Origin of the sequence: Paenibacillus glacialis, assembly GCF_001637205.1 — a bacterium.
In the GTDB taxonomy this organism is placed as follows: Bacteria; Bacillota; Bacilli; order Paenibacillales; family Paenibacillaceae; genus Paenibacillus_AQ; species Paenibacillus_AQ glacialis.
On sequence record NZ_LVJH01000034.1, the window covers coordinates 1 to 96,910 of the forward strand.

The 96,910-nt window shown below is 41.1% G+C and carries 82 protein-coding genes and 1 pseudogene; 61 read left to right on the top strand and 22 right to left on the bottom strand.

Going from position 1 to position 96,910, the window contains the following annotated elements; translation table 11 throughout:
• Positions 1-239 precede the first annotated feature (239 nt).
• The 3 genes from PGLA_RS29590 to PGLA_RS17525 form a co-directional block, all read right to left on the bottom strand.
• Complete coding sequence (locus tag PGLA_RS29590; protein ID WP_342671694.1) at positions 240-503, bottom strand: hypothetical protein; 264 nt, start codon at positions 501-503, stop codon at positions 240-242.
• Between the two features lie 27 nt (positions 504-530).
• Complete coding sequence (locus tag PGLA_RS29595; protein ID WP_342671695.1) at positions 531-917, bottom strand: hypothetical protein; 387 nt, start codon at positions 915-917, stop codon at positions 531-533.
• A 191-nt stretch (positions 918-1,108) separates the two neighbouring features.
• The gene (locus PGLA_RS17525) at positions 1,109-1,441 is read right to left on the bottom strand and encodes a heme oxygenase (protein WP_068535331.1); all 333 of its coding nucleotides are present in this window, start codon (positions 1,439-1,441) and stop codon (positions 1,109-1,111) included.
• Between the two features lie 207 nt (positions 1,442-1,648).
• Between PGLA_RS17525 and PGLA_RS17530 the strand changes: the two genes are divergently transcribed.
• The 4 genes from PGLA_RS17530 (at position 1,649) to PGLA_RS17545 (ending at position 6,111) form a co-directional block, all read left to right on the top strand.
• Positions 1,649-2,308: a glycosyltransferase gene (locus PGLA_RS17530; protein ID WP_068535482.1), complete on the top strand. Its 660-nt coding sequence runs from the start codon at positions 1,649-1,651 to the stop codon at positions 2,306-2,308.
• 439 nt (positions 2,309-2,747) lie between these two features.
• A complete protein-coding gene (locus tag PGLA_RS17535; RefSeq protein WP_068535333.1) occupies positions 2,748-3,572 on the top strand; it encodes a DUF6492 family protein in 825 nt (274 codons plus the stop codon).
• A gap of 14 nt (positions 3,573-3,586) precedes the next feature.
• A complete protein-coding gene (locus PGLA_RS17540; RefSeq protein ID WP_245700066.1) occupies positions 3,587-4,693 on the top strand; it encodes a glycosyltransferase in 1,107 nt (368 codons plus the stop codon).
• Positions 4,694-4,731: 38 nt separating this feature from the next.
• Entirely contained in the window at positions 4,732-6,111 is a 1,380-nt protein-coding gene (locus tag PGLA_RS17545) for a sugar phosphate nucleotidyltransferase (RefSeq protein WP_068535336.1), read from the top strand.
• A gap of 115 nt (positions 6,112-6,226) precedes the next feature.
• Here the strand turns inward: PGLA_RS17545 and nagA are convergent, their stop codons facing one another.
• From nagA to PGLA_RS17560, 3 genes are read right to left on the bottom strand one after another with little or no spacing between them, the layout of a single operon-like run.
• Positions 6,227-7,402 carry an N-acetylglucosamine-6-phosphate deacetylase gene (gene nagA / locus PGLA_RS17550; RefSeq protein WP_068535338.1) on the bottom strand — a complete coding sequence of 392 codons (1,176 nt, stop codon included), beginning with the start codon at positions 7,400-7,402 and terminating at the stop codon, positions 6,227-6,229.
• Positions 7,402-8,127, bottom strand: coding sequence for a glucosamine-6-phosphate deaminase (gene nagB / locus PGLA_RS17555; protein ID WP_068535340.1), 726 nt, complete (start codon positions 8,125-8,127; stop codon positions 7,402-7,404). Before nagB ends, nagA begins: the two co-directional genes overlap by 1 nt.
• Positions 8,128-8,132: 5 nt before the next feature.
• Positions 8,133-9,008, bottom strand: coding sequence for a MurR/RpiR family transcriptional regulator (locus tag PGLA_RS17560; RefSeq protein WP_068535342.1), 876 nt, complete (start codon positions 9,006-9,008; stop codon positions 8,133-8,135).
• Positions 9,009-9,403: 395 nt separating this feature from the next.
• Here PGLA_RS17560 and rlmN point away from each other — a divergent pair, with 395 nt between their 5' ends.
• Entirely contained in the window at positions 9,404-10,501 is a 1,098-nt protein-coding gene (rlmN, locus tag PGLA_RS17565) for a dual-specificity RNA methyltransferase RlmN (protein ID WP_068535344.1), read from the top strand.
• A 446-nt stretch (positions 10,502-10,947) separates the two neighbouring features.
• On the opposite strand, the gene PGLA_RS17570 is transcribed toward rlmN, so the two are convergent.
• Positions 10,948-12,441 (bottom strand): peptide MFS transporter, encoded by a 1,494-nt coding sequence (locus tag PGLA_RS17570; protein WP_068535346.1) that lies wholly within the window; start codon positions 12,439-12,441, stop codon positions 10,948-10,950.
• Positions 12,442-12,991: 550 nt separating this feature from the next.
• Here PGLA_RS17570 and PGLA_RS17575 point away from each other — a divergent pair.
• The 3 genes from PGLA_RS17575 to greA all read left to right on the top strand — a co-directional run bounded on the left by PGLA_RS17575 (position 12,992) and on the right by greA (position 15,923).
• Positions 12,992-13,423: a helical membrane plugin domain-containing protein gene (locus tag PGLA_RS17575; RefSeq protein ID WP_068535348.1), complete on the top strand. Its 432-nt coding sequence runs from the start codon at positions 12,992-12,994 to the stop codon at positions 13,421-13,423.
• A 30-nt stretch (positions 13,424-13,453) separates the two neighbouring features.
• On the top strand, positions 13,454-14,632 hold the full coding sequence (locus PGLA_RS17580) for an NAD(P)/FAD-dependent oxidoreductase (RefSeq protein ID WP_068535350.1): 1,179 nt from the start codon (positions 13,454-13,456) through the stop codon (positions 14,630-14,632).
• An 811-nt stretch (positions 14,633-15,443) separates the two neighbouring features.
• Positions 15,444-15,923 (top strand): transcription elongation factor GreA, encoded by a 480-nt coding sequence (gene greA / locus PGLA_RS17590; RefSeq protein ID WP_068535354.1) that lies wholly within the window; start codon positions 15,444-15,446, stop codon positions 15,921-15,923.
• Positions 15,924-16,001: 78 nt separating this feature from the next.
• Here the strand turns inward: greA and PGLA_RS17595 are convergent, their stop codons facing one another.
• Positions 16,002-16,865: an amidohydrolase family protein gene (locus PGLA_RS17595; protein ID WP_068535356.1), complete on the bottom strand. Its 864-nt coding sequence runs from the start codon at positions 16,863-16,865 to the stop codon at positions 16,002-16,004.
• Positions 16,866-16,878: 13 nt separating this feature from the next.
• Positions 16,879-19,998 carry a GNAT family N-acetyltransferase gene (locus tag PGLA_RS17600; protein ID WP_068535358.1) on the bottom strand — a complete coding sequence of 1,040 codons (3,120 nt, stop codon included), beginning with the start codon at positions 19,996-19,998 and terminating at the stop codon, positions 16,879-16,881.
• 243 nt (positions 19,999-20,241) lie between these two features.
• On the opposite strand from PGLA_RS17600, the gene PGLA_RS17605 reads away from it, so the two are divergent.
• Positions 20,242-20,802 (top strand): guanylate kinase, encoded by a 561-nt coding sequence (locus PGLA_RS17605; RefSeq protein ID WP_068535361.1) that lies wholly within the window; start codon positions 20,242-20,244, stop codon positions 20,800-20,802.
• A complete protein-coding gene (locus PGLA_RS17610) occupies positions 20,789-22,024 on the top strand; it encodes a deoxyguanosinetriphosphate triphosphohydrolase family protein (RefSeq protein ID WP_211269578.1) in 1,236 nt (411 codons plus the stop codon). Before PGLA_RS17605 ends, PGLA_RS17610 begins: the two co-directional genes overlap by 14 nt.
• A gap of 106 nt (positions 22,025-22,130) precedes the next feature.
• Here PGLA_RS17610 and PGLA_RS17615 read toward each other — a convergent pair whose 3' ends face one another.
• Positions 22,131-23,852 carry an ABC transporter substrate-binding protein gene (locus PGLA_RS17615; RefSeq protein WP_068535363.1) on the bottom strand — a complete coding sequence of 574 codons (1,722 nt, stop codon included), beginning with the start codon at positions 23,850-23,852 and terminating at the stop codon, positions 22,131-22,133.
• Between the two features lie 122 nt (positions 23,853-23,974).
• Between PGLA_RS17615 and PGLA_RS17620 the strand changes: the two genes are divergently transcribed.
• The gene (locus PGLA_RS17620) at positions 23,975-25,477 is read left to right on the top strand and encodes a DUF4153 domain-containing protein (protein WP_068535486.1); all 1,503 of its coding nucleotides are present in this window, start codon (positions 23,975-23,977) and stop codon (positions 25,475-25,477) included.
• A 94-nt stretch (positions 25,478-25,571) separates the two neighbouring features.
• On the opposite strand, the gene PGLA_RS17625 is transcribed toward PGLA_RS17620, so the two are convergent.
• On the bottom strand, positions 25,572-25,784 hold the full coding sequence (locus PGLA_RS17625; protein WP_068535366.1) for a DUF4083 family protein: 213 nt from the start codon (positions 25,782-25,784) through the stop codon (positions 25,572-25,574).
• Between the two features lie 266 nt (positions 25,785-26,050).
• On the opposite strand from PGLA_RS17625, the gene PGLA_RS17630 reads away from it, so the two are divergent.
• The 16 genes from PGLA_RS17630 to PGLA_RS17705 all read left to right on the top strand — a co-directional run bounded on the left by PGLA_RS17630 (position 26,051) and on the right by PGLA_RS17705 (position 45,937).
• Entirely contained in the window at positions 26,051-26,653 is a 603-nt protein-coding gene (locus PGLA_RS17630; RefSeq protein WP_068535368.1) for a hypothetical protein, read from the top strand.
• 42 nt (positions 26,654-26,695) lie between these two features.
• Entirely contained in the window at positions 26,696-27,310 is a 615-nt protein-coding gene (locus PGLA_RS17635; RefSeq protein ID WP_068535370.1) for a class I SAM-dependent methyltransferase, read from the top strand.
• A gap of 263 nt (positions 27,311-27,573) precedes the next feature.
• Positions 27,574-27,915 (top strand): mediterrocin family bacteriocin, encoded by a 342-nt coding sequence (locus PGLA_RS17640; protein WP_068535372.1) that lies wholly within the window; start codon positions 27,574-27,576, stop codon positions 27,913-27,915.
• A 122-nt stretch (positions 27,916-28,037) separates the two neighbouring features.
• Entirely contained in the window at positions 28,038-30,017 is a 1,980-nt protein-coding gene (locus PGLA_RS17645) for a DUF1430 domain-containing protein (protein ID WP_068535374.1), read from the top strand.
• On the top strand, positions 30,017-30,634 hold the full coding sequence (locus tag PGLA_RS17650; RefSeq protein WP_068535376.1) for an ABC transporter ATP-binding protein: 618 nt from the start codon (positions 30,017-30,019) through the stop codon (positions 30,632-30,634). The genes PGLA_RS17645 and PGLA_RS17650 overlap by 1 nt, the downstream gene beginning before the upstream one ends.
• Positions 30,622-31,083 carry a hypothetical protein gene (locus PGLA_RS17655; RefSeq protein WP_068535378.1) on the top strand — a complete coding sequence of 154 codons (462 nt, stop codon included), beginning with the start codon at positions 30,622-30,624 and terminating at the stop codon, positions 31,081-31,083. Before PGLA_RS17650 ends, PGLA_RS17655 begins: the two co-directional genes overlap by 13 nt.
• Positions 31,084-31,358: 275 nt before the next feature.
• Positions 31,359-32,807 carry a DEAD/DEAH box helicase gene (locus PGLA_RS17660; protein ID WP_068535380.1) on the top strand — a complete coding sequence of 483 codons (1,449 nt, stop codon included), beginning with the start codon at positions 31,359-31,361 and terminating at the stop codon, positions 32,805-32,807.
• A gap of 94 nt (positions 32,808-32,901) precedes the next feature.
• Positions 32,902-33,540, top strand: coding sequence for a thermonuclease family protein (locus PGLA_RS17665; RefSeq protein WP_161487942.1), 639 nt, complete (start codon positions 32,902-32,904; stop codon positions 33,538-33,540).
• Between the two features lie 264 nt (positions 33,541-33,804).
• A complete protein-coding gene (locus PGLA_RS17670) occupies positions 33,805-36,366 on the top strand; it encodes a DUF2339 domain-containing protein (RefSeq protein ID WP_068535383.1) in 2,562 nt (853 codons plus the stop codon).
• Positions 36,329-37,621, top strand: coding sequence for a DUF3999 family protein (locus tag PGLA_RS17675; protein WP_068535385.1), 1,293 nt, complete (start codon positions 36,329-36,331; stop codon positions 37,619-37,621). Before PGLA_RS17670 ends, PGLA_RS17675 begins: the two co-directional genes overlap by 38 nt.
• A gap of 193 nt (positions 37,622-37,814) precedes the next feature.
• Positions 37,815-39,110, top strand: coding sequence for a GntP family permease (locus tag PGLA_RS17680; RefSeq protein WP_068535387.1), 1,296 nt, complete (start codon positions 37,815-37,817; stop codon positions 39,108-39,110).
• 30 nt (positions 39,111-39,140) lie between these two features.
• Positions 39,141-40,295 (top strand): glycerate kinase family protein, encoded by a 1,155-nt coding sequence (locus PGLA_RS17685; protein WP_068535390.1) that lies wholly within the window; start codon positions 39,141-39,143, stop codon positions 40,293-40,295.
• Between the two features lie 135 nt (positions 40,296-40,430).
• Entirely contained in the window at positions 40,431-41,459 is a 1,029-nt protein-coding gene (locus PGLA_RS17690; protein ID WP_068535392.1) for a CdaR family transcriptional regulator, read from the top strand.
• A gap of 140 nt (positions 41,460-41,599) precedes the next feature.
• Entirely contained in the window at positions 41,600-42,955 is a 1,356-nt protein-coding gene (locus tag PGLA_RS17695; RefSeq protein WP_068535394.1) for a sodium-dependent transporter, read from the top strand.
• A 201-nt stretch (positions 42,956-43,156) separates the two neighbouring features.
• On the top strand, positions 43,157-44,605 hold the full coding sequence (locus PGLA_RS17700) for an FAD-dependent oxidoreductase (protein ID WP_068535396.1): 1,449 nt from the start codon (positions 43,157-43,159) through the stop codon (positions 44,603-44,605).
• Positions 44,606-44,821: 216 nt separating this feature from the next.
• Positions 44,822-45,937, top strand: coding sequence for an MBL fold metallo-hydrolase (locus tag PGLA_RS17705; RefSeq protein WP_068535399.1), 1,116 nt, complete (start codon positions 44,822-44,824; stop codon positions 45,935-45,937).
• A gap of 72 nt (positions 45,938-46,009) precedes the next feature.
• On the opposite strand, the gene PGLA_RS17710 is transcribed toward PGLA_RS17705, so the two are convergent.
• Positions 46,010-46,945 (bottom strand): TRM11 family SAM-dependent methyltransferase, encoded by a 936-nt coding sequence (locus PGLA_RS17710; protein WP_245700073.1) that lies wholly within the window; start codon positions 46,943-46,945, stop codon positions 46,010-46,012.
• A gap of 181 nt (positions 46,946-47,126) precedes the next feature.
• Here PGLA_RS17710 and PGLA_RS17715 point away from each other — a divergent pair, with 181 nt between their 5' ends.
• Entirely contained in the window at positions 47,127-47,453 is a 327-nt protein-coding gene (locus tag PGLA_RS17715) for a hypothetical protein (protein ID WP_068535403.1), read from the top strand.
• A 133-nt stretch (positions 47,454-47,586) separates the two neighbouring features.
• Here the strand turns inward: PGLA_RS17715 and PGLA_RS17720 are convergent, their stop codons facing one another.
• Positions 47,587-48,021, bottom strand: a complete 435-nt coding sequence (locus PGLA_RS17720) for a MarR family winged helix-turn-helix transcriptional regulator (RefSeq protein ID WP_068535406.1) — start codon at positions 48,019-48,021, stop codon at positions 47,587-47,589.
• A 121-nt stretch (positions 48,022-48,142) separates the two neighbouring features.
• On the opposite strand from PGLA_RS17720, the gene PGLA_RS17725 reads away from it, so the two are divergent.
• The gene (locus PGLA_RS17725; protein ID WP_068535408.1) at positions 48,143-48,730 is read left to right on the top strand and encodes an NAD(P)H-dependent oxidoreductase; all 588 of its coding nucleotides are present in this window, start codon (positions 48,143-48,145) and stop codon (positions 48,728-48,730) included.
• A gap of 318 nt (positions 48,731-49,048) precedes the next feature.
• Positions 49,049-49,345, top strand: a complete 297-nt coding sequence (locus PGLA_RS17730) for a hypothetical protein (RefSeq protein WP_068535410.1) — start codon at positions 49,049-49,051, stop codon at positions 49,343-49,345.
• Positions 49,346-49,447: 102 nt separating this feature from the next.
• Here PGLA_RS17730 and PGLA_RS17735 read toward each other — a convergent pair whose 3' ends face one another.
• On the bottom strand, positions 49,448-50,677 hold the full coding sequence (locus PGLA_RS17735; RefSeq protein ID WP_068535412.1) for a peptidase: 1,230 nt from the start codon (positions 50,675-50,677) through the stop codon (positions 49,448-49,450).
• A 467-nt stretch (positions 50,678-51,144) separates the two neighbouring features.
• Here PGLA_RS17735 and PGLA_RS17740 point away from each other — a divergent pair, with 467 nt between their 5' ends.
• On the top strand, positions 51,145-52,338 hold the full coding sequence (locus PGLA_RS17740) for an alpha-D-ribose 1-methylphosphonate 5-triphosphate diphosphatase (RefSeq protein ID WP_068535414.1): 1,194 nt from the start codon (positions 51,145-51,147) through the stop codon (positions 52,336-52,338).
• 325 nt (positions 52,339-52,663) lie between these two features.
• On the top strand, positions 52,664-53,473 hold the full coding sequence (locus PGLA_RS17745) for a serine/threonine protein kinase (protein ID WP_068535416.1): 810 nt from the start codon (positions 52,664-52,666) through the stop codon (positions 53,471-53,473).
• Positions 53,474-53,511: 38 nt separating this feature from the next.
• On the opposite strand, the gene PGLA_RS26990 is transcribed toward PGLA_RS17745, so the two are convergent.
• Positions 53,512-53,694, bottom strand: coding sequence for a hypothetical protein (locus PGLA_RS26990; protein WP_084411215.1), 183 nt, complete (start codon positions 53,692-53,694; stop codon positions 53,512-53,514).
• Between the two features lie 164 nt (positions 53,695-53,858).
• Between PGLA_RS26990 and PGLA_RS17750 the strand changes: the two genes are divergently transcribed.
• The 7 genes from PGLA_RS17750 to PGLA_RS17780 all read left to right on the top strand — a co-directional run bounded on the left by PGLA_RS17750 (position 53,859) and on the right by PGLA_RS17780 (position 68,512).
• Complete coding sequence (locus PGLA_RS17750) at positions 53,859-54,083, top strand: hypothetical protein (protein WP_068535418.1); 225 nt, start codon at positions 53,859-53,861, stop codon at positions 54,081-54,083.
• 267 nt (positions 54,084-54,350) lie between these two features.
• Positions 54,351-55,445, top strand: coding sequence for a putative 2-aminoethylphosphonate ABC transporter substrate-binding protein (locus tag PGLA_RS17755; protein WP_068535420.1), 1,095 nt, complete (start codon positions 54,351-54,353; stop codon positions 55,443-55,445).
• A 46-nt stretch (positions 55,446-55,491) separates the two neighbouring features.
• Positions 55,492-56,487 carry an ABC transporter ATP-binding protein gene (locus PGLA_RS17760; protein ID WP_068535422.1) on the top strand — a complete coding sequence of 332 codons (996 nt, stop codon included), beginning with the start codon at positions 55,492-55,494 and terminating at the stop codon, positions 56,485-56,487.
• A gap of 39 nt (positions 56,488-56,526) precedes the next feature.
• Positions 56,527-58,296 carry a putative 2-aminoethylphosphonate ABC transporter permease subunit gene (locus PGLA_RS17765; RefSeq protein WP_145939593.1) on the top strand — a complete coding sequence of 590 codons (1,770 nt, stop codon included), beginning with the start codon at positions 56,527-56,529 and terminating at the stop codon, positions 58,294-58,296.
• The gene (locus PGLA_RS17770; RefSeq protein ID WP_068535424.1) at positions 58,289-62,506 is read left to right on the top strand and encodes a LamG-like jellyroll fold domain-containing protein; all 4,218 of its coding nucleotides are present in this window, start codon (positions 58,289-58,291) and stop codon (positions 62,504-62,506) included. Before PGLA_RS17765 ends, PGLA_RS17770 begins: the two co-directional genes overlap by 8 nt.
• Positions 62,506-67,674 (top strand): DUF2341 domain-containing protein, encoded by a 5,169-nt coding sequence (locus PGLA_RS17775; protein ID WP_068535426.1) that lies wholly within the window; start codon positions 62,506-62,508, stop codon positions 67,672-67,674. The genes PGLA_RS17770 and PGLA_RS17775 overlap by 1 nt, the downstream gene beginning before the upstream one ends.
• Before the next feature lie 58 nt (positions 67,675-67,732).
• Positions 67,733-68,512 carry a DeoR/GlpR family DNA-binding transcription regulator gene (locus tag PGLA_RS17780; protein WP_068535428.1) on the top strand — a complete coding sequence of 260 codons (780 nt, stop codon included), beginning with the start codon at positions 67,733-67,735 and terminating at the stop codon, positions 68,510-68,512.
• A gap of 112 nt (positions 68,513-68,624) precedes the next feature.
• Here PGLA_RS17780 and PGLA_RS17785 read toward each other — a convergent pair whose 3' ends face one another.
• Both PGLA_RS17785 and PGLA_RS17790 read right to left on the bottom strand, forming a co-directional pair.
• The gene (locus PGLA_RS17785; protein ID WP_068535430.1) at positions 68,625-69,416 is read right to left on the bottom strand and encodes an HAD family hydrolase; all 792 of its coding nucleotides are present in this window, start codon (positions 69,414-69,416) and stop codon (positions 68,625-68,627) included.
• 265 nt (positions 69,417-69,681) lie between these two features.
• A complete protein-coding gene (locus tag PGLA_RS17790; RefSeq protein WP_068535431.1) occupies positions 69,682-71,172 on the bottom strand; it encodes an MDR family MFS transporter in 1,491 nt (496 codons plus the stop codon).
• A 219-nt stretch (positions 71,173-71,391) separates the two neighbouring features.
• On the opposite strand from PGLA_RS17790, the gene PGLA_RS17795 reads away from it, so the two are divergent.
• Positions 71,392-72,312, top strand: coding sequence for a TetR/AcrR family transcriptional regulator (locus PGLA_RS17795; RefSeq protein ID WP_068535435.1), 921 nt, complete (start codon positions 71,392-71,394; stop codon positions 72,310-72,312).
• A gap of 84 nt (positions 72,313-72,396) precedes the next feature.
• Here the strand turns inward: PGLA_RS17795 and PGLA_RS17800 are convergent, their stop codons facing one another.
• Positions 72,397-73,863 (bottom strand): alpha-amylase, encoded by a 1,467-nt coding sequence (locus PGLA_RS17800; protein ID WP_068535437.1) that lies wholly within the window; start codon positions 73,861-73,863, stop codon positions 72,397-72,399.
• Positions 73,864-74,047: 184 nt separating this feature from the next.
• On the opposite strand from PGLA_RS17800, the gene mobB reads away from it, so the two are divergent.
• The 5 genes from mobB to PGLA_RS17825 all read left to right on the top strand — a co-directional run bounded on the left by mobB (position 74,048) and on the right by PGLA_RS17825 (position 77,156).
• A complete protein-coding gene (gene mobB, locus PGLA_RS17805) occupies positions 74,048-74,596 on the top strand; it encodes a molybdopterin-guanine dinucleotide biosynthesis protein B (protein ID WP_161487943.1) in 549 nt (182 codons plus the stop codon).
• Between the two features lie 49 nt (positions 74,597-74,645).
• The gene (locus PGLA_RS17810; protein ID WP_068535440.1) at positions 74,646-75,209 is read left to right on the top strand and encodes a molybdenum cofactor guanylyltransferase; all 564 of its coding nucleotides are present in this window, start codon (positions 74,646-74,648) and stop codon (positions 75,207-75,209) included.
• A gap of 261 nt (positions 75,210-75,470) precedes the next feature.
• Entirely contained in the window at positions 75,471-75,875 is a 405-nt protein-coding gene (locus PGLA_RS17815) for a DoxX family protein (protein WP_068535442.1), read from the top strand.
• A 19-nt stretch (positions 75,876-75,894) separates the two neighbouring features.
• Positions 75,895-76,521, top strand: a complete 627-nt coding sequence (locus PGLA_RS17820; RefSeq protein WP_068535444.1) for a nitroreductase family protein — start codon at positions 75,895-75,897, stop codon at positions 76,519-76,521.
• 23 nt (positions 76,522-76,544) lie between these two features.
• Positions 76,545-77,156: a flavin reductase family protein gene (locus PGLA_RS17825; protein ID WP_068535446.1), complete on the top strand. Its 612-nt coding sequence runs from the start codon at positions 76,545-76,547 to the stop codon at positions 77,154-77,156.
• A gap of 98 nt (positions 77,157-77,254) precedes the next feature.
• Here the strand turns inward: PGLA_RS17825 and PGLA_RS17830 are convergent, their stop codons facing one another.
• Positions 77,255-77,818 carry a GbsR/MarR family transcriptional regulator gene (locus PGLA_RS17830; RefSeq protein ID WP_068535448.1) on the bottom strand — a complete coding sequence of 188 codons (564 nt, stop codon included), beginning with the start codon at positions 77,816-77,818 and terminating at the stop codon, positions 77,255-77,257.
• A gap of 259 nt (positions 77,819-78,077) precedes the next feature.
• Here PGLA_RS17830 and PGLA_RS17835 point away from each other — a divergent pair, with 259 nt between their 5' ends.
• The 14 genes and pseudogenes from PGLA_RS17835 (at position 78,078) to PGLA_RS17900 (ending at position 89,826) form a co-directional block, all read left to right on the top strand.
• The gene (locus PGLA_RS17835) at positions 78,078-79,277 is read left to right on the top strand and encodes a quaternary amine ABC transporter ATP-binding protein (protein WP_068535450.1); all 1,200 of its coding nucleotides are present in this window, start codon (positions 78,078-78,080) and stop codon (positions 79,275-79,277) included.
• Complete coding sequence (locus PGLA_RS17840) at positions 79,274-80,110, top strand: ABC transporter permease (RefSeq protein ID WP_068535452.1); 837 nt, start codon at positions 79,274-79,276, stop codon at positions 80,108-80,110. The genes PGLA_RS17835 and PGLA_RS17840 overlap by 4 nt, the downstream gene beginning before the upstream one ends.
• A 12-nt stretch (positions 80,111-80,122) precedes the next feature.
• The gene (locus PGLA_RS17845; protein WP_068535493.1) at positions 80,123-81,019 is read left to right on the top strand and encodes a glycine betaine ABC transporter substrate-binding protein; all 897 of its coding nucleotides are present in this window, start codon (positions 80,123-80,125) and stop codon (positions 81,017-81,019) included.
• A gap of 153 nt (positions 81,020-81,172) precedes the next feature.
• Positions 81,173-81,412: pseudogene (locus PGLA_RS17850) on the top strand (NADH-dependent flavin oxidoreductase); the annotation flags it as partial.
• Positions 81,413-81,490: 78 nt separating this feature from the next.
• Entirely contained in the window at positions 81,491-82,192 is a 702-nt protein-coding gene (locus PGLA_RS17855; RefSeq protein ID WP_068535455.1) for a M50 family metallopeptidase, read from the top strand.
• A gap of 170 nt (positions 82,193-82,362) precedes the next feature.
• Complete coding sequence (locus tag PGLA_RS28405) at positions 82,363-82,632, top strand: hypothetical protein (RefSeq protein ID WP_211269582.1); 270 nt, start codon at positions 82,363-82,365, stop codon at positions 82,630-82,632.
• 620 nt (positions 82,633-83,252) lie between these two features.
• Positions 83,253-83,783 carry a GNAT family N-acetyltransferase gene (locus PGLA_RS17865; RefSeq protein ID WP_068535459.1) on the top strand — a complete coding sequence of 177 codons (531 nt, stop codon included), beginning with the start codon at positions 83,253-83,255 and terminating at the stop codon, positions 83,781-83,783.
• A 301-nt stretch (positions 83,784-84,084) separates the two neighbouring features.
• Positions 84,085-84,924: a sensor histidine kinase gene (locus tag PGLA_RS17870; protein WP_068535461.1), complete on the top strand. Its 840-nt coding sequence runs from the start codon at positions 84,085-84,087 to the stop codon at positions 84,922-84,924.
• Positions 84,921-85,580: a response regulator gene (locus PGLA_RS17875; RefSeq protein WP_068535463.1), complete on the top strand. Its 660-nt coding sequence runs from the start codon at positions 84,921-84,923 to the stop codon at positions 85,578-85,580. The genes PGLA_RS17870 and PGLA_RS17875 overlap by 4 nt, the downstream gene beginning before the upstream one ends.
• A gap of 186 nt (positions 85,581-85,766) precedes the next feature.
• Positions 85,767-87,173, top strand: a complete 1,407-nt coding sequence (locus PGLA_RS17880; RefSeq protein WP_245700079.1) for a right-handed parallel beta-helix repeat-containing protein — start codon at positions 85,767-85,769, stop codon at positions 87,171-87,173.
• Positions 87,170-87,712: a nitrous oxide reductase accessory protein NosL gene (locus PGLA_RS17885; RefSeq protein ID WP_068535466.1), complete on the top strand. Its 543-nt coding sequence runs from the start codon at positions 87,170-87,172 to the stop codon at positions 87,710-87,712. The genes PGLA_RS17880 and PGLA_RS17885 overlap by 4 nt, the downstream gene beginning before the upstream one ends.
• A 23-nt stretch (positions 87,713-87,735) precedes the next feature.
• Positions 87,736-88,557: an ABC transporter permease gene (locus PGLA_RS17890; protein WP_211269579.1), complete on the top strand. Its 822-nt coding sequence runs from the start codon at positions 87,736-87,738 to the stop codon at positions 88,555-88,557.
• A complete protein-coding gene (locus tag PGLA_RS17895; protein ID WP_068535468.1) occupies positions 88,550-89,263 on the top strand; it encodes an ABC transporter ATP-binding protein in 714 nt (237 codons plus the stop codon). Before PGLA_RS17890 ends, PGLA_RS17895 begins: the two co-directional genes overlap by 8 nt.
• Before the next feature lie 53 nt (positions 89,264-89,316).
• Positions 89,317-89,826, top strand: a complete 510-nt coding sequence (locus PGLA_RS17900; protein WP_245700082.1) for a redoxin domain-containing protein — start codon at positions 89,317-89,319, stop codon at positions 89,824-89,826.
• 128 nt (positions 89,827-89,954) lie between these two features.
• Here PGLA_RS17900 and PGLA_RS17905 read toward each other — a convergent pair whose 3' ends face one another.
• Complete coding sequence (locus PGLA_RS17905; RefSeq protein ID WP_068535471.1) at positions 89,955-90,686, bottom strand: DUF421 domain-containing protein; 732 nt, start codon at positions 90,684-90,686, stop codon at positions 89,955-89,957.
• A 183-nt stretch (positions 90,687-90,869) separates the two neighbouring features.
• Here PGLA_RS17905 and PGLA_RS17910 point away from each other — a divergent pair, with 183 nt between their 5' ends.
• On the top strand, positions 90,870-92,486 hold the full coding sequence (locus tag PGLA_RS17910; protein WP_068535472.1) for an alkaline phosphatase family protein: 1,617 nt from the start codon (positions 90,870-90,872) through the stop codon (positions 92,484-92,486).
• A 90-nt stretch (positions 92,487-92,576) separates the two neighbouring features.
• On the opposite strand, the gene pepT is transcribed toward PGLA_RS17910, so the two are convergent.
• A complete protein-coding gene (gene pepT / locus PGLA_RS17915) occupies positions 92,577-93,809 on the bottom strand; it encodes a peptidase T (RefSeq protein WP_068535474.1) in 1,233 nt (410 codons plus the stop codon).
• A gap of 154 nt (positions 93,810-93,963) precedes the next feature.
• Here pepT and PGLA_RS17920 point away from each other — a divergent pair, with 154 nt between their 5' ends.
• The gene (locus PGLA_RS17920; RefSeq protein ID WP_068535478.1) at positions 93,964-94,548 is read left to right on the top strand and encodes a DNA-3-methyladenine glycosylase I; all 585 of its coding nucleotides are present in this window, start codon (positions 93,964-93,966) and stop codon (positions 94,546-94,548) included.
• An 84-nt stretch (positions 94,549-94,632) separates the two neighbouring features.
• Here the strand turns inward: PGLA_RS17920 and PGLA_RS17925 are convergent, their stop codons facing one another.
• A complete protein-coding gene (locus tag PGLA_RS17925; protein WP_068535480.1) occupies positions 94,633-96,306 on the bottom strand; it encodes a ribonuclease J in 1,674 nt (557 codons plus the stop codon).
• Positions 96,307-96,910: the final 604 nt, after the last annotated feature.

The window sequence follows — 96,910 nt, forward strand, 5'->3', positions numbered from 1 at the left end:
GTAACCCGTAACCCGTAACCCCGAACTCGGAAACAGATAACTCGTACTCTTTTAGAGGGAAAATCTCCAGCTAATTTGGAGTAATGACGTGGATTATTTAGTTTAACTGGAAAAAGTCCTGCTAATTCAACACCGATTGCTGAAAGAGGTCCAATCTTGCCGAATTAACGGGAGAATTTCCAGTGAGATCATCTAGAATTAAAAAAACAAGGGAATTAGCATGAGGAATTCCCGTTAAATCATAGGTAATGAAGGACATCATGAGCTAACTCATATCGGACAATCCGCTCACCTTTGCCTCGGATAGAAGGCAGTAACCAACCTTTTGCGCAAAGTCTTTTGAGCATCAGGACGGCTGTTTTATGATCGATACAAAGATGATTCTCCACATCCTTCGGTCGTATGGGTTTTGCTAACTGGAGGGTAAGCAGGATGATTTCTTTCTCAGCTAGAAGTGCCCGAGATATCGGAGTTGGTGCGGGTTGATATCTATTTAACGCCATCCGCAGTAATGTGATACACAGGTCAGGTCACTGTTCGACATCATCGTAGGCAAAGGAAATGACGTGATACCCCATAGCGTAGAGAAAGGTTTCACGATTCAGTTCGTTACAATATTTGTGACGATCCATGTCCCGTACGTGTGTAGCAAAGCCCTTGATCTCGAATATCAGTTTAGCGTATCCGGGTAGCCAGGCTAAGTCTGCAAAGTAGAATCTTCCTCGCCAATCGAGTACTTCATATTCTGGATGAAGATCTTGAAAATGCCCTTGAATTGGCCACCAAATGTTACGTAGAAATAGTGATTCGGCGTGGCCATGACCACTGTCCAGTCTTCTGTGGCGCTCTCCTGTTCGGTTAGAGAGATGCTCTTGAATAAATAAAGTGTGTGCTTCCTCAAATTTCACATTACTCATACTCATCCATCCCCTCATCTTCCTAACTCTGAATAACACAAAACGTCCCGCTATCACTTCTCGGAGTGGTAGCGGGACGTTCTTCGTCTCTTGTTCTCATTATAGGTTATGCGGGTGGACATGATTAGTGGATGTAATTCTTGTTTCGCCATAACCTCAGCCACTGCATAGCCGGTTCTAGAATGTATATATTATTTAGCGATTTCTTTCGTGGATGCTACTTCATACGTAATAATTTCATTACTAATAATAGGTGATTCTTTAGGAGCGGCATCTGGACTTGGTTCTGGACGTTTGTGGGAAGCCTTGAAGGCATCACTATTTCTCCAAGCAGTAAAGTCATCTTGCGTTTCCCAATACGTATTTACGCTTAACTCATCGTAATCCGGTAAGTTTTGTGTCAGTAAGACTTCTACTTTGACCATACCTTTAGAAGAATCCAATGGACCTGGTGCTGTAAATCTTGGCGCCATGGCTGCACCCATTCCTTTTTTGATTTTCATTCTGTTCGTTACAATGATCATGATACATCGCTCCTTTTGTTTGATTTCAATGGGCTCGACCCTATGTTTAATAATGGAACTTTCATCTTAATTTTAATGCTTTAAATATCAAAAGCAAATGGAGCCCCATTCATGTCATACCCTCCACGAATGAAATATGTAAAAAAGTGCACAATAAAGCAGGATGTAGCTTTGAGTCAATTTATACTAAAAGGAGCAGGTACTTTTATGAAAAGAAAATTTCTGAAATTAACGATGCTGTGCGTGATCCTTATTGCGAGTGTGGCTCCATTAAATGTCCAAGCCATGGAACACGAGCAAAGTCATGCTGCGCATAAAGAATGTCTGAGCCCTTCGCAGGTGAAGCTTAAAGAGGACTTGAGGAGATTATGGATCGACCACGTTGTATGGACAAGAAGCTACATCGTAAGCGCCATCGAAGGTTTGGGGGATCAACAGAAAGTACTTGAAAGGCTTCTGCGGAATCAGCAGGATATTGGGGATGCTATAAAGCCTTACTATGGGGAAGAAGCGGGAAACAAGCTGGCTGAAATACTGCGAGGGCATATTCTACTTGCGGGAAAAGTATTGGACGCAGCTAAAAGTGGAAATCAGGCGAATCTAGAAAAGTACAATAAAGAATGGCACAGAAATGCAGATGATATTGCTAAATTTCTCAGTAGTGTGAATCCGCATTGGTCGGAAAAAGAGATAAAGGATATGATGTATGAACATTTACAACTAATCATTGACGATGTCACAGCAAGGCTGAAGAAGGACTGGGATGCTGAGACGATTGCTTTTGATAAAGGTGTGGACCATATGGTCGAATTTGCCGATATCCTTACAAATGGGATTGTGAAGCAATTCCCTGACCGGTTTAAGTAAGAGAGGTCTAACATTTCTCCTTGGAGAGATGGATTTCCTAACTTAGGAAGCCATTTATATGGGAGAGACTGTGTAATTGTGGGATGAACCTTCGATATTGAATTCAAAACAAAAGCAATAAGCGCAGTCACGCTTATTGCTTTTTTTAAATATAAGAAAGTATAAGTTTCACTTGATACTCTATTCCTTATATTTCCGCTAAAATGGGTGCTGTCCTTGAAAAGGACGGCATAGCCGTTTCTTGGTTATATATCTATGAAATATTCGTAGGATTAACCTGCTTATTTCATAAAATAGGAGAATACCTAAGAGCTGAATTTCCCTCAAAAGGTGAGAGGAATACGGCTTTTTTAGACTTTATACCACTTCTAATTGCCCAATCCATCTGTTTTAGTATGACATATCATAAAGCAAATACTTGATAGATGGAGTTGAAATGATGCCAATCCCTCGAAAGAGCGAATTAAGAAGTAGGACAAAGATAGATATCTTAATCCCTGCGATTGAAAAGGATTTAGGGACACTCCCTTTTGTCATTGATGCGGTGAGGAAATATGTTAAACACCCCATTGGTCATATTATGATTGTTGCTCCGAAGAAGAGAAGAATCATGGAGTTATGTAGGAGAAAAGGATGTAAGTTTATCAATGAGAATACAGTGCTTCCGATTACGAAAAAGAACATTAACTATCGTTCAACAAGATGGGAACGCTCAGGGTGGATGTTTCAACAATTATTGAAACTGAATGGGGATACGTTGAGTTCTTCGAACTTTTTTTTGGTGATGGACGCAGATACGGTGCTCATTCGCCCTCATATTTTTAGATCGGGTAACAAGACGATATTTTATTGCCGAAATTGGAGCCAAGGTGAATATTTCAGAACTTATCGTAAGCTGATGGGGAGGCAACGTTCCTCGTCAACATCTTTTGTGACACATTATATGTTGTTCGAGAAATCCAAACTTAGACAGATGAAGAAAGCTATTGAAGCTAGACATCATACAAGTTGGTATTCTGCGATACTGCGGAGTATGGATAAAACGAAACAGTTTGCTTTTTCAGAATTTGAAACGTACGGGAACTTCCTCCATTCTACTTATCCGAGCGGACTTATTCGTAAGCAAGCTTTGAACAAAAGTCTGCATATGAGTGTCACACAAGCATCAAGAGCGCGGGTTAATAGCTTATCCTACAAGTTTAGATCGATCTCTTTTCATAAACGTAAAGACTACACGAGGAAATTGACGGTGAGGAAAAAGTGACTAATTATCAAGTCTTGTGGAAAGGACCTGTACACAAAAATTCTGGCCTTGGTATCGCGAGCAGAGCCTATGTTCAAGCATTGCGACGACAAGGTGTACACGTCATGGTGGGGAGCGAATCGAGAGGAAACCCGAATCAAGGAATAAAGAAAATACTAATCTATCATGCTCCTCCTCATACGATTAACTTCAAGAAAGAAAGAGCTTATTTCGATCGTATTATTCTAAATACGGTGTGGGAGACAACTAGATTACCTAATATTTGGATTCCTTATATGAATAAATTTGATGCTGTGTGCGTGCCAACGGTTCACAATAAACAGGCTATGCAAAATAGCGGCGTTACAATTCCTATATTTATCGTCCCTCATGGAGTGGACACCAGAGAATATACGCCCACTAATAAGAAAATAACTTTACAAAAGTATAATAATCGATTTGTGTTTGTATCTGTGTTTGGTTTTCAACATCGAAAAAACCCCGAAACCTTGCTGAGAGCCTACTGGGAAGAATTCTCTGTAACGGACAATGTGCTGTTGATTATCAAGACGGACGGATGCACCGAACTCGAGAATGAGCAATCGATCAAGAATAAAATTAGACGTTATAAACAAAGCCTTAGCCTCGACAAGCAAACGGCACCGATTATAATAACTGCTCGACCTATGAATTCTCAGACGCTCAAGGGGATGTATACCCGTGCGCAAGCCTTTGTTCTACCAACAAGAGGTGAGGGCGTTGGGTTACCCTTCCTTGAATCATTGGCAAGTGGAACACCCGTTATTGCTACAGGGTGGGGTGGGCAGATGGATTTCTTGACCAGCAACAATTCCTTCTTACTTCCTTATAAATTAAGAAATCCTGCGCTGAGCATGAACAGTCAACACGCCATATCTCGTAGATTCCGTGAGTTGTTTGCCCAAAAAGGACAACGATGGGCGGAAGTGGATGTTCGTAGTTTGAAGCAAAAGATGAGATTAGCGTATAATAACCCTCTTTTGTGCGAGGCGAAGGGTCATCAAGGTAGACAAGATGTGCTTAAACTAACCTGGGATAGGGCAGGAATCTCTTTGAAACAAGCTATAGAAGAGGTCATACGGACTAACCGAAATAGAAAATAGGATAATACTTATCTTGTCGTAAGGGGGAGGGATATATTGTGAGAATCGTTCTATTGTCTGGTGGTTCCGGAAAAAGACTATGGCCGCTCTCCAATGAGATTAGATCTAAAGTGTTTCTAAAATTATTAAGATCGGATGATGGCGCTAAGGAGTCGATGATTCAAAGAGTGTGTAGACAATTGGATTCAGTAGGACTACTTCAATCGATATCTATCGTGACTCATAAAAGCCAAGTTGAAATTACACAGAATTATGTCGGCGATGACATCCCTATACTCGGTGAACCCCACAAGAAGGGAACATTCACGGCTATTGCTCTTGCGACAAGTTATTATTATTCAAAAATGAATATAGATCCGAACGAAATCATATGTGTTCTTCCAGTCGATTCATTCGCTGAGACGCCATTCTTCCAGTTACTTCATACGTTTCCCAATGTCTTAGCTCAATCCCGTGCCGACCTGGCCCTACTTGGATCGATCCCTAAATCTCCTTCTGACCAGTATGGCTATATTGTACCCAATATCAATCGTATCCAGGATAGAGAATACTTATCTGTTACTCATTTCGTAGAGAAACCTGATGAACAGCAGGCCGTCCACCTTATAAATAATGGTTCATTATGGAACTGTGGAGTCTTTGCCTTTTCTATGGGATTTATGCTGTCATTTATGAAGAATAAGGGACTACCCACCGATTATGATGAATATCTTCTTCAATATGAGCATCTACCCGAGCTGAGTTTCGATCATGAAGTCGTAGAAAAAACAAATCATGCCGTAGTCATTCCTTACGATGGAACGTGGAAGGATCTTGGGAGTTGGGATACGTTGAGTAGCCACTTTGAGAGTGGTGTTATTGGTTCTGGGCAAATCTCTACGGATTCCATCAATACACATCTCGTCAATGAGCTACCATATCCAATTCAGGTTATCGACGTATCTAATATTATTGTAGCCGCGAGTCCAGATGGGATTCTTGTGGCAAGTAAAAAGAACGCCAATCAAATAAAAAATAAACTTCAATACATGCCACAGAAACCTAAGTACGAAGAGAAGAGATGGGGAACGTGTCTAGTATTGGATCATTCCAATGCAGTTCATGACGCAACGGAAGCTGTGACGAGGAAAGTGAATGTGCTACCGGGACAATATATAAGCTATCATTCACATCAGAAGAGAACTGAAATATGGACCGTTATTTCTGGATCGGGAGAGTTTATCTTGGACCATACGGTATCCCTTATTCAGACAGGCGATGTTCTACAAATTCCTTGTGATGCCAAACATGCTGTGAAGGCAATATTGCCGCTTGAATTCATAGAAATTCAGATTGGAACTGAACTAGATAAAGAGGATATCCTACGGATGACCATGACGTGGGAGGATGCGATAGGGTTGTGCAAGAATGGACCTTAGTCCATTGTGGGCCAGGCATATTCCGAAGAAAAAACGCAGCAACCCCCACCATTTGGTGGAAAGGATTGCTGCGTTTTTAGTTCACTCATACTATTTATTTGTTGTTTAACTACATTTATACGATCTGTCGACCTTGTACCCACACATTGCGAAGATTCAGGTCAGCGTCGAGCAGAAGAATATCGGCTAGTTTGCCTGTTTCAAGCGTTCCGATCTGTTGCTCTAATCCAAGTGAAATCGCAGGGTTTAGACTGGCAGCTTGGGATGCTTCTTCAAGAGTTAGACCGACATCTGCGATTAGATTACGGAAACCACGGATCATGGTGAGCGTACTTCCAGCAAGCGCTCCGTCGTTATTCTTAAGTGTAGCAATTCCTCCGGACACATTTACGGGTTGATCACCAAGTGTATACTCTCCGTCGCCAAGTCCAGCTGCAGACATAGCATCGGTGATGAGTATCAGATTGGATGATGTTTTCATACGTGCCAGGATAGACATCACAGCAGGATGGACATGAATGCCATCAGCGATTAGTTCTGCGGCAATCCGTTGATCGCCGAGTACAGCACCAGCAGTACCAGGTTTACGGTGATGTACAGGTGTCATGGCATTGAATGCATGAACCGCCTGAGAGAGTCCTGCCTCAACTGCGGCAATGACTTGATCATACGTAGCATCGGTATGTCCAAGTGCTGGCGTAATTCCCTTATCGCGCAACCATGAGATGACCTCAAGAGCACCTTCACGCTCAGGTGCAAGTGTAACTTGGCGAATAAGATCAGGGTATTGCTGTTCCCATTCTTCTAGCCAGCTAACGGTCGGAAGCACGATATGTGCAGGGTTCTGAGCACCAGGCCACTGAGGACTGATGAAAGGCCCTTCGAGATGTACCCCAGCTAATTGAGCAAATGGCATTTCTTCTGCACGGTAAGCATTTACTTCGCGTAGCACATTATCAATGTCTGCTTTGGGTGCAGTCATGGTGGTTGCAAGCATCGTCGTTGTTCCTTGGGAACTATGGAAGCGAGTAATCGCATCCAAGGTTTCACGATTGCTGTCCATGAAGTCATGCCCATCTCCACCGTGTACGTGAACATCCACGAATCCGGGAATAAGTAGGCCATTCTTTTCCTTAGGAACAGTCAACCACTCTGCATAAGCGCTAGGTAGATCTTTACTCTCGCCAGCATATGAAATGGTCGCGCCTGATACGGCGATAACGCCATTTTCAATAAGACCAAGGGGTGTCAGTACTTTTCCGTAAAGAAGTTGTCCTGTTGTGCTGCTCATTATAGTAAACTTCCCGCTTCTTCATCAAGAAGAACGATGACGTTAGGGTGACATTGTAGCAAGGAAGCAGGGCATTGTGTTGTAATTGGCCCTTGAATCGCAGCTTTAACAGCTTCAGCTTTCCCAGCACCACGTGCAAGTAGGATAATCTGGCGGGCTTTCATAATACCACCTACACCCATAGTGATCGCTTGCTTAGGTACTTCATCAAGAGAAGCGAAGAAGCGTGCATTAGCTTCTAGTGTTTCTTCCAATAGATCCAATACATGCGTACCGCCGTAAAGATGATCGTCAGGCTCATTGAAGCCGATATGACCATTGGATCCGATGCCTAGAATTTGAATATCAACAGGTCCATTGTGCTCAAGCGCAAGGTCATAAGCTTTACATTCAGCCTCAAGATCTTCTGCATTGGCGTTAGGGATATGCGTGTTTTGTAGATCGATATCGATATGGTTAAAGAGGTTTTCCTTCATAAATGTTTTGTAACTTTGGGAGTGGTCCCCAGATATCCCAACATACTCATCAAGGTTATATGCAGAAACTTGGGAGAAGCTTACGAGTCCCTTTTTATTCATTTCAGCTAGACGTGTATAGATACCAATTGGAGAGCTACCTGTAGCAAGGCCGAGAACTGCATTTGGTTTGCTTTGTACTAGACTAGCGATTAGATTGGCTCCGGTTTGCACGAAATCTTCTTCTGTTTTAAAAGTGAAAATATTCATATGGCTCAATGGCCTCCTCGTTTATTACGATATTGTTGAACATTAATATAGGATTGCTCTAGCTTGGGAACGAAGTCCCCGAATTGCTTGCTAACCATTCCAGTGAACAGAATGTCGATTATATGAAGCTGCGCAATGCGTGATGCCATATCTCCCCGCCGCATGCCTTGTTCTAATGAAGAAGAGAACAGTGGAATATCAGCCAATGAAGCCAAAGTGTTGCTTCCATAAGATGTAAGCGAAATCGTTGTTGCTCCGTTGTTGCGAGCACAAGTGAGCGCATCGATGGTCTCTGGCGTCTCTCCAGAATAAGATACGGCAAAAGCGACGTCATTTGGACCTAAAGTCGATGCAGATGTAATCTGCATATGAGAATCGGCGAACGAAGTACAATTCACGCCGATACGAATCAATTTTTGATAAAAGTCTTGGGCTACAATAGAGGAAGTTGCCATCCCGTACAGATCAATCCTACGTGCTCCGCACAGCCAATCCACTACTTTCGTTAGTTTGGTTAGATCCAGTAGGGAGGTTGTATCCCTAATCGATGCTAGATGATTAGCTTGTATGGCCTCCACGATGAGAGATAGAGGATTGCCTGCTACAATATCTTGATAAGCAGAAGAATAAGATTCTTCTTCCGTTCCCCCTTGTGCTATTTCAGATGCTAGATGTACCTTGAAATCTGGGAAACCTTTGAAATGAAAAACTTTGCAAAAGCGCGTGATCGTAGCTGGGCTGACAGCAGATTGTTCTGCCAATTCTGTAATACCCATATGAACTACTTCGCTGGGAGCAGCCAGAATACGTTCCGCTAATTTGCGTTCCAAAGGGGATAGCTTAGATAACTGACGCTGGATGGTGTGAAGGATAGTCGCTATAAATGCACCTCCATTTAGTAGTATTTTCTAACAAGCATTTTAAAATTATTTCAGTGAATATGTACAAAAATAAGAAAACTATTTTCATATCAATCATAATATAACTGCAAAGTGGATGCAACTCATTTTCGATGGCAGAGGTGTGAACTTAAGAGAAGTTACATATGAATTGATCAATTAGAAACGAACGGGAAATTATAGTATAGGTAGGCTTGCGGTAAGCGTATATTATGGAGTAAATGTACTGGTGATTAGCTTGTGTCTATGCAGGAGATGGCAGTTGACCTCCTCTTGTGTTAATAATCAAAATTTGAGACAATCATAAACATATGTTAGCTTCGGCTGCTGCTTAGAAGAATAGGACGAATTTTATCGTTTGAAAAGAGGATATAGCAATGAATAAACAATCCATTTATGGATTAACATTAGAGCAATTGACAGCATGGCTTTCGGAATATGGTCATAAAAAGTTTCGAGCAACACAAGTCTGGGATTGGCTGTATCGCAAGCGGGTAACGGACTTCTCAGTCATGGATGATGTGAATAAGGATTGTATTCAATTACTCTCAGATCACTTTGTCATCCAGACCTTAACGGAACACGTGAAACAAGAATCAACAGATGGAACCGTTAAATTTCTCTTCAAATTAGAGGATGGAAATCTCATTGAGACGGTCATGATGAGACAAAAATATGGTATAGCAGTGTGCGTAACAACCCAAGTGGGCTGCAACATTGGCTGTAGCTTTTGTGCGAGTGGATTAATTAAGAAAAGCCGTGACTTGTCTGCTGGCGAAATTGTGGAACAGATCGTTAAAGTTCAGCAACTTCTAGATCAAGCGCAATTAGATGAAAAAGTAAGTCATATTGTTGTGATGGGGATTGGCGAACCATTCGACAACTTCAATAATCTGGTCGATTTCTTACAAGTGGTTAAGGACCATAAAGGACTAGCTATTGGTGCGAAACGTATCACCGTGTCGACCAGCGGCCTGCCGGACAAAATCATTCAATTCACCGATGCCGATCTTCAGGTAAACCTTGCAATCTCTTTACATGCGCCAAATGACGAGCTTCGGACGAAGATTATGGTCATCAATCGGGCCTTCCCAATAGCGAAGTTAATGAATGCTGTGGAATACTATTTGGAGAAGACCAATCGGAGAATTATGTTCGAATATATTTTGCTAAAAGATGTAAATGACCGTAAGGAGCATGCTCTGGAACTTGCAGAACTTATTAAAGATAAAAAACAACTCGCAAGCGTTAACTTAATTCCATACAATCCAGTGGATGAGCATAGTCAATATCAGAGAAGCGATCAGGAAGCGATTCTAGCATTCTATGATACGTTGAAAAAGAATGATATTAACTGCACAGTCCGCCTTGAACATGGAGCAGATATTGATGCCGCGTGCGGACAGTTAAGAAGCAAAAAGATGAAGCAATCGGAGGAAGACATCTCCGATCAAGACCGATTTGCATTGGGTTGATAAAAAATGTGACTGATGAGGTTTAATAATTAGCATAATCAGTTGATTTCTTCAGTTTTAAAAAATGGCTGTGCCGTCCTTAAAAAGGGACAGTACAGCCATTTTTTATTTTTACATCATTAATTCACGCTAGCGAAGGCCGTGTACGAACTACATTTACACCACACCAAAGGTGAAATTAAAAGTGGCTATGTTGGCTCGACGCCATATTATTGTTTGTGCAAACAGAACGGACGAGGCAGGCATAGCGAAGGGGACGGAATTGTCTTGTAGAAGCGTAAGCGTTCGCCTTTGTCCTCCGATTTCAACCGCTATAGGCGGTATATAATCAAGAAATCAGAGGACAACAGCGATCGAAAGACAATCCGTCACCGTAGCCTGTCATCCACAGATCTATCGTTTCAGTAACACGACTTGGTATGGAGCCTTATTTAACACTTTTAAGTTCACCTTACCCCCCTCATATACCCCTGTATCCTCCCCGAAATCATAAACAAGACAATACTCAGTACGATAGCAACCCCGCCAATTACACCAAAGTAAAGCATCTCCGTATCAGGGTTATAGAATTTAACGATCTGTGCATTAATCGCTTGGGCGGCGGCGTTAGATAAGAACCATAGACTCATCGTTTGGGCCGAGAAGGCAACAGGTGCTAACTTCGTAGTGACGGACAGTCCTACAGGGGACAAACATAATTCCCCAAGTACGATAATGAAATAACTAAGAACGAGCCACAATGGGTTAACGAGTGAATGGCTACCGCCAAAGTAAGCGGGTAATAGAATAACAAGAAAAGATAAACCTGCAAATAATAAGCCTAGAGAGAATTTAGTCGGAACTGAGGGTTGACGAGCACCAAGTTTGACCCAACCCCACGCAAATACGGGAGCCAGAATAATAATAAATAACGGATTCAACGATTGGAACCAAGCCGGTGAAAGCTCAATTCCAGCGAAGTTTAACTGTGTACGCTTGTCCGCATAATTAGCAAGGATCGTTGATCCCTGTTCTTGAATCGCCCAGAACATCACAGAAGTAATAAATAGTGGAATATAAGCAATAAGTCTGGAACGTTCTATGGTTGAGGTCTTAGGACTACGATACATGACAACGAAGTACATTGTAGGAATGAGAATCCCCAATATCCCTACAAGAGCAATAAAAGTATCAAATGTTAGAAAACCTAATGGAATGGCGACAGCAATTAAGACAGCAAGAAAAACTATGCCGAACCCAATGTAGGTATAGACTTTTTTCTTTTCTGAAGGTGATAACGGATTGGCAACAATGGTTCCCGCAAGACCTAGATTATTCTTCTTAGTCAAGACAAATACCAACAATCCGATAAACATACCGACAGCAGCAATGAGGAAACCGAAGTGAAAATTATTCTGTTTCATACCTATGGTGCCTACAATTAAAGGAGCAAGGAAACCTCCAAGGTTAATTCCCATGTAGAAGATGCTAAACCCTGCATCTCGGCGAAGGTCTTCAGGACTGTAGATTTCACCCACGACACTTGACACGTTAGGTTTCAGTAATCCTGTACCGAGGACGATGAGAACCATGGAAACATAGAACATCGCTATACTTCCCGGTATGGACAAGATAATATGCCCGAACATGATCAATATTCCACCATAAAATATAGCCTTTGAAGTTCCGAATATTCGATCGGCCAGCCATCCTCCAATAATTCCGGACATGTATACAAGCGACCCGTAGATAGACATGATCGCAAGAGCTGTGCTTTCATCGAGACCTAACCCACCTTGTGAGACCTTATAATACATATAGTACACAAGAATAGCTCTCATGCCATAATATGAGAAACGCTCCCAGAACTCTGTGAAGAACAGCGTAAATAATCCCTTAGGGTGTCCGAAGAATCCTTCTTGCGGAACACTATCTACAATTTGTCGCTTAATATCTGTCAAAAGGATGACCTCCCAATGTGGTGTTGCTATGATAATTATCCCCCAGGGGCATATATCATTACTTTGCGTCAAAAGAGGAAATCTTAATCACGCATGCACTCGCGTGCGCCAGATATATAACAATAAAGGACTGATGGCAGATAGCCCTCAGTCCTTTATTTGCTACTTATAAATTGTTAGAAGACGCCCACATATCTGAAAAACGCATAATTCGTCACAATTTGTGATGTTGTTGTAATAAACGGTAAGGTAGCAATTTTGTAGTATAGGCGCATAATAGCATCAACATCAGTAAAGCTTAATAAATGATCTATTCAACGACTTCGCCGTCCTTATAAGGACGGTATCCATTTCAGCGAAAAATATCAGGATTTAGTGTAAGATGGAACTTATACCTTCTTATATTTTTGAAAAGATGTTTGATAATCTCAGAGGTTAGTCGTATTATTAATAGGGAATTTTAAATTCCCAAATTTATTATACTCTCATGAATCATAGCTATAATATAAAATTCGAAACGAAAATTGCTTATCGTAAAGGAGAATTAGATATGTCAGAATCTATCACTCAGACAACGTCTGAACAAGCTTTATCTACAAGCAGAGACAACAATGATCTATTGGATCAGTTATTAAAACCTGAGGTTCAGGAATCTCTAACTTCCTTAATCCAGCAACTACCGAAATTGAATGAAATCATCAATGCAATGACAAAAACATACGATTTCGCCCATTCCGTAGCTACGGATGATGTTTTGAAAAGCGACACAGTTGGTGCAATAACAGAAATTGTTGGACCCGTGGCAGGCTCCGTGAAGCATATTGCGGCAAATGTTATCGAAGCAAAAGATCGTGCTGAAAAGAGCCAAGAAGTGATCGGTCTATTTGGTTTGATGAAAATGCTTAAAGATCCACAGGCACAAAAGATGTTCCGTTTTGTTAATGCATATCTTCAAGTAAGTGAAGAAAACAATAAAAAATAGTTCGTTTAAAGAGCGGAGGATAATACACTTATGTCAAAACATATTGTTATATTAGGTGCAGGTTATGGTGGACTTCTAACGGCTTTGAGTCTTCGTAAATTTATGAGTAAGGCTGAAGCACAAATAACAGTTATCAACCAGACTCCAACACACCAAATTATTACTGAATTGCATCGTCTTGCAGCTGGAAATATTGCTGAAGATGCTATTGCTATGCCATTAGAAAAACTTTTCAAAGGGAAAGACATCGATCTTATGATCAATAAGGTTAAATCTTTCTCCGTGGACAAAAAAGAAGTTAAACTTACAGATGGATCATCATTAACATATGATGCACTTGTTGTCGGTTTGGGAAGCCAAACGGCTTTTTTCGGTATTCCAGGACTTGAACAGAACAGCATGGTGTTGAAATCTGCATCTGATGCAAACAACATTCACAGACACATTGAAGAGCACATTCGTGAATTTGCGAAAACAAATAATCCAGCTGATGGAACGATTGTTATCGGTGGTGGCGGTCTATCCGGTGTAGAATTAGTTGGCGAAATTGCTGACGGTATGCCTGCACTTGCTAAGAAATACGGTGTAGATCCTAAATCTGTGAAATTGTTACTTGTAGAAGCAGGTCCTAAGATCCTTCCTGTATTGCCAGATCATTTGATTGAACGTGCAACGAAGAGCTTGGAAGCACGTGGCGTTCAATTCCTAACAGGTCTTCCGGTAACCAATGTTGAAGGTAACACGATTGACCTTAAAGATGGTTCCAAGATTGTTGCTAACACATTCGTGTGGACTGGTGGCGTACAAGGAAATCCTCTAGTTGGAGAATCAGGACTTGAAGTTAACCGTGGACGTGCAAGCGTAAATGACAATCTTCAATCTATTTCTCACCCAGACGTATTTGTAGTAGGGGATAGCGCAGTATACTTTAGCCCTGAAGGACGTCCATATCCACCAACAGCACAGATCGCTTGGCAAATGGGAGAACTTGTAGGTTACAACTTGTTCGCTAAATTGAATAACAAATCAATGGAAGCATTCTCTCCAATTGACTCAGGAACACTTGCAAGCTTGGGTCGTAAAGACGCAGTTGCAACGATCGGAGCTAACGCAACACCTCTTAAAGGATTGCCTGCTACTCTTATGAAAGAAGCAAGTAATATTCGTTACTTGTCTCATATTAAAGCGTTGTTTACTTTGGCATACTAAAAGAATATTCCATTAATGTAATCAATCTCAAAACAGTAAGCCCAGAGTGATGATCAATTACTTTGGGTTTACTGTTTTTTTTTGTGAATATAAGAAAGTAGCTGTGCCTGTATATATTATTTATGGTAAAATTTATAACAGCACATATTAGAAGATTGTAACAACAATAATGTGGGGGCGATTTAAGTTAACACTAATAATTTTCTAAAAATAATGCTTGATGTAGTCAAGAATACGTTGTATTTTTCCCTTGGATTAATCCTTCTTTTAATGATAGAAAAACCTATTTTTGGAGTCGGTGGTATTAAAAGCGCGAAGATGTTAGTGTTTGTTCTCGCGGCAAACTTCGCTTTGATGTATATACTTCATCGTAACTTCCTTGCACGGTTTACCTTTTATAAGCCTCACCAAAAACCTAAATTACCTCGTAATAAAAGCTTGATAATATGCCTTATGTCTGTAGTCGTTATAATTAGTATTCCGTTCTTATAATCAAAGGGGATCATCCAATGGATCAATTGGATATCCTTATATTTCCTCAGAAACAGGTGCCATCCTTGGAAAAGGACGGCACCTGTTTCTGCTTGTTTGAACAATAAGAACATTAATGATGTGAAATAATAATTATTATAGTAAGGGGTAAGAATATTTATACAAGAGAAAATGACGATAAGGCCCATGTTTACGTTGCTTATATCTATTCGGATAAAGGTAATCGAACATATTCCACCAACCTTTTTCATGGAGTTAATAACAATTTAAGTGGATATAGGTTAGAATTGAATAAGAAAGTAAAATAGGAGTTGTAAACATGGCTAAAGAAGAAGTAATTGTAACAAAAGAAGGATTGACCAAGTTAGAGGATGAACTAAGAGATCTTAAAACGGTAAAACGTAAAGAATTAGCAGAACGTCTTAAGTTAGCTATTAGCTACGGCGATTTGAAGGAAAATAGTGAATATCACTCTGCTAAAGACGATCAATCCTTTATGGAGACTCGAATAAAGATATTGGAAAAGATGATCACGAAAGCAACGGTTATCGATGCGGGGAGTTTAGATCTCTCCATTGTCAGCGTGGGTTCCATTGTCGTACTGAATGATATTGAATTCTCCGAGAAGATTGAATATCAAATCGTAGGGCCTTCCGAAGCAGATGTCTTAGAAAATAAGATTTCGTATGAGAGCCCTCTAGGTAAAGAACTGATAGGCAAAAAGGTTGGTAGCATTATTAACGTAACTGCACCTGTAGGCGTCATTAAATATGAGTTGCTTGAAATAAAGTCATTATAATATTAGAGAAAAATCCGTCCCTTCCAGGACGGATTTTTTGTGTTCTTACGCTTCAGATTTGAGTATTTATCGGAGCACTTAGCCATTCAATAATTTCTCGAGCTTAGGAAATACACGAAGTGCATTTCCATAGAATACTTGCTCCCAATAGGCTTCGGGAATTAAATTCTTTACAAATCGGATATAGGAATCAAGAGGGACAAGTGGCCAATCCGTACCAAACACCAGTCTGTCGTATCGTTCAGCGAATACGAGGGCACGGCGGAAATGATCCGTATAGGTCTGCTCTTGCATCAAACGTTCGACCTTTGCATCGTCACCTACAATCCAACCGGATAAATCAGCATATAGGTTCGGATTCTTCTCTAATAAGGCTGCCGCGTCCATGACCCATGGATCGCCTAGATGACACATCATAAAGGTGATGTCTCGATGCTTAAGGAAGGTCTCTTCCATAGAGAGTGGATGAGAGTACTTCAGTAAGCCTCTGTCGGAGTAAGTCAGACCTCCATGAATGACGATAGGTAGGTTATAAGTTGAGGCTAGTTCGTAAATAGGGTCATAAATAGGATCACCAACATTGTAGTGATAATAGCCTGCATACAATTTGATACCTACTACATGATCCTGTTGAAGTGTCTGTTCTAGCAGCTCTAGCTGATTACCATCGTTCAGGGTTAATGGATTGATGCCAACACAAGTGTACAGATTGGGTGGCAACTTCTCAGTAAGATCAAGCATCATCGGATTAGCTGCAGCAAGATCGGGAAAGGCACCGGGTATCGTTTCTGTTACGCCCATGCCAACACCTGCGATAACACCTGCCCGCTTAAATTCTTCTTGTAAGCCTTCTGCTGAATAATCGATGTATGCCAATGTTTGGGCGGTCTCATGAAAGGATTCTATGTTGGAATAATGGATATGTGCATCGATAATTTTCATGTGTTAACCCCTCTCATGATTGCGTTGTGAAACGGATATCGAACAAATCACTGTAAACATGATCAGGGACAATCTGATCTCCGATGGTATAGAACTGTGGTTTGGCAAATTGAGATTCGCCGACCTTAACAAGTAGTTCTTCAATAACGGTAGAAGACATCGCATGTGTATTCACAAATGCATAACATACCTCTAAATCTGGATGAGTGACAAGTGTCAGTCGCTCTGCATGTTCCGAAGATCCATATTGCACGATACCTGAGGTCTCGATATCATATTGGATTCGGCCAGCCTTATAGACCAGAGGATCACCTTGCATACCGTTCAGGTGAACTTGGCTATTCTTCAGATCCTCACTAGCTTTGAAGAAGCTGGAAGTAATCATGCGGATAGGCGGTAGATGAGCACCAGTGAGTTGTTCGATCATGATAATATGACATACGACGGGTGCTCCAGGCAATAGCATATAATGGTGATGGAGAATGAGTCCCTTATACTTCTCATTATTAGTAATGGATACACTCATCCGAATGCCAGACCATTCATTTCCTTTATTATCTGTAAGTTGAGTAAAGGAAGTTGTTCGTGGTTCTTCCATCAGACTTAGGAGGGAGCTCCAACGGAAGCTAGTAGCTATGCCCCCTAACCATGGGTTCCACCAAGATTTCGGTCCAACCTGTGGGAAGGAAGAATCTAACCATTCCCGTCCTTGATGTGTGATCGAGAAGAGGGAAGGTGCAAATGCTGGACTCGCCTGAATTCGTAGCGTACCATTGTCTGCTGTGAATACCTCTAAGCCTTGTTGGGTGGAAGTCTCACATTGAACCTCTGCATGTGATATAGGGAATATTATCTTTCTTCTCTTTGTCTCAAAGGGTTCGAAATTCAATTGTATGTCGGCTACATCAACCTTATGATTACCCTGTATCGTAATTGGTAGGGTGACTTGGGATAGTTGTTGGTCACTAGCTATAGTGAGACTATCCGAAACAATGCTATTCAAGTCTGAGGAAACGGTTACTTGTCCATCTAGATAAATTGTTGTTCGTTCCTTCAAAGTGATTTGAAATGAGTCTTTTACAAAAGGATTTCCATCGTTAAGCGAACAAGTAAGATGCTCCGAAGTTCTTAGTTGCTTCGAATTCTGTTCCTGCATAGCGAAGGCACGGAAATCCCGCCAATCTGCGAACGTCCCCACCATAATACAAACGGGTTCCGTCTCTATGACTTGCCCAGCATGAAGCTTGCCAAGTGGATGTTCGATGGCGAAGACCCAACCGTCTTTCAACAATTGTTGGCTGGCAGGCCAACTGATACCATGATTTGATAATCCACGGTAAGCGAAGAACCAATTCTCTATAATCAATTTGAAATCCCAGCAATCCTTAAGTGAAGCATCCACACCCTGCCGTAGATCGAGGTATTCTCCATCATAGGGAATCACGTTGTTCATGATATCGTACATAATTCCTTCACGTAGTATTAAATCGCAAGCCGTCGTTACGTCAGATGTGTTCTGTACGCGATAATGATGTTTGACGATGCCGTTACCATGAAGTTTCGTAATAGCCACCAGGAGGATGCCCTCATAACCTGGCATAGTATAGTGTGCTTCCATAACCATAAGTTGCCGTTCTGTATATTGGGTTACATGGATGGGGCGATTCTTTACGAACTCATTCGAAAAAGGCAGACCCAATTTAGGGAAGGTCAGTTCAGTATCGTGAATCTCTTTGCCATCCTGAGCAACAGTAGTATTATTGTTCAATTTATTCAAATGGACGGAATAACCACCATTACAAATGATCCACTCGGTTTGCGTCTCCCCTCCGAACATGGCAGTATGCCCTTGGAAGAGCGCATTTAGCTCTCTATGGACGACGATTTGTTCGTTACCTATAACTACTAATAGCTCAATAGATTGTTTCAAGACACCATACTCATTTAGAGTAGCAGTGATTGGAACGGTTCTACGACCTTTAGCAGGAATAGTGGTCTCGATATGACGTTGTTCGAAGGAAATCATAGATGTTGTAGGCATATCGAACGAAAAGACGGTCTCCTCATTAAATCCGTTCTCGATCGTTAAGAATAGCTCCATTTCTTGCCCAACATAAAATGCATGATTAGCAGATTCAAGTGTGAGAGTAGCGGGATATGTAGGGACGATACCGACTTTGAATACGGTCTTAAGACCGTTAATGCTCAGCTCAGCCTCCACAACCGGATGATTCTGCCACGGGTTCTGTTCTTCTTCAATAGGATGGACTCTAAATTGGCCTTTAATGACATCGGTTCCGGTAACGACTCGGGATTCACTCAGATCGAACTCAATCTGCTTATTGCTTACGCCACTTACTTCAACAGTTAGAGGGACGTTGTTCTTGCTAATGAGTTCATAGATGATTTCGTAGTTTTTGCCGAAAGGAAGACTGTGATTTACAACGGTTGCGGAAATGAGATAGTCATCCGTCTCAATCAGTCGAAGTCCACGACCTGTACGCTCATACTCCATCTTCAAATATCGTCCATCTTTATTCCATTCGTATGTGAAGTAGTCGAAGCCATTCTCTTTACGACCATCTGGCTCAACGAGCAGAACACGAGTGCTCGCTGTATACCAGTCGATGTCTTCGAAATAGCCGCGAACGGGTTCTGTTTGAAGCACGGATGGAATGAAATTCATGAGATGCGTCGTGTCGTCGCGCTTTTCCCAAAAGAATCCCGATTTCTTATAAGTGGGAACAGCCTTTGTATTTCCGGGCCATGTATGAAGATCGAGTCTAGTCCAACCTAAGTTTATGGTCTCTTGTAATGCACGGAGAACAAGCGTCTTACCTACCTTACGACCATGGTAATCCGGACGTACGTTCAATAACGGAATATATAGGGCACCTTCGTCATCCTTATAGTGAGAGAAGCTACAATAACCAACGACCTCATCTTTTGCTAAGGCTAGAAACACTTTGAGGTGGGAACTATTGGTATGCTCAGCGAGTATAACTTGTTCTGTTCGTACAGAATTATCGCCACCCCAGCTTTCTCTGCTTTGGTTCCACATATCAGCCACCGATGCAGCATACTTTGGTTCATATTCGACTATTGCCACCTGATCAATGTTGAGTTGTGTCATTTGAAACCTCCTAATATATGCTAATTAGATTATTCTAACTGAATAGTAGGTCAAAAGGGAAGTGTATCATAGGACTTATCTCTTGTATTGACTATACCTAGAGGTATTATTTAAGTGCGAGTTACTTCACGGAGGGGTGGAGTTCTCGCAATACGCTATCTCACGCTTATTAAATAGATATTTTCTTCTCTCATTTAAGTATAAAATAGCATTAATCATTCTTTAGATATTTTGGAGGTTATCATGTCATTCAAGCTCATTATATTTCAAGGCCCGAGTGCCTCAGGGAAAAGTACACTTCAAGCACTACTAGATATACCGAAGGTAGTTACATGGACTTCTCGCGCACCTAGGGAAGGAGAGGTGAATGGGGTAGACTATCATTTTGTGACAAAGGAAACCATGTGCGAGATGTTTATAGGAGGGGATATGCTGGAAATGACGGAGTACCAAGGTAATTATTATGGGACGTCCATTGTAGCAATAAACCAAATCATGAACGCTAAGCAAATGAATTCAGTGGTTATGGATGCCAAAGGAGTAAAGATACTCAAGGAGAGATTCCACGATACGATTCTAGTTATAGGTGTCACTGCTAATAAAGAACAATGTAGATTACGTTTGTTATCAAGAAATACGGATGACAAGGACGTTTCCCGTCGGCTTGCAAGTTTTGAGGAAGAAACGAGTGCGCTCGCTCAGTGTGATATCGTGATATACAATACGGAGGAGAACAGGGAAAAGGCGAAACGAATGATAAGTTACATTAAGCGAGGGTTGGTGGAGAACAGTGAGCTTTTATAATCAAGAAACGATGGATTACGTTCAAGATAGCATTGCTTTGTTGGATAAGTTAAATTTCCGCTTGCACGCTATGGGAGATGATGAGAGAGGAAGAGAGGACTATTCGCGCGATTATGCACGTGTGTTATATTCAGCATCCTTTCGAAGATTACAAGGTAAAATGCAACTTCTTGGAATAGATAACAACCACTTTTTTCGTAATCGATTAACACATAGTATGGAAGTTGCACAAATTGCAAGAGGGCTAGCCATGGATCTTAAACTTGATACAACTTTTGTTGTTGAAGCATGTTCCCTTGCACATGATTTAGGGAATCCACCGATCGGGCATTATGGAGAAAGAGTGTTGGGAGAACTTGTTCATGATATTGGGAGTTTTGAGGGGAATGCCCAGACACTTAGAATTTTAATGAAATTAGAGAAGAAGCATTATGGTTATCAGGGCCTAAATCTCACATTCAGATCTCTATTAGGGGTTGTGAAATACTTCAACAAATATAATAGTGGTGAGAATAATAAGTTTATATATGATGATAATTATCAAGTTATAAAGGAAGTTTTAGATAGTCTTAATTTAACGGATAAAGATGCATGCACTATTGATATGCAGATTATGGACTTAGCGGATGAGATCGCGTATGCTGCTCATGATTTAGAAGATTGTCTTAGTCAGAATTTATTTTCAATTGATGAACTCCTGTATGAATTTAAAGTACATGAAGCTTATCAAAGTGCTTATAGTGTGCTAGAAGGCATCATACATCATTGTAAAACATTCGCTTCTCAAGGCACTCGACTGAAATCTTCCGAGGAATATTCTTTTTTGTTTAGAAAAGAATTGACCTCAAAAATAGTGAATACGTTAATCAGAGACATTACATATAACCCAACGATAGGTAAACTAAGTTTTAATCAATATGGAACATTATCTTCTGGATTGAAAAAAATGGTCTTTCATATGATATTGCGCAAGCCTTCTGTACAAATGTATGAAAAAAAAGGTGAGAAGGTATTAAGGGGGCTCTACACTGTATATAACGATGAGAGTTTTAATAAAGACCTACAGTTACTTCCTCCAGAGTACAGAGTAAGTGATAATAATATCGATAAAAGGAGAAATATTATTGATTTTATATCTGGTATGATGGATAGCTTCGCCGTTCAAGAATATTCAAAGTATTATGGAGAAAATGTTAGCTTGTATACGATAAGGAATGAATAGAGAAAATAGAGGAACAAAGAAATGCTAAAGAAATTATTGATCAGATAAACAAGAAATTTAAGAAACGGAGTCATCTCTGCATAGGGGATGACTCCGTTAAATATACCTAGGTAACGTCGGGCAGAGGTGGGAACCATATATGTCGTAGATCGACCCATCCTTGACTGTTAAAAGTCACACCACGAACAGAGGGCAGATAGGCGGTCTGAACGGGCCTCTCATAAAGAATATGGAGCTGATGTTCCTGAATCAGACGGGCCTCAATCTGAGCGAACCTCTGTGCTCTTATATGGGAGTTAGCTTCGCGCATCACATGGTGAAGAAGCGTATCAATATCCACTCGGGTGTGAGGTTCCACATGTTCGGACATCGTTAAATAGAGGTCGAATAGACGAAGTTGCTCATCTTGATCTCGAAATAAGGAGAAGACAATAAGATCGGATTCTAATCGGATAGACCCCTTGAATTCTTCGAGCGATGTCGGTATGACATGGCACACATAACCGAACTTTGCCAAACGTTCAGCTATAAAGTCTGCATCCTGTTTGTATTGAGGAATGGTCGCAATCTGAAGTGGGAGCTTGTTCTCGCTTACGTGTCCATGATTCAGTGAATCCCCGTAATTTAGGAAGGATTCTTCGCCACGTAGACAGGATAAAATATGAGCTCTAACGACTGGATCATTCAGAGGTCCGGTTTTTTTGGTGTTACAGGTTACGAACTTTCGAACAGAGGCTTCGGAGTGAATTTGGCTCCAGGATGCCCCTTCTGCCAAGGAAGGATTATGAATAATGTGAAAGGGCGATAGCGGATCTGGCGTGTGCTCCGAATCGGTCTTATCCGATGGAATATCCCAAGGAACAGAGACAATTTCCACGCGGTCCAAATGTGCTCTTCCTTGGAAATAATGAGTGAACACCTCTAACACGCAAATACTGTCATTCATCTCGGTTACCTTGAACGGTCCAGTTCCTATGGGCTTCGTACCGAAGCTAGCCTCTCCCAATTGGTCTAATTCTCTTGGGACAATAGCAGCACGACTTGTAGATAAGAAGGATAGAAATAACTCATTAGGTTCTTTGAGTTGGATGATGACAGTTGTAGGATTAAGAGCTCGGATGGATTTTATTTGTTTGGAAATAAAACCGTATAGCGTTTTCTGAGATGTTTCGATTAATCGCTCAAACGTATACACGACATCATGGGCCGTCATTAACGTACCATGATGGAATAGCACTTCTTTACGTAGATAGAACGTCCACTGTGTGCGACTCGAGTCTACGTCCCAAGCGTGAGCTATATTGGGAAGAATATCATCCGAATTGTTTGCTCTTCTAGTGAGACCATCGAACACATGGCTAGAAACAAAAGATTCAGCCAAAAGATTCATATATAGGGGATCTAGGGTGTGAAGCCTCTCGCGAATAGGCAATCGGAGAGTGTCAATTTGTTTATTACTTCTAATCTCAGAGTGGTGTCCAAAATAAGTGAGTAACCATTCCTGGAGTCGATCCTGCATCATCGATGACCTGGCATGGATTCTAATCTGATCAATCGCATGTTTGAGGTCTTGTCGACTAATCGCCTTCATCATCGATTGAGCGGCGATCTCTTCAGGTTGAATGAGGAAGCGTAATGTAGAGCGACGTCCACGTCCACGTTTAGGTTCCCAATGTATCCATTCGTGCTCCACCATGTTACCAATAACGATAGAGGCGTTCCGATGCGTGCAATTTAATGTCGTGGCTAACTCATCCAATGTGATCTGGACATCTTCTGAGGTTCCGTAATGCGAATAAAGACGCAGGAATTGGTTGTGTAACTTCATAAATAAGATCCACCTCTAAAATAGGAAATTTTAAAATATTTATTTCTATTTATCTTCTTATTTTATCATCTAGAATTAGGTTTAGAAAGTAAGAAGTGGAGGGATTACCTGTAGTGAATAATATGAAATCGAGAATAGACCGACCTCTTGTTGCCCTGATTGGTGCGTTCGTCCTAGCTATTGCTCATCAGTATTTGTTTTACGGCAACCTTTTGGGTGTGTCTTATCCTCTCTTTATCGTCCTGCTGTACTTGTATATGTTCTACAATGCTAAGGATCAAATAGTACAATCCTCATGGTTTGGGTGGGGGCTATTTGGCTCGATCCTGTTACTCTCATTGACATATGCTGTATTTCAGAACCCCTTTTTCTATGTGCTCAACTTTGTAGCCATTCCTTCGCTGTTCTTCGTGCATATGGCCTATATCCTCAGTGAAAAGAGACCTGTCTGGTATAAGCCTCAGATGATAGGGGTCGCATTAGAACATCTTATTGTGCAAAGTTTACGACACGTTCCAACCGCGTTTAGAATTGGGAGGACTTCAGCACTCAGTACTATGGGCGAACGTCGCAAAACGGTGGTAGGTAAAGTGCTTATTGGGCTTGCGATTTCCACGCCATTATTAATGGTTGTCATTTCCTTGCTCTCTTCCGCAGACGGGGTGTTCGACCAATTGCTTTTGGGTATTCCCGATTTGATAGGCAATTTCTCCTTTGGAAATGGTATCTTCCGGTTTGTGTGGGTATGTATTATGTGCTTATTATTGTTCGTTTATTTATGGGGATTCATTGATTCCAAGAAGTACGAGTGGGGTCATGTGAAAGAGGAAGATCGTGTAGACAAGGATGCAGCAGCGGACTCAAGGGTCGTGCTAGATCCGATTATCACGGCTACCGTATTAATAGCCATAAATATCGTGTATGTCCTGTTCGTCATATTGCAGTTCTCCTACTTGTTTGGCGCATGGGAAGGGACATTACCTGAAGGAGCTTCTTATGCTGATTACGCAAGGAGTGGGTTTTTCGAGCTCATCGTCGTAACGGCAATCAATTTTGTTCTATTGATGGGTACGCTTGTGTTTAGCGTGAAAAAAGAAGGGCTGCTACAGCGAATCAATAATATCATGTTGTACATCTTGGTTGTCTGCTCTTGTGTGATGTTGTATTCGGCTTATATGCGACTTGTATTGTACGAGGAGGCTTATGGTTATACGTATATTCGGTTCCTCGTCCATGCGTTTATGATTTTTCTAGGGATACTGTTGATCGTTGCCGGACTTAGAATACATTTCGCAAGCCTTCCTCTCGCTAAATGCTACATTGTATTGGGACTGTTGTCTTATGTGATCATGAACTATACCAGTATGGACATGATTATTGCAGAGAAGAACATGGAACGTTACAAAGGGAGTGGCATTTTGGATGAGTCATATTTGCAGAGTCTATCTACAGATGCGACGCCTTCACTTATTCGCTTTAGCCTTGAGGAACATGGGATTATAGATGAGCATTTGAAAGAACAATGGAAGAACTTGTCCGCGAGGGATCGTGATTGGCCATCATTTAATCTATCGGAATATCGAGCGGAGAGAGCGCTAGAGAAGTATTTCTTGGGAGAGAATTAAATAGACAAGAAGAAATCTATAAATATTAGAAGAAGACTACCTCAAGTTACGGATTGGTAGTCTTCTTTGTTAACTAATTTATAGAAATGGATCCTCAGTTATGCTTGTCCATATGTTTTGTTATAACATCCAGCTGGCTTTCGATATTACGAAGGCGAGCTTCAGCAGCCATTTGACTTCTTTTTGTTTGAGCAGAATGTGTTAGTAATTTTCTTGTAAATCGATAAAACGAAACAAAGAATAAAATAATCAATCCTACAACCACTATGGATAGAATCAATCCAGGAATCCCTACACCGTTAAGCATTATTTTTCATTCCCCTCACATATAATTCCCTTATTATACCATTGGATTCCGTTGGTATCGAAAACAGTTCACTATAGCTGTGTCTTCTCAGTTTCTTTGTGAACTTCGAGGAGCGATGCAAATATTTCGTTAAATAAATGAATATCTTTTCTGCGTCTAACAAGCAGTTGAGTGTAACAAAAATCTTTTGTGTACGTTTAAGTCATTGAGATGATTGTTCAAAACCATATGACTAGAATATAAATATGTATTCAAATGGAGGTCTTATGAAAATAAAAAGGACCATTTTAATTGCTTTCGTGACTATTTTTTCTGTTTCATTATTACTGACGGGATGTTTTGAAAGTAAGGCTATGACAACACCAGAAGTACCCCAGGTTATCCAAGAGAAGGTCGCCCCCATACAAGAAGAGGAAGAGAAGCGGTTTTCTTATCTGGATCAACTGCCGAATGAGAGGGTGAAGGCGTATGAACGATTTGTGAGTGACAAAGATGTTCGTTACTTACAATCATTTTCTCCGGAAGAGATCCTATTGGTGTACTTTCATTCTGTAGCTGGGGCTGATGAAGATGTTATTTACGCTCTCACATATGATAATGGTGTATTACCAGATCTAGAGGTCTTTAGAAAAGAATATCGCGAAAATTTAGCGAGGCGAGAGACAGAGTATGCTTTAGAATTTAGATATTATGACTCCATCAAGCCCTACGAGGGAACGGTTAAAGAGAACGAGATAGGAATGGCTATTACTGTAGGAGTGGGTAGTTTTACAGCAACCAATGTCTATAGCCTGAAAAAAGAAAACAATGTTTGGAAGATGAATATATATCACTTAATGGAACCTGTTAAGAGTAAAACAAAGAAATGAGTACGTATTAACAAATCCTTCACTCGAAAGTGGGATGACAAGATGAACATGGAGCTTCAGGAGCAGTTTGGCAATATCGATATTTACTTATTTGATCAGTTATTGAAAGGGAATATTACAAAAGATATGAAGATCTTGGATGCTGGTTGTGGATCAGGCAGAAATCTCAGGTATTTATTGCAGAGTGGCTATAACGTGTATGCGTTAGATCGTTCGGAGGAAGCTATTCAACATGTTCAAAGGCTTGGAGAGAAGCTCGTTCCACAGTGGTCGAGAGAGCAAGCACGCGTAGAGTCATTGGATAACATGAGCTTTGCCGATGAGAGCTTTGACTTCATTATAAGTAGCGCAGTTTTGCATTTTGCAGAGCATGAGGGACATTTTGATCAGATGGTTCAGGAATTATGGCGTGTGCTGAAACCCGGAGGACGGCTCTTTGCAAGATTGGCATCATCCATTGGAATAGAGGAGCTCGTGAAGCCGCTCGGCAATCAGCGTTATCTCTTACCAGACGGGAGTACGCGGTTTCTTGTGGATGAAGATCAATTAATGAGGATCACAACCGCATTACAGGGGGAGCTATTCGAACCAATTAAGACGACGATTGTAGCAGGGCAGCGCTGTATGACAACATGGTGTGTAAGAAAACGTACATAGGATTTTTTGGATGATCCGTCCAGTGCGGCGATATTGTAGGAGAATATACGAGCCCATTTAGATTATCTAGAGAGGTTCTAGTCTATTTTTCAGCAATGTATCTCTAGCTTAACCACGGTTTGTTTAAAGATTTGAGTTGCGATATTTTCACAAAAACACCACATTTTTCTATTATTTATAATATGATTCTTATAGTTGATATGTTGATAAGCTGGCCAGCCATCATTTAATCAAACTTACTGAAATTAAAGGAGAATTAATCTATGAAAAAATTATTACTCACTAGTGCACTTGCATTAGGTCTATTATCTATTGCAGCTTCTGCTTCTGCTTATGATAGTGGAGGTAAGGGATTTGCTAATTCATGGACGTCATATGATGCCGGTGGAAGTGGTTTCAATACATGGAATCTAGAATATGGATTCAATAAATTTGCCATCGACGAGGACTTTATACATGCCTTTCATAATTCAAAAGCTCATAGTGTTAAGCTTACAAATGATAATGGTAATAACAATCATACAGGTGCTGGCGATCCTTCAACGTGGGCCACAATTGATGTAAGACATTCCGGGTCCTTTGTGTACTACGATCACAATTTCTAATTTAGTAAATAATATTCCTTGATTTACCAAAAGAGAAGAATTAAATTCTCTAGTTTAGTTGTTACCGTTCAGCTTCTAACCGAAGTTGAACGGTAATTCTAATACATACGGAGGTTTCACTATTGAAGACAGTAAAATATGCTCTTTGTTTTTGTATCTTTTTTATCGGCGTACTGATAATCGGAGAAAGTCATATTTTTCGCTTAGATAACTTCTATACCCCCTATCGTTCCACTAGTTTGTTTCTACAGTATGGTCAAAACGAACAGGTTATGATTAACGATACACTTGAAGCTGCTAAAAAAAATGAGGTTGACGTGTTTTCTTTCACAAAAACGTTGAATGGTAACCTGACACACATTAAACTTTATGGTTCTCCGGGTGTCGAAGAACACATTAATAAAGATCTAGCTATATACTCAAAAAAGTATAAAAGCTTGTTTTTAGGAGACATTCAGTTTAGCTTTCACAAACTGGAAACGATCCAAGGATTGAAAGATGTAAATGATTTTTATGTCATCGGTAACAGCCAGCAAGCTGAACGGTTTAAGACCGATCTAATTAACAAGTATGCCGGGAACTTTCCACAAGAAGGATATCCAGACAATGACACCAGAGATACGATTATCGCCATTTGGGTGCTAATGATAGGTGTTACTTTACTGTTGACGTATTATGATGTCATATATCAAAAAAAAGAAAATTTGATCCGCATTTCTATGGGTGAACGAATAGCTACACTTATCTGGAAGAATATCGTGAGTGACTCTTTACTATATATCTTCATATTTGTGTTCATCTACTATTCGCTAAACAACGTGACATCCGTTTCACTTAAACTTAATATTTCCTTAATTGGATTTATTTTACTTATTATTATGAACGCATTAGTCTATATAAATCTACGTTCGTATCATTTGAGAGAGGTATTCTCTAATACGAAAAGCAGTTCAAGAAAACTTTTATCAGTGAACTATGGCTTAAAATTGGTTACGGTTATGGTTACGATCTTTGTCATTTCTAGCAACCTTGTACTTATTTTTGAGTCGTTCAGTTTATATAAACAAAAATCATTTTTTAAAGAACATGCCGACTACTCCTACTTTACCACTCAATATAGACCTGTAATGAGCCAGAATGGTCATGGAGATCCCAAATTTGATGAAAGTGAGCTTTTACAATCGGAGTTCTATACCAGATATTTCAGCAAAAGCAAAGCTACACTGTTATCTATGATTCATAAGCCCTTATCAACGTCAGCACTAACAATAATGGCTAACCAAAATGCATTCTCTTATTTAGAAAAAAATATTGCGGAGTTAAAACAGCTTCCGCTGAATAAAGATATTTATTTTATTTTACCTCAATCCTTATCAAACAACGACCAGCTCCTAGCCAATCTAAAAGAGGAGTTCCGCTTTTATGAAAGTCATGACATTCGGGACAACTATGAGGTTGTTTATTATAAAGATCATGTGAATTTAGTTGCTATCAATGCGTACCACATCTACGGAAGTGAATTATTTAAGAACCCTATCGTTATCTATAATAATATGTCACCAGAAACACACCCACTGAAGATTAACCCATTTCGAGCAAACTACCTTACAGAAATAATGTATGCCATTACCGATAAAGAATTTAACCAATTTGTACAGGAACATCAGTTGACCGAAGCCAATGCAAGCATAACCAAAACTAACGTTCTAGAGAAATATAATGAAAGTTGGAATATTGCCAAGCGAATCTTGTATATTAACTGTGTCTTCAGTATACTCATCCTCATTTTGGAATTTATGATTATCACTTACATTATCAAGTTAGAATATGAAGTCAACGCTGTTGAGCTTTCCATAAAAAAGGTGCTAGGACATAGTGTTTGGCAAAAAAATCGCAAAATTATTCTGATGACACTAATTACAACGCTAATTAGTATAGGCATAGCCGTAACGACTGCCCTTATACTCGAGTTAAATTCCGCCAGATACTTGGCTTTGGGAGGAGTAATTATTCTTGCTTCTGAAATACTAGTCATTCTCTTATATATCCATAAAATTGAAAAGCTAAAGATTCAAAAAATACTGAAAGGAGGGAATATTTGATGATTACCATTGCAAATTTAAGTAAATCGTTTGATGATAAAACCCTGTTCTCTAATTTAAATTTAGTCATTGAGACAGGAGACTTTGTCATATTTTCCGGCCCCAGCGGATGTGGAAAAACAACATTGCTCAATATGATTGGTGCCATTGAAACAATAGATGAGGGAAGCATTCTTGTCGATAATGTAGACATTAAAAACAAAAAAAATCACCTACACTACTTTCGAACGAAAGTTGGTTTTTTATTTCAGAACTTCGCCTTGGTAGACAATAAAACAGTAAAAGAGAACCTAGAACTGATTAGAAAAGATTCTAAAACAGCTCTATCCATATCTAAAGCCTTACAGATTGTTGGACTTGAAGATAAATTAAATAAAAAAGTGTATACCCTATCTGGTGGGGAGCAGCAAAGAGTCGCATTAGCGCGATTAATGCTAAAAAAATGTGATATTATTTTGGCCGATGAACCAACAGGATCACTTGACAAGAACAATGCAGAAGTTGTTCTCAACATTTTAAAGAAGTTTAATCAAGAAGGTAAAACGATTATTTTGGTTACACACGATGAACAAATAAAAAAAGAAGGAAATAAGGTGATAAACTTATGCAAAGAGTAAAAGTAAAACAAAGAGTAAGGATCTTTATTATTGTAGGATTAATACTTGTTCTCCTATTCGGAGCTTGGAATGTAGCTTGGTTGATCACAACGAATAATCGTTATGATGGTTTTTTGAAAGCTGTCCCAAAAAGTGAATTTGGGATTCACGTAATAAAAAAAGATGGATACGTGTACGGTGTTAGTCGTCCAGGTTATTTAAGTTTCACTGGAAACTTGGCAATTAATAATTCTGATGAGGGGAACTCCCTAATCATTTGGCCATTAATTAAGGGGGGATATGAATACGGCATCCGGATTCAACAAGAAGGAAAGGTCTATGAGATATTTCTAAATGAACACCTGAAGCCTGCCGATAATGATGATACAAAAAATCAGATTTTTCAACAATTAAAACCTGAAATAGATATGCTATTTGAAAAAGCTAATTTGATGTGGAATTTAGAGTAGGAGACTTTACTATGACTTTAGCAAATCATGCGCTATTTAAGAATGATGTTCAGCTAACCTAGCATTAAATTTCCGATTATGCTTGTGCCAAGCCACTGCCATAGAAAGTTAGTTGATGAAGCCGAAGGTAGCCTTATAAGCTAATTTCGGCTTTTTACCATTGAATAACTAAAGTATTTTCCCCTTTTCGAGTATAATAGAGGGTATGTGATAGATGATTCGTGGAAACATATGTCCATAAGTACAATAATTTTAGAATAGATGAGGTTACTTACATGAGCGATCAAAGTTTTAAAGACTATACATTAAGTGAAGAAATCGTACGAGCACTCGATAGCTTGGGTTATACCACCCCAACGGAGGTGCAAAGTCAAGTTATCCCGATGGCGCTAGACAAGCAGGATCTTGTCGTGAAGTCCCAAACAGGGAGCGGGAAGACGGCATCTTTTGGTATACCGATCTGCGATCTAATTGATTGGAAAGAGAACAAACCACAGGCATTAATTTTAACGCCTACGCGTGAGCTTGCTGCGCAAGTGACAGAGGATATTACGAACATCGGACGATTCAAACGTATTAAGGCAACTGCTCTTTATGGGAAGACACCTTATGCGAAGCAAACAGCTGAATTGAAGCAAAAAAGCCATGTGGTTGTTGGGACACCCGGACGTGTCTTAGACCATATTGAACGTGGAACGTTTGCGCTAGAACGCTTAGAGTATCTTGTCATTGACGAAGCCGATGAAATGTTGAATATGGGATTTATTCAGCAGGTCGCATCGATTATTGAAAGGCTTCCTAAAGAACGTGTAACCATGGTATTCTCAGCGACTTTACCTCAAGATGTGGAGAAGCTTTGTTATAAATATATGAGTAATCCTATGATGATTGAGATTAAAGCTACGGGTCTCACAACAGATACGATTGAGCATGCTTTATATGAAGTGAGAGAATCAGAGAAATTCGCTTTGCTTAAAGATATTACAGTTGTTGAAAATCCAGATAGCTGCATTATTTTCTGTCGGACGCAGGAACATGTGAATCAGGTGACTGAGCAATTAACGAATGCCAATTATACATGCTCCAAAATCCATGGAGGTATGCTCCAAGAGGACAGATTCGAAGTCATGAATGACTTCAAACGAGGCCAATTCCGTTATTTAGTTGCTACAGATGTAGCAGCAAGAGGCATTGATATTGATAATATCACACATGTCATCAACTACGATCTCCCGATGGAGAAGGAAAGTTATGTTCACCGTACCGGAAGAACAGGCCGCGCGGGTAAAACCGGGAAAGCAATCACTTTCGTAACCCCGTATGAAGAGAAATTCCTTAATGAGATTGAAAGTTATATCGGGTTCGCTATTTCTAAGAAAAGTGCCCCCTCTAAAGAGCAAGTTGCGAGTAATCAAGCTGCTTTCCAAGGGAAAATCGGTATCGAGCCGACGCTTAAACAAGATAAGAATGAACAATTAAATAAAGAGATTACAAAGTTATATTTCAACGGTGGAAAGAAAAAGAAGATTAGAGCTGTCGATTTCGTCGGTACCATTGCCAAGATTGAAGGCGTATCAGCCGATGATATTGGCATTATAACGATTCAAGATAACGTGTCTTACGTTGAAATATTGAATGGTAAAGGTCAGCATGTGATCCAAGTCATGAAGACGACAACCGTTAAGGGTAAATTATTGAAAGTACATGTCGCGAATAAGAGATAGATCGTGTTATTGCAGGAATAAGCGAGGAATTACGATGAAAATTTATTTGTATATCGTTTTACTGTTCTCCATCTTGATTTCAGGATGCTCCGATATGGGGAATTCTGTAGCACAGGATGACGTATTTGTTACTCAAATCGTTAAAGACTATCCTGAGTTGAAAGATAAAGAATATGAGATTACAACCATCAAGCGCATCGTAGACGGGGATACGTTCGAGACGGGTTCCGGTCAGAAGGTGCGATTGATTGGCGTTAATACGCCAGAAGTTTTTGGTGAAGTGCAATACTATGGTCAGGAAGCAAGTGATTTCAGTAAGCAACGACTTAAGGGTCAGACGGTGTATCTATTTAAGGATGTAAGCGAGACGGATAAATACGATCGACTGTTACGATTTGTCTTTATTAAGGATGATCCGATCATGTTTAACGAAACGTTGATTGTGCAGGGTAATGCGAATACGATGTCTATTTCCCCTAACGTGTTATTTACGAAGAAGTTCTCATCTCTGAAGCGTGAAGCGCAGTCCAAGCAAATTGGATTATGGGGCAAAGATGCAAATACAGCGATTGAGTCTTGTGCTAATCCCAAGATCAAAGGTAATATCAATTCTCGGAATGAAAAAATATATCATGTACCCGGTGGGGAACGGTATAACGAGACCAAAGCAGAGATGATGTTCTGCAGTGATCAGGAAGCGGTCGCTTCAGGATTCAGAAAAGCAACTCGATAATTAGTTATAATTTCAAGAAGGTGTCATCTCTTTCGCAGAGTGTTCTGTGACTGAGATGGTACCTTCTTTTTTGCAAATATAAGAAAGTATAAGTTTTTACTTGATACACGAATACTGCCCTTAAAAGGGATAGCATAGCATTTTCTGCTTAGTGTGGCGTGATGATATGACGCGGATAAGGTAATTACTTACTAAATTATTATTTTTAGCCGAGAATATATAGTAAGATGTAAATATTTACAGATGCGCGTATGGGGGGAAGACATGAAGGAGTTTAAAGATCGTCTATTTCACATTCAACATAGCCAGAACCAGTTGGCGAAAGAAGTTCAAACCTTAATCCATGAATATGAGTCGCACGATGTCATCCATGAGAATGAACAACTTCAGGAGCAACATAAGGAGCAGAAGATTCGCTTAACAACGTTACAGAAGAAGATATCGCTTTTGGAAGAAGAGAACGTAAAGTTACGGACTTCACTAACGGAGCAAATTCTTAATGAGAAATTGAATATTATCAACGTATCACGTGAGAAATTAGATACATATTTCGCGAGTAGTACAGAGGAGCACAGTAATCGACTGAGGGCTTTCGAGCTACAGACGAAGACGGCAGTTCATCGTCACTTCGAAAGAGCATCCAACCATTTGAAAGAAGAGAAGGAAGAGATAGCGGTAAAACTTGCGGAAATCTCTAATGAGTTAAATCAGAAGATCATGCTTCACCGTGAGCGATTATTAGAAGATGAGCGGAGACTCCATCAACATACTAGGACTGGGCTTGATCAGTTTGCTACAGAAGAAGTAACCGAAGAGGTTATGCAGAAGAGGATTAAGCAGAACCAATTTGAAATGAAAATCGGATTGAATTGGTTGAATAAGGTCGCCATGTTGCTCATTATTTTAGCAGTAGGTGTTAGTTTTAAATATACCTATTCGACTTGGTTCAACGGCTACATGAAGGGTAGTGCCTTTTTCCTGCTAGGCATCATCATGCTTGTGGCTGGAGAATGGTTATTCCGTAAGCAGAAACAGACATTCGCGTTAGGTTTATTAGGTGGTGGTATTTCTGTATTGTATGGTTCCATCTTTTATAGTTACTTTTTGCTTGGCATTATTAATATGAATGTGGGTTTACTGTTATCTATTCTAGTGTCGTTAACGGCAGTGTTATTGGCCTTGAGGTATCATTCGAAGAGTATCATTTCACTGGGCCTTGTAGGTGGATACCTACCGCTATTCTCGTATATGTGGGCTTTTGGACTTGAGGGGAATTCGGTATATGTAGCCATGGGATATTTATTCCTACTAAACGCATCGATTCTACTTGTATCATTTAATAAGCGGTGGGTGATTGTGAATTACATCAGCTTCTTATTCAATGTTCCGTCTATGTTGGCGTTAGCGGGGTTATCTGATAGTGCCCCTATAAGTATGGTATATGTTGCGATTACTTTTACGATGTACCTTGGCATGACGTTAGGCTATCCCTTTAAGTATCAGTCTAAGTTATCGTGGTGGGATTTCACGTTACTTGCTTTAAATACATTCATTAGCTGTGTGACACTTTATATTCTATTTCATGAGGCAGACTGGGAGGATTTCCAGGGACTATTGGCGTTGGTCTTCTGTCTAGTGTATATCGGTCTAGGCAGATTCCTTGAGAAGTTCATGCATCAAGAGAGACAGACAACGCTGTTATTCTACGCCACTTCGCTTACATTTGCGATACTCATGATTCCATTCCAGTTCGGTACGGAGTGGGTAGCGATTGGATGGCTCGTCGAAGGTGTTCTTTTAACAATCTACGGAAGTCTTAATCGATTTAAGATGTTAGAGAAAGTTGGCTGGGGCATTCTAACGTTGTGTCTAGCGGCATTCTTATGGGTAGATCTGTTAACTAATTTATTTCTCTTTGGATATGATGATCCATACTATACTTTAAAATATAGCTTTATCACCGCAGGGATGTTGTTGGTTACTTTATTTTACGCTATTCAGCAACATAAGCAGGTAGCGCAACTGTTTAGTCGCCCTTATGAATCTCAACTCGTTAGGATTTTTAAATACGCTACTTTATTGAATGTGTGGTTTTATTTCATGTACGAGATGGGAGATCTCTATAACACGTGGGTACCAATAGACTTTAGCCATTTTGACTTCTATAAAACGCTGCTTCTAGCTAGTGTGACTATAGCTCTCGCATACGGACTTTCCAAGGTTAAGGTACTGTTTGATCGAGTAGTGAAGTACTATGGGATGTTCCTATACGGGGTCGGTTACCTTCTTTGTATCATGGTTACCTTAACTTCGCCAGCGCTACAGTCCGATTATACGTACAATTCGGCAACCGAATATATTGCATTAGGTATATTAGTCGGATTTAATGTATTGGTGTTCTTCAGTATTCGTGATGTGTTGATCGCAGTTATTCGCCAGCAGTATAAGAGTATCGAGATATATCCGGTAGCTTTAGGGGTATATTTGCTCGGCATACTAACCTCATTCCTAGTCGTTCAATTCCAATTAGAAGAGATAGGTCTGATCTTCAGTTTGCTGTATTTACTACTGGCCATCGTATATATCGCGTTCGGATTCCGTTATAGATACGTGTACATTAGGCGCTTCGGATTAGGATTGACGCTCGCTGCGACAGGGAAATTAATATTGTATGATTTGAGTCTATTATCAACACTAAGCACGATTGTTGCTTATTTTACATTCGGAATTGTATTGCTTGGGATTTCCTATGGTTATCAGAAAGTATCGAGCAGATTGGGGGAGACCCATGCGAACGAAGGAGTTGAAGCAGATTCTAAGAGCTAGTCTGATTCTCGCGTTGGTGTGTGTGTTCTTGGGAAAAGACGTATATGCCTCGGGTGAACAAGATAAGCAGCAGGAATGGCGCTTCTCGAAGGCAATTGAATTGCAGGGTAGCGGTGCATATCATGCACTGTTTATAGACGAGGAAGTGTATGCTAGGGCAGATGAAGACTTACGTGACCTGCGAATTGTGGATCAGAAAGGGCAGTACGTCCCGTACTATATCGATAGCGGCTACGGGGAGGCAAAGGAACAGTCGAAGACGTATTCCTCTACGCTGATCCGTACAGCTTTGAAAGACGGTAATACGTTATTGGATTATAAGATCACGCCAGTGGCAGACAATGTGGACATTCAGGGGAACCTTCTAACAGTGGAGTTACCGAAAGAGGATTTTCTGAAGCACATTTTGGTTCAGGGCAGTTACGATGGCAACCAGTGGGAGCCCCTAGAACAGAATGGTCAGAGTGCTCAGAGTCTGTATCGAACAGATCAATTGGTGAAGGACAGTATTTCACTTGGTGAAGCTTATAAATTTGAGTATTATCGGTTGATTGTACTGAACAATGTGGAGAAGCTGAAATTTCCAAGTTTACAATTGATTCATAATTCACAGGATTTCCAATGGCTAGATTACAAGAAGATTGGTAATCCATCATTTGAAGTAAAGCAGGAAGATAGGCATACACAAATTATTGTAGATAATGAGAGTCGTCTTCGAATTAATGAAGTGCTGCTACTTACGAAGGGTAGTAATTTCACAAGATCATATGAACTGTATGATGATCAGGGCGTAAGTATCGATACGGTGGGGGAACAAACTGTATATCGATTGGACTTTAAAGAAGTGCCAATCATGAACAATACGATCACAGTAGTGTCTCCGATTAGGAGTCCAAAATTCACGATACAAATTAATAATCTTGATGATGCGCCATTAGATATTACGGGAGTTGCAATAGAGCATATCCTTGATAAGCTGGTGTTCGAGGCTAAAGGGCAAGGTCCATACAAGTTACTTTACGGGAATACCTCTGCTACTGGGCCCCAATATGATATTGTGAACTTCAAGAGTCATATTGAACAAGAGGATATTGCGCTTGGAAAGCTAAGTAAGCAAGTAACCTCACAAGTACCTGTAACTAAAGAAGATCCAGTGTGGTGGTTACAACAAAAAGTGTGGTTTAACGGGATTATTATTATCGTATCGATCCTTCTGATTCTCTTGTTGATTAAGAAGATGAAACTGAAGCCATAAAGGGGATTAACCCTATTACAAATGGAGAGCTATTAACCGACTTCTTTATCGGTTGGTGGCTCTTTTTTTGTTCAAATGCACATAAAAAAAGGGTATGACGTCAATATAATTGATAGCGGGAAGGCTATATACTAACAATGTAAACGTTATCAAAATGCTAACATTAATCATTCAACAAGAGGAGGCCCTCATCATGGAAGGTTCAGTTATACACTGGGTCGGTGCCGTCATTGGTCTTGTATTAGCTATCGTATTGATTTTTAGAAAGCTTAATCCTGTGTACGCTCTCTTCGCGGGAGCTATTGCAGGTGGATTACTGGGTGGAGCTTCAATAGAACAAACCGTACAGATTATGATTGATGGAACAAGTAGTGTCATGGGAGCGGTAGTTAGGGTTTTGGCAGCCGGTGTACTTGCAGGTGTCCTCATTGATTCTGGCGCAGCCGAAAGAATTGCCGAGACCATCGTTGCGAAGCTTGGAGAGAAGAAAGCTCTCTTCGCCATTGCACTTGCGACTATGATTATTACAGCCGTAGGCGTGTTTATCACTGTTGCGATTATCATCGTGGCACCGATTGCATTATCCGTCGGCAAGAAGATTGGGCTATCTAAGACAGCGCTATTGCTAGCTTTAGTAGGTGGAGGGAAAGCAGGAAATATGATTTCTCCCAATCCCAATACGATTGCAGTAGCCAAGGGATTTGATGTGGATTTGGCTCAAGTGATGATCAATGGATTTATACCTGCCGTTGTAGGTTTAGCTGTTACCGTCATTATTGCTAAGATGCTCAGTAAAAAAGGTGCACTTGTCTCCGATACAGATCAAGCCGACGATACGGAAGATAAGAAAGACAAACCAAGTTTTGGCCGAGCAATGGTGGCTCCTATTGTAGCTATTGCCCTACTCGCGCTTAATCCTATTGGAAGTATTCTGAATATTGAAGTACTCAAAGCGATTAAGATTGACTCGTTAATTATATTACCCCTAGCAGGTATTATTGGTCTTCTTGCCATGGGTAAGATCAAGCATATTATTGCTTATACAACATCAGGCATTAATAAAATGACAGGGACCGCTATTCTATTAATTGGAGCAGGGGCTATCGCTGGTATTATCTCTAAGTCGAACTTAAGTGCTGTAGTCGTGGATGCAATTGAGGTTATGGGCGTATCGGGGACGTTGCTTGCACCTATTGCCGGTATACTGATGGGGGCTGCAACCGCATCAACTTCAACCGGTTCAATCGTAGCTGCCGGGTCGTTCGGTGGGGCGATTCTCAATATGGGGATTCCGCCGCTTAATGCAGCGATCATGGTGCATACAGGTGCTACGGTCATCGATCACTTACCACACGGGAACTTCTTCCACGTCACAGCGGATGCTGCCAAAATGAATATTAAAGAACGCATGAAACTGATACCTTATGAAAGTCTTGTCGGTCTGAGTATGGCGATTGTGGCAACGATTATATACGGATTTCTACAATAGATAAATAAAGTAGATAGGTGGGGAAATGATATGAAGAAGGATCTTGTATTTGTATTAGCTCCGGACTCCTTTAAAGAAAGTATGACTGCAAAAGAAGTATGCGAAGCCATGGAACGTGGCATCAAGAAGGTGGATTCATCTATTCGTTGTATTCACGTGCCTATGGCTGATGGTGGAGAAGGAACGATGCAATCTCTCGTAGATGCTACAGGCGGCGTGGTACATCCATTAAAAGTTAAAGGCCCCCTCGGTCATGAAGTCGATGCGTATTATGGCATTACAGGTGACAGGATGACAGGCGTCATTGAAATGGCGAGTGCTAGTGGTATTCAACTTGTAACACCTGAGGATAGGAACCCAATGGTTACGACGACATTTGGAACGGGACAATTAATTAAGGCTTGCCTAGATCATGGGGTTAACAAGTTATTGATTGGTATTGGTGGTAGTGCAACGAATGACGGCGGAGCAGGGGTAGTACAGGCGTTAGGTGGCAAGTTATTGGATGACGCAGGACAGGAGCTTGGTTTCGGTGGTGGAGAACTAGGTAGATTGGCAAGTATTGATCTATCAGACTTCGATCCTCGTATTAAATATGTACAGGTGGAGGTAGCGTGTGATGTAACCAATCCTCTATGTGGTCCGACGGGATCATCTCACGTATTCGGTCCGCAAAAAGGCGCGACGCCAGAGATGATTGAGCAGCTTGATCGGAACTTGAGTACTTATGCACGCATGATTCATGAGCAGTTAGGAATAGATATTTCAGACGTTCCTGGCGCTGGAGCTGCGGGTGGTCTGGGTGCCGGACTCATGGTATTCTTGAACGGTACGTTAAAAAGGGGTATTGATCTCGTCATCGATTATGTTGGATTAGAAGACATCATTAAGGATGCCGATCTCGTATGGACGGGAGAGGGAAGCATTGATTCTCAGACCAGTTACGGTAAGACCCCACTGGGTGTAGCTATTGTAGCCAAGAAACATCATAAACCGGTCGTTGCGCTAGCAGGCCGGGTGGGCGATGGTGTTGAGAGTCTATATGACCAAGGGATTGATTCTATCTTTGGAATTGTAAAAGGAGCCGCAACCTTAGCGGAAGCCCTTGAACAAGGCAAGGAGAATGTCGAGAAGACGGCAGAGGGTATTACTAGACTTATGTATTCAACGAACGCTTTTAGCTAAAGGTTAATAAATAGAGAAACAAAGACGTAACCTAACGGGGGGTTACGTCTTTGTTTATACATATCGGGGATCTACAACATAATCAACGTGCAGAAAATAGACGGACTGAGACACAACAAGTAAAGGAGCAACTATATGAAGTTATCTCAAACCATGGCACAGCAAATCGTGAAAGAAATGATGAACGTGATCTCATACAATATCAATGTCATGGACGAGAACGGAATGATCATAGGCAGTGGAGACCCGATACGGATTGGTACAATTCATAAAGGTGCGCAGAAAGCGATCGCAGATAGGAACATTTATGAAGTGTACGAGGATGGAGAAGGGATGAAACCTGGGGTTAATGAGCCTATCGTGATGAATAATGAGATTATTGGTGTCGTAGGAATCACCGGGCATCCTGACGAGGTACGACCATTTAGCCAATTATTAAAGGTCACAGTAGCTTTGCTCATCGAGCAAGAGAGATCTATAAGACGAGTAGAAGACAAAAGAATAAATAAGGCTAAATTCTATCATGAGTTATCGTACCGTCAAGCGCCTTATGATCGCGAATTTGTCGATAGAGCTAGAGGTTATGGACTTGACCTGAGTAAGAATACGCGTGTAATCTTACTGCAAGGAAAGATACATGGTAAAGGTATAAGAGTTGCATTAGAACATGAGCCATTTTGGAACTTGGAAGATGATAAGACAGTATTTTATGTAACGGATACACACAAGTATACGCAACTTATGGAAAAGCTTCTGACGATAGAGCCGACTGTGAAAATCGGCGTCGGTCAGGAGGAAACACTCGCATCCCGTTCGCTAGAGCAAGCTAATGGTGCGCTAGAAATAGGGAGTAAAATCAACCCTAATCAATTGATAAATGTTTATGATGACTTACAATTCCTAATCCTATTGTCACAGTTTACAAGTCGTCTTGGAGTGGATCACTATTCCGTATTAGAGAAGTCAGGAGACAAGTTAGGATTAATTGAGACGTTACAGGCCTATATTGCTGAGGATGGGGATCATAACCAGACCGTAGCAAGTTTAAATATTCACCGAAATACGCTGAACTATCGATTGAATCGGATTAAACAATTAACGGGTAAGGACCCAAGGGCCTTCCTCGACTTATTTGAACTACTTTGTGGTTTAATATGGAGGTAATTTATTGAATTTAGAATAAAATAAACATTAATGTAAAAAATAATGAAATATTTGTCGTATACGTATAGCACCGTTGTTTAGTATAATACGTGGATTCACCTAGAATTATTTAGGCTACAGGACATCATGGGGAGGAAATCATGAAAAATTCTCAAAAGCATCAAGAAAGTCTACCATCGGATAAGAGTGAGAGGTTCTCTTCATCTGGATTTATATTTGCAGCTATCGGTAGCGCTGTTGGACTAGGGAACATGTGGAAATTCCCATACATTACGGGACAATATGGTGGAGCAGCATTTTTTCTATTATTCGTTGTGTGTTTAGTGGTTGTAGGTTTGCCCGTACTTCTAGCAGAGCTTGCCATTGGTCGAGGGGGACGGGGGAGTGCATCTTCTTCTTTCGTTAAACTAAGTGGAAAGAAAGTATGGGGCGGATTAGGTATGGTATCGGTGATTGCGCCGTTTGTCATCTTGTCTTTCTATGCAATTGTAGCAGGATGGACACTTCATTATGCGGTACAAGCGTTTAGCGGCAAGTTAGTTCCAAACACAGATTTCACGCTCATGTACGGTGGATTTATGGAGAGTTATACCCCAATAATTTGGCAGGCTGTTGTGTTAGTACTGGTAGGTGCAATAGTGGTAAAGGGAATTTCAGGGGGGATCGAGAAATTCAACAAGATTCTTATACCGGGAATGTTTATCCTTCTAGTCGTATTGATGATCCGAGCCTTGACATTACCAGGAGCAGGAGCAGGGGTCTCATTCTTTCTAAACCCTGATTTCTCGAAGCTAACACCAGAGTCTACACTTGTTGCGTTAGGTCATGCATTCTTTTCCTTATCCCTTGGTATGGGGACCATGATTACATATGGTTCTTATGTCGCGAAGCGCCAGTCACTGGGAACGGCAACGCTTGCTATCGGAACAGGAGATCTGCTTTATGCACTTATCGCTGGGTTGATTATCTTCCCGACCACTTTTTCCTTTGGAATCAATCCTGGACAAGGTCCGGGACTCGTATTTATAGCATTACCTGCTGCATTCTCCGAGATGCCTTTCGGTTCATTTTTTGGAGGATTGTTCTTCATTTTACTAGCTATAGCTGCTTTAACTTCGGCCGTATCGTTGTTAGAAGTACCGGTCAAATACGTAATGGACCGCTTTGGTTGGAATAGAACTCGATCCGTATGGATCTTTATTATCGGGTGTTTCATTTTAGGGGTTCCTGCGTCCTTATCATTAGGTGTGTCACCGGGATTAACATTCGGTGGAATGGCATTCTTTGATTGGATAGATTTCGCGGCTTCTAATGTATTGTTACCACTCGGCGGACTCATTGTAACGATATTTGCAGGATATTTCTATAAAGGTGTTGCTGATGAAGCGGGCCTGACGGCATTATGGTTCCGTGTATGGTTGTTCTTGCTGCGATTTGTAGCGCCCATCCTTGTCGTGTTTGTATTCTTACATTCTGCCGGAATTATTAAATTCTAAAGGTATATCCACTCGTACTCATCCCAATTCCTGAGCTTAGGAATTGGGATTTTTGTTGTTGTTGAAGGAGAATGAAGGACACATCTTGTTCTCAAGATAAAAGCGTTATTTCTACATATTAGGAGGAAGGGTGGTGTAGGGTAGCGAAGTCTATATAATGTCGAATTTACCAATTACATAAGAGAGAGTGGTTAGTAGAAAATGAAGTTTGTTAAACAATGTTCTCGTTACATCATTGGAGTTATGGTTATTGTACTTATTGTTCAACTGGCTGCCCCATCTATGATGGGAACTACCATATCAGCTAAAGCACCATGTGGTACAGGTTGCAGTAGCTATGATGTCGTCGTTATCGGAAGTGAGATTCAGGGGTCGTTACTTGCTAAAGAAGCACGTCGTCTAGGATTGGATGTGCTGATCTTAGATCCCCGCAGCAAACCGGGAGGTCAATTCATGCAGGGTCAAATGCATGTATTAGATGAACCGAACGATAAGAAGCGTAGAAGTCTCGTTCAAGGAGATATAAAGAAGTTATATGACGGATATAAGGCAGGTTCAATCCGCAAGGAAGCATCCTTTAATCGTTATTATCAAAGTGTCATCAAGGATATCCCGATTCGTAGCGGTATTGTGATTGAATCCGTAAATGTGGTTCCGCTGAAACAAGACAAATCTCTTAAATCAATAACCTACCGTGCCAAAGATGGTATGAAGTATACGGTTGCGGCGAAATATTTTGTAGAAAATACAGACTTTAATGCATTGACCAGTAAGCTCGATGTTAAACGTATTCCAGGTATGGAAAGTATCTATAATGGGAAAAAGCCAGATTATATGGCAGCTACACTTGTTCTAAAATTCAAAAATGTGAATTGGAATAAGCTTCACCAAGCTGTACTGAAGGACTATCCTTTGACCAATGTGGAGAAGAAGTATGGACAGAACACGTATGTCGACTGGGATTATGCCACGGGTTTTAGCAATATTACATATAAATATAAGCCGCTTGATCCTCAATTGATGTTACGAGGCATTAACTCCACCTACCAAAAAGATGGACAAGTTATTATGAATGCCTTATTAATATTCGATGTCGATCCCGCCAATCCTAAATCGATTGAATCGGCCATGAAGAAGGCTAAGGCTGAGGCTCCAGGGGTACTGAAATTTCTGCGCAACAATATACCTGGCTACGCCAATGCACAATTAAATGGATTCCCTGAATACTTGTACATTCGAGATTATAATCGATTCGAGACCGAGTATATCTTAGATTATCCAGACTTAATGTCTAACAAGATGTTCTGGGATAATGTGAGCATCGCTAGTTATGCAACAGATCTACAAGGAACTACTAAAATGCGCAAAGGGCTAAGCTTTGGTAAGCCTGACCGTTATGGTATTCCTCTACGCTCCTTTGAATTAAAGTCCTACGAGAATGTCCTTGTTGTAGGTAGCAACCTCGGTGCGACGATCAAAGCCTATGGTAGCGCACGGATTATGCCCAATACAGCTTTAGCTGGGCAGACGATGGGTATTATTCTAGGTAAAGAGCTGAAGAATAAGAGGCTAAGGGAGCTTACAAGTTCTGATTTTGTTCGGATTCACAAATATCTGCAAAAGGATTACGGAATTAAGCTTCAACGCTAATATAGAAAGCTGCTCTGATAAAGGCGTCCATATGAAATGGGCGTCTTTATTGTGATTACTGACTTACAAGTATGACCATAATGATGGATATACTTCATGAAGAGATAGTATTAAATTTAACAATATGACTTAACTGAAATGATGGAATCAGCTATTGCTTTCGTTATAATGTAATCAAATCTTCGGTGAATAATAGATAAAGAGGTGGTGAGTGTAATGGGCGTTATAATCATTGCTTGTATTGTTGTTCTGATCATCGTATTTGTCTATCTACTCATGAAATACTATCCTCCTTTCGGTGGGAAGTCATCACTTAAGAAATTAACGAAGCAGATTCATAGATCTAACTACGCTAATGGAAAGTTCTTTAACACCCTTCCAACATCCGTGAGCGACGGCATGGGAGTAACCATCTCCATGTTAATTGATTTCATGAAAGGTAACCCACAAGGAAATCCCAATGCACCGTTACCTGTCGAGTCGGTAGATCCGTTTTTTATACAAGACAATCAGCCAGCCCATATCATATGGTTTGGACATTCTGCATTATTAGTAGCAATCAACGGATTAAAACTACTCATCGATCCGATGTTCGGGAAATCAACGACACCATTCCCGTTCATGGGTGGGAAACGTTACGGTGGGCTACCTATTGAAATCGAAGATATGCCATCAATTGATGCCATTCTCTTATCTCATGATCATTATGATCATCTGGATTATGGTTCTATCATGAAGTTAAAAGAGAAAGTGAACCATTTCTTTGTTCCGCTTGGTGTGGGAGCGCATTTAGAGAGATGGGGTATAAGCCAAGAGAGGATTACAGAGATGGATTGGTGGGAAGAGGCCGTATTTGAAGGACTCACATTGGTGAGTACACCTGCAAGGCATTTCTCAGGAAGAAGGCTAGTGGATAAAGAAGCAACATTGTGGTGTTCATGGATCATCCTTGGAGAACAGGAGAAACTATTTTTCAGTGGGGATACTGGTTATGGTCCTCATTTCAAGGAAATCGGGGAGAAGTATGGACCTTTCGATATAACGCTCATGGAATGTGGTCAATATGATGAGCGGTGGGCTGGGATTCATATGTTTCCTGAACAGACGATTCAGGCACAGTTAGAAGTACAGGGGAAGCTGATGATCCCAATCCATTGGGGCACATTTACCTTGGCATTTCACGACTGGACTGACCCAGTGGAACGTGCATTAAAGGCTGGTAAAGAGCATGACGTACGCATCTCTACCCCGAGAATAGGGGAGATTGTCTGGATTGGATCATCTAACTATCCTATTTCAACTTGGTGGAGAGAATTACATAGAATGAACTAAAGACGAACCCCCTATTTATGATTCTCTTTAGAAATGATTGAATTTGGGAGCGTAAACTTTAGTTCAATCTATTTAGTTGCACACAATAACTTGTCTGGAGAATGATCTCTTCTTGGCCACACAGCGATCAATGATGGTAAATCCGGCTTCGTGAATCATGTCATCAATCGTTTCGATCGTGATAATAACCACTTTGCTTGCGAAACGGCGAGTATGTTGAAGAAGCGAGAGTTGTTCCTCGGGTGTGGTCGTTGAGAATAGATTATAGGGCATATCAATAATAGCTACATCGTACATCTCAGAGACGTCGGCAATGTCCCCATAGGTTACTTCACCTACGTATCCGAAGTGGGCAATATTCGCTCGTGCGCCTTGGACGATTTGAGGGTTGAAGTCTCTACCTACGATATCAATACCCATGGAGAGAGCTTCCACCAACACGGTTCCAATGCCACAACAAGGGTCTATCGCTTTCACGCCTAGTGGATTCGGAACAGCAATATTAGCGGTAGCTCTTGCGAGACGTGTACCTAGTGCAATTGAATAGTTGCGGGGTTTCTTCATATGGAGAAACCATACCGCATCGTTCAGACGATATTTACCGAAGTACCAGCGTCCGCCTAATGTAACGATTCCAAATACATGATCGGGGTTATGTACATCTGCTTCACCCTCGATATGCATACCTAAGTCTCGTTCTATGATCCGACGATCCCCGTAGGATATTTTGTTCTCTGAAGCTAGGTCATTAATCTTTACGAATATGACTTTGAATGTCGAATCATCGAGAACGATATCCTCCACTTGCTTCAAAATATCGGACATGGTGTCCCCTTCGTACATAATTTCAATCTGTTCTTTAATGAACGGACTTCGACTGGGATCAATAGAAATGTCACTCTTTATGATAAGAGACTCTGTGTCTATGCCGAAAAGGGAGCGCATCTCTAAGCTACATAAGGAACGTTCATCATCACTACAAGCAAAAGTGTATATAAATTGGTTCATGTTATTCAATAAATTCCCATCCTTTATAACGTCTAATAGATCTTCCTCATAAACCATATCCGTAAAAGTCTAGAAAAGCAAAAAAAACACGAATTAGGTGTAAGAGGCATGGTAAGATGAGTAAAAAGAAACCATGGGATGAATCCCACATCAATAGATGATCAGAATGGAGAATCATGATATGAGTCAAATGGATGAGAAAAAAGCAGCGCAATTACTAGAGAAATGGATCTCAGTATATGATATGGATGATGCGAAGGCTTGGGAGAAGGACGAGTTCCCTTTTATTAAGGATACGTCCAAAGCGATGAAGCTTTCGATCCAAGTGTTACGGGGGAAATCGGCAGTTAAAGGAGCTCAACTCCATGCAGCCGCAGCACAATTACTGGAATACGTAGATGAATACGGTATGGATAGCCCATCAGAGTGGGAGCAGGAGAATATTCCTTTTGTAAAAGAGGTTCTAGAAGCAGTTCATTTCACCGTTGCTGTGCTTAAGAAGAAATAATGGGTAAATTATGAATCATAACCAGTAAGAATGAACTTAAGGATAGGTGTTCATTTAAAGCGTAAATACAAGCTCTTCCCATCTAGGGGAGAGCTTGTTTGTGTTTAAGGCAGTGCAGATATGATGTAACGTTTCACCGTGAATGAAAGACTCTGGAAGAAAGAACATCTAGAGCGAGTTCGATTTGTTCGAGGTCTTCTTCAGAAGTACCCTGGATACGCTGTAGGAAACGCTTCTCTATGCGTTGAAAGGCTTCGTTCATCATGGCTTGGCCTTCTTTGGAGAGACGGATATATTGCTTTCGCCGATCCTCGGCAACATCAAATTTTTCACATAGATTCTTTTCGCCAAGTTTACGCAGTTCACGACTAGTGTTGGGCATGGACATAGGTAGACAATCACTAATTTGACTAAGGGTAGCGGGCTGACTAACTGCTAGATATTCAAGAATACTATATTGGACAGGGGTAATCGTATCGGATTTGACGTCTTTTGTAAGTTCATCCGTCACTTCATGAACAGAAGTAGTAAAGGCTACGAATTTTTGGAAAAGGACTTGTTTGTCCACATGAATCACCTCTTAATAGAAACGATAACAAATTAATTATCATAAAACAATTATCATTTGACAACTAAAAACAAAACGTGCTAGGATTTACTTATCAAATGATAAGTAAAGAGGTGGTATCGTGAAAACATTAGTTATTTACACGCATCCGAATCATAAAAGTTTAAGTTATGCATTTTTGCAGAAAGTCATCCAAGGTAGCAGTGAGAACGCGAACATCACGGAGATCAAGGTGCTGGACCTATACGAGGAAAAGTTTGATCCGATCTTGGTATTCAATGAGAATAAACGCAGAAGAGATATGCATGCTGATCCTCAGTTTGAAAAGTATCGAGAGCAAATTAAATGGGCCGATAAAATTGTCTTTGTGTATCCAATATGGTGGGGACGACCACCTGCGATGCTAATGGGGTATATCGATCAAATGTTTGCTTCAAATTTTGCCTATAGGGATAAGGGTGGAATGCTTCCTGAAGGGCTATTGAAGGGGAAATCAGCTGTGTGTATTTCTACGATGAAAGGTCCTACTTTTTATCTTTTGTTCTGGTTGAATAATGCACATAAATTACTCATGAAGAAAGCATTATTACAATATGTAGGTATAAAGAGAGTGAAATTTTTTGAATTCGGGTATATGGAGAGTCCAAAGGGAAGACATGAGGAGAAATTAAATAAAATATATCGTTATTTCAAGAGTCTTTCGAATTGAGAATCCTTCAGAAATATTTACTCGTGGTGTGCAAGATGCATCTCTGATTAATTACACAGGCAATTATGCATAATAAGTAGTGTACAAAGAGGATGTTCCACAGCCCATTTCAGGGACAGTGGGACATCCTTTTGTGTTAAAATGTACTGTTCTCTTCTAAAAGATGTGAATTCTTAGTGAACTAACGGGGAGAAGACTTACAAGGAGTATGAAACTAAGTGTAAAAATGGGATAATATTGAAACAACTCTAAGAAGGTGACGTACTTATAAGTAGAAATACAATCTGTAAATCATTAATTATGAGGAGAGGGATACTTATGCAAATCGTTATTACTATTGCTTTTGTAGTTATCATCATATTCGTGGCTAATTTCTTTATGGGTTACGGTAAAGGGAATATCCCAGTAGATTTAGATGAAGATTATACAAATTTTGAAGATCTGTTAACAGCGGTTCAACAAGAATTAGTTAATCAAGACATAAAAGCTGAATATCAAGGTGCGAAAATATTCCTTATAGATGGGAAGACATATCTCCTTAATTATCGTTATGTATCTGCAGTTGGATTTATTTCCAAACGTATCATTCTTGAAAGACAAAAGGCAATCGCATAAATGAAACGGATGGTTACGCAGTAATTTAGACAATCTGGATAGTTTTAAAAATAAACCAGCCGATCTCAGTAGAGATCGGCTGGTTTATTATTGATTCAGTTATTACTTAGGCGATACTGTATTGTCAGAAGTTACGACTACAACTTCTGCATTTGTGATTCCTGGCATTGATCTAGTCATCACTGCGGAATGGTAAGCGACAATTTTCATGCCTGCTTTCAATTCTGATCCACCAAGTGGAGTAACTACTGTTGTTTCGTCTGTGATGTTGAGAATAACATCGTTGTTCTTGTTTGTATCTGAACCCACATTAACATAGACGTGGCCTTTTGTTGTATCTTCTGATGCAACGATTGTACCTTCAACTTTGTTGTTTTCCGTTACTTTAACAATGATTTTATCAGCATGTGTTTGAGCTGGGTAGATCGCAGCCATTGCTTCACCATAATAAGCATCAACACGAACATCTGCTTTTAATGCATCTAACGTTAATGGGTTGCCGTCTTGATTAACGATTGTGGTGTCTTTATCAACCGTAAGGATGACATGATTGACTCCGCCTTTTTCCATTGACTTACCAATCACAGTGACCTTATTATCTGCTACATTCGTAATAATTCCGTCAGTTCCTGGAGCTTGTTCTTGAATGGTTTCTTCAACAGTCGTATCCACTACAACATAGTTAGTTGTAGATTGAGGTGGAAGGCTCATGGTAACAGCAGGACCGTAAAATGCTTTAACGCTCATGCCTTTTTTGATCTCACTTGCTTTGATGGATTTACCATCTTGGCCTATAATCTGAGCTTTATCAGCAAAGTGTAATACGATCGTATCTTCGAATTTCGAATAGATGTTGTTACCTGTTACAACGATGCCACTCTCAGTAACTTCGTCTACTGTTCCGTTAATTGCCGTAAAACTCTGATCTTGGACAACAAGTGTTAATGCCGATCCTAGTGCTGGAATGCTCTTCGTAATCTTAGGTCCGTAGAATGCTTTAACAACCTTTTGCTCATCAATAACGGTTTTTAAAGCTACTTTTTTACCTTTAGAATCAACGATTTTCGTATCCTTTGTAATTAACAGCTTAATTTCACTTTGATCTGCCGTAGTAATACCGCGACCTGTTACTGTAACATATTTACCTGTTTTATCATTCACGAAGTCTGTTATTTGACCCATTGTTCCGGAAACTAGTTTCACTGAATCTTGAGTAGAAGCTTGTCCGAAATTAACTGGTGTTGGTGTAACATTTTGTGCACTTACTGCCATCGGTATAGATACCATTGCTAGAATGGATGCTGTAGTTAAGACTTTATACATTTTGTTCATTTGTTATTCCTCCAATAGTTTCATAGTTGGTATATTTCATTGAACTTGTGCTTGCCTTACATACTCCTAGACGGTAAGGGTCATCAAAATGTTGCATAAATATGAGAAAAATATGGTTTTACTTTCTTGAAAAGGTTAATGGGATACTCTTTTGTGCTGTACATTAAACAATAGTGATTACAGATATGGTAGGAAGAGATACCGATTCTGTGATCATTTTTTTGTGTTATAAAAACAATCAAAACAAATTAAATAAAACTAAAAGCACAATATTTACATCTGTTTAATCTTGGGTTTACATTTCCCATTAACATAGAAAAGGTAAGGTCGTATTCTTATACGTAGCATTAATCGCAAAAGAGGCGGCACCAGCATGAGCGGATTTTTCATGACTTAGAATTTATGGAGAGCGTTGTGGACAAAGAATTTAATATGAGAAACGGTATGATGGTTGGAGGACACATGTGATGAGAGCCCGTGAGTTGTTGATAACGAATGCTCGTATTATTTTGCCGGATGAAGTTATAGAGGGACATGTGCACATTCAGGAGGGTAAGATTGCGGCTATCCTAAGAGGTGATGTGACAAGGGCTAGATTAACGGCTGAAGTTCAAGTGATCGATGCATCTGGACTTCATCTAATGCCGGGTATCATTGAGACGCATAGCGATGCGATTGAGAAAGAGATCCAGCCTCGTCCGAACTCCGTATTCCCACTGGAGATGGCGATGTATGAGCTGGAGAAGAAGATGGCTGGTGTGGGCATTACCACGCTATATCATTCTATCAGTTCTTCGGATGGGACATCTGTACGTAATGATGCGGTCGTTGCCGACATCATTGCGTATACAGCGCGTAGACGTGAGGAACCCTCGATGTTGAGACATCGCGTGCACCTTCGTTATGAAATTACGAATATTGAAGGGATTTCTATGGTACGGGAAATGCTTGAGCAAGGCCAGATCGATCTACTGTCTTTAATGGATCATACACCTGGGCCGGGTCAGTATAAAACGAAAGAATCATTACGCGATTACCTTATGAGTACGGAACATATGAGCTTAGAGGAAGCGGGAGCTACCGTCGATGAATTGATCGAATACCAACAGCAGGTGGATTGGGGACAGATCAGAGAATTGATTCAATTAGCCCATACGAAGCAGGTACAACTGGCTTCACATGATGACGATACATTAGAGAAAGTTAAGCTTATGCGAGAATTAGGGATCCTAATTAGTGAATTTCCGGTTAGCTTAGAAGTTGCCAAAGCCGCTAAATCTTACGGGATGTATGTAAGTGTAGGCGCTCCTAATATCGTAAGATGCTCTTCACATAATCGGAACTTGCGCGCTATGGATGCGATTGAAGCTGGTGTGGTAGACATCCTTTGTTCGGATTATCATCCGCCTTCTCTGTTGCCGGCTGTAAGTATCATTGGTGAGACGGGCACCGGCTTGGCTCATGCTGTCCGCATGGTTACACTGAATCCTGCACGGGCACTCCAGATTGATCAAGATTATGGTTCCATTGAAGTCGGAAAAGTTGCCGATTTAGTTCTAGTGGAAATGAAGTACGGCTATCCGTTAGCTCGCAAGACGATGATTGGGGGACATTTCGTTTATCAATCCGGCTATTATTTCCAAGGGGTGAGAGCGAAATGATCGATCACCTACATTGATATGTTCGATGCGGTGAAAGCCATTACGGAAGCTGGTGGGAAGGCTTTGAGAGGATGAGCGCTCAAATTAGCTACCGTTATATACGAAGTGGGTTTGGGATACTTGTCCCTAACCCACTTCGTTTTTGTATATTGAATCTAGAGCAACGATTTGGGATCATAAGATATTCTAAATAAAATAGAGTATGAAAGAGAACTTCAGCTAACGAATAGAAAAATTCAATTAAATGATATAATTTAAAAACAATAATGGTATGAAGGTAAAAACTCTAAGTGGCTCTACAAAATTCAATATTTCAGGAGGCACGATGGATGTGATCGAGTATTTAAAAGGGGTATACGAAGCTTGGATCGACTATCCCAAAAGAGAGGGTACTGTCATCACCGACAAATACCGAATACAACAATTCCTTGGCCTTGGTAGCTACGGGTTGACATACATATGCATGGATGTAGATTCTGGGCAAGAGGTTGTTCTGAAGCAAGCTAAGCCTAGTAAGGGAAAGGTCGGTCGAGATTTGTTGTACCGGGAGATTGGCGTCCTGGGTCGGCTGAGTCATCCTTCGATTCAGAGATGCTTAGCGTCGTTCGAATATAAGAAGCAGTTGTATATGGTAACCGAGTACGTGAAAGGACAGACGTTGGAAGATTTGATTTTCGAGCGAGGGGAAGTGTTCTCTGAACAAGAGGCGCTTCGTTTCGTTCGCAGATTGATGGAGATTTTAAGTTATGTCCATGAACAAGGATTGGTTCATCTCGACATCCGGTTACCGAACGTCATATTGGATGGAGATCAGATTCACCTCATTGATTTCGGCTTGGCCTCTCATTTGGGGGAGCCGATTCGAGCCAAGTTCGGATCAGCTGAGGAGACAACTCATAGGGAAATCGCTGAGACTCCAAACGATCTATATGCTATTGGTCACTTTATTCTCTTTATGCTGTATTCTGGTTATAATTCGGATAATTTTGAAGTTGAATTAAATTCAGGATGGGAGGACGAGTTGACCGTATCACCACTGACCAAACATATGCTTCGTAAGCTGCTCCAGATTGATCCTCCTTATACAGATCCACAACAATTTGTGCGGGACTTGGACCATTGGTTGAATCAATGAGTATATAAAAAAGAGCCGCGATATGCGGCTTCTTCAGGTTAGCTAGAGCTTCTAGATCTATTCTTATAGTAGCCACGACCTTGATTGTTACGTCCATGACCGTGGTCGGACGAACTCCGGCGACTATAATGTTGCTTACGACTACTGGAGCTGTAGCGATGATTTCGCTGCTTGGAATGTTGGACTGACCCTAATACTTTTTCAAGTAACCGCTTGAGCATTTATACATTCCTCCTTGGTTTTGTTTTACTACGAATAATAAGTCGTGAGGTTTCAATTCACTCGTCTGAACTTGTTACGCTAAGTACAGCTTAGCGCAACTATTCGGCTAATCACACAATTGTGTGACCTTCTCATTCAACAAAGGCACGAAGCATCGTATCAGATGGTTAAACAGATTATCGAGGAAGGCTATAACATTACCTGGCATGGCGTCAATCAGTATGCCAAGGGGGGAGCCGATGTTTATAAGCAACATGTTATGCATGCTCTGCTGGATACCGGCTATACCTCAACATTTTATGGCGAGTTATACAAAAAGCTATTTGCCCGTGGGGATCAAACTAAAGGGATTCGGAACGACCTAAACGAACGGAAAAAAAAGCATTGATTAACAAAGCAGACTGCCTCGATATTGTATAAGGCAGTCTGCTTTGTTGTTTCATCTATAACAATGGAAGGGATTATCGATCTCCTTATTCCACAAGAAAGAACTACTACATTTTTCTAGTAGTGGGCTAATCAATCCGCAAAACAACAAATACAAAGAAATATTAACATAAAAGAAGAAAGTTTAACCCTTATTTAATACAGCGTTAACAAAAGGGAGGTAAAGTGATAAAGAGCAATTAAACGTACATATGAGAGGAAGAATGAAATGAAAAAATGGGTTAGTTTACTATTAGTATCTATGATGGCAATGTCAATTACTGTAGGTTGTGCGAATAATTCGAAGGATGCGCTTAATGGTAAGGCAACAAATAGCGGAGAAAAGAAATCAGTAGAAACAAAGAATAACAAAGAAATTACGGTGTATACGGCATTGGAAGATGATCAGATACAAGCGTATCTTACATCGTATAGTACACAACACCCTGAAACGAAGGTCAATATTGTTCGTGACTCAACAGGAATTATTACAGCTAAACTGCTTGCTGAGAAAGACAACCCAGTTGCAGATGCAGTATGGGGAGTGGCAGCAACGAGCTTACTTGCTTTAGATAAAGAAGGTTTGCTTGAGCCTTATGCGCCAGTAGGATTAGATCGCATTCAGGATAAATTCAGAGATAACGCAGAAACACCAAAGTGGGTCGGGATTAACGCATGGGAAACAGCGCTTGTTGTGAACACGGTTGAATTGGAAAAGAAGAATTTACCTATCCCAACATCTTATGAAGATCTGACAAAGTCTGAATATAAAGGCATGATCGTAATGCCTAACCCTGCTTCCTCAGGTACTGGATTCTTGGATGTAGCGGGTTGGTTGCAATTGATGGGTGAAGATAAAGGTTGGGCATTTATGGACAAGCTTCATGAGAATGTCCAGGCCTATACGCACTCTGGTTCCAAACCAGCCAAAATGGCTGCTGCAGGTGAAGCAGTAATCGGAATTTCATTCGGATATCGTGGAATTACAGAGAAGAAAAAAGGGGCTCCAGTTGAAGTTGTATTCCCGTCCGAAGGTTCTGGCTGGGACGTTGAAGCGAACGGTCTGATTAAGAAACCTGAAATGAAAGAAGAAGCAAAACAATTTTTGGATTGGGCAATTTCTGATGAGCCAATGAAAGAATACAACAAAAACTATGCCATTATTGCTGTTAAAGGTGAAGGTACGTTAATTCCTGAGGGCTACACAAAGAATCCGCTTGAACAATTAATTAATTATGATTTGGTTAAATCCGCAAACAGTCGTGATGCGGTTCTGGCAGAGTGGTCCAAGCGTTATGACGGGAAAAGTGAACCGAAGTCGTAATTCACACTTATTCAAGAGTAGATTATGATCAACGAGGAGTTTTGAAATGACATCATTACCTTATCTATCTATACAACATGTCACGAAAACCTTCGGCTCGTTTACCGCGCTAAATGATATTACTGTTGATGTCTCCAAGGGGCAGTTCACCTGCCTCTTGGGTCCTAGCGGTTGCGGGAAAACGACGCTGATGCGTATTATTGCCGGTCTTGAACAGCCCGATCAAGGGTGCGTTATTGTCAATGGCAACGATATTACATCGCTACCAGCGGGGGAACGGAATGTCGGCATGGTATTTCAATCATATGCCTTATTTCCGAACATGAGCGCGTCGCAGAACATCGCCTTTGCATTGAAAGGTAAACTGTCGAAATCAGAAATTACTGAAAAGACAAAAGAAATGCTAGATCTTGTCGGATTAACTCATTTAAAGGATCGCTATCCGGTTCAACTGTCGGGAGGACAACAGCAGCGTGTTGCATTGGCAAGAGCCATTGCATTATCTCCCGATTTTTTGTTGCTAGATGAGCCGCTTTCCGCGCTGGATGCTAAAGTTCGTCATAAGCTTCGGAAGGAGCTGCGCGAATTGCAGGAAAAGTTAGGTATTACGACGATTATGGTTACGCACGACCAAGAAGAAGCCTTGACGATGGCTGATCAAATTGTAGTCATGAATGATGCGGAAATCGAGCAGATCGGCTCGCCACGCGATGTGTATCAAGTTCCTGCGTCCCCTTTTGTCGCCGATTTTATCGGATCGGTCAATCTAATTCCTCTTCAGGATGATCGAGTAATGGCCATCAGGCCGGAATATATTCAAATACAACCGTCACAAGTTGAGGGGTCTGTCCCTGCGATTGTGCAACAAGTAGAATTCCGTGGGATATACAGCAGAGTCTATTTGAAGCTTACCAACCAAGCTTGGGTGGATAAAGAAGTGTCCGTAGATGTATTGGATCATGACGCGAGTCACCTTAATCTTGCGCGACAATCCGTTGTCCATTTGTTAATGCCGGAACGTCGTCTCATTCACTTTACATAAGGATTCAGCAACTCACTGCAATACGAAAGGTTGACATTCATGATGCACAGTCGAAAAAAAACGCAGTCCTACGGAGTGAACGAACGCCATCAAGTCGTATGGCTCATTGTGTTGGCGATTCTGATGTTCGTATCCATCGGTTTCCCTTTATTTCAATTGTTTCGTAAAGCCTTTATCGACAGTAAAACCCTTGAACTGGGTTTTTCTAATTTCATCACCTATTTTCAAACCCCTTCATTATCGCATTCTATTATCAATACGTTGAACATTTCGTTGTGGACGACGGCAATTTCTGTCGTGTTGGCCTTTATTTTCGCCTACGCGATGGCTAGGACAGGAATTGCAGCCAAACCATTATTTCGATATATTGCGATGCTCCCTTTATTTACGCCGACGATGATGCACGGAATCGGACTGACCTATTTGTTCGGTAATCAGGGGTTATTTACGACAGGCTTCTTTGGCTGGCTACCCTTCTCTTTCGACATTCACCTCTACGGATCAATAGGGATCATCATTTCCGAGGTCATCTACACCTTTCCTCAAGCCTTTCTTATTTTATCGATTTCATTAGCCGTGACGGATTACCGTATGTATGAAGCTGCGGAAACAATGGGCGTCGGGAAAATAAGTCAGTTCTTCCACATCACGCTACCTAGTGTGAAATTCGGTGTCATTAGTACCTGTTTTGTATGTTTTACACTCAGCTTTACTGACTTTGGAGCTCCAAAGGTCGTCGGAGGTCAATACAATGTGTTAGCGACAGATATTTTTAAGCAAGTGATTGGGCAACAAAATATGTCGATGGGTGCGGTAGTGGGCATGATTCTTATTGTACCGTCCATTTGCTCGTTTATCGTTGATCGCATCATTTCCAGAAAACAACAAGGTACATTTACAGCGAAATCAACCGTCTATGTGATTAAGAAAAGCCGGATGAGAGACTTGTGGCTTACGTTGTACTGTTCTCTCATCTCTGGTTGTATTGTGCTTCTATTTGCGGCAGTTGGATTTGCTTCAATGGTTAAAATATGGCCGTACAACTTAACACTGACATTCGATCATTATCGTTTTTACAACGCTGCTGGCGCGGGTCTAAGTCCGTTTTTTAACAGTGTAACCATGTCATTCTACACAGCGATTATTGGCACAGCAGTCATCTTCTTTATTGCATATATGACGGAGAAAATCAGATTGTTTGCCCCTTTACGGCAGCTACTTTATTTCTTGGCTATGATTCCGCTGGCATTACCCGGCATTGTCATCGGTTTGGCCTTCATCTTCTTCTTTAATCTACCGAATAATCCGCTCCACTTCATATATAACACGATGACTATTCTGGTGCTGGCTAATATTGTCCATTTCTTCTCCGTTAACTTTCTGTCGGCAACGACAGCACTTAAGCAGCTAGACAAAGAGATGGAACAAGCAGCAGATTCAATGAACGTCTCCTTTTACAGAACGTTCTTTCGTATTACTGTTCCGATGTGCATGCCTGCCATTACGGGGATGATGGTGTATCTGTTTGTTAACTCCATGGTCACCGTATCGGCGCTGGTATTTCTGTACGGCACAGACTTGAAACCAGCTTCGGTTGCCATCGTCAATATGGAAGATGCCGGGGATGTGGCTGAAGCAGCGGCAATGTCAATGTTGATCTTACTGCTAAATCTGGGTGTGAAAGGTGGCTATGAGGGAGTGGTTGCTCTTATCAACAAACATCGTTCCAAGAGAAGCGACAAGTTGAGAATCAAGGCGAATAGCCTGAATTCCATAAAAGACTCGGTAGGAGTGGATGCGCATGTTTAATCGAAATGTCAAAAAAGTCTTAACCTCTGTCATGGTCTTAACGATTGCGATGCAGCTTGCGATTTGGCCTGCACCGGTTTCACAAGCGGCAAGCGGATGTAGTGCGCCGGTTGCTGACCTGGTCGATTTCGACTTTAACGATTCAATCACAGATGATAAGTCGCCTCGAAATGTAGACGGTACAGCCTTTGGAAATCCGCAACTCGTCTATGAGCCTGCGCTAGGCAAAAATGTGCTGAGCTTAAACGGCAACGCCCAATTTATTATGATTCCCGATTCCGCCGCTTTGGATGTTACAGGTCCGTTTACAATGCTCGTACAATTTAGCACGAGCTCGTTAACGGGTGAAAAAGGCTTATTCGGTAAAACGCAATCGGGGGGTTACGGGTTAGAAGTTAACCCGAATAAAATTGAATCTTGGAATCATATCGGTGGGGCTTACCGTAAATTGACCAGCCCGTCAATCTTAGCCAATAAATTTTATGATGCTGCAATTGTATACACTGGAACACAACATATTTTGTATGTTAATGGTCAAGTCGTTGCATCTGAAGCGCGGACAGGTGCAGTTTCAACAAATAATGTGCCATTAGCTATCGGTACAGATGCGCAGTCAGCCACAACAGGACAGCTCCATTTCACAGGGAAAATCGGATATGCCAAAATGTTTAATAAAGGACTGACAGCTGACGAACTGCAATGTTATTACGATACAACAGGCATAATGGCGGATCATCAAATTCCTACATGGGGGACAGGCAGTCAAGTGACCGGTGTGCAAATAGACCCGACGAACTATATTCTAAACTGGACTGCCGCAGCAGACGATAAAGGGATAACCCAATATCGTGTTTATCGAAACGGAACGCTGATATCGACCGTTGCAGGAAACACAACCAGTTATAGCTTTCGTGAAATGCTCCCCGGAGAGAAGGGGTCCTTCAAGATTGAAGCGGGTGATGCTGCTGGAAACTGGACAACCGATGGACCTGCTTTTCAATATGTCATACCGGGCACATTATGGCCGACAAGCCAATCGTTAACGTTAACACCGATAGGTCTGACGAGCCTTAAGATCGAATGGCCTGCAGCCTTCGACGAACAAGTCATCACCCAATATCGCGTGTATTTGGACGGTACTTTATTATCCACGCTTCCTTCTTCTGAACATCAGACCACGCTTCAAGCGATTCCTCCCGGAACCACACATACGGTGGAAGTTGAAGCTGGAACGGCTTCCGGCATCTGGGCGACCGTTAGGTTAACGAATACCTTGACGATGCCGGGATTTGACATCGTTGCTCCTCTGGGAATGAAACCGGATTTGCTGGATCTTTCTTTTGAACAGACAGTCATTGAAGACAAGAGCATTCTGCACAATGATGTTATAACTGCACAAGATCCTAATTTGTACTTTCATCCCGCTTTTAATAAAAGGGTACTGGATGTGAATGGATCCTTTTATGCCCGTATTCCTCATCAGGAGGCATTAAGCCCAATTTATTTAACATTGGCGACTTCCTTTATGCTTGATGATCTTTATCGAAATCAAACCCTTATCGGAAAAACAAATCACTCTGACTACGCATTAGAATTTAATCCGATCACGAAGAAACTTGAAGCTTGGTTTTTGACTCGTAAAATCAATGGGCAAGAATCCTATGTGATCGTAGAGAGCAACAATACAATTGCAACGCAACAAGTATATTATGCGACGGCAACTTACGACGGCGCGGCAGCAAAGCTATATTTAAACGGTGTCCTTGTGGGTAGTAAGCCCATTACTGGTGTTGTAGCGGGCGCAGGCAAAGTTGATTTACTCATCGGTGCTAATGCAGCAGGTAGCGGAGCGAAGAATTACATGGACGGGAAACTTGGTTTCGTTCACCTATACAGCAAGGTGTTTGAGGCAGCCGGTGTTAAGGACTTATATGACCGAATGACGGGCGTAGCACCTGTTACGATCTCAGCATTACGGTGGGAAATGCCGCAAGAAATGTTTGTGGGGAAAACGGAGCAAGCCAAGATTATTCTTGTTGCAACTGATGGAACGGAAAGGGTTGCTGAGAGCGGAATAAGCTATAAGAGTCTGACGCCGAATATCGCTACTATAACGGAAAATGGTTTGGTCACACCTCTTCAGGCAGGGTCAGCTGTGCTGAAAGCGACTTTTGAAGGGGTTAGCGCGAACGTATCAATGACGGTAAAGAATAAAATTCCGCAATCCTTGACGATCGTAGGTCCTTCCGTGGTCCGGACAGGTGAACAAGCGGATCTCAGGTTGTACGTTAACTATGATAATGGAGACTCGGAGATGCTGACTTCGGGGGGGGGTTACAGCTCGAATCAGCCAAGTATTGCAACCATTTCCCCTGAAGGTAAACTTACTGCTCTAAAAGAAGGTAAGGCGATCATTCATGCTGAGTCTTTGGGTATGAATGCAGATTTGAGGGTTCAAGTCGTGAGTGGTGCATCTGAGATTAAATCATTGAAATTCACGGGACCTATGACCTTGTACGTAGGTCAAAAGGGGTCGACCGTTCTAAACGCCGTTTACTCGGACAATTCTGAAATAACGATAACGCAGGATGTGCGATATGAGAGTGATAACCCTTCAGTGGCATCAGTTGATGCTGTAACTGGTGTAATCGAAGCAGTACAGGCAGGATCAGCCTATATTTCAGCGATTTATCAAGGGTACGAAGTCGGGTACAGCGTGACCGTGCAGCAACCTAAGCTTCGTTCTGTGAGAATTACAGGAACGTTAAATACGATTCGTACAGGCGATTCCTTCAACCTAAAAGCGGAAGCGTTGTACAGTAACGATTCGGTAGTTGATATCACGAAGGCAGCAAATTGGTCGATTGCGAACGAAAGCTTATTAAAGATCAATGAACCGGGTTCCTTTACGGCATTAATCCCAGGGAAAACGTTGATTACAACGGTTTATAACGACATGATAAGTGATTACGAAATGACGATAGAACCTTCTTCGAACAACGATAACAATGGTAACAACGGTGATAACAATAATGGTAGCGGTGGCAACAATAGTAACAATAGTAGTAATGGAACTGGTTCGAGTGTTGGAGTGACAAACCCGACTTCATCCAAAAGGATAGTCATCATCACCGAGGCTGATCTAAAGAATAAGAACCCATATCCTATATCAACGGATACAGCTGAGTTGGTGTTCCCGGTAAATGCCAGCAATCTCCTCGGCGATAAGAGCTTTAAGCTGCAGAGTAATGGCATGCAATTAGACTTGCCTTCAAGCCTATTCAAAGCTGCCGTAAAAGAGGGCTCCAACGAAGGGCTAACCTTCTCTTGGTCTAATACTGATATTCCGGATGTTGAATTGAAGCAATGGATGAGCCAAGCCAATATGCCTGACTCCGTGAAAATGAATGTAGCATCTAATGCCCACATCATCACGGTCAGCGTGAAAGATGGAAGCTCGCAAAGTACCCCAGTCCTGTTTACGGACCCCGTACACGCAATATTTTCTTATAAGTTGGATGCTAAGAAATCATTGCTGGGTGTGTATCAAATACTGAACAACGGAAGTATCAAGTATATCGGTGGCAAAGTAACAGCGACTGGAATAGAAGCAGATTTACCGCTAAACGGACAATATATCGTGATGACTTATGAGAAGAGTTACAAGGACGTCAATGGAATGCATTGGGCTTTAGATGCTATTCAAACATTAACTGCCAAGCATATTGCGGAAGGGACGAGCGAGGATTATTTCGAACCCACCCGTAGCATTACGCGAGCGGAGTTCGTTGCTCTATTGGTTAGATCTCTGAATATTCCGTTGCAAGCATCGCAAAGTTTCTCAGATGTCTTTAAGGATGCATGGTATGCAACCTATGTTGGGGCAGCGGTAAAAGCAGGCTGGGTAAATGGACAACAAAGCAACATTTTCGCTCCAGAGGCACCGATTTCAAGGGAAGAAATGACGGTTCTGCTTGCTCGGGCCTATAGCATTCTGAAGGGGAATGATGCAACGGTGAGTATGCCTAAGTATACGGATGCAACGAAATTGTCTGCTTGGTCTATCTCCGCGGTTCAACAGATGTCTTCCATCGGCATCGTAAAAGGAGCGAGCAACGGTAAGTTTGAGCCACAGCGTTCAGCTACTCGTGCAGAGTCCGTTCAAGTTATTGTGAATTTGTTGAATACATTGGGAGGTGTGACCGAGTAATGACAACTTTTCCTCGAGCAAAAAAATATGTAGGCATGTTTATGGCTCTATTGATGGTATGTCAATTAACATTAAACGTCCAAAGTTCAAAGGCCTATGCAAGCAGTTCATTGAACGCCTCAGACTGGGCGGATTCTAATCGCAACTATAGAATGAAACTATCTTTTGACAACATCGCATCCAATGAAAACTTGCTTAATTTCTCGGTTCCTGTGCGCTTGGATACATCCAAGATTGATTATGCCGTGACGGGACCGACTGACCTACAATTCTTCGATGAAGATCAGCTAACAGTACTACCCTATGAGGTTGAGAAATGGGATGCGCAAGGTGAAAGCATTGTCTGGGTTAAAGTACCCCAAATTGATGCCCAATCAAGCACGGATCACATGTGGTTGTATTATGGAGGAAGCGCAAAAGCAGTCCATAATAATGCGACACAAGTGTGGGATCCGAGTTATTTACTTGTCTATCATTTCGGAGAGAGAATCGAAGATTATTACACGAAGCCATCTGCAGTGAAGCAATTTCAGGAATCTACTGTAAACAATAATATAGGCTTAAGACAAAGCGTAGGGGCGGCTGCAAGTGGTACTTCTTACAGTTTGGAAGGACAAGACCCTAAATATAATCGGATTGGCAAATATTACGAAAGCCATCGAGGTGGAATTCGGTCCACGAACGGGAATGTCGGAGATGGAGAGAAACAAATTACCGTCGGTGGTTGGGTTCGTGCCAATGAGTATGAATTGAAGCAAAACAACTATGTGATCGCCCGCGCACGCAGTGGTGACAATGCCAATGAAGCTTTCTCCATCACGTTAAACGGTGGGAAATGGAAGGCGAATGTGTATACGAATAGTGCTGACCCTGCTTTGAACGGATATGCATCCACGGGAGAGATGGATGCAGGAACGGTCGATGCGAATTGGACTTATTTATCTCTTACCTATGACAGTACAAAAGCAAGCAATAACTTAAAGTTATACAGAGACGGGGTTGAGGTAGCTTCTACAACAAGGGAAGGAGCTATTATTCATACCTCAGGCGCGGCGGCACCTTTGACAATAGGAAAGGCCTCCGATGCAGGAATGACGGGTGGCGCATTCCATGGTGGCGTGGATGAAGTCAGAGTATCGCGTACAGCGAGAAGTGCAGACTGGATCCAAGCTGAGTATGCGAGCATGACGGATTCGTTTCTCCTCTATGGAACGAAAGAGTCGCAAAATTCAGAATTAATTATGACCTTGTTGCAACCGAAAGATGGTGAGGTCTACTATTCTCCTGAATTAAGCTTTACGGGTATCCTCAACAAGCCTTCTAAAGTGACGTATACATTAAACGGAGGACAGCCTGTTGAGACGGACACGGATGCATCAGGTCTGATCCAGGTTAATTTGACTGGGCTCAAAAGTGGTGTTCAACAGTTGAATGTAAAGGCCGTATCTCTTTCGGATACCAACGAGACGACAGAGAAGACCGTTAACTTCAGCATTGACGGTTCGGCGTTAAGCCCGATGGTGACACCATCTGGACCGTCGGGTACAATCACACAGCAATCGAATGCTGTTCCGCTGCAAGTGCAGGTTAACGACCCTACGGGTGACCCGGTAGACGTAGAATTTTATGAGAAAGACATTAAATTAACCAAGGATTTCTCATCCAAAATCGGCACTGATGTGGCGTATGATCGTACGAACAGTATGACGGCGCCAGCGAACGCTAACATTACGAGTGAGACGCCTTTGTCTTCAACGGGTTACGATCAAATTGCCGCTGAGGATAACGAGTATTTCAACAGCCGGTCCTTGAGCAACTATCCTTATCAGCGTTTTGACCTGACCGTATCGGAAGATCTGAAGGGTATCAATAAGCGGGAAGTCGTTTGGAAAGGGCACACCAACGAGAAGATGATGATGTACGCATGGAACAACACCAGCAGTCGCTGGGAGTTAATCGGATCAGGAAATGGTTCTGACGATCAGAAGGATTTTAAGATAACAGGAACGCTAAATACGGCAACGATGATTAACAGCATAACCAAAGTAGCTAAATTATATGTTGCCTCGACACAGCGCGATATATCTTTGCCAGCGAAAATTCCGAATCGATCAGACTATGATTTTTCATTCGTATGGATGACGGATACGCAGTATCAGTCGGAATCTTTTCCACAAATTTTCGACAAAGAAACGCAATGGATAGCGGATCATAAAGATGAGCTAGGTATTAAATATGTGGCCCACACCGGGGACATCGTTAATACGGCAACAGCACAATTTCAATGGATCAATGCAGACCGCAGTATGAAAATACTTGATGATGCTAATGTGCCCTATGGCGTCATTCAAGGAAATCATGATGTTAATGCCTACTACTATACTTATTTCGGTCAATCGAGATTTGCGAACAAGCCTTACTATGCAGGAAATACGAACAATAACAAAAATCATTATGACTTAATCTCGGCGAACGGAACCGACTTCATCATGATGTATCTCGGTTGGGGTTACAACCAGTCGGATATGGATTGGGCCAACGGAATTTTACAGCAATATAAAGATAGAAAGGCGATCTTGGCTGTCCATGAATATCTCTATTATGATTCTGGTAACTATGGAACCGATGATGCTGTTGATGCCGTGGATTTGATGAATAAAGTGGTAGCTCCCAATAGCAATGTGTTCATGGTGCTTTGCGGACATCATCAGGCGGCCATATACAATGTGAAGCGCATCGGTGGAAAAGTCGTCTATGAAAATTTACACGATTATCAGGATGTACCGCTCGGGGGTGCAGCTTCATTCCGAATGATGTATTTCAATATGAAGGATCAAGAGTTATATATGGTTCCATATTCGGCAGTGACCAATGAGAACACGGGGTACTTTCAGTCTAAGTTCGAAGCGTATACGATCCCATTAAACCCACGTCAAGGGGATATCGAGTTAGCTACAGATTATATAGGAGTTCAGGGAAGCCAAATCAACTCGCTTGGCAAGGTATCGGCGGTTGATGGGAGAGCGGAGTTTATTTGGAATAACAGACAAGCTGGACAACCCTATACCTGGTATGCGCAAGCTTCGGATTCCGTTAATACAACGAAATCGGAAGAACGCAGCTTTACAATTCAAGCACCGGTTATTGAATCACTTCGTCTTAAAGGGCTTGCTCCTATGAGTGTGGGCGAGCAGTTGCATTCGGTCGTGGAAGCCGTATATTCGGATGGAAGCTTAACAGTAGGTGCACCGAATATGGTGTTTACAAGCAGTCAACAGGAGATCGCGGAGGTTGATGCTGCTGGCGTTGTAACTGCCAAACAAGATGGAGAAACTTTAATTACCGTGAGTTCAGGGCGTTTATCCGCATCCTATAAACTACTTGTAACATCGGATGTGATTGCTCAACCAGATATGCAGTCCATTCGCTTGGGCAACCTGAACAATGTGAAGGTTGGCGAGACGCTTCAAGCGGTAGTCACAGCACAATATACGGATCAATCGGAACAAACGTTATTGGGGCCCGGAACTCCAGCAGTTGATGGAATAACATTGTTATCGGCAGATCCTACCGTTGTTTCTGTTGATGTGGGATCTGGTGTGCTAACAGCGCTGAAAGCGGGGTCCACCGTAGTCTCCGCAACTTATGGTGTATTCCAGAGCACAGTTCAGTTGATGGTAACGTCTGATGTAACGGAGGAGCCGAAGCCAGTTCTTCAATCCCTACAAATTTATGGTGCCAATAAACTGAATGTAAACGAAGGAACGCAATTGAAGTTGTCCGCACTATACAGTGACGGAAGTCAACGAATGGTTACCGAAGATGTTCAGTATAGCAGCAGTAACGCAGCGGTGGTAACTGTCGACGCAACCGGAGTGGTTAAAGCGTTAGGCAAAGGAAAAGCGAGCATTACCGCATATTTCGGAACCTTAACGGCATCGTTTGATATTGAAGTCATCAGCAGAGAAGGTAATGGTTCAAATAGCGGAAACGGTGGCAACAGCAATTCGGGCGGTATTGTGACGCCTAATGTACCTGTCCAACCTAACCAGAATCAAGAATCGATTCAAGTTGTTAAACGTGAGGATCTCAAACCAGGCAGTATCCTGACATCAATGAGTGTTACGATTATCGATTCTAAGACAGAGGTTCAGATCCCTTATTCGTTAGCTGACATAAGTGCAGAGCAAATTGATGTTTTGTTTCCCTGGGGAACGGTTCAAGTTGCGCGATCTGAGCTTGAAGAAGCCGGAAAGGGAATGACCAAGGAACAAAAAGCGAAGGCGCAATTATCAATATCCTATCATCCGATTACCGATGATTTGGATGCATCATTGAAATCGCAAGGTGCAGCAGCTATTCGTTTAATGTCACCTATGGTTAGCATTCTCTGGGCATCTTCTGAAGGCTCGAATCAAACCGTACAAGATCGTAAGATCCAAATGACTGCACCCGTTAAAGAAAATATGAATGGGAAACGTATAGGACTTTATAACATTTTTGACGAGAGCAATATGAAACTGACGGATTTTGATACTACTTTTAAAGACAAACAAGGATCCTATAAGATTATGGGCAACGGTCAATATATGATCTTGGAGTATGAAGCCAAATACGCCGATCTCAAGAAGCACTGGGCGGAGACTGCTGTTGTCGATCTAACGGCGCGAGACTTATTCCGAGATTTCATTGAAGGGTCTGTATTTAGCGAAAGTCCGCTCCAGTTCAAACCAAATGCAACAATGACACGTGCGGAGACCGCCGCTCTTCTTGCTCGCGCTTCGGGATTATCGGGTAGTGCCCAACCTTCGTTTACGGATGTAAAAAAAGGGATGTGGTACAACAAGGACCTTGCTGTAGCAGCTAAAGCCGGGTTAGTACAAGGGGTCAACAAGGATACATTCATGCCGGATGGAAACGTCACACGGGAACAATTTGCGGTGATGCTTGTGCGTACTTGGAAGCTAACCCATACGGAAAGTTCTGTGCTAGGCACAACAAAGTATAAGGATAGCAAATCGATAAGCGCTTGGGCGCAAGCTTCAGTAGATCAGGCAACCACGCTTCACTTGCTGAAGGGACAAGCAAACGGGAATTTCGCTCCGAAAGGTTTAGTTACCCGAGCGGAAGCCGCTCAAGCGATCCATAACCTACTTGAATCTTTGTAGTAACCAGATATACTTAGTTGTATTATGTTTATTATTTACGAAGACAGGTGGTAAACGGATGTCTCTATTGGCAAAAGAACGACAAGATCTGATCATGCAATACTTAATTCAAGACGGCAAAGTCAAAGTGATTCCGCTTGCCGATGAACTTGGCGTTACGACAGAGACGATTCGACGTGATTTAGACTTTTTGGAATCCGAAGGCCATTTACGCAGAGTGCACGGCGGCGCTGTACGTTCTGCATATGAGTATGGAGAGCCTACTTTTGAGCAACGGGAAACGATTAATGTCGAAGGTAAGCAGAGAATCGGCGAAATTGCCGCTTCACTAATTCAAGATGGTGAAATGATCGCATTGGACGTAGGCACGACGATGATTGAAATGGTGAAGTCGATTCGAGGGAAAAAGAACATTACAGTGTTAACGAATTCCTTGGCTGTTGGCGTTCATTTGTCGGAAGCTTTAAGCAGAGGGCGGTTTACCGGGAAGGTTATCTTTCTAGGTGGTGAGTTGAATCCGGAACAGAACTCTATAACAGGTCCTCTGTGCGAGAATATGCTGCAGGAGTTCCATCTAGACAAAGCATTTCTGTCGGTAGGCGGCGTTTCGTTGAAAACAGGGATTACGGACTATGATATTAACGAATCCCATATTTCAAAAATGTTCTCAAATGCCGCAAGCCAGACGATTGTTCTAGCTGATCATTCCAAAATCGGGGTTCAAGCTTTCTCTAAAATTATGCCGATCCATGCAGTGGATATCATTGTGTCGGATGTAAGTTGCCCAGAAGATTGGGAAGATGAGTTAATGAAAATAGACCTTCGTTGGATCAACTAATCTATATTGTGTAGGGACATGAAATGCCGCTCTTTCATCTTGGATGAAGGAGCGGCATTTTATATTACTTTGAGATCTCGATCTTTGGTTTTGTTGTATTTCGTGTTCGCCATTACAATGAAAGCAACAGGGGATGAAGTTCACTTAACGACAATGCTTCACGCGTTGGATGTATATGGTCGGGTCTAGAGGCATTGGAACGGTTTATCCAAATACTCTGAATACCGCAACGATTGGCCCCGAGTATATCTGTGTACAGGTTATCTCCGACCATCACGGCTTCATTTGGTTTGATTTCGAGTAAATCGATGGCATGACGGAATATGGATTCCGAAGGTTTGCCTTCTCCGAAATTACCGGAAATGATGATATGTTCAAAAAAAGAAGCCAGTTCCGGAACGCTGTCCACTTTCTCCCGTTGTAGATCTGGGGTTCCGTTCGTCAATAGGAGAAGGCGGTATTTGGAACGAAGTAGGGTAAGCGTTTCGAACGTGTCATCATAAATAAATGATCTTTTTCTGCGCTCTTGGGGATATCGTGTAGCAAGAAGTGAAGCTAAGTCCGGATTATATTGACCTGAGCTTTGAAGTGCCGCATGCCATGCGTTAAATCGATAGATAGGGGCTTCAATCCGCATCTTCTCTAACATGGGATGAGATCCTACGTCGAATCGGGCCCAAAGCGCTTCTAGTGTCGTGACTTCAATTGAACTAGCGAAATCGAAAAAAGTGGAAGTGGCGAATTGTAGCTCGGCTTCTCGGATGACGTCATGTTTAAGTTTATCGGGAGAAATTGCTGGAATATGACTTGATGCAAAGAGACAAGTAGCTTCCAAAGCTTCATCATTCGAGCGTTCGTCCCAATAAAGTGTATTGTCCAAATCAAAAATGATTGCTTTTATCATATGGTTTTGTCTCGCCTTTCTTGTTGTTTATTCTTTATTATTAATAAAAATATCTTTGTTGTCAATGGGAAAACAACATTAAAACGCATGTATTTTATTATAGAAATATAAATCTAACCTTCTCCTAACCCGATAGACTACATCCAAGATAATCATCGTAAAATTCGCCAATATGACAGGTATCTACGAAAAAGAAGAGGATGTCCCGTAGCCTAATACAAGGCTTGAGGGACATCCTCTTCTATTTTTAAATACCTACATTTACTTAATGCGAAATCATCGTCTTTGCATCCGGCATTTCGTCATCTGCCAGCTCGTCACCTGGTTTAACACGAGGTTTACGCAGAAGTGTAGTTAATAATAATCCTGCAACTGCAATACAAGCTGTGATCAAGAATGTATCAGCAAATGCAGCGGTAGAGCTTGCTTGCATGTTCCCGGCTGTCTCAGGAGCGGACATGTGATGTGCTATTTGTGAAGTTAAATACCCAGTCAAGCCAGCAATAGCGAACGATATAACGACTTGTTGTGTAGCTGATGTTAACGGCGTTACCCGATTCACAAGTCTACGTGGAGCTGAATTTAGGATGTGCGTATTTAGTGGCATCATCGTTAGACCCATTCCTGCACCCATAAACATAAGTGGAAGTACAATCATAAACATAGCTGTATCCACGGTAATCTGAGAAAATAGGAATAGGGCTATGGATACTAGCGTTAGACCTGTCAGGGCAAGTGGACGTGCGCCCCACTTATCGAACAGTTTGCCTCCAAGAGGCATAAATACCATGGATGCAAGGGCCTGAGCAAGCGTGGTATAACCACTTTCTAGCGGCGTAAATCCTCTTACCTCTTGCAAATATAACGGAATCATGAGAATAGCACCGAACAAAGCGACCTGTGTTATCCAAGATAAGATAACACCCCGTGTGAAGTCAGAAGAAGCAAAGACACGAAGTTCTAGTAATGGTTCCTTCTGCTTCAGCTCCACGATAATGAACAGGATAAGGGCAACACCACCAACGATCAATCCTGTTAACGTACTTCTAGATGTCCAACTGGTTCCTGCTTCAGTTACACCATAAGCTAACATGGCGAATGCAATTGGAGCGAGAATGATTCCAAGAATATCGAGGGAAGGAACCTTCTTGCTCTCGAATGAAGGTAAGAACTTAATCCCTACAATGACAGCAGCAATCCCGATCGGTACGTTAATAATGAAGATCCAATGCCATGATGCAACTTGGATCAGCCATCCCGATAAGATAGGTCCAGAAGCAGGAGCAAGTAGCATAGGGATACCGAGCATACCCATAACGGAACCTCTCTTATCAGGAGGAGCAAGTCTGAAGACCATGGCCATCCCAATAGGAGCGACCATACCGCCTCCAAGCCCTTGAATAATACGGAATACAATGAGTTGTTCTGAGGTTTGAGCTAGAGAGCAAAGCACAGATCCAAGTGTAAATAAAGTAATGGTGATGAGGAATATTCGCTTAGCTCCGAACTTATCTGTCATCCATCCGGCCAACGGGATAACGGCTGATAATGCTAGCATATACCCGGTAATCGTCCATTGTATCGTCTTCAATTCTGTCCCGAAATACGCTTGTAAGTTCGGTATAGCCACGTTGATAACGGTGCTGTCTAGGATGACCATAATCATACCTAGGATAACAGCCATGAGGGGAGCAATAATCGCCTTTATAGAAAACTCGGTGTGCACTGGAGCTCTTGTTACATTTTGTATAGCCATTCAGTTATCTCTCTCCCATTCTCCTTTGGTTTACTTCGCGATATATAGAATGGAATTGATGTAAGCGATCAACCCATAAGTTAGATATCTTGACGTAAAAACAATTAATATGTACTATTGACCGTGTAGTTTTTAATAAAACCCATTGGTCAAAACATATACTAAATTTTACTCAATTTTTAAATAAAGTCAATTTATTTCTTGAAAAGAGGTTGCAAATTGAGTGTAACAAAGCAGAAAATATTAGATTCAGCCATGCGATTTTTTTTGGAAAAAGGATACATGGCTACATCCATACAGAACATTGCAGATGACTGCGGCGTCGCCAAGGGTTCTTTGTATAATCTCTTTAACTCGAAGGAAGATTTACTTATTGAAGTTTTGATGATGCAACAGCATAGAATGACTGAACAAATTAGAAATATTCGAATAGATGAGACACTTTCCCTAAAGGAAGTGTTTATTCGCGAGACGGAATGTCAAATTGGTTTCTTTCTAGATAATAGTTTTATTATGCAGGAAGTAAAGAAATTAACGTTGCCAGATGGGAAGATTGCACCTTTTTTATTTCGTCTAAGGGCTAATCTTCTGAATTATAATAAAGAGAGCCTCTTGCGCGTATTTGGGGACGGTATAGAACCCAATATATGGGACCTAGTGATGATTTATAATGGGATTATGCGGGAGTTAATATTCTTATTCATTTTTGAGAAAAAGTCACTTATTGCTCGGGATATGGCTGCATTTGTCGTACAGTGTATGGAGGATATGACGACAAATATGCAAGTCAGAACAAGACCGGCCTTATTACAAGATTCAGACATGAGTGAGTACATACAGTATGGGCTAAAGGGGGAACAGATTCCTGACGTTACACAGAGACTTGATCTAATCCAGCGGTTAAGGTCTACGATTAAGGAACTTGCGATAACGAATTCTGAGAAGACGGAACTTCAGGAAGCCACCCAACTACTGCAAGAGGAACTAACATGTGAACAACCCAAAATAGTATTGATTCGCGCGCTCATTGGATTGTTGGAGAAAGAGCATGGGCTTAAAGATATTATTCAGCAATTGGACAAGCTTGTAATGAATAATCTGAAGCAAGGATTAACATTTGAATGTACTCCTAAGGAATAGATTTTTCGAGAAAAAGGGGGCATCCCGCTTACACGTAACGTATACGCTGTAGCGAATGCCCTTTTCGTATTGGATGATCTATGGTCATTCTACATCATCTTCCGGGTATGCCCAGACAGATACGCTTCCACCATTGGCTGGAAATGTTGCAAATCCGTCTGTTGCAATGGTAATACGCTCCTTTCTGGTATTGGTCAGATCGACCCAGACTTCCCCTGCACGTTCTTTCCCAACCAACATTCGCTTTTCTCCTTTATCGCCATTACAAATAACAACAGCGCATCCCGAACGTTCGATTTCTTGCACACCTTGGCGCACCCATCCAATCGTATTCGGATGATCGAAATAATCTTGTTGCTTACCGTAAGCCTTATGGTAACGAGCATACAACAGTGGATCAATGGCTGCTTGTTTGCCTGCTTGTGGTTCTAAGCCACCAATTCCATAATAATCTCCGTAGAAGACGACAGGATAACCATCCTGTCTAAGTAGAATAAGGGCGTATGCACTTTGTTTGAACCAATCCTTCACCCAGGACTCAAGCGCTTCATGAGGTTGTGAATCGTGATTATCGACAAACGTCACAGCGTTCTGAGGATGGGAGTTAACTAGTGTATCTTTGAAAATAGTTCTGAGATCATAGGATCTACCGCCTTCTGAAGCAGCGCGTAATTTGTAGTGGAGGGATACGTCGAACAGATCAATTTTATAGTCAATCGTATCTAGAAACTGTTGGCATTTAGATAACTCTGGATTCCAGAACTCGCCTACCAAATAGAAATTCTCTCCACGTGCTTTAATCATTTCAGTGGCGAATTCTTTAATGAAGTCATGATTAATATGCTTGATAGCATCAAGACGATAGCCATTACAAGATAACGTCTCAGCAAGCCATTTGCCCCATGTGATCATTTCTTCTTTCACTTGTGGGTGATTGTAGTCGATATTGGCGAACATTAGATAGTCATAATTACCGAATTCATTGCCTACATTCTCGTTCCAATGTTTATTCTCACCTAGGATTCGGAAAATACCACTCCGTTTTTTACTTGCATCATAATCTGTTCCGTTAAAATGCTCTGAATTCCACTTGAATGAGGAGTAGGTATTCCCGCGTCCTGGGAATGTGAATTTGGTCCAGCCTTCAATATCAAAGGGCTTTGATATTTCCTTCGTTCGGTCGTTACCATCCACCTCAATGACGCTGAATTTCTCTGTTTCATCTGCTCCAGCTTTATGATTCATGACCAGATCTACATATACTGCAAGTCCATGTTCGTGACAAAGTGTGATGGCATCGATCAATTCTTGTTTCGATCCATATTTCGTTCGAACGGACCCTTTTTGATCGAATTCTCCTAGGTCGTACAAATCATATGTGCTATATCCAGTATCATCCTTGGACTGCCCTTTGGTAACCGGTGGAATCCACACTGTACTGATACCCTTCTGTTTCAGATCAGATGCAGTGTCCTTTAGACGTTTCCAATGTGTTCCGTCTGATTCAACATGCCATTCAAAGAACTGCATCATCGTATGATTGCGCTTCATATAAGTAATCCCCCTTTAGAATAATAGCTTGAATAATTTAATCTCACACAAGAGGGAGTATCCTTCTCTTATACAGATTGCCCATTGTTCTATAGTTATTAAACTTATCTGGTAGATAGGTGTGAATTAAATCAGTTGTATGGGTGAAGGGATTATCCTATGATGGATGTAAATGGAGGCTTCGATGAACATCTTCGATTTCAAGCTGAGAAAGGACTACACAATGGATGGTGTAAAGATATTACAAGTCGTGGGATATAAAAATAGTGGAAAAACAACACTCGTTGAATGCTGGATTCAAGTATTGGTAGCTCACCACTATCGTGTGTCGGTTATCAAACATCATGGACATGGTGGACCGCTTGAAATGCCCTCTTCTGACACGGATAGTATGAAGTTCTTAGTGAACGGGGCAGTTAGTTCTATAGCTGTTGGTGGTGGAATGGTTCAGTTGCATATGCAGCTTGAACCTAAGTATGAAGACTTATTGAATATGGCAGTGTTGTCGGACCCCAATATCATATTAATAGAGGGATTTAAGCAAGCGATTGAACCGAAAGTTGTGATTGTACGATCGAAGGAAGAATGGGAAAGCTTACAGAAACTAACGAATATTATACTGGTTATGGCCTATGAAGGGGTGGAGATTGATGGAGAATATGACGTCATCAACATCTCAAATGAAATAGAGATCAAGGACTGGATGGTACACTTCATGGAAGATGTTCTGTAGTGTTATTGTGCGTTCTTTAGTATGTAATATGCTAGGAAGGAGATTGGTCATGAATACTATAGGTGTTGTCCTTGCAGGTGGATTATCACGGCGTTATGGATCTCCGAAAGCTTTCGCGAAGCGAGATGGCAAGTTTTATTATGAGATTGCAAATGAAGCTTTATTGAAGGTGAGTGATGAAGTTGTGTTGGTAGCTCGCCCAGAGTTTCTAGGGCAATTTAATCAAGGTATGAACGTCATCGTCGATGTAAAAGAGTTCAGGGGATGTGGACCCCTTGCAGGGGTATATTCCGTTATGTCTAACTTTCAAGCAGATCGATATGTTATTGTGCCGTGTGACATGCCATACATAAATAGTGATGTAATAGATTCACTGGTTGCGGCCTATGAGGATGAAGATGTGCTTGCAGTGGAGGTGAAAGGGGTACAGCATCCAATCGTTGCTATCTATAATCATCGGATGAGGGATTCCATTCATCAGGCTTTGGAGAATGGACAATACAGTGTAATGAAATTATTAGAGGCAGTTGATGTCCGATGGGTAGAGGGGAATGAGCTGACAAGCAGTGCCCATGAAGTGTTCCAGAATATGAACACCCCTCAAGAACATTAGGAGGGGGTGAAGTCCTAAGGCCATTTCGAGTGAGTGTAAGTCGGTAGTGGTCACCTGATATGAGCGGGGACTACTATTTTTTCATTTATAAAGAACGGATGTCGATATGAAATAAAGATTGACGAATACAATTAAATGGAGTATCTTTAAATCAAGATATATTAAATAAAAATAAAAAGCGTTTTTTTAGATATATATCTTAATGTTGAGATATTATGCAGTGTAAAAGATAACCAATACAATAACATGAAGGAATTAGAAATGAGTATTGCATTAGGATTGTTAATTATTCGATTGGTCGTGGGGTTAAGTTTTATGGCGCATGGTGCACAGAAGTTGTTTGGTTGGTTTGGTGGTTATGGTCCAAAAGGAACAGGTGGATGGATGGAATCCATCGGGATGAAACCCGGTGTTGTGATGGCTGTCATGGCAGGTATAATGGAACTTATGGGAGGATTAATGCTGGCATCAGGGCTATTCACCGTAATTGGTGCAGTCTTCATTGTGGCGACGATGCTAGGAGCTATCGTTAAAGTACACGGTCCAAACGGATATTGGGCCACAGCTAACGGATATGAATACAACGTATTGTTGATTGCTGTATCGGTTGGTCTAGCGCTCATTGGTGCTGGAGACTACTCACTTGATGCTATTTTACTGAAATAATATTTAGGGGGAAACATACATGAGTGAATTCATTTCACTATTACAGTCACGCAGATCAGCTAATAAATTCATTACTGGTGTGGAAATACTGAATAACGAATTAGATGATATCTTTAATCTTGTGAAATATGGCCCATCTGCGTTTAATTTACAGCATACGCATTACGTGGTTGTTAAAGATCCTGAGTTGTTGAACAAGGTCTATTTAGCAGCTAATAAGCAATATAAAGTACAGACTGCTTCTGCTGTCATTATAGTTCTTGGTAATAAGAATGCGTACAAGGACGCTGGGCGAATGAATGAAGGATTACTTCATTTGGGCGTGATTAATCAACAGGAATATGATATGACTGTAGAATCGGTGGAATCTTTTTATGAAAGTAGAGGGGAAACCTTTAAGAGAGAAGAAGCCATTCGTAATGCGAGTCTAAGCGCTATGAACTTCATGTTGATAGCTAAAGAAAAGGGTTGGGACACTTGCCCAATGATTGGTTTCGACCCGGAGGTAATACGTACAGATTTAAATATTCCTGAAGTATACGTACCAGCTCTGATGATCGCCATTGGGAAAGAAGATACCGGTAGTGGAAGACCACGTGGATATCGTAAGCCTGTAGGGGAATTCGTGAGTTATAATCAGTTCTGATTCAACGTAAAGGGGAAATGTCCGTGATATCTATTGATCCGTCAGATCAAAGTGATCGTGACAACTATAAATTGTTAATAGGGAGCATTATTCCACGGCCGGTGGCCTTCGTTACAACACTCTCGAATCAGGGAGTTCTAAATGCAGCACCGTATAGTTATTTTAATATTGTTACGACAGATCCTCCTTTGATTTCTATATCTGTACAGAGAAAGAACGGTGTTCAGAAGGATACTGCTAGGAATGCCGTAGAAGTAGGCGAATTTGTTGTTCATATATCTGATGAATCGTACATTCAGCAGATTAACGAGACAGCAGCAAGCTTACCACCGGATCAGAGCGAAGTTCTTCTAGCAGGGCTTACACCTGTAGCAAGTGACAAGATAGCTGTCCCCGGCATTGCAGAAGCGAGTATTCGAATGGAGTGCCTACTTGAACATTGTATTCCGCTCGGGGGGACCAAGGATTCGCCGTCTACGGATCTATTAATTGGAAGAGTGGTTTGCTTTCATCTTGACGAATCGGTGTATCAAGACGGATATATTGATCCCGAAATGTTGAAGCCAGTGAGTCGGCTGGCAGGCAATTCCTACGCAAAATTGGGCGAGATATTTACGATAGAACGTCCTGAATAAATCGTATTAAAGTGTTGTTTAAAACAACATAAAAATGCCGTAAGCTATCGTGAATGATAGCTTACGGCATTTAACATATTTGAGAAGATAAGAACCTACTATTCTTGCTCTTCTTTAGGAATCCAATCGAAAATTTGCCCGGTTTCTAATGCATCGATAAAACGACCTAACCATCTGTAATATAGGATCGCGTGGTTCATTCTGTCGATATCCATCTCGACATGGGCAACCAGTGCCTCATTATCACTGTTCTCTTCCCGAAGCTTTCGAAGCTCTGTTAACGATTTATGTAAAGAATTAATATTCATTTCCATAGATTTTCGCCATTTGATAGAGAAGTATTCGACAAAATTTTGGTGCCAATCGCCTTCTACTTCATACAGATCTTTCCTCGATCCTTTTCCCCAAACCTTATTTATCATTTTCAGATCTACTAATGCACGCATCCCTGTACTCATACTTGTTTTACTCATGCCCATTTCCTGACCCATCTCGTCGAGCGTGACGGGACCATCGTGGAAATACATATTTCCGTACAAATGACCAATGGACATCGTGACCCCATAAAGATCCATATTTTTTCCAATAGAATCCATGACGCGTTGGCGCGCCTTTTCGATCACTTTAGCTTGCTCTTCATTTAATCCATCAAATGTTGTCATTTCGTACACTCCCTTGAATAACGCTTGCGATGAGCGGAAACAATATCCACAGCATTCATTGTAAAAAAAAGTGTTTGAAAAGTAAAGAATACAACATTGCAGGAATTGTAAGTTAAACGGAGTATACAGTTAATAAAGTACATAAAGTTAAAACTGTACGTACTACACGGTCTGTTTTACATTTTGACCCTATTTTTGAACAAGTCTACACTATATAAGTGCCATAAATTAGATACAGATGATTGAAAGGGGCATAAAGATGCCAATTATAGAGGTCAAATCGTTAAGTAAAGTGTTCGGTAACGATCCGAAAAGGGCGTTTCCTTTACTAGCACAAGGTTGGTCTAAGGAACGTATTGCGAAAGAAACGAAATTAACAGTAGGGGTTAATCAGGTCAATTTCTCAATTGAAGCTGGTGAGATATTCGTTATTATGGGTTTGTCTGGTAGTGGGAAGTCAACAGTCGTTAGATTGTTGAATCGTCTTATTGAACCGACAGCTGGACAAGTTCTTATTAATGGCAAGGACATTCTTCAAATGAATAAGGAAGAACTGCGACAAGTTCGACGTAAGACGATGAGCATGGTTTTTCAGAAATTTGCTCTATTTCCACATCGTACGATACTAGAGAATGTTGAATATGGATTAGAGGTACAAGGGGTAGGGAAAGAGGAACGAACTAAGAAAGCGAAGGAATCCTTAGCATTAGTTGGGTTGGGAGGTCTTGAAGACCGGAAACCGGATCAACTAAGTGGGGGGATGCAGCAACGTGTTGGACTCGCTCGAGGGTTGGCTAATGATCCTGATATTCTGTTGATGGATGAAGCCTTTAGTGCACTTGACCCACTTATTCGTAAGGATATGCAAGATGAATTACTTGAGCTGCAAGAGAACATGAAGAAGACGATCATATTCATCACGCATGACCTTGATGAGGCTCTACGTATTGGTGATCGGATTGCGTTGATGAAGGATGGATCGGTTGTTCAGATTGGTACACCGGAAGAAATTCTGATGAACCCTGCGAATGCTTTTGTTGAGCGATTTGTCGAGAATGTAGATTTATCTAAAGTGCTCACGGCCGCTCATGTCATGATTCGTGCCGAGACGATATCCATGGACCGTGGGCCACGGGTCGCGTTACAACTGATGCGTGATCGAGGGATTTCAAACCTCTATGTTGTGGACAAAACTCGTCAACTTTTAGGCGTTGTGACTGCAGAGGATGCGTTAGCAGCCATTAAGTCAGGACAGACGCTTGGGGAAATTATAATTCGTGATACACCGATTGTGTCTCCGGAAGTACTTCTTGCTGAGCTATTTGATGTTGTGAGTAGTGCCAAAATTCCTGTAGCCGTTATTGATGAACGCAAACGCTTAGTTGGTATTGTAATCAGAGGCGCTGTTCTTGCGGCATTAACTGGACATTCTGACGCGGAAGCAGGTGAAGCGAAATGAGTATACCTAAGATTCCAATTGGAGAATGGGTAGAGTCTCTGGAAGGTTGGTTGGAGACGAATTTTGAACCTTTTTTTGATGGTGTTAAGCTAGTGGTAGGTAGTGTCGTTGATGGGTTGGCAGATGGATTCAACTTTTTCCCACCGCTAGTTGTGATCGCTATATTTACGGTCCTAGCCTTCTGGCTTGGAAGATACAGACTAGGAGCTTTTACGCTTTTAGGGTTGCTGCTGGTACTTAATTTAGGTTACTGGGAACATACCATGGATACGCTCGCGTTGGTGTTAACTGCTTCATTTATTTCAATTGTAGTAGGTGTGCCAATAGGCATTCTGTGTGCGGAGTACAAAAAAGTCCAGAGTGTGGTAACACCGATACTGGATTTGATGCAAACGATGCCGGCATTTGTGTATTTGTTGCCAGCGGTTGCTTTCTTCTCATTAGGTGTCGTACCGGGTGTAATCGCCTCAGTTATATTCTCCATTCCACCGACCATTCGATTAACCAGTTTAGCTATTCGTCAGGTTCCTGAGGATTTGGTAGAAGCAGCAGATGCTTTCGGATCAACAGGCATGCAGAAGTTAATCAAGGTACAGCTGCCGATTGCGATTCCGACCATTATGGCTGGAATTAATCAGACGATTATGCTTTCACTATCGATGGTTGTTATTGCTTCGATGATCGGAGCACAAGGTGTCGGAGCGGATGTCTATAGAGCAGTGACGCAAGCGAAGACGGGTATGGGTACGGAAGCAGGTTTAGCCGTTGTCGTTCTTGCGATCATGTTGGATCGAATGACTCAGAAATTAGCTAAGAAGAATAAGAAGGAGTGATTCTAATTGTTGATGAACAAGAAAATGAATATCCTGCTCGCTGCATTTATGGTCATGACTTTAGTACTTGCAGGTTGTTCAAGTAACAAGAACGCGAACAATGCGGGTACCGAGAAGAGTAAAAAAATAAAGTTAGCCTATGTAGCATGGGATTCTGAAATCGCCAGTACGAATGTCGTGAAGGAAGTATTGGAGAGTAAATTGAATTATAAGGTTGAGATGATACAGGTGGATGCTGGACCTATGTACGTTGGTGTTGCAGATGGTGCTGCTGATGCGATGGTAGCGGCGTGGTTGCCAAGCACACATGGCGAGATCTACTATGAGCCTAATAAGAACAAACTCGAGGATCTTGGACCGAATTTAAAAGGTACTAAACTTGGGTTGGTTGTTCCAGCCTATATGGATATTAAATCGATTGAGGACTTAAAGAAAGAAGACGTAGGGAAATTAGTTGACCATACGATTACGGGAATTGAACCGGGTGCGGGTATCATGACACAGGCAGAGAATGCGGTCAAAGAATATGATCTGAACAACTGGAATGTTCTTGCAAGCTCCTCTGCTGCTATGGTGAAAGTACTTCAAGATGCTTACGCTAAAAAAGAACCAATTGTTGTTACAGGATGGACGCCACATTGGATGTTCGCTGATATGGATCTGAAATATCTTGAAGATCCCAAGAAAGTATTCGGTGAAAGTGAAGAGATCCATACACTGGTGCGTTTAGGACTGAAAGAAGATCAACCTAAAGCCTATCGTTTTCTTGATCAATTCGAGTGGACACCAGCAGATATGGAATCTGTGATGGGTGATATAATGGAAGGCATGTCAGAAGAAGAAGCTGCTAAGAAATGGGTTGCTGCGAACGAAGCTAAGGTTAACGAATGGATTGCTGGAATTGAATAATTGTATAAAAATATATTTATGAATAATGGTGGGGGCGAATGCGTTCCCACTTTTTTTTCAAGAATCTTAACATATTTGCAAACTTTCTTAAATGTAACTATAATAATTACAGTATGAATAATATATAAATATGGAGGACTAATCAAATGGAAGATGGGTGTAGGTTCTATTCATTCAGCGGATGTTGCCTTGAAAGCTCTTGAGATAGGGATTCCACTTGTTGCATTGGGAAGAGAACTCATTATTGAACCTGATTGGGTGGAGAAGATAGAATCAGGTAGAGAAGCGGATATAAGAACGATATTAAGTATAGATGAACAGGAACTACTTGTCGTTCCAGGTCCATTATGGCATGCCATTGTAAGTAGACCTGGTTGGTTCCCTGTCGTTTAATAGATGTAAATTCCGCTTATTCTTGTTAATATCAGAATAAGAATAAATGCCTGATATAGGCAAAGTAGGGGGATGGCTTTGAATAAATGGCTGAAGACGATTCTATTTCTGGTGGGTTCGGTAGTCTTAACGAGACTCATACCCTTTAGTTATGTGTTTCGTACAGTAGACACCATGATTCATGAGTTCGGTCATGCGGTATTGACGTTGCTCACGTCGGGGAGGGTACTGGCTATTCAATTGAATGCAGATCATAGTGGTTCTACTTATTCAACGACGACATCAACCTGGTCGTCCATGCTCGTTGGATTTGCTGGTTATACATTGGCGTCACTATGTGCGGTGCTATTGTTCTATTGGATGAGTAAACGCCGAGAAAAATGGGGATTGGTACTACTCACTACAATTGCAGTAGTCATGCTCATTATGTATGTGCATCAAGGGTATGGGGTGTTTTGGCTTGTGGGATTTATCGTACTGAACATCGTAATGATGTATTTACCTCCTGCAGTCCACAATATCTATTACGGATTGCTAGCTTTTCTAACATTAGAGGAATCCGTATTAGGACCGTTCTATCTCGTTATACACTCCATCACAGGTAAGGGAAGGGCAGGAGACGCTTCTAATCTTGCCTCATGGACATCGGTACCTGCCGTATTCTGGGCGCTGTTATTTCTAACCTTCTCCCTTGTTTGTGCCAAGATTGCCTTCTCATTGTTCTTTGACAGACGACAATCTTCACGAGGGAAAGAGTCTACCCACACTTTTTCTTTATAAATGAATTAATAAGTTTTCACGAACTCAGTATGATTTATGCTGAGTTCGTTTTTTGTTATAAGCATATTGGTGGTAAGATCTAAATTTTACATTTTCATTGACAATGTTTGGATTAGATGATAAATCCCCTCGGGGGAAGTCTTTTCGCTGATCCCGATGCCGCTGATCAGTTGGCGGATAGTTTGAGATACGTACGTGTGAATGGGAAGCGAATGGGTTTTGTCCGAGAGGAGTACATAGCATTTATCAAAAACTTCCCTGAACTCGGACAGCGCACCGATCGGAAGATGAACCGGACTGGTATCCATCTCGTACATGCGAATGAAGGCATCTACATGGTCACCCAGAAGATGAAACCAGTAAATACTCCATGGTGTATGGGTGGAAGCCCCATATCGCTGTGGCGTGTTGGCGGGAATGACGTAGCATATTATCTTTAGGCACAACGATATCGTAAATGGCTATGTATGGACTTAGAATAAGAGAGGGTTGGTTAGGAATCATTCTGAACACCGCCTGAAATAGATAGCTAAATTATACAAAAAAGAGGCATCTATCGCACGAATATATAGTGCAAAGTATGTCTCAAATCCATAATCCATACTTGCAGATAATAAGTTCTAATGTACGAAGTAGCGCAGGTGACGGAATTGTCCTGAAGAAGCGTAAGCGTTCGCCTACAAGATTTCCGTAGGAAAGCTACATCGAAAGCATATGTTTGCCCTCTGATTTCAACCGCCATGAGGTATATAATCAAGAAATCGGAGGGCAACAGCGATCGGAAGGACAATCCGTTATCGTAGCGGCCTCCTACACAAATGCGTGTGGACTTTTTCAGAGGCCTCGAATTGAAATCGGGTCCTTTTTTTCAAGTACTAGTTTGTCTAGGTGTTGAATCTTAAGCATGAATATTCAATTTTATTCCTATTATGAAACTATCTGTTTGCTTTTCCTTTGCGCGTATATATAATAAGACTATCTTGAACAACGAAGGGACTGGACTATGCGCAGATATCAATATTTTTAATCCAACTATAACAATATAATGGAGGTAAAACTATTGATTACAGAATTACACACGGAAAGGCTACATTTAAGAAAAATGGAAGTGTCAGATTCGTCGAGCTTATTTCAAATATGGTCTGATCCAGATGTGATTAGGTTCATGAATATAAGTTCTTTCAGTGATGAAAACCAGGCAAAAGGCATGATTGAACTTCTTGATGAACTTGCTCAATGTAACAAAGCTGTTCGTTTCGCTATTATTGAATTAGAATCTAATAAAATTATTGGTTCTTGTGGTTATAACTCCTTAGATTTTGACAATGGAAGAGCAGAAATTGGTTATGACATCGCTAAAGCATTTTGGGGCAAAGGATATGCTTCAGAAGCCATCTGCTCCTTGTTAGATTACGCATTCTCATGTTTAAAACTAAATCGAATTGAAGCAAAAGTTGAACCCGAAAACGTGAATTCGATAAATGTTTTACAAAAATTGAACTTTAAGTTTGAGGGAACACTAAGGCAGTGTGAGCGATCAAAAGGAAAGTTTATCGATCTTCATATGTATTCAAAACTAATAACAGATTGATTCAATTTTTTAGCCTATATTTCACAGAAATATAGGCTATTTCGCTTAGTTCCAGATCCATTATGGCAAGCCATATTAACTTCTTCATTCAGGCCGACAAAAAAGTCGGTCTTTATTGTCGTATCAACAAGAGGCTACGTAGAAGCGTGCTCAGTTCCATTTAGTTGTCATAAAATGTCTACAATTGATATTTGTATCTTCCACATGTATAGCTCTATTGAGTCATGTCCTATTCTCTAAAGAAAGTTATGCTTGGAGTAGAAATGAAGAGATTGTTATTTACTCTTAAAGGAGAAGAAACATGACATACAAGCAGATTAAATGGATGATTTTATTTATACCTACAGTAACACTTGGTGTATGGGAATATGTCAGACATGAGTATTTGTTATCCTACATATCCATGGAAATTGGCAACTGGATTACTCCCTTAATTGTCTATGTGCTAAGTATAACGTTGTTGAATAAACTCTTTCACATGCTGGAGCGGATTCAACGGGAATTGGAGCACGAACGAGCAGCTAAAAGTGCACTTGAAGCAAGGGAAAAATTGGCCATAGAGCTTCATGATGGTATTGCACAATCACTTTTTTTACTGTCAGTAAAGGTAGATCGATTGGAAGTTCATGAAGAACGGGAGCATCACCTTCAGGAGGTCTATACAATTAGAAAGACTGTTCACGAAGTGAACTGTTATGTTCGTCAGGCTATTGCCAATTTAAGATACGACCCCGCAGCAGATGAGGCACTTATATCTAACGAATCCCTGGATAATAAAGTACGGAGAATGGCTGATGAAGTATTTCTTGATATGGATGTGGATTGGAGCATTCCCGATTATGCACTAAACCCGAAAGAAAAGGTAGAGCTTCTTGCCTGTATCCAAGAGGCCATCGTGAATATTGAGAAACACGCGGTGGCATCAAAAGGGTGGATACACGGAGAAGGAGACGAATACAGCTGGAAAGTAACAATTAAAGATAATGGTAAAGGATTTGAGATGGATCAATTCCAACCTAAGGATCGATATGGATTAAATATTATGAAGGAAAGAACTGAAAATATGAACTGGAGATTGCAGTTAGAAAGAGATCATCAATACACTATTGTCGAATTGACCAAAGAGGGTGAAATAGGATGACGCACACCCGTGTCTTGGTCGTGGACGATAGCTCTCATGCAAGAGAGGCTATATGTGACATATTGTCGATGGATAAGAGCTTTGAAGTTATTGGAGTTGTGACCAGTGGTCAACAGGCCATTGAATTTACAGAACAGTGGCTTCCGGATTTAATACTGATGGATATTCAAATGCCGGTTATGGATGGGCTAGAGGCAACCCAACGGATAAAGCTTATGTTACCGTATGTCAAAATCGTAATGATCACCGTGTCGGATGATATGATTCATCTGCTTGAGGCGTTAAAACGAGGGGCGCAAGGATATCTTCTGAAAAATCTTGAACCTTCGACCTGGCTAAAATACCTTCAATCTATTGTAAATGAAGAAGCACCCTTGAGCCGAGAGGTGGCTTATCAGATATTAAGAGACGTTTCCTTAACAGAGAAAAGAGAACCGAGTGTTCGACTAACATCGAGAGAACAGGATATTTTAAATGGTGTTGCTGCTGGCTGGACCAATAAAGAAATTTCTGAAAAATACAGTATTTCCGAGTATACCGTGAAGAATCATTTAAAAAATATATTGAAGAAGCTACAAGTGCAAAATCGCGTACAACTTACCAGATACGCCTTAGAACAGGGGCTTATTCCGGACGATAACAAATGGACGGAATAAGCTTTCTGTGAATGCTACAAATTAGACACAATTCCTTCAAGACTATAGCTATATCGAGCTATATGGAAAAAATAGCTTATTAGGTACACTTAAATATAAATGATAACGCTTTTAATAATCCCTCGGGACAGCCAATAAAGCAGAGGAGGAATCCACTTTGAAAGGAAATTTTTTATTTGATGTCTGGTGGCGACATTCGGGAGTCCTATCGACGGTAGCGCCACAAGAATGACCATTGATATGAAATATTATCGCCGATACATACTTCATATAGTCGCTTTTTTGATCCTGTTCAATGTAGCATTTATAACACCTGTTTTTTCTATTAAAACTTTTGCAAGCTCATCTTCCAAAGAACCCATGATTTCCCTTCAAGAAATTATTGATCAGTCCAGTTCAGGGGCATCCATCGTTCTTGACTCTGGTACTTATGAAGGCCCAGTCATCATTAATAAGAAACTTTCTATTCGTGGGGATGGATCTGTGACTCTGTTAAACAATACCCAAGAATCAGCCATCGCGATTCATTCGAATGGAGTTACGCTACAAGGAATAAACATTCAGCATAATACGGATGGTGAATCAACGGCAATCGAAGTGACTGCGGACGAAGTGACGTTAGACAATCTTAGAATCCATACACGAGGATATGGAATCAAGCTTCGTGATGCAAATAGGGGAATTATTCAGAATAACGACATCAAGTGGTTTATACCTAAAGGTGCGGGGGCTGGAAACAGGGGTAATGGAATCGATCTTTACAATTCCCATGACAATCAAATTGAGTACAATGAAATCTCTTATTTGCGGGATGGTATCTATCTAGAGAACAGCCGTAATACAGTGGTGAACGAGAACAAATTGTTTCATTTGCGCTACGGTATTCATTGTATGTATGTCGATGGTTCTCATCTCACTGACAATGAAGGAGAGTACAATATGACGGGTGCCATGGTTATGGGAGTCACGAATGTAGTGGTGTCCGATAATTCCTTCCGCAAACAAAGTGAGAATGTTCATGCGCAAGGTATTCTGTTGTATGACGTGCATAAGTCATCTATTGAGAGAAATGTTGTTGAAGGTAACCGTGTGGGTATATACATGGAAGGATCATCTAAGAATCAATTAAGAGACAACGCTGTGCTTAGAAATTTCATAGGCATTCAGCTTATGGGTGCTGAGGGCAACCAATTTCAGAGTAACGCATTTATTGCTAATGTCATTGAAGCCGAGGCGATTGACAGCAAAGATAACGAAATGAAGGGGAACTATTGGGATTCCTTTCAGGGATTAGATTTGAATCAGGATGGAATAAGTGATATCCCTTATGTGATTAATCCGTTCTATCAGAATTTAATTAGTCGAAATTCTGCGTACCAGCTGTTTTTTCAGTCACCTGGGATGACCTTTTTGAGTGATATGTTTACGAGTGGTAGTGAGCATTGGTCTGCGGACAGCTCGCCGTTAATGAAATTGAATACAACGACTCCAATGGAGACTGCTGAGAAGGACGGGACTGTTATGGTCACCAGTTGGATGCTACTGTTTGTGTCTATTATTATAATTATCTATATGGGGGTATTACGTTCATGAAAAAAATTAAAACAGTGTTGGTACTGGTACTTGGGATGTTATTATTGGCTGCCTGTGGGCAAAAATACGAGGCGCTTCCGATTAACGAAGAAGTTGATATTTGTACTATTTGCAAAATGCAGATCAAGGATGATGCCTTTGCGACACAATTGACGACAAAAGACGGTAAAAACTATAAATTTGATGATATTGGTTGTATGAATGAATGGAAAAAACAAAATGGAACTGAAAATATAGGTATGGATTACGTTCGTGACTATAACGACAAAGAGTGGATCGAATTTAATAAGGCAACTTATGTATACGATGATTCACTTCGTACTCCAATGGCCTATGGCATAGTCAACTTCAAGGATACAAAGTCTGCGGAAGCTTTTATTGAAGAGCAAGGTGTAGGGAAAATCATGAAAGCTGAAGATCTGGCGGCACATGATTGGAAACAAAGTAAGAACATGATGGAAATGATGGATGGAGAAGGGCATATGAGTGAAGAGATGGACAGTCATAGTGAAATGACTGAAGATTCAAGCCACAAGTAACAAAAGAAGCTGGAGATGTGATCATGATAGATATGATGCAAGTGGCAAGAAGAGAAATTAAAATGGGATTTCGTAATCCTTGGGCATATTCCTTCCTGATCCTCTTTTGTACGTTTAGTTTGAGTTTATTGATTATTAATTCTCAAAATATCGTTGAGGGATACTCAGGAATTACAGGTTCCATGTTGAGTCTTATTTTATATCTTTTACCGCTGATGACCCTGTTCCTTGGATCTTTTTCCTTAACCTCAGAAAAGGAAGAGGGAAGCTGGCAGCTATTATCAACCTATCCTATGGGAACCATGTCTTTTATTGTTGGAAAATACGTAGGTTTATCTATCGTGTTATTGACTATCGTAGCTTTCGGATATGGCCTCATGGGATTCTTAAGCGGATTCCTTGGGACAAGTTTTGATTCAACGACGTATTTTCTATTTTTAGTTTTTTCATGTGGATTAGTGATGTTATTTTTAACCGTGGCTTTGTTTATTGGATCTCTGTCTAAAAATCGCTGGCAGGCATTAACGATCTCTGTATCGATATGGTTCTTTGCCATCATTGGCTGGCCGACCATTCTTATATCGGTATTAGGACTGTTGCCGTATTTATGGATTAAGCCATTGTTGGTGGCTTTGACTTTTATCAATCCTGCTGAACTGGTACGTCTATTTGTCGTAATCAAGCTTGGGGGAGGTTCCATATTAGGACCTGAATATTTCCAGTGGGTAGAGTGGATTCAAAAGCCGAGCGGTAGCTTGCTATTTGCAGCGGTTTGCTTATTTTGGATTGTAGGCTCCATTATCATTGTGTATTGGATTTGGGAAAGGGGACGTTCCCGTGGATGATGTTGTAGCTCAGGTCGTTAGACTATCCAAAACGATAAAGAAGCAGACCATAGTTCAAGATATAAGTTTTAATATCGCCTCAGGCAATGTTTTGGCATTATGTGGCGGGAATGGAGCGGGAAAAAGCACTGTTCTGCGCATGCTTGCTGGGATTATGCAACCTACTTCGGGAGACATCATCGTAAACAACTTACGCTGGAGCAAGGAAAGGAAGCTTTTTTCTCAACAAATTGGATATATGCCAGATGATTATCAATTTAATCAGGGGCTGACCGCAGAAGAGGCTTTATCCTTTTGGGCGGCACTTCGAGGAGTTCCTAAACAAAGGGTTCAAGAGGTTCTCACTTTGGTTGGTTTAGAGGATAAAAGAAAAGTATTGGTAAACACGTTCTCAAAGGGGATGCGTCAACGCATCTTATTTGCTCAGGCGATATTAGCAAAACCACCACTGCTTATTATGGATGAACCCACCAATGGATTAGATCCGTTCTGGATGAAAGAGTTTGTTCGATTATTAAAAAATATCAAGCAGGAGGGGCATACGGTAGCCTTCTCCACGCATCAACTTGAAATAGCGGATGATGTAGCTGATCACATTGTTTTTTTGAACCGTGGCAGAAACGTTGGGGAAGGCTCTATTGAGCATTTCCGTGATAAATATGGCTCCACTCACGCTGCATTTAATCATAGTCTGGGTCTGAAATGAAGGTGCGTTACTTGAAGAGTAACAGGATACAATTTCGACGTATAGTTACAATATTGATCGTAGTAGTAGCTCTTATAGCGGTGGCGTGGACTATAGTTCAATCCAACCAGTCCAGTCAACATTCAGGGTCAAGCAAGATAGAGGTTGGAGCGGCCGCTCCTGACTTTGTAGCAACCAATACAGAAGGACAACAAGTTCGCCTTGCTGAGTATCGTGGAAAGGTCGTATTAATTAATTTTTGGGCCTCATGGTGCAAACCTTGTGTCAGGGAAATGCCGCTTATTCATAGTGTTTTTCAATCAAAGGATAACGATATAGAAACATTATTCATCAATGTTGGAGAAGCCAAAGGTACCGTTAATGAATTTATGAAAGAACAACAATTTACGTTTCCCGTTATTATAGACGTTACCGGAAAGGTATCGAGTCTGTATAGGATTACAGGGTTGCCTGCAACTTTTATCATTGATAAGACAGGAAGATTTAGAAAAGTTGTTCTTGGCGAAGTGACGGACTATACATTATTGAGAACATGGTTAGAAGCTGCAAAGGATCCACGTTAGACATCCGCATCGTATGTCTTCATTTATTCCCCTTAGAAATAGACATTGGAAAAACCCACGGGTTAGCCGATGAAATTCTAGGGGGCATTTTTAGTGTCTGCTTATAAAGGACAAAAGTTTACACTGAGCTATGAGTAATGTACAACAATGTTTGTTCCGCTAGGATCTGCATAAACCCGTACATTCTCGTTGTCATCAATGGTCGCTAATACACAATCACGGATATCTGTATAGGTAGGTGCTATCTTTTTTTTGAGCCAGCTAGCGTCCTTTCCGAACTCTTTAAGAAGAGATAAGTCGGGTATACCTTCAACGATAATCGGCCTTGTGAGAGAGAACGGTTGAGTCTTTAACTTCATATCTGCGGGAGTAAGTGGCTGGTATTGCGTATTTATAAAAATAGAGATGGTTCCTCCCGGTTCCCATACTGCGAGGGACACCTTTTCTATATTCTCTACTTTTTCTTTTCGTAGCTCACTGAATAAGAAATCAATAGAAATTCTTGCTTTCGATAGGTTCTGGAAATGAATTTGTCCATTTTTAATGAGCGTAATGGGTGAAGGATCGAGATATCTCTTGAATAACGGCCACCTTAGGCTCAACCACGTCGCTGTAACATATAAAATAATTAGAACCAGGGTCGTGATTACTGACCCTTTCAAACCCAATTTCTCATCTGAAAGCGGGTGCGCGATAATGTTTCCGAGGGTTAAAGCGATAATGAAATCGAGGAATCTTAATTGAGATATCGAACGTTGTCCCATCAGTTTTGTTGCAAGTAGTAAAAAAATAAAGCTAATGATGGCTCTAAAGATCCATTCAAGTGTTGTCAACGAATCTTGGCTTTTGAGAAAATCCAATCTTTATTCACTCCTCTAGAAATTCAATGCCGTTAGTTTTACCCACTATTGTGAAAACATTCAGTTAATCACCCAGATGAACTACCCAATATTTCCTTGCATACTTGAATTTACTAAAGAACAAACTGAGTATATTCAATATGAAATGGGTTGAAAAGACTGAAGAAAAAGGTGTGGTACAATTTGCGTATCATCAGTTGGTTGATTTGGATCGTTCTGTTGCTAACGAGTTGTTCGGGATGTTATGGAAATGAAGCGAAGCCTAAGGAAGATGACCTTCTCCATGTAAAGTCTAAAACGGATCACCCATCGAAAAAAGTTATTCTCATCTTGGTAGACTCTCTTATGTATCAATCCATTGATAAAGGAATACAGCAAAACAAGCTTCCCACATTGAAATTTCTGATTGATCACGGTCAGTACTATAAGGATCTCGTAAGTTCTTTCCCAACGATGTCCGTCACAATCGATAGTTCTTTACTTACGGGGACGTACCCTGACCAACATCGTGTTCCGGGGCTGATCTGGTATTCAGCTAAAGAAAACAAAATTATTAATTATGGGACGGGTCCTATGGAGATCCTTAAACATGGCGTAGATCCTGTTCTAAGTAATGCGATGATTCATTTGAATGGAGATCATCTGAATGCACAAACGTTAACCATGTATGAACAATTGAATAAAGTGGGACTGAAAACAGGTTCGATCAACGGTTTGATTTATAGAGGAACGGTAGAACATACTCTAACTATCCCTGAATGGATAAAGGGACCGACTTCATTACCGGCAGAATTAAAAGTAAAAGGTCCTGATTTTTTATCGTTGGGCTCATTTTCAAATCCATTGGAAGGCGTAAAGAAAATGCCTGACACGCTAACGAGACGGATGGGATTCAACAATGAATATGCTGTGGAGTCAGTCAAATACTTAGTGCGTAACAATAAGTTACCTGATTTTCTGTATGTATATTTACCGGAATTAGACCATGAGTTACATAAGAAAGGCCCTTCAGTAATTGATGGTGTTATTAAGATGGATAAACAACTTCAATCTATATTAAATGCATTTGGATCTTCTAAAGAAGCATTAGATCAGGCGATTATTATTATTGTTGGGGATAGCGGCATGAGTGCAATTTTACCTGATGGCAAACATCCGGTCATTGATTTACCACAGATGTTGCATAACTACTCGATTTTACAGCCGGGTGCAGAAGCTACTTCAGCAACAGATATTGCTCTTGCTGTGAATGAAACCATGGCCTATGTGTATAAGCTGAATACCAAAGATTCACTTAAGGATATTGCTGAAATAATGAAAGAAGATACACGTATCGATTTCATTTCATGGAAGGAATCCGGATGGATTCATGTGATACAGGCAGGGACATCAAAGGAGTTTACATATAAACCGAACGGAGATATAACGGATTCATATGGACAATCCTGGACATTAGGAAGTAATCCCGATGTGTTGGATCTGCACATAAATAAACCGCAAAACACGCTTGAGTACAGAGAATACCCTGACGCATTAAAGAGACTCTATGGCGCTTTAAATTCACATGAAGGGGACTTCCTAGTGGTCTCTGCGAAGCAAGGATATGAACTGAGTGGCGAGAGTTCACCTACGCATAAAGGTGGGGGAGGACACGGGGCACTCCATAGAACGGAGTCGTTAGTTCCATTGATCATTAGCGGAACGAATGACAAGCCTGATCATGCACGAATCGTTGATTTGAAATCGTATATACTACGACTGCTAGCGAAACCTTTGGGGAAATCAGAAACAACGAACTGAAACTGAGGAAACAGAAGAAGGACACTGCCTATGAATAGGTTAGTGTCCTTCTTTTGCATACAAATCTTGACCTGTTTTTATAATGGTATCTTACGCTTCTTGTTCATACAACTTAATGATCTCAATCACTGTGTATGTTGCTTTGATCATGTTATCTACCGAGATGTATTCGAATTTCCCGTGGAAATTCTCGCCTCCAGTGAAAATATTCGGTGTAGGTAGTCCCATGTAGGATAACTGAGAACCATCTGTACCTCCACGAATAGGTCGAATAATCGGCTCAATGTCTAAATTCTTCATCGCTTCATATGCAATATCCACAATATGTTTGACAGGTTCTATTCTTTCTCTCATGTTGTAGTATTGATCTTTCATCTCTAGAACGATGCGGTCTTGACCGTATTGCGCTCTAAGTTCGGCAACAATGCGTTCCATATTCGATTTTCTTGCTTGGAAATTCTCTTTGTCGAAGTCTCTAATAATGTAGTTGAGTTTTGTCTGCTCAACATCACCTTGAATTTCTAATAAATGATAGAAACCGTCGTATCCTTCTGTGAATTCAGGGGCTTCCTCTGCTGGAAGCATGCTTTGAAGTTTCATCGCTATTTTGGCGGAGTTCACCATCTTATCTTTGGCTGTTCCAGGGTGGATATTACTTCCCTTGCAAGTAATCTTAGCGGAAGCAGCGTTGAAACTCTCATACTCTAGTTCACCAAGTGGACCGCCATCGACCGTGTACGCATATTTAGCGTTGAATGCAGCAACATCAAATTTCTCAGGTCCTCTACCAATTTCCTCATCAGGGGTGAAGGCTACTCTTATTCTCCCATGTTTGATCTCGGGATGTTGAATCAAGTAGGCCATAGCCGTCATAATCTCAGTAATACCGGCCTTATTGTCTGCTCCAAGAAGAGTCGTTCCATCGGTCGTAATTAACGTATGCCCCTTATATTCTTCAAGACTAGGGAAATCGTTAGGTGACATTACGATATGTAAGGATTCATTTAATGTGATATCCCGTCCATCATATTTCTCTATTACTTTTGGGAAAACATTCGTTCCTGTGAAATCTGTTGCTGTATCTAAATGAGCAAGAAATCCGATAGTATCGACTTGCTTTTCTGTATTAGAAGGGAGAGTAGCCATCACATAACCGTTGTCATCGATCGTTACATCATTCATACCAATACGCTTTAGTTCTTCCACCAACATGTTCGCGAGCGTTAGTTGTCCGGGGGTTGTAGGGCATGTATCCTTGTCTTCATTAGATTGTGTATCTACTTTGGCATAGGAAATAAATCGTTCAATAAGTTCTTGTTTCATTTATTCAATCGCTCCTTTGGTTTGTATAATTACATTTTATCATGTCCCGCAACGACTTATTTCAAAAGAATGAAAGTGGTAATGGTTTTTTTTCTCACTATAAGATACATTGAAATGGTAACCTAGGTTGATCATTGAGAGGGGTGTGAGTGAAATGGAACAATTGAAGCAACGTTGTGGTTGGGTAAATCAAGATCCTTTATATATGGCATATCATGATGAAGAATGGGGACAGCCACTTACGAATGATCAGAAGTTATTTGAATTGTTAATGTTAGAGGGAATGCAGGCTGGTTTGAGCTGGTATACGGTTTTGAAGAAAAGAGAGCATTATCGTAAAGTATTCGACGATTTCGACCCTGCAATAATAGCGACATATAATGAAGCGAAAGTTGAACAGTTACTTCAGGATCCAGGTATTATCCGTAATAAACTGAAGGTTCGGGCAATCATTCATAATGCGGGTATCTATCAACAGATTGAGCAGGAGGAAGGCTCCTTTTCTAGCTACATGTGGCGTTTTGTAGATGGTGAGCCTATCGTGAATGAATGGACAAGCATATCGGAGGTTCCTGCAAACACACCTATATCGGATCATATGAGTAAGATTTTGAAAAAAAGAGGCTTCAAGTTTGTCGGAACCACGATCTGTTACGCATTCATGCAGGCATCGGGTATGGTGAACGACCATACGTTAGATTGTTTCTGTCGAACGCAACCGAATCTAATGACTCTTTAAATGTTATTTAATTTAGTTCAGCAAGTTAAAAAGGACACGACCTATGAATAGGTTAGTGTCCATCGCTATAGTAGGATGCGCTATTTAGACTTGAATGATGATTGGAAGGATGATGGGTCTTCTTTTCGTGTGACTAAATAAGTAATTTCCGACCGCTTCTTTAATCATTTGCTTATAAAAGTCCCATTGCGTAATATTCTTTTCCTGTAATTTATGGATGGTTTGCACGGTGATTTGGCGTACTTCATTTAATAAAGCCTCTGACTCACGAACGTACACGAACCCACGAGAAATAACATCAGGTCCAGACAAGATCTTGCCTTCCATTTTACTAAGCGTGACAACTACGATAAGGATACCATCTTCGGATAAAAGTTTACGGTCACGTAGAACGATCGTTCCAACATCACCGATTCCAAGTCCATCAACGAGTGTGTTCCCAGTTGTTATTTTACGCCTTTGACTCGCTTGGTGATTGATAATGTCGACAACATCACCGTTGTTAACAATGAAGATGTTATCTGGATCAACACCTACGGATTCTGCTAATAAACGATGCTGATGAAGCATTCGGAATTCACCATGAATCGGTATGAAATATTGTGGCTTCATTAAAGATAACATTAACTTGAGCTCTTCTTGACTGGCATGACCGGATACATGCATTCCTGTTATGGATGCTGATCCATAGATAACCTTGGCCTTCAGTTGAAATAGATTATCTACGATCCGTGCTACATTTCGTTCATTTCCAGGGATCGGGGTTGAGGCTAGAATAACGGTATCACCAGAAAGAACTTCTAATTGTCTATGGTCGGAACTGGCTAAACGAGATAAGGCGGCCATTGGCTCTCCTTGACTACCGGTACAAAGGACAACGATTCGGTGAGGTTCATAAGCTTTAACATCACTTGGCTCAATTAACATGTTATCAGGAATGTTCAAATAACCTAGCTCATGAGCAATGGATACGACATTGACCATGCTTCTTCCCAACAACGCGATTTTTCTATCTGTTTTCTCTGCAGCATCGATCACTTGCTGAAGACGGTGCACATTGGAAGCGAAGGTAGAAATGAATATTTTTTGCTCGGCTTTGATAAATGCGTCTTCAATATTTGCACCTACCAGTTGTTCAGAGGGAGTAAATCCGGGGCGTTCCGCATTTGTACTCTCGGACAAAAGTGCGAGAACACCATTACTACCGATATCAGCCATTCGGTGTAGATCTGGATATTCATCATTAACAGGTGTTAAATCGAATTTGAAATCTCCTGTATGGACTACAGTTCCTTCCGGGGTGTTGAATACAACACCGACGCAATCAGGGATACTGTGATTTGTTCTGAAAAAACTTATTTCGATAGTGCCAAATACTAAAGTTGATTCGGCATTGATTGTGAACAAATCAGTACTCCCGAGAAGGCCATGCTCTTTTAGTTTAACTTCAATTAAGCCTAACGTTAATCGTGTTGCATATATGGGTATATTCAATTGTTTTAGAATATATGGAATGCCCCCAATATGATCTTCGTGTCCATGAGTGACAATTAAGGCTCTGATCTTATCGTGGTTCTCTAATAGATATGAAATATCAGGAATGATTAAATCAATTCCCAATAAGCTTTCGTCTGGAAACTTTGAACCACAGTCAATAACGATGATATCATCACCATAGCGAAGGACATACATGTTCTTGCCGATTTCGTTTACACCGCCTAAGGCGACAATGGATAACGTAGTTTCAATTGTATTCAAGTTGATTACCTCCCCTTAAAAATATGTAAGTAGTCTCCCCTTATTAGCATTTATTATGACAATGGATAGTGACTAGTATCCCTATGTGCCTTATTATTAAAGAAATTTGAGCAATAGAGTGTCCTTGGTTGTAATGAAAAGTTATAGAAGATGCTATGTGTACTTCTACAAAGGAATAAGCGAGTAAGAATGTAGATCCTAAATCTACTAAGACAACTGTAAATTATTACAACTTGTCAACCTAGTGATAGACATGATATATTCTTATTCCGGCCAGTAAATAACACATTTATTGAATCGGCAAGCCAATACCGAATGAAACTTAAATCGAAAAAAAAGCTTGCACAAACGAACCGGACATGATATGATATAGAAGTTGTCGCCGAGAACAACTGGTGACAAACGAAAGAAAACATTGGTCTTTGAAAACTGAACAACGAGTGAGTAGATTTCACGAAAGTGAAATCAAAAAAAATGAGAAATCATTTGATAGAGAAAGAAATTTCTCGTCAGTTTGTTTTAAATGAGCATATCGCTCTTTTCATAGATCGTTCCCACTCGCTTCACAGCTTATTTACAACTATCTCCTCTTTGTCTTGCTCTT

What these genes read in the sequence shown, in the direction of transcription:
- PGLA_RS29590 (WP_342671694.1), bottom strand. Translation starts at nt 503, where the DNA reads ATGGCGTTAAATAGATATCAACCCGCACCAACTCCGATATCTCGGGCA.
- PGLA_RS29595 (WP_342671695.1), bottom strand. Translation starts at nt 917, where the DNA reads ATGAGTAATGTGAAATTTGAGGAAGCACACACTTTATTTATTCAAGAG.
- PGLA_RS17525 (WP_068535331.1), bottom strand. Translation starts at nt 1,441, where the DNA reads ATGATCATTGTAACGAACAGAATGAAAATCAAAAAAGGAATGGGTGCA.
- PGLA_RS17530 (WP_068535482.1), top strand. Translation starts at nt 1,649, where the DNA reads ATGAAAAGAAAATTTCTGAAATTAACGATGCTGTGCGTGATCCTTATT.
- PGLA_RS17535 (WP_068535333.1), top strand. Translation starts at nt 2,748, where the DNA reads ATGCCAATCCCTCGAAAGAGCGAATTAAGAAGTAGGACAAAGATAGAT.
- nagA (WP_068535338.1), bottom strand. Translation starts at nt 7,402, where the DNA reads ATGAGCAGCACAACAGGACAACTTCTTTACGGAAAAGTACTGACACCC.
- nagB (WP_068535340.1), bottom strand. Translation starts at nt 8,127, where the DNA reads ATGAATATTTTCACTTTTAAAACAGAAGAAGATTTCGTGCAAACCGGA.
- rlmN (WP_068535344.1), top strand. Translation starts at nt 9,404, where the DNA reads ATGAATAAACAATCCATTTATGGATTAACATTAGAGCAATTGACAGCA.
- PGLA_RS17575 (WP_068535348.1), top strand. Translation starts at nt 12,992, where the DNA reads ATGTCAGAATCTATCACTCAGACAACGTCTGAACAAGCTTTATCTACA.
- PGLA_RS17580 (WP_068535350.1), top strand. Translation starts at nt 13,454, where the DNA reads ATGTCAAAACATATTGTTATATTAGGTGCAGGTTATGGTGGACTTCTA.
- greA (WP_068535354.1), top strand. Translation starts at nt 15,444, where the DNA reads ATGGCTAAAGAAGAAGTAATTGTAACAAAAGAAGGATTGACCAAGTTA.
- PGLA_RS17595 (WP_068535356.1), bottom strand. Translation starts at nt 16,865, where the DNA reads ATGAAAATTATCGATGCACATATCCATTATTCCAACATAGAATCCTTT.
- PGLA_RS17600 (WP_068535358.1), bottom strand. Translation starts at nt 19,998, where the DNA reads ATGACACAACTCAACATTGATCAGGTGGCAATAGTCGAATATGAACCA.
- PGLA_RS17605 (WP_068535361.1), top strand. Translation starts at nt 20,242, where the DNA reads ATGTCATTCAAGCTCATTATATTTCAAGGCCCGAGTGCCTCAGGGAAA.
- PGLA_RS17615 (WP_068535363.1), bottom strand. Translation starts at nt 23,852, where the DNA reads ATGAAGTTACACAACCAATTCCTGCGTCTTTATTCGCATTACGGAACC.
- PGLA_RS17620 (WP_068535486.1), top strand. Translation starts at nt 23,975, where the DNA reads ATGAAATCGAGAATAGACCGACCTCTTGTTGCCCTGATTGGTGCGTTC.
- PGLA_RS17625 (WP_068535366.1), bottom strand. Translation starts at nt 25,784, where the DNA reads ATGCTTAACGGTGTAGGGATTCCTGGATTGATTCTATCCATAGTGGTT.
- PGLA_RS17630 (WP_068535368.1), top strand. Translation starts at nt 26,051, where the DNA reads ATGAAAATAAAAAGGACCATTTTAATTGCTTTCGTGACTATTTTTTCT.
- PGLA_RS17635 (WP_068535370.1), top strand. Translation starts at nt 26,696, where the DNA reads ATGAACATGGAGCTTCAGGAGCAGTTTGGCAATATCGATATTTACTTA.
- PGLA_RS17640 (WP_068535372.1), top strand. Translation starts at nt 27,574, where the DNA reads ATGAAAAAATTATTACTCACTAGTGCACTTGCATTAGGTCTATTATCT.
- PGLA_RS17650 (WP_068535376.1), top strand. Translation starts at nt 30,017, where the DNA reads ATGATTACCATTGCAAATTTAAGTAAATCGTTTGATGATAAAACCCTG.
- PGLA_RS17655 (WP_068535378.1), top strand. Translation starts at nt 30,622, where the DNA reads ATGCAAAGAGTAAAAGTAAAACAAAGAGTAAGGATCTTTATTATTGTA.
- PGLA_RS17660 (WP_068535380.1), top strand. Translation starts at nt 31,359, where the DNA reads ATGAGCGATCAAAGTTTTAAAGACTATACATTAAGTGAAGAAATCGTA.
- PGLA_RS17665 (WP_161487942.1), top strand. Translation starts at nt 32,902, where the DNA reads ATGGGGAATTCTGTAGCACAGGATGACGTATTTGTTACTCAAATCGTT.
- PGLA_RS17670 (WP_068535383.1), top strand. Translation starts at nt 33,805, where the DNA reads ATGAAGGAGTTTAAAGATCGTCTATTTCACATTCAACATAGCCAGAAC.
- PGLA_RS17675 (WP_068535385.1), top strand. Translation starts at nt 36,329, where the DNA reads ATGCGAACGAAGGAGTTGAAGCAGATTCTAAGAGCTAGTCTGATTCTC.
- PGLA_RS17680 (WP_068535387.1), top strand. Translation starts at nt 37,815, where the DNA reads ATGGAAGGTTCAGTTATACACTGGGTCGGTGCCGTCATTGGTCTTGTA.
- PGLA_RS17685 (WP_068535390.1), top strand. Translation starts at nt 39,141, where the DNA reads ATGAAGAAGGATCTTGTATTTGTATTAGCTCCGGACTCCTTTAAAGAA.
- PGLA_RS17690 (WP_068535392.1), top strand. Translation starts at nt 40,431, where the DNA reads ATGAAGTTATCTCAAACCATGGCACAGCAAATCGTGAAAGAAATGATG.
- PGLA_RS17695 (WP_068535394.1), top strand. Translation starts at nt 41,600, where the DNA reads ATGAAAAATTCTCAAAAGCATCAAGAAAGTCTACCATCGGATAAGAGT.
- PGLA_RS17700 (WP_068535396.1), top strand. Translation starts at nt 43,157, where the DNA reads ATGAAGTTTGTTAAACAATGTTCTCGTTACATCATTGGAGTTATGGTT.
- PGLA_RS17705 (WP_068535399.1), top strand. Translation starts at nt 44,822, where the DNA reads ATGGGCGTTATAATCATTGCTTGTATTGTTGTTCTGATCATCGTATTT.
- PGLA_RS17710 (WP_245700073.1), bottom strand. Translation starts at nt 46,945, where the DNA reads ATGAACCAATTTATATACACTTTTGCTTGTAGTGATGATGAACGTTCC.
- PGLA_RS17715 (WP_068535403.1), top strand. Translation starts at nt 47,127, where the DNA reads ATGAGTCAAATGGATGAGAAAAAAGCAGCGCAATTACTAGAGAAATGG.
- PGLA_RS17730 (WP_068535410.1), top strand. Translation starts at nt 49,049, where the DNA reads ATGCAAATCGTTATTACTATTGCTTTTGTAGTTATCATCATATTCGTG.
- PGLA_RS17735 (WP_068535412.1), bottom strand. Translation starts at nt 50,677, where the DNA reads ATGAACAAAATGTATAAAGTCTTAACTACAGCATCCATTCTAGCAATG.
- PGLA_RS17740 (WP_068535414.1), top strand. Translation starts at nt 51,145, where the DNA reads ATGAGAGCCCGTGAGTTGTTGATAACGAATGCTCGTATTATTTTGCCG.
- PGLA_RS17745 (WP_068535416.1), top strand. Translation starts at nt 52,664, where the DNA reads ATGGATGTGATCGAGTATTTAAAAGGGGTATACGAAGCTTGGATCGAC.
- PGLA_RS26990 (WP_084411215.1), bottom strand. Translation starts at nt 53,694, where the DNA reads ATGCTCAAGCGGTTACTTGAAAAAGTATTAGGGTCAGTCCAACATTCC.
- PGLA_RS17750 (WP_068535418.1), top strand. Translation starts at nt 53,859, where the DNA reads ATGGTTAAACAGATTATCGAGGAAGGCTATAACATTACCTGGCATGGC.
- PGLA_RS17755 (WP_068535420.1), top strand. Translation starts at nt 54,351, where the DNA reads ATGAAAAAATGGGTTAGTTTACTATTAGTATCTATGATGGCAATGTCA.
- PGLA_RS17760 (WP_068535422.1), top strand. Translation starts at nt 55,492, where the DNA reads ATGACATCATTACCTTATCTATCTATACAACATGTCACGAAAACCTTC.
- PGLA_RS17765 (WP_145939593.1), top strand. Translation starts at nt 56,527, where the DNA reads ATGATGCACAGTCGAAAAAAAACGCAGTCCTACGGAGTGAACGAACGC.
- PGLA_RS17770 (WP_068535424.1), top strand. Translation starts at nt 58,289, where the DNA reads ATGTTTAATCGAAATGTCAAAAAAGTCTTAACCTCTGTCATGGTCTTA.
- PGLA_RS17775 (WP_068535426.1), top strand. Translation starts at nt 62,506, where the DNA reads ATGACAACTTTTCCTCGAGCAAAAAAATATGTAGGCATGTTTATGGCT.
- PGLA_RS17780 (WP_068535428.1), top strand. Translation starts at nt 67,733, where the DNA reads ATGTCTCTATTGGCAAAAGAACGACAAGATCTGATCATGCAATACTTA.
- PGLA_RS17785 (WP_068535430.1), bottom strand. Translation starts at nt 69,416, where the DNA reads ATGATAAAAGCAATCATTTTTGATTTGGACAATACACTTTATTGGGAC.
- PGLA_RS17790 (WP_068535431.1), bottom strand. Translation starts at nt 71,172, where the DNA reads ATGGCTATACAAAATGTAACAAGAGCTCCAGTGCACACCGAGTTTTCT.
- PGLA_RS17800 (WP_068535437.1), bottom strand. Translation starts at nt 73,863, where the DNA reads ATGAAGCGCAATCATACGATGATGCAGTTCTTTGAATGGCATGTTGAA.
- mobB (WP_161487943.1), top strand. Translation starts at nt 74,048, where the DNA reads ATGAACATCTTCGATTTCAAGCTGAGAAAGGACTACACAATGGATGGT.
- PGLA_RS17810 (WP_068535440.1), top strand. Translation starts at nt 74,646, where the DNA reads ATGAATACTATAGGTGTTGTCCTTGCAGGTGGATTATCACGGCGTTAT.
- PGLA_RS17815 (WP_068535442.1), top strand. Translation starts at nt 75,471, where the DNA reads ATGAGTATTGCATTAGGATTGTTAATTATTCGATTGGTCGTGGGGTTA.
- PGLA_RS17820 (WP_068535444.1), top strand. Translation starts at nt 75,895, where the DNA reads ATGAGTGAATTCATTTCACTATTACAGTCACGCAGATCAGCTAATAAA.
- PGLA_RS17830 (WP_068535448.1), bottom strand. Translation starts at nt 77,818, where the DNA reads ATGACAACATTTGATGGATTAAATGAAGAGCAAGCTAAAGTGATCGAA.
- PGLA_RS17835 (WP_068535450.1), top strand. Translation starts at nt 78,078, where the DNA reads ATGCCAATTATAGAGGTCAAATCGTTAAGTAAAGTGTTCGGTAACGAT.
- PGLA_RS17840 (WP_068535452.1), top strand. Translation starts at nt 79,274, where the DNA reads ATGAGTATACCTAAGATTCCAATTGGAGAATGGGTAGAGTCTCTGGAA.
- PGLA_RS17845 (WP_068535493.1), top strand. Translation starts at nt 80,123, where the DNA reads ATGAACAAGAAAATGAATATCCTGCTCGCTGCATTTATGGTCATGACT.
- PGLA_RS17870 (WP_068535461.1), top strand. Translation starts at nt 84,085, where the DNA reads ATGACATACAAGCAGATTAAATGGATGATTTTATTTATACCTACAGTA.
- PGLA_RS17875 (WP_068535463.1), top strand. Translation starts at nt 84,921, where the DNA reads ATGACGCACACCCGTGTCTTGGTCGTGGACGATAGCTCTCATGCAAGA.
- PGLA_RS17885 (WP_068535466.1), top strand. Translation starts at nt 87,170, where the DNA reads ATGAAAAAAATTAAAACAGTGTTGGTACTGGTACTTGGGATGTTATTA.
- PGLA_RS17890 (WP_211269579.1), top strand. Translation starts at nt 87,736, where the DNA reads ATGATAGATATGATGCAAGTGGCAAGAAGAGAAATTAAAATGGGATTT.
- pepT (WP_068535474.1), bottom strand. Translation starts at nt 93,809, where the DNA reads ATGAAACAAGAACTTATTGAACGATTTATTTCCTATGCCAAAGTAGAT.
- PGLA_RS17920 (WP_068535478.1), top strand. Translation starts at nt 93,964, where the DNA reads ATGGAACAATTGAAGCAACGTTGTGGTTGGGTAAATCAAGATCCTTTA.